At 62.4% G+C, this 112335-nt stretch carries 118 protein-coding genes and 5 pseudogenes; 50 read left to right on the forward strand and 73 right to left on the reverse strand.

Features of this window, described 5'->3' with window-relative positions:
- Window positions 1-370: 370 nt before the first annotated feature.
- The 4 genes from gor to J2R76_RS11195 form a co-directional block, all read right to left on the reverse strand.
- On the reverse strand, window positions 371-1756 hold the full coding sequence (gor, locus tag J2R76_RS11180; RefSeq protein ID WP_057017261.1) for a glutathione-disulfide reductase: 1386 nt from the start codon (window positions 1754-1756) through the stop codon (window positions 371-373).
- A 216-nt stretch (window positions 1757-1972) separates the two neighbouring features.
- Window positions 1973-2503: a DUF2059 domain-containing protein gene (locus J2R76_RS11185; protein WP_057017260.1), complete on the reverse strand. Its 531-nt coding sequence runs from the start codon at window positions 2501-2503 to the stop codon at window positions 1973-1975.
- Window positions 2504-2526: 23 nt separating this feature from the next.
- Complete coding sequence (gene rpiA, locus J2R76_RS11190; RefSeq protein ID WP_141340543.1) at window positions 2527-3225, reverse strand: ribose-5-phosphate isomerase RpiA; 699 nt, start codon at window positions 3223-3225, stop codon at window positions 2527-2529.
- A gap of 108 nt (window positions 3226-3333) precedes the next feature.
- Window positions 3334-4167, reverse strand: a complete 834-nt coding sequence (locus tag J2R76_RS11195) for an SDR family NAD(P)-dependent oxidoreductase (protein ID WP_253623952.1) — start codon at window positions 4165-4167, stop codon at window positions 3334-3336.
- Window positions 4168-4243: 76 nt separating this feature from the next.
- Here J2R76_RS11195 and J2R76_RS11200 point away from each other — a divergent pair, with 76 nt between their 5' ends.
- The 6 genes from J2R76_RS11200 to J2R76_RS11225 all read left to right on the forward strand — a co-directional run bounded on the left by J2R76_RS11200 (window position 4244) and on the right by J2R76_RS11225 (window position 10838).
- The gene (locus J2R76_RS11200) at window positions 4244-4924 is read left to right on the forward strand and encodes an HAD hydrolase-like protein (protein ID WP_092084387.1); all 681 of its coding nucleotides are present in this window, start codon (window positions 4244-4246) and stop codon (window positions 4922-4924) included.
- Window positions 4925-5085: 161 nt separating this feature from the next.
- A complete protein-coding gene (locus J2R76_RS11205) occupies window positions 5086-5571 on the forward strand; it encodes a PEGA domain-containing protein (protein ID WP_076826447.1) in 486 nt (161 codons plus the stop codon).
- Window positions 5572-5825: 254 nt separating this feature from the next.
- Window positions 5826-6860 carry a GTP 3',8-cyclase MoaA gene (gene moaA, locus J2R76_RS11210; RefSeq protein ID WP_253623953.1) on the forward strand — a complete coding sequence of 345 codons (1035 nt, stop codon included), beginning with the start codon at window positions 5826-5828 and terminating at the stop codon, window positions 6858-6860.
- A gap of 342 nt (window positions 6861-7202) precedes the next feature.
- A complete protein-coding gene (locus J2R76_RS11215) occupies window positions 7203-7742 on the forward strand; it encodes a TRAP transporter small permease subunit (RefSeq protein WP_028334243.1) in 540 nt (179 codons plus the stop codon).
- Entirely contained in the window at window positions 7739-9340 is a 1602-nt protein-coding gene (locus tag J2R76_RS11220) for a TRAP transporter large permease subunit (RefSeq protein WP_057017254.1), read from the forward strand. The genes J2R76_RS11215 and J2R76_RS11220 overlap by 4 nt, the downstream gene beginning before the upstream one ends.
- A gap of 217 nt (window positions 9341-9557) precedes the next feature.
- A complete protein-coding gene (locus J2R76_RS11225; protein WP_253623954.1) occupies window positions 9558-10838 on the forward strand; it encodes a M20/M25/M40 family metallo-hydrolase in 1281 nt (426 codons plus the stop codon).
- A gap of 33 nt (window positions 10839-10871) precedes the next feature.
- Here the strand turns inward: J2R76_RS11225 and J2R76_RS11230 are convergent, their stop codons facing one another.
- The 7 genes from J2R76_RS11230 to J2R76_RS11260 all read right to left on the reverse strand — a co-directional run bounded on the left by J2R76_RS11230 (window position 10872) and on the right by J2R76_RS11260 (window position 18060).
- Window positions 10872-12200, reverse strand: a complete 1329-nt coding sequence (locus J2R76_RS11230; protein ID WP_253623955.1) for a HAMP domain-containing sensor histidine kinase — start codon at window positions 12198-12200, stop codon at window positions 10872-10874.
- 2 nt (window positions 12201-12202) lie between these two features.
- On the reverse strand, window positions 12203-12877 hold the full coding sequence (locus J2R76_RS11235) for a response regulator transcription factor (RefSeq protein ID WP_028344544.1): 675 nt from the start codon (window positions 12875-12877) through the stop codon (window positions 12203-12205).
- Between the two features lie 389 nt (window positions 12878-13266).
- Window positions 13267-14355: a TRAP transporter substrate-binding protein gene (locus tag J2R76_RS11240; RefSeq protein ID WP_028334238.1), complete on the reverse strand. Its 1089-nt coding sequence runs from the start codon at window positions 14353-14355 to the stop codon at window positions 13267-13269.
- A 240-nt stretch (window positions 14356-14595) separates the two neighbouring features.
- Entirely contained in the window at window positions 14596-15684 is a 1089-nt protein-coding gene (locus J2R76_RS11245) for a TRAP transporter substrate-binding protein (protein WP_092084399.1), read from the reverse strand.
- Window positions 15685-15992: 308 nt separating this feature from the next.
- Window positions 15993-16229: a hypothetical protein gene (locus tag J2R76_RS11250; RefSeq protein ID WP_076826437.1), complete on the reverse strand. Its 237-nt coding sequence runs from the start codon at window positions 16227-16229 to the stop codon at window positions 15993-15995.
- A 205-nt stretch (window positions 16230-16434) separates the two neighbouring features.
- Window positions 16435-17565 carry an Mrp/NBP35 family ATP-binding protein gene (locus tag J2R76_RS11255; protein WP_057017247.1) on the reverse strand — a complete coding sequence of 377 codons (1131 nt, stop codon included), beginning with the start codon at window positions 17563-17565 and terminating at the stop codon, window positions 16435-16437.
- A 57-nt stretch (window positions 17566-17622) separates the two neighbouring features.
- Window positions 17623-18060: a VOC family protein gene (locus J2R76_RS11260; protein WP_016843272.1), complete on the reverse strand. Its 438-nt coding sequence runs from the start codon at window positions 18058-18060 to the stop codon at window positions 17623-17625.
- 203 nt (window positions 18061-18263) lie between these two features.
- Between J2R76_RS11260 and J2R76_RS11265 the strand changes: the two genes are divergently transcribed.
- From J2R76_RS11265 to J2R76_RS11280, 4 genes are all read left to right on the forward strand, one after another.
- Window positions 18264-19136, forward strand: a complete 873-nt coding sequence (locus J2R76_RS11265) for an NAD(P)-dependent oxidoreductase (RefSeq protein WP_076826435.1) — start codon at window positions 18264-18266, stop codon at window positions 19134-19136.
- Window positions 19137-19431: 295 nt separating this feature from the next.
- Window positions 19432-21039 carry a HAMP domain-containing sensor histidine kinase gene (locus tag J2R76_RS11270; RefSeq protein WP_057017245.1) on the forward strand — a complete coding sequence of 536 codons (1608 nt, stop codon included), beginning with the start codon at window positions 19432-19434 and terminating at the stop codon, window positions 21037-21039.
- 256 nt (window positions 21040-21295) lie between these two features.
- Complete coding sequence (locus J2R76_RS11275) at window positions 21296-21499, forward strand: DUF1289 domain-containing protein (RefSeq protein ID WP_028334232.1); 204 nt, start codon at window positions 21296-21298, stop codon at window positions 21497-21499.
- 25 nt (window positions 21500-21524) lie between these two features.
- The gene (locus J2R76_RS11280) at window positions 21525-22115 is read left to right on the forward strand and encodes a TIGR02281 family clan AA aspartic protease (RefSeq protein ID WP_076826434.1); all 591 of its coding nucleotides are present in this window, start codon (window positions 21525-21527) and stop codon (window positions 22113-22115) included.
- A 22-nt stretch (window positions 22116-22137) separates the two neighbouring features.
- On the opposite strand, the gene catC is transcribed toward J2R76_RS11280, so the two are convergent.
- The gene (gene catC, locus J2R76_RS11285; protein WP_026192617.1) at window positions 22138-22428 is read right to left on the reverse strand and encodes a muconolactone Delta-isomerase; all 291 of its coding nucleotides are present in this window, start codon (window positions 22426-22428) and stop codon (window positions 22138-22140) included.
- An 88-nt stretch (window positions 22429-22516) separates the two neighbouring features.
- Window positions 22517-24094 carry a 4-hydroxyphenylacetate 3-hydroxylase N-terminal domain-containing protein gene (locus tag J2R76_RS11290; RefSeq protein ID WP_076826432.1) on the reverse strand — a complete coding sequence of 526 codons (1578 nt, stop codon included), beginning with the start codon at window positions 24092-24094 and terminating at the stop codon, window positions 22517-22519.
- A gap of 252 nt (window positions 24095-24346) precedes the next feature.
- On the opposite strand from J2R76_RS11290, the gene J2R76_RS11295 reads away from it, so the two are divergent.
- The 5 genes from J2R76_RS11295 to J2R76_RS11315 all read left to right on the forward strand — a co-directional run bounded on the left by J2R76_RS11295 (window position 24347) and on the right by J2R76_RS11315 (window position 28773).
- Entirely contained in the window at window positions 24347-24964 is a 618-nt protein-coding gene (locus J2R76_RS11295) for an FAD synthetase (RefSeq protein ID WP_229191308.1), read from the forward strand.
- Window positions 24961-25485, forward strand: coding sequence for a flavin reductase family protein (locus tag J2R76_RS11300; RefSeq protein ID WP_076826430.1), 525 nt, complete (start codon window positions 24961-24963; stop codon window positions 25483-25485). Before J2R76_RS11295 ends, J2R76_RS11300 begins: the two co-directional genes overlap by 4 nt.
- 72 nt (window positions 25486-25557) lie before the next feature.
- Complete coding sequence (locus J2R76_RS11305; protein WP_076826429.1) at window positions 25558-26427, forward strand: intradiol ring-cleavage dioxygenase; 870 nt, start codon at window positions 25558-25560, stop codon at window positions 26425-26427.
- A 68-nt stretch (window positions 26428-26495) separates the two neighbouring features.
- The gene (locus tag J2R76_RS11310) at window positions 26496-27674 is read left to right on the forward strand and encodes a muconate/chloromuconate family cycloisomerase (protein ID WP_076826427.1); all 1179 of its coding nucleotides are present in this window, start codon (window positions 26496-26498) and stop codon (window positions 27672-27674) included.
- Between the two features lie 202 nt (window positions 27675-27876).
- Entirely contained in the window at window positions 27877-28773 is an 897-nt protein-coding gene (locus J2R76_RS11315; protein WP_076826426.1) for a LysR family transcriptional regulator, read from the forward strand.
- A 9-nt stretch (window positions 28774-28782) separates the two neighbouring features.
- On the opposite strand, the gene dusA is transcribed toward J2R76_RS11315, so the two are convergent.
- Window positions 28783-29778 carry a tRNA dihydrouridine(20/20a) synthase DusA gene (dusA, locus tag J2R76_RS11320; RefSeq protein WP_256520561.1) on the reverse strand — a complete coding sequence of 332 codons (996 nt, stop codon included), beginning with the start codon at window positions 29776-29778 and terminating at the stop codon, window positions 28783-28785.
- 135 nt (window positions 29779-29913) lie between these two features.
- Here dusA and J2R76_RS11325 point away from each other — a divergent pair, with 135 nt between their 5' ends.
- The gene (locus J2R76_RS11325) at window positions 29914-30174 is read left to right on the forward strand and encodes a hypothetical protein (protein WP_233475717.1); all 261 of its coding nucleotides are present in this window, start codon (window positions 29914-29916) and stop codon (window positions 30172-30174) included.
- A gap of 10 nt (window positions 30175-30184) precedes the next feature.
- On the opposite strand, the pseudogene J2R76_RS11330 reads toward J2R76_RS11325, so the two are convergent.
- A pseudogene (locus tag J2R76_RS11330) lies at window positions 30185-30436 on the reverse strand (conjugal transfer protein TraG); the annotation flags it as partial.
- A 477-nt stretch (window positions 30437-30913) separates the two neighbouring features.
- Here J2R76_RS11330 and J2R76_RS11335 point away from each other — a divergent pair.
- Both J2R76_RS11335 and J2R76_RS11340 read left to right on the forward strand, forming a co-directional pair.
- Window positions 30914-31579, forward strand: coding sequence for a hypothetical protein (locus tag J2R76_RS11335; protein ID WP_076826722.1), 666 nt, complete (start codon window positions 30914-30916; stop codon window positions 31577-31579).
- Window positions 31576-32166, forward strand: a complete 591-nt coding sequence (locus J2R76_RS11340; protein WP_253623956.1) for an RES family NAD+ phosphorylase — start codon at window positions 31576-31578, stop codon at window positions 32164-32166. The genes J2R76_RS11335 and J2R76_RS11340 overlap by 4 nt, the downstream gene beginning before the upstream one ends.
- 27 nt (window positions 32167-32193) lie before the next feature.
- Here the strand turns inward: J2R76_RS11340 and J2R76_RS11345 are convergent, their stop codons facing one another.
- Window positions 32194-32436, reverse strand: a complete 243-nt coding sequence (locus J2R76_RS11345; RefSeq protein WP_244558751.1) for a DUF3363 domain-containing protein — start codon at window positions 32434-32436, stop codon at window positions 32194-32196.
- Between J2R76_RS11345 and J2R76_RS11350 the strand changes: the two genes are divergently transcribed.
- Window positions 32429-32695, forward strand: coding sequence for a DUF2000 family protein (locus J2R76_RS11350; protein WP_244558750.1), 267 nt, complete (start codon window positions 32429-32431; stop codon window positions 32693-32695). The genes J2R76_RS11345 and J2R76_RS11350 overlap by 8 nt on opposite strands.
- Before the next feature lie 209 nt (window positions 32696-32904).
- On the opposite strand, the gene J2R76_RS11355 is transcribed toward J2R76_RS11350, so the two are convergent.
- Window positions 32905-33699 (reverse strand): enoyl-CoA hydratase/isomerase family protein, encoded by a 795-nt coding sequence (locus J2R76_RS11355; RefSeq protein ID WP_253623957.1) that lies wholly within the window; start codon window positions 33697-33699, stop codon window positions 32905-32907.
- Window positions 33700-33888: 189 nt separating this feature from the next.
- On the opposite strand from J2R76_RS11355, the gene J2R76_RS11360 reads away from it, so the two are divergent.
- Window positions 33889-34398, forward strand: coding sequence for a ParB N-terminal domain-containing protein (locus tag J2R76_RS11360; RefSeq protein WP_141342327.1), 510 nt, complete (start codon window positions 33889-33891; stop codon window positions 34396-34398).
- 219 nt (window positions 34399-34617) lie between these two features.
- On the opposite strand, the gene J2R76_RS11365 is transcribed toward J2R76_RS11360, so the two are convergent.
- From J2R76_RS11365 to J2R76_RS11395, 7 genes are all read right to left on the reverse strand, one after another.
- The gene (locus J2R76_RS11365; RefSeq protein WP_253587169.1) at window positions 34618-35019 is read right to left on the reverse strand and encodes a Zn-ribbon domain-containing OB-fold protein; all 402 of its coding nucleotides are present in this window, start codon (window positions 35017-35019) and stop codon (window positions 34618-34620) included.
- An 83-nt stretch (window positions 35020-35102) separates the two neighbouring features.
- The gene (locus J2R76_RS11370) at window positions 35103-36299 is read right to left on the reverse strand and encodes an acetyl-CoA acetyltransferase (RefSeq protein WP_253623958.1); all 1197 of its coding nucleotides are present in this window, start codon (window positions 36297-36299) and stop codon (window positions 35103-35105) included.
- Window positions 36296-37579 (reverse strand): CaiB/BaiF CoA-transferase family protein, encoded by a 1284-nt coding sequence (locus J2R76_RS11375; protein ID WP_253623959.1) that lies wholly within the window; start codon window positions 37577-37579, stop codon window positions 36296-36298. The genes J2R76_RS11370 and J2R76_RS11375 overlap by 4 nt, the downstream gene beginning before the upstream one ends.
- Before the next feature lie 53 nt (window positions 37580-37632).
- The gene (locus tag J2R76_RS11380; RefSeq protein ID WP_253623960.1) at window positions 37633-38856 is read right to left on the reverse strand and encodes an ABC transporter substrate-binding protein; all 1224 of its coding nucleotides are present in this window, start codon (window positions 38854-38856) and stop codon (window positions 37633-37635) included.
- Between the two features lie 27 nt (window positions 38857-38883).
- Window positions 38884-39849, reverse strand: coding sequence for a PDR/VanB family oxidoreductase (locus tag J2R76_RS11385; RefSeq protein ID WP_141342322.1), 966 nt, complete (start codon window positions 39847-39849; stop codon window positions 38884-38886).
- Entirely contained in the window at window positions 39846-41165 is a 1320-nt protein-coding gene (locus tag J2R76_RS11390; protein WP_141342321.1) for a Rieske 2Fe-2S domain-containing protein, read from the reverse strand. The genes J2R76_RS11385 and J2R76_RS11390 overlap by 4 nt, the downstream gene beginning before the upstream one ends.
- 13 nt (window positions 41166-41178) lie before the next feature.
- On the reverse strand, window positions 41179-41505 hold the full coding sequence (locus J2R76_RS11395; protein ID WP_141342320.1) for a hypothetical protein: 327 nt from the start codon (window positions 41503-41505) through the stop codon (window positions 41179-41181).
- Window positions 41506-41712: 207 nt separating this feature from the next.
- On the opposite strand from J2R76_RS11395, the gene J2R76_RS11400 reads away from it, so the two are divergent.
- Entirely contained in the window at window positions 41713-42207 is a 495-nt protein-coding gene (locus J2R76_RS11400) for a MarR family winged helix-turn-helix transcriptional regulator (RefSeq protein ID WP_253587174.1), read from the forward strand.
- A 21-nt stretch (window positions 42208-42228) separates the two neighbouring features.
- Here J2R76_RS11400 and J2R76_RS11405 read toward each other — a convergent pair whose 3' ends face one another.
- The 4 genes from J2R76_RS11405 to J2R76_RS11420 are packed head-to-tail and all read right to left on the reverse strand — an operon-like array spanning window position 42229 to window position 47417.
- Complete coding sequence (locus tag J2R76_RS11405; RefSeq protein WP_141342319.1) at window positions 42229-43422, reverse strand: CaiB/BaiF CoA-transferase family protein; 1194 nt, start codon at window positions 43420-43422, stop codon at window positions 42229-42231.
- A 10-nt stretch (window positions 43423-43432) separates the two neighbouring features.
- Window positions 43433-45670, reverse strand: coding sequence for an acyl-CoA dehydrogenase (locus tag J2R76_RS11410; RefSeq protein ID WP_253623961.1), 2238 nt, complete (start codon window positions 45668-45670; stop codon window positions 43433-43435).
- A gap of 13 nt (window positions 45671-45683) precedes the next feature.
- Entirely contained in the window at window positions 45684-46493 is an 810-nt protein-coding gene (locus J2R76_RS11415; protein WP_225648237.1) for an enoyl-CoA hydratase/isomerase family protein, read from the reverse strand.
- 57 nt (window positions 46494-46550) lie between these two features.
- Complete coding sequence (locus J2R76_RS11420; RefSeq protein WP_083714940.1) at window positions 46551-47417, reverse strand: FadR/GntR family transcriptional regulator; 867 nt, start codon at window positions 47415-47417, stop codon at window positions 46551-46553.
- 80 nt (window positions 47418-47497) lie between these two features.
- On the opposite strand from J2R76_RS11420, the gene J2R76_RS11425 reads away from it, so the two are divergent.
- The 4 genes from J2R76_RS11425 (at window position 47498) to J2R76_RS11440 (ending at window position 52747) form a co-directional block, all read left to right on the forward strand.
- Entirely contained in the window at window positions 47498-48637 is a 1140-nt protein-coding gene (locus J2R76_RS11425; RefSeq protein ID WP_076826407.1) for an acyl-CoA dehydrogenase family protein, read from the forward strand.
- Window positions 48638-48708: 71 nt separating this feature from the next.
- Window positions 48709-49893, forward strand: coding sequence for an ABC transporter substrate-binding protein (locus tag J2R76_RS11430; protein ID WP_244558760.1), 1185 nt, complete (start codon window positions 48709-48711; stop codon window positions 49891-49893).
- Between the two features lie 232 nt (window positions 49894-50125).
- Window positions 50126-51916 carry a thiamine pyrophosphate-requiring protein gene (locus tag J2R76_RS11435; RefSeq protein WP_253623962.1) on the forward strand — a complete coding sequence of 597 codons (1791 nt, stop codon included), beginning with the start codon at window positions 50126-50128 and terminating at the stop codon, window positions 51914-51916.
- Between the two features lie 24 nt (window positions 51917-51940).
- Window positions 51941-52747, forward strand: coding sequence for an SCO family protein (locus tag J2R76_RS11440; protein ID WP_253623963.1), 807 nt, complete (start codon window positions 51941-51943; stop codon window positions 52745-52747).
- A 168-nt stretch (window positions 52748-52915) separates the two neighbouring features.
- On the opposite strand, the gene J2R76_RS11445 is transcribed toward J2R76_RS11440, so the two are convergent.
- A complete protein-coding gene (locus J2R76_RS11445) occupies window positions 52916-53134 on the reverse strand; it encodes a DUF3606 domain-containing protein (RefSeq protein ID WP_375166489.1) in 219 nt (72 codons plus the stop codon).
- Window positions 53135-53310: 176 nt separating this feature from the next.
- Between J2R76_RS11445 and J2R76_RS11450 the strand changes: the two genes are divergently transcribed.
- Window positions 53311-53676: a PRC-barrel domain-containing protein gene (locus J2R76_RS11450; protein WP_253623964.1), complete on the forward strand. Its 366-nt coding sequence runs from the start codon at window positions 53311-53313 to the stop codon at window positions 53674-53676.
- Between the two features lie 356 nt (window positions 53677-54032).
- Here J2R76_RS11450 and J2R76_RS11455 read toward each other — a convergent pair.
- The 6 genes and pseudogenes from J2R76_RS11455 to J2R76_RS11485 all read right to left on the reverse strand — a co-directional run.
- Window positions 54033-54281, reverse strand: a pseudogene (locus tag J2R76_RS11455) (HEAT repeat domain-containing protein); the annotation flags it as partial.
- Window positions 54282-54525: 244 nt separating this feature from the next.
- Entirely contained in the window at window positions 54526-55476 is a 951-nt protein-coding gene (locus J2R76_RS11460; RefSeq protein WP_143029732.1) for a sensor histidine kinase, read from the reverse strand.
- Window positions 55477-56153: 677 nt separating this feature from the next.
- Window positions 56154-56540 (reverse strand): response regulator, encoded by a 387-nt coding sequence (locus J2R76_RS11470; RefSeq protein ID WP_076826395.1) that lies wholly within the window; start codon window positions 56538-56540, stop codon window positions 56154-56156.
- Between the two features lie 79 nt (window positions 56541-56619).
- Window positions 56620-56981: pseudogene (locus J2R76_RS11475) on the reverse strand (PRC-barrel domain-containing protein).
- Window positions 56982-57310: 329 nt separating this feature from the next.
- On the reverse strand, window positions 57311-57640 hold the full coding sequence (locus J2R76_RS11480) for a hypothetical protein (protein ID WP_375162615.1): 330 nt from the start codon (window positions 57638-57640) through the stop codon (window positions 57311-57313).
- A 36-nt stretch (window positions 57641-57676) separates the two neighbouring features.
- Window positions 57677-57877 (reverse strand): hypothetical protein, encoded by a 201-nt coding sequence (locus tag J2R76_RS11485; protein ID WP_141343189.1) that lies wholly within the window; start codon window positions 57875-57877, stop codon window positions 57677-57679.
- Window positions 57878-58409: 532 nt separating this feature from the next.
- On the opposite strand from J2R76_RS11485, the gene J2R76_RS11490 reads away from it, so the two are divergent.
- Window positions 58410-58658, forward strand: coding sequence for a hypothetical protein (locus J2R76_RS11490; RefSeq protein ID WP_253623965.1), 249 nt, complete (start codon window positions 58410-58412; stop codon window positions 58656-58658).
- Window positions 58659-58769: 111 nt separating this feature from the next.
- On the opposite strand, the gene J2R76_RS11495 is transcribed toward J2R76_RS11490, so the two are convergent.
- Window positions 58770-60197, reverse strand: coding sequence for a TAXI family TRAP transporter solute-binding subunit (locus J2R76_RS11495; RefSeq protein ID WP_141343187.1), 1428 nt, complete (start codon window positions 60195-60197; stop codon window positions 58770-58772).
- A 79-nt stretch (window positions 60198-60276) separates the two neighbouring features.
- On the opposite strand from J2R76_RS11495, the gene J2R76_RS11500 reads away from it, so the two are divergent.
- Entirely contained in the window at window positions 60277-60435 is a 159-nt protein-coding gene (locus J2R76_RS11500; RefSeq protein ID WP_159109475.1) for a hypothetical protein, read from the forward strand.
- Window positions 60436-60538: 103 nt separating this feature from the next.
- Here the strand turns inward: J2R76_RS11500 and J2R76_RS11505 are convergent, their stop codons facing one another.
- Entirely contained in the window at window positions 60539-60856 is a 318-nt protein-coding gene (locus J2R76_RS11505; RefSeq protein WP_141343186.1) for a hypothetical protein, read from the reverse strand.
- A 24-nt stretch (window positions 60857-60880) separates the two neighbouring features.
- Window positions 60881-61993, reverse strand: coding sequence for a DUF1236 domain-containing protein (locus J2R76_RS11510; RefSeq protein ID WP_253587181.1), 1113 nt, complete (start codon window positions 61991-61993; stop codon window positions 60881-60883).
- Between the two features lie 225 nt (window positions 61994-62218).
- Between J2R76_RS11510 and J2R76_RS11515 the strand changes: the two genes are divergently transcribed.
- Window positions 62219-62446, forward strand: a complete 228-nt coding sequence (locus J2R76_RS11515) for a hypothetical protein (protein ID WP_057017197.1) — start codon at window positions 62219-62221, stop codon at window positions 62444-62446.
- Window positions 62447-62700: 254 nt separating this feature from the next.
- Here J2R76_RS11515 and J2R76_RS11520 read toward each other — a convergent pair whose 3' ends face one another.
- From J2R76_RS11520 to J2R76_RS11535, 4 genes are all read right to left on the reverse strand, one after another.
- Entirely contained in the window at window positions 62701-63213 is a 513-nt protein-coding gene (locus J2R76_RS11520) for a PRC-barrel domain-containing protein (protein WP_057017196.1), read from the reverse strand.
- Window positions 63214-63360: 147 nt separating this feature from the next.
- A complete protein-coding gene (locus J2R76_RS11525) occupies window positions 63361-63567 on the reverse strand; it encodes a hypothetical protein (RefSeq protein WP_141343184.1) in 207 nt (68 codons plus the stop codon).
- Window positions 63568-63588: 21 nt separating this feature from the next.
- The gene (locus J2R76_RS11530; protein WP_253623966.1) at window positions 63589-64689 is read right to left on the reverse strand and encodes a glycosyltransferase family 4 protein; all 1101 of its coding nucleotides are present in this window, start codon (window positions 64687-64689) and stop codon (window positions 63589-63591) included.
- A 129-nt stretch (window positions 64690-64818) separates the two neighbouring features.
- Window positions 64819-65028, reverse strand: coding sequence for a hypothetical protein (locus J2R76_RS11535; protein ID WP_092088827.1), 210 nt, complete (start codon window positions 65026-65028; stop codon window positions 64819-64821).
- Between the two features lie 861 nt (window positions 65029-65889).
- Here J2R76_RS11535 and J2R76_RS11540 point away from each other — a divergent pair.
- From J2R76_RS11540 to J2R76_RS11550, 3 genes are all read left to right on the forward strand, one after another.
- Window positions 65890-66297, forward strand: coding sequence for a hypothetical protein (locus J2R76_RS11540; protein ID WP_159109474.1), 408 nt, complete (start codon window positions 65890-65892; stop codon window positions 66295-66297).
- 268 nt (window positions 66298-66565) lie between these two features.
- Window positions 66566-66820, forward strand: a complete 255-nt coding sequence (locus tag J2R76_RS11545; RefSeq protein ID WP_253623967.1) for a hypothetical protein — start codon at window positions 66566-66568, stop codon at window positions 66818-66820.
- Between the two features lie 136 nt (window positions 66821-66956).
- Window positions 66957-67397, forward strand: coding sequence for a hypothetical protein (locus J2R76_RS11550; protein ID WP_253587184.1), 441 nt, complete (start codon window positions 66957-66959; stop codon window positions 67395-67397).
- 137 nt (window positions 67398-67534) lie between these two features.
- Here J2R76_RS11550 and J2R76_RS11555 read toward each other — a convergent pair whose 3' ends face one another.
- Window positions 67535-68179, reverse strand: a complete 645-nt coding sequence (locus J2R76_RS11555) for a response regulator transcription factor (protein ID WP_253587185.1) — start codon at window positions 68177-68179, stop codon at window positions 67535-67537.
- A gap of 72 nt (window positions 68180-68251) precedes the next feature.
- Here J2R76_RS11555 and J2R76_RS11560 point away from each other — a divergent pair, with 72 nt between their 5' ends.
- Complete coding sequence (locus J2R76_RS11560; RefSeq protein WP_309143531.1) at window positions 68252-69598, forward strand: ATP-binding protein; 1347 nt, start codon at window positions 68252-68254, stop codon at window positions 69596-69598.
- A 464-nt stretch (window positions 69599-70062) separates the two neighbouring features.
- A complete protein-coding gene (locus tag J2R76_RS11565) occupies window positions 70063-70347 on the forward strand; it encodes a hypothetical protein (protein WP_253587186.1) in 285 nt (94 codons plus the stop codon).
- A 733-nt stretch (window positions 70348-71080) separates the two neighbouring features.
- Here the strand turns inward: J2R76_RS11565 and J2R76_RS11570 are convergent.
- Window positions 71081-71329, reverse strand: a complete 249-nt coding sequence (locus tag J2R76_RS11570; protein ID WP_057017190.1) for a hypothetical protein — start codon at window positions 71327-71329, stop codon at window positions 71081-71083.
- A gap of 152 nt (window positions 71330-71481) precedes the next feature.
- Between J2R76_RS11570 and J2R76_RS11575 the strand changes: the two genes are divergently transcribed.
- The 4 genes and pseudogenes from J2R76_RS11575 to J2R76_RS11590 all read left to right on the forward strand — a co-directional run bounded on the left by J2R76_RS11575 (window position 71482) and on the right by J2R76_RS11590 (window position 73447).
- Entirely contained in the window at window positions 71482-71817 is a 336-nt protein-coding gene (locus tag J2R76_RS11575; protein WP_057017189.1) for a nuclear transport factor 2 family protein, read from the forward strand.
- A gap of 386 nt (window positions 71818-72203) precedes the next feature.
- On the forward strand, window positions 72204-72365 hold the full coding sequence (locus tag J2R76_RS11580; RefSeq protein ID WP_309143532.1) for a hypothetical protein: 162 nt from the start codon (window positions 72204-72206) through the stop codon (window positions 72363-72365).
- Between the two features lie 270 nt (window positions 72366-72635).
- Window positions 72636-72785 (forward strand): annotated as a pseudogene (locus J2R76_RS11585) (DNA ligase); the annotation flags it as partial.
- 464 nt (window positions 72786-73249) lie between these two features.
- Window positions 73250-73447 (forward strand): hypothetical protein, encoded by a 198-nt coding sequence (locus J2R76_RS11590; protein WP_233475604.1) that lies wholly within the window; start codon window positions 73250-73252, stop codon window positions 73445-73447.
- Window positions 73448-74348: 901 nt separating this feature from the next.
- Here the strand turns inward: J2R76_RS11590 and J2R76_RS11595 are convergent.
- Both J2R76_RS11595 and J2R76_RS11600 read right to left on the reverse strand, forming a co-directional pair.
- Window positions 74349-74627, reverse strand: coding sequence for a PRC-barrel domain containing protein (locus tag J2R76_RS11595; protein WP_253587188.1), 279 nt, complete (start codon window positions 74625-74627; stop codon window positions 74349-74351).
- A gap of 1280 nt (window positions 74628-75907) precedes the next feature.
- Window positions 75908-76636: a Crp/Fnr family transcriptional regulator gene (locus tag J2R76_RS11600; RefSeq protein WP_253587189.1), complete on the reverse strand. Its 729-nt coding sequence runs from the start codon at window positions 76634-76636 to the stop codon at window positions 75908-75910.
- Window positions 76637-76837: 201 nt separating this feature from the next.
- Here J2R76_RS11600 and J2R76_RS11605 point away from each other — a divergent pair, with 201 nt between their 5' ends.
- Entirely contained in the window at window positions 76838-77083 is a 246-nt protein-coding gene (locus J2R76_RS11605; protein WP_253587190.1) for a hypothetical protein, read from the forward strand.
- A gap of 14 nt (window positions 77084-77097) precedes the next feature.
- Here the strand turns inward: J2R76_RS11605 and J2R76_RS11610 are convergent, their stop codons facing one another.
- From J2R76_RS11610 to J2R76_RS11635, 6 genes and pseudogenes are all read right to left on the reverse strand, one after another.
- Window positions 77098-77262, reverse strand: coding sequence for a hypothetical protein (locus J2R76_RS11610; RefSeq protein WP_246786821.1), 165 nt, complete (start codon window positions 77260-77262; stop codon window positions 77098-77100).
- Window positions 77263-77541: 279 nt separating this feature from the next.
- Window positions 77542-77691 (reverse strand): annotated as a pseudogene (locus J2R76_RS40950) (conjugal transfer protein TraG); the annotation flags it as partial.
- Window positions 77692-78282: 591 nt separating this feature from the next.
- Entirely contained in the window at window positions 78283-79425 is a 1143-nt protein-coding gene (locus tag J2R76_RS11620; protein WP_253623968.1) for a GSU2403 family nucleotidyltransferase fold protein, read from the reverse strand.
- Between the two features lie 206 nt (window positions 79426-79631).
- Window positions 79632-80321: a DUF3363 domain-containing protein gene (locus J2R76_RS11625; protein WP_253590458.1), complete on the reverse strand. Its 690-nt coding sequence runs from the start codon at window positions 80319-80321 to the stop codon at window positions 79632-79634.
- Between the two features lie 21 nt (window positions 80322-80342).
- Window positions 80343-80723 carry a hypothetical protein gene (locus J2R76_RS11630; protein WP_057017180.1) on the reverse strand — a complete coding sequence of 127 codons (381 nt, stop codon included), beginning with the start codon at window positions 80721-80723 and terminating at the stop codon, window positions 80343-80345.
- Between the two features lie 16 nt (window positions 80724-80739).
- Complete coding sequence (locus J2R76_RS11635) at window positions 80740-81498, reverse strand: 4-hydroxyphenylacetate 3-hydroxylase family protein (RefSeq protein ID WP_253587192.1); 759 nt, start codon at window positions 81496-81498, stop codon at window positions 80740-80742.
- A gap of 40 nt (window positions 81499-81538) precedes the next feature.
- On the opposite strand from J2R76_RS11635, the gene J2R76_RS11640 reads away from it, so the two are divergent.
- Together J2R76_RS11640 and J2R76_RS11645 are read left to right on the forward strand one after the other, a co-directional pair.
- Window positions 81539-81799 carry a hypothetical protein gene (locus J2R76_RS11640; protein ID WP_253623969.1) on the forward strand — a complete coding sequence of 87 codons (261 nt, stop codon included), beginning with the start codon at window positions 81539-81541 and terminating at the stop codon, window positions 81797-81799.
- A gap of 67 nt (window positions 81800-81866) precedes the next feature.
- A complete protein-coding gene (locus J2R76_RS11645) occupies window positions 81867-82145 on the forward strand; it encodes a hypothetical protein (RefSeq protein WP_253623970.1) in 279 nt (92 codons plus the stop codon).
- A 636-nt stretch (window positions 82146-82781) separates the two neighbouring features.
- On the opposite strand, the gene J2R76_RS40605 is transcribed toward J2R76_RS11645, so the two are convergent.
- Window positions 82782-83147 carry a helix-turn-helix transcriptional regulator gene (locus J2R76_RS40605; protein ID WP_082653779.1) on the reverse strand — a complete coding sequence of 122 codons (366 nt, stop codon included), beginning with the start codon at window positions 83145-83147 and terminating at the stop codon, window positions 82782-82784.
- A 473-nt stretch (window positions 83148-83620) separates the two neighbouring features.
- On the opposite strand from J2R76_RS40605, the gene J2R76_RS11655 reads away from it, so the two are divergent.
- Window positions 83621-84655, forward strand: coding sequence for a helix-turn-helix transcriptional regulator (locus J2R76_RS11655; protein WP_253623971.1), 1035 nt, complete (start codon window positions 83621-83623; stop codon window positions 84653-84655).
- 224 nt (window positions 84656-84879) lie between these two features.
- On the opposite strand, the gene J2R76_RS11660 is transcribed toward J2R76_RS11655, so the two are convergent.
- The 3 genes from J2R76_RS11660 to J2R76_RS11670 all read right to left on the reverse strand — a co-directional run bounded on the left by J2R76_RS11660 (window position 84880) and on the right by J2R76_RS11670 (window position 88048).
- The gene (locus J2R76_RS11660; RefSeq protein WP_253623972.1) at window positions 84880-85311 is read right to left on the reverse strand and encodes a hypothetical protein; all 432 of its coding nucleotides are present in this window, start codon (window positions 85309-85311) and stop codon (window positions 84880-84882) included.
- 61 nt (window positions 85312-85372) lie between these two features.
- Window positions 85373-86497 (reverse strand): HlyD family secretion protein, encoded by a 1125-nt coding sequence (locus J2R76_RS11665; protein ID WP_253623973.1) that lies wholly within the window; start codon window positions 86495-86497, stop codon window positions 85373-85375.
- Between the two features lie 111 nt (window positions 86498-86608).
- Window positions 86609-88048 (reverse strand): DUF1254 domain-containing protein, encoded by a 1440-nt coding sequence (locus J2R76_RS11670; RefSeq protein WP_253625998.1) that lies wholly within the window; start codon window positions 88046-88048, stop codon window positions 86609-86611.
- Between the two features lie 382 nt (window positions 88049-88430).
- On the opposite strand from J2R76_RS11670, the gene J2R76_RS11675 reads away from it, so the two are divergent.
- Complete coding sequence (locus tag J2R76_RS11675; RefSeq protein ID WP_253623974.1) at window positions 88431-89861, forward strand: DUF1254 domain-containing protein; 1431 nt, start codon at window positions 88431-88433, stop codon at window positions 89859-89861.
- 198 nt (window positions 89862-90059) lie between these two features.
- Window positions 90060-90497, forward strand: a complete 438-nt coding sequence (locus J2R76_RS11680) for a DUF2721 domain-containing protein (protein WP_076826362.1) — start codon at window positions 90060-90062, stop codon at window positions 90495-90497.
- 196 nt (window positions 90498-90693) lie between these two features.
- Here J2R76_RS11680 and J2R76_RS11685 read toward each other — a convergent pair whose 3' ends face one another.
- The 5 genes from J2R76_RS11685 to J2R76_RS11705 all read right to left on the reverse strand — a co-directional run bounded on the left by J2R76_RS11685 (window position 90694) and on the right by J2R76_RS11705 (window position 94664).
- Window positions 90694-91350 (reverse strand): hypothetical protein, encoded by a 657-nt coding sequence (locus J2R76_RS11685; protein WP_253623975.1) that lies wholly within the window; start codon window positions 91348-91350, stop codon window positions 90694-90696.
- 88 nt (window positions 91351-91438) lie between these two features.
- Window positions 91439-92185, reverse strand: a complete 747-nt coding sequence (locus J2R76_RS11690) for an outer membrane protein (RefSeq protein WP_076826360.1) — start codon at window positions 92183-92185, stop codon at window positions 91439-91441.
- Between the two features lie 129 nt (window positions 92186-92314).
- A complete protein-coding gene (locus J2R76_RS11695; protein ID WP_253623976.1) occupies window positions 92315-93154 on the reverse strand; it encodes a helix-turn-helix domain-containing protein in 840 nt (279 codons plus the stop codon).
- 237 nt (window positions 93155-93391) lie between these two features.
- On the reverse strand, window positions 93392-93745 hold the full coding sequence (locus J2R76_RS11700) for an HdeA/HdeB family chaperone (RefSeq protein ID WP_253623977.1): 354 nt from the start codon (window positions 93743-93745) through the stop codon (window positions 93392-93394).
- 199 nt (window positions 93746-93944) lie between these two features.
- Entirely contained in the window at window positions 93945-94664 is a 720-nt protein-coding gene (locus J2R76_RS11705; protein ID WP_057017172.1) for an outer membrane protein, read from the reverse strand.
- Window positions 94665-94712: 48 nt separating this feature from the next.
- Here J2R76_RS11705 and J2R76_RS11710 point away from each other — a divergent pair, with 48 nt between their 5' ends.
- Window positions 94713-94940, forward strand: coding sequence for a hypothetical protein (locus J2R76_RS11710; RefSeq protein WP_141340145.1), 228 nt, complete (start codon window positions 94713-94715; stop codon window positions 94938-94940).
- 10 nt (window positions 94941-94950) lie between these two features.
- Here J2R76_RS11710 and J2R76_RS11715 read toward each other — a convergent pair whose 3' ends face one another.
- The 4 genes from J2R76_RS11715 to J2R76_RS11730 form a co-directional block, all read right to left on the reverse strand.
- A complete protein-coding gene (locus tag J2R76_RS11715) occupies window positions 94951-95880 on the reverse strand; it encodes a hypothetical protein (RefSeq protein WP_253623978.1) in 930 nt (309 codons plus the stop codon).
- Window positions 95881-96108: 228 nt separating this feature from the next.
- Window positions 96109-96411, reverse strand: a complete 303-nt coding sequence (locus J2R76_RS11720; protein ID WP_194295333.1) for a hypothetical protein — start codon at window positions 96409-96411, stop codon at window positions 96109-96111.
- A gap of 59 nt (window positions 96412-96470) precedes the next feature.
- On the reverse strand, window positions 96471-96956 hold the full coding sequence (locus tag J2R76_RS40745) for a helix-turn-helix domain-containing protein (protein ID WP_305884386.1): 486 nt from the start codon (window positions 96954-96956) through the stop codon (window positions 96471-96473).
- A 402-nt stretch (window positions 96957-97358) separates the two neighbouring features.
- A complete protein-coding gene (locus J2R76_RS11730) occupies window positions 97359-97769 on the reverse strand; it encodes an AraC family transcriptional regulator (RefSeq protein WP_233475606.1) in 411 nt (136 codons plus the stop codon).
- A gap of 235 nt (window positions 97770-98004) precedes the next feature.
- Here J2R76_RS11730 and J2R76_RS11735 point away from each other — a divergent pair, with 235 nt between their 5' ends.
- Window positions 98005-98820 (forward strand): AraC family transcriptional regulator ligand-binding domain-containing protein, encoded by an 816-nt coding sequence (locus tag J2R76_RS11735; RefSeq protein ID WP_253623979.1) that lies wholly within the window; start codon window positions 98005-98007, stop codon window positions 98818-98820.
- 2 nt (window positions 98821-98822) lie between these two features.
- Entirely contained in the window at window positions 98823-98999 is a 177-nt protein-coding gene (locus tag J2R76_RS11740) for a helix-turn-helix domain-containing protein (RefSeq protein ID WP_229189074.1), read from the forward strand.
- 156 nt (window positions 99000-99155) lie between these two features.
- On the opposite strand, the gene J2R76_RS11745 is transcribed toward J2R76_RS11740, so the two are convergent.
- Entirely contained in the window at window positions 99156-99641 is a 486-nt protein-coding gene (locus J2R76_RS11745; protein ID WP_076826352.1) for a DUF992 domain-containing protein, read from the reverse strand.
- A gap of 433 nt (window positions 99642-100074) precedes the next feature.
- Between J2R76_RS11745 and J2R76_RS11750 the strand changes: the two genes are divergently transcribed.
- Window positions 100075-100350 (forward strand): hypothetical protein, encoded by a 276-nt coding sequence (locus J2R76_RS11750; RefSeq protein ID WP_199805235.1) that lies wholly within the window; start codon window positions 100075-100077, stop codon window positions 100348-100350.
- A gap of 364 nt (window positions 100351-100714) precedes the next feature.
- Here the strand turns inward: J2R76_RS11750 and J2R76_RS11755 are convergent, their stop codons facing one another.
- The 4 genes from J2R76_RS11755 to J2R76_RS11770 form a co-directional block, all read right to left on the reverse strand.
- Window positions 100715-101395, reverse strand: coding sequence for a cupin domain-containing protein (locus J2R76_RS11755; RefSeq protein ID WP_253623980.1), 681 nt, complete (start codon window positions 101393-101395; stop codon window positions 100715-100717).
- A 90-nt stretch (window positions 101396-101485) separates the two neighbouring features.
- Complete coding sequence (locus J2R76_RS11760; RefSeq protein ID WP_253623981.1) at window positions 101486-102796, reverse strand: tetratricopeptide repeat protein; 1311 nt, start codon at window positions 102794-102796, stop codon at window positions 101486-101488.
- On the reverse strand, window positions 102793-103668 hold the full coding sequence (locus J2R76_RS11765) for a glycine reductase (protein WP_253623982.1): 876 nt from the start codon (window positions 103666-103668) through the stop codon (window positions 102793-102795). Before J2R76_RS11765 ends, J2R76_RS11760 begins: the two co-directional genes overlap by 4 nt.
- A gap of 19 nt (window positions 103669-103687) precedes the next feature.
- The gene (locus J2R76_RS11770; RefSeq protein WP_253623983.1) at window positions 103688-104728 is read right to left on the reverse strand and encodes an MFS transporter; all 1041 of its coding nucleotides are present in this window, start codon (window positions 104726-104728) and stop codon (window positions 103688-103690) included.
- Between the two features lie 203 nt (window positions 104729-104931).
- On the opposite strand from J2R76_RS11770, the gene J2R76_RS11775 reads away from it, so the two are divergent.
- Window positions 104932-105807, forward strand: a complete 876-nt coding sequence (locus J2R76_RS11775) for a helix-turn-helix domain-containing protein (protein WP_253623984.1) — start codon at window positions 104932-104934, stop codon at window positions 105805-105807.
- Window positions 105808-105941: 134 nt separating this feature from the next.
- Here the strand turns inward: J2R76_RS11775 and aspT (J2R76_RS11780) are convergent, their stop codons facing one another.
- Window positions 105942-107636 carry an aspartate-alanine antiporter gene (aspT, locus tag J2R76_RS11780; protein WP_253625999.1) on the reverse strand — a complete coding sequence of 565 codons (1695 nt, stop codon included), beginning with the start codon at window positions 107634-107636 and terminating at the stop codon, window positions 105942-105944.
- A gap of 26 nt (window positions 107637-107662) precedes the next feature.
- Window positions 107663-109354 (reverse strand): aspartate-alanine antiporter, encoded by a 1692-nt coding sequence (gene aspT / locus J2R76_RS11785; protein WP_057017161.1) that lies wholly within the window; start codon window positions 109352-109354, stop codon window positions 107663-107665.
- A 363-nt stretch (window positions 109355-109717) separates the two neighbouring features.
- On the opposite strand from aspT (J2R76_RS11785), the gene aspD reads away from it, so the two are divergent.
- Window positions 109718-111343: an aspartate 4-decarboxylase gene (gene aspD / locus J2R76_RS11790; protein WP_253623985.1), complete on the forward strand. Its 1626-nt coding sequence runs from the start codon at window positions 109718-109720 to the stop codon at window positions 111341-111343.
- 105 nt (window positions 111344-111448) lie between these two features.
- On the opposite strand, the gene J2R76_RS11795 is transcribed toward aspD, so the two are convergent.
- The gene (locus tag J2R76_RS11795; RefSeq protein WP_168856809.1) at window positions 111449-112186 is read right to left on the reverse strand and encodes an outer membrane protein; all 738 of its coding nucleotides are present in this window, start codon (window positions 112184-112186) and stop codon (window positions 111449-111451) included.
- Window positions 112187-112335: the final 149 nt, after the last annotated feature.

Raw genomic sequence — 112335 nt, forward strand, 5'->3', positions numbered from 1 at the left:
CCTGTGCACAAGCGCCGTTGCGCAGACCATTCGCCGGAAACCGCGTTCGATTTGAGGGCGCGAAGCGACCCTGAGGAAAAGTCCCGGGCGGATGTGCATGTCAACAAGGGTGCCCTAATTCCCGGGCACGAAGCGCGGCCGTCGGCGTCGGTCTTGCGGAGGCGCGCTACCCCTTCCGAGGTATGAAACCTTTGCCCCGCTTCCGCAGACAAAAACTCATCAGGATTTTGCCAACCTTCCTGGGGCTAGAGACAGCGCCGTCCGCATGTATTTTAAGCGGGCGGCGTTGGGCTGTCAGGCAGGGCTCATTCCCCGTTCCCCATCGCCAGGAGAACACCAGGACGGCAGCGCCGGCCCCTGCGGGCTACCGCTATTCCGCCGCCTGGCGCACGTGGCGCGCGGTGGGCGTCCGCATCGTCACCAGCTCTTCGGAAGCGGTCGGATGCAGCGCGATGGTGGCGTCGAAATCGGCCTTGGTCGCCTTCATCTTGACGGCGATCGCGACGGCCTGGGTGATTTCGGCGGCGCCATCGCCGACGATGTGGCAGCCGAGCACGCGGTCGCTCGCGCCGTCGACCACGAGCTTCATCAGCACGCGGGTGTCGCGGCCGGACATCGTCGCCTTGATCGGGCGGAAATCGGTCTTGTAGATGTCGACGTGGCTGAACTGCGCCCGCGCCTCCTCTTCCGTCAGACCAACGGTGCCGACCTCCGGCTGCGAGAACACCGCGGTCGGGATCGTGGCGTGGTCGACCTCGACCGGGCGCTTGCCGAACACCGTGTCGGCGAAGGCATGGCCCTCGCGGATCGCAACCGGCGTCAGATTGGTGCGGTGGGTGACGTCGCCGACCGCGTAGATGTTGTCGACCGAGGTCTTCGACCAGCCGTCGACCTGGATGCCGCCATTCGCTGGATTGATGGCGACGCCGGCGGTCTCGAGCCCGAGATTGGCGACATTGGGATGCCGGCCGATCGCGAACATCACCTGGTCGGAGGCGATGCTCGAGCCGCTCGACAGGTGCGTGGTGAAGTCACGGCCGTGCTTGTCGACCTTCGCCACCGTGCAGCCGGTGATGATGGTGATGCCGCGCTTCTCCATCTCGGCGCGGACATGCTTGCGCACGTCCTCGTCGAAGCCGCGCAGGATGTTGTCGCCGCGATAGATTACCGTGACGTCGGAGCCGAAGCCGGCGAAGATGCCGGCGAATTCCAGCGCGATGTAGCCGCCGCCCTGGATCACGATCCGCTTCGGCAGCTCCTTGAGGTGAAACGCCTCGTTGGAGGAGATCACGTGCTCGATGCCGGGCACGATCGGCCCGTGATTGGGCGCGCCGCCGGTCGCGATCAGGATGTACTTCGCCGTCACCTTCTCGCCGGTGGCGAGTCTGATGGTGTGGGCATCCTCAAGCACCGCGCGGGTCTTCGCGATCCGTGCGCCCGACTTCTCGACGTTGGTGGTGTAGGCGCCCTCGAGCCGGGCGATCTCCTTGTCCTTGTTGGCGACGAGAGTGGCCCAGTCGAACGAGACCTGCCCGATGCTCCAGCCGAAGCCGGCCGCGTCCTCGATCTCGTCGTGGACGTGGCTGCCGATCACGAACAGCTTCTTCGGCACGCAGCCGCGGATCACGCAGGTGCCGCCCATCCGGTACTCTTCGGCGACCATGACCTTCGCACCGTAACCCGCGGCGATGCGGGCGGCACGAACGCCGCCCGAACCACCACCGATGACAAACAGGTCGACGTCAAACTCGGCCATGGTAAATCTCAGCTCTAATCGCCGGAATTCGGCTTGATCAACTGCTTTCCCTCAGCTTGAGGGCATCTAGTCTTTCACCGCCGTCATTGCGAGGAGCGATAGCGACGAAGCAATCCATCTCTCCGCTTGTGGGACAATGGATTGCTTCGCTTCGCTCGCAATGACGTAGATTAGTGCGGCGCACTCAACTTGACGCCCGTCATGCTGAGGCGTCGTTTAGATATCCTTGCCGCGCTTCTTCATCTCGGCCTTGAACTGGGCGTTGACGATCACGCCAAACTGCTGCGCCCACTGCTGCATATATTGCAGCGAATCGTTGATTGCCTTGGGCTCAGAGGTCAGAAGCTTCTGACCGAGCGGCGTCTTGTAGAAGATCACGAGATCCTTCAGCTCCTGCTCGGTGAACTCGGCGGCGTAGAGCTGCGCCATGCCTTCGCCGATTTCCTTCTCACTGCCACCCAGGTTCTTGGCGATGACGAGCGCGACCTCGTTGAGGTCCTTCTGGTAGTTGAGGTATTGCTGGAGCAGACCGGTCTTGGTCTTCTCGATGATTCCAGGAACGGCGCCGGCATACATCACCTGCACGTTCTTCATCTGAAGGATTTCCTTGGCGTACCCAATCGCCGCGGGGGTCGACTGCTTGACCTGGGGCATGGGAGGCAGCTGCGGCTGCTGCGCCATCGCCGGTGCGAGCGCCAGTCCAGCCGCCAGGGCCGCAGCCGACAAAAGTCCCGAAAAACGATTCATTCCAAGTCTCCTTGCTTGCGGCCTCATGGCCGTTCAACAACCCGAATTCCCTGCACGCCGGCCAGCACGGCGACGCTGCCAAGCCCGATGAACAGGCCGTGTTCGACCACGCCCGGAATCACGCTGAGCAAACCGGCAAGACGCGGCGGATCGCCGATCCGGCCGAGATGGGCATCGACGATCCAGTGGCCGCCATCGGTGACAAAAACGTGACCGTCCTTGCCCTGACGGACCAGCATTTCGCCGGATACGCCAGCCTCTGAAAACGCCCGCGCCATCGCGGCCTGGGTCGCGGCGAGCCCGAACGGGATCACCTCGACCGGCAACGGAAAGCGGCCGAGCACGTCGACCCATTTGCTGTCGTCGGCGATCACGATCATGCGATCACTGGCGGCCGCGACGATCTTCTCGCGCAGCAGCGCCCCGCCGCCGCCCTTGATCAGGTTGAGCGCCGGGTCGATCTCGTCGGCGCCGTCGATGGTGAGGTCGAGATGGTCGATCTCGTCCAGCGTAGTCAGCGGAATGCCGCAGCGGATCGCATCCGCGCGGGTCGCTTCCGAGGTCGGCACGCCGATCACCTTCATGCCCGACCGGACCTTCTCGCCGAGCAGCTCGACGAAATGCTTCGCGGTCGATCCGGTGCCGAGCCCGAGCTTCATGCCGTCGCGCACCTCTTCGAGCGCGCGCGCCGCCGCCTGGCGTTTCAGTGCGTCCATGTCCACGTGCCGATAGCCCCTCGGTTGGTCCGTTACGGGCCGCCATCGGGTGGCCCGGCGGGCGCATATCTAGCGTCGTTTTGCAGGCAGGAATAGCGGCAAGCGGACCAGTCTTTAGGCCGAAACGGCGTCCATCGCGGCCAAAATCGCCGAAAAGCGCTGTTCGACCTCGGCCCGCATCCCGGGGTGGGTGAAAATGTAGAACTGGTCGTCGCGGATCGCGGCCAGCACATGTCCTGCAACCGACGCCGGATCGAGACCGGCCTCCAGGCGTCGCGCGATCTCGGCGACGACAGCGGCCATCGGGCTTGCCGGATCGAACTGACGGGTCGGGCCGTACTGCTCCGGGCGGTTGCGCCCGCTCTCGCCGATCCGGGTCCGCACAAAGCTCGGACAGAGCACGCTGACGCCGATCCCGAGCGGCCTGAGCTGCATGGCGAGCCCTTCGGACAGGCTGACGACGGCGAACTTGGTCGCCGAATACGGGCTCAAGCCAAGCCCGGCATTCATCCCGGCCATCGAAGCCGTATTGACGATATGGCCACCCTCGCCGTGCCCGCGGATGTGCGGCAGGAAGCTCCTGATGCCGTGCACGACGCCCATCAGGTTGACGTCGATCACCCAGCGCCAGTCGTCGACCGAGATCGGGTCAATGCCGCCGCCGGCCGCGACGCCGGCATTGTTGCAGACGACATGGACCTTGCCGAAGGCGCGGAACGACGCCTCCGCCGCGCGATCGACGCTTAGGCGATCGGCAACGTCGCAGACCACGCCATGAGCATCCGCACCGCCGGCGCGCAGCGCATCGACGGCCTCGTCCAGCGGACCGGCTTCAATGTCGGCGAGCATCACCTTCATGCCCTCGCGAGCAAAGGCGGTTGCCATCGCCAGTCCGATTCCGCTGGCCGCGCCGGTGACGAAAGCGGCTTTTCCGGCAAGTTCCCGCATCTCAGCCTCCCCTATCTCATGACGTGCCCACATCTACTCTTGCATCGCAGCGCCCGGCCCGATAGCCAAAAGCATCATGTCCGCCGCCTCTCCCCCCATCGTCGTATTCGATCTCGACGGCACGCTGGTCGACACCGCGCCTGATCTGATCGGCGCGCTGAACCATGTGCTCGACCGCGAGGGCCTGCGGCCGGTGCCGCTGGCGGCCGCGCGCAACATGATCGGCGCCGGCGCGCGCAAGCTGCTCGAACGCGGGCTCGAGGTGGAAGGACGCGCGGTCAGCGTCGGTGACCTCGACCGCTTGACCGCGGATTTCGTCGACTATTATGCCGAGCATATCGCCGACGGCTCGCGACCGTTCGACGGGCTCGAGGCCGCGCTCGACCGGCTCGAAGCAAAGGGCCATCGCTTTGCGGTGTGCACCAACAAGCTGGAATGGCTGTCGAAGCTGCTGCTCGACCGGCTCGGCCTAACCAAGCGCTTCGCCGCGATCTGCGGCGCCGATACCTTCGGCATCGCAAAACCCGATCCCACGTTCCTGCGCGAGACGGTGGCCCGCGCCGGCGGCCGGCTGCCCGGCGCCATCATGGTCGGCGATGCTGGCCCCGATGTCGGGGTCGCAAGGCGCGCCCAGGTCCCGGTGATCGGCGTCGATTTTGGCTATACCGACGTTCCGATGACCGAGCTGAAGCCGGACCGGCTGATCAGCCATATGCGCGATCTGCCGGACGCCGTCGCCAGCCTGAGCGCGGCATAAACTTTCCGCAACACACTGATATCGCTTGGCAATATTTAGCCATGCGATTCCACCATTAACCATCCTTTAACGAGCAGGCCCCCCGCTGTTGCGCCTCTGTTCCGACGCACCTATGGTCCGCTCCGGGGATTGTGGCTGATTGCCGCAGTAGAGTGTGGATCATGCGTCGTATCATCGTGATTGCGGCCGCCGGGCTGAGCCTGGCCGGCTGCTCCTCCTTCTCATTGGATTCGTTCAAGTCGGCGCCGCCACCGATGCCGGTTCAGCTGGATTCAAACCCGCCGGGCGCCGACGCCGTGACCTCGCTCGGACCGGGCTGCAAGACGCCCTGCACCGTGTCGATCCCGGCGCCGGAGACCAACTTCTCCGTCACCTTCAACATGCCGAAGTTCCAGCCGGCGACCGTTCCGGTCACCGTGACCCGCGTTCCCGGCGACTTCACCACGCCGGCGACCACGACGCTGGATCCCAGTCCGGTGTTCGCCGAGCTGCAGCCGGCCGGACCGCCGCCGCGCGCGGCGAAGAAGCCGATACGGAAGAAGAAGCCGAAACCGGCTGCCGCTGCGGCGCCTGCCGCCGCTCCGGACTCCGCGTTCCCCGCCCCGAGCGCGGCTGCGCCGGCGCCGGCCGCCGCGCCGTCGCGCTAGCGCGGGCGGCCGAACCGCATTTGCACTGCACAAGAGCCCGGCCCAAAGCCGGTTTTTGTATTTGGTCGAGACACATCCGCGATTGCGATCCTACATCGCGCGATCTGCCTCGCCTATCGCTTTGCATGCTGCGGATCATCCATACGATCATCCCTTGGGACGCATTGTGACAACGCGCCAACATGCATAGATTGCGGATGCCGGAGCCGATCACGGCGCGGCAGGCAGGAAACAGATTGCAAGGCCCGAACTGAATGAACGGATCCACGCAAGCACATTCCGACACGCTGTTTCGTCCGATGACCGATCCGTTCGGCCGGACCATCCGTTATTTGCGCGTCTCCGTCACCGACCGCTGCGACCTGCGCTGCTTCTACTGCATGTCGGAGGACATGACCTTCCTGCCGAAGGCCGATCTCTTGACGCTGGAAGAGCTCGACCGGCTCTGCTCGGCGTTCGTCGCCAAGGGCGTGCGCAAGATCCGCCTCACCGGCGGCGAGCCGCTGGTCCGCCGCAACGTGATGGGCCTGGTGCGCTCGCTGTCGCGGCATCTGACCACGGGCGCACTCGACGAATTGACGCTGACCACCAACGGTTCGCAGCTGGCGCGCTTCGCCCAGGAGCTGGGCGATTGCGGTGTGCGCCGCGTCAACGTCTCGCTCGACACCCTCGACCCCGTAAAATTCCGGGCCATCACCCGCTGGGGCGACATCGACAAGGTGCTGTCGGGCATCGAGGCGGCGCGGTCGGCGGGACTCGCGGTCAAGATCAACGCGGTCGCGCTGAAGAACCTGAACGAGGACGAGATACCGGCGCTGATGGAATGGGCGCACGGCAAGGGCATGGGCCTCACCTTGATCGAGGTGATGCCGATGGGCGACATCGGCGAAGGCCGGATCGATCAGTACGTGCCGCTGTCCTTGATGCGCGCGCGGCTCGAGAAACACTACACGCTGACCGATCTGCCCGACGACACCGGCGGCCCCGCTCGCTACGTCCGGGTCGCCGAGACCGGCGGCAAGCTCGGCTTCATCACGCCGATGACCCATAATTTCTGCGAATCCTGCAACCGGGTGCGGATCACCTGCACCGGCACGCTGCACACCTGCCTCGGCCACGAGGACGCCTCCGACCTGCGCCGGCCGCTGCGTGCCTCCGCCGACAACGATTTGCTGGCGGCGGCCATCGACCGGGCCATCGGACTGAAGCCGAAGGGGCACGATTTCATCATCGACCGCCGCCACAACCGTCCGAGCGTCAGCCGCCACATGAGCGTGACCGGCGGCTAGTCTTCAAGCTCCCTCCCGACGCGCGGCCTGTCCCCCGATTACCAAGGCGGGACAACAGTTTGCCGCGGCGTCAATTTGTCCATTTTCCGATTGACGGCGTTCCATGGCGCTGATTTGGTGAATCAGCTTTCACGCTAGTCTGGCCAGCATAGGCCGCTGCCCTCCGTCGGCTCCTGTCGACGATTCCCGGCAGCCAAGAACGGCTGAAGCGGATTTCGGGGGAGGACGAACGTTTGCAACTGCTCCTGAAAGTGAGCCGTGGCTCCGTGCGCAAGCGCGCGGCGGCCAGATGATGCTTGAAGAGATATTCGGCGCGCGGATGGCGCGACCGTGGAGATCGTGATGCGCCCATTGTTGGCATTAAGTCAGGCCATCGACCAACTCAACGAGAAGATCGGCTACATCTGCAACCTGCTGGTGCTGATCTCGTGCCTGGTCAGCGCCGGCAACGCCATGATCCGCTACGCGTTCAGCTACTCGTCGAACGGCTGGCTCGAGGCGCAGTGGTACATGTTCGCGATCCTCGTGATGTTCGGCGCCTCCTACACCTTCAAGCGCAACGAGCATGTCCGCGTCGAGATCATGTATCTGATGCTGTCCGAACGCGGCCAGCTCTGGCTCGACCTGATCGGAACGCTGTTCTTCCTGATCCCGGCCTGCCTCCTGCTCGCCTATCTGTCATGGCCGTTCTTCTACCAGGCCTATGCAGTCGGCGAGATGAGCGGCAACGCCGGCGGCCTGCTGCGCTGGCCGATCAAGTTCGTTATCCCGTCCGGCTTCGTGATGCTTGCGCTGCAAGGCGTCTCAGAGGTGATCAAGCGGATCGCCGCGCTGCAGGGCTACGTGACCATCGACGCGAAGTATGAGAGGCCGACTCAATGATCACGCTGGAGATGATGCCGCCACTGATGTTCGGCGGCCTGATCGTAGCGATGCTGATCGGTTATCCGGTGGCGTTCACGCTCGCCGCGGTCGGCCTGTCGTTCGGGTTCCTCTCGATCTATCTCGGCTTCTTCGACCTCAACTTCCTGCAGGCGATCCCGGGCCGCATCTTCGGCAGCGTGCTGTCCAACGAGCTGCTGCTGGCGATCCCTTTCTTCACCTTCATGGGCGCGATATTGGAGAGATGCGGGCTCGCCGAGGACATGCTGGATTCGATGGGCCAGCTGTTCGGCCCGATCCGCGGCGGCCTCGGCTATTCCGTGATCATCGTCGGCTTCATCCTCGGCGCCATCACCGGCACGGTGGCGGCGCAGGTGATCGCGATGGCGCTGATCTCGATGCCGGTGATGATCCGCTACGGCTACAACATCCGCTACATCACGGGCGTGCTCGCCGCCTCCGGCACCATCACGCAACTTGTCCCTCCCTCTCTCGTCCTGATCGTGCTCGCCGACCAGCTCGGCAAGTCGGTCGGCGACATGTATCTCGGCGCCTGGGGCCCATCGGTGTTCCAGATCCTGCTGTTCGCCGGCTACACCTTCCTGCTCGGCATCTTCAAGCCGAGCCATGTGCCGGCGGTGCCGATCGAGGCGCGCACGCTGACCGGGTGGGCGCTGTGGAAGAAGTGCCTGCTCGGCATCATCCCCTCGGCGGTACTGATCTTCGTCGTGCTCGGCACCATGATGATGGGCCTTGCGACCCCGACGGAAGCCGGCGCCATGGGCGCGGTCGGCGCCATCGTGCTCGCCGCCATCCACCACAAGGATTTCAGCGCCACCGGCAACAAGGTGCTGATGGTCGGTGTGATCGCCGGCGGCATCGGCACCATCATCGCGATGCTCTACAGCGAGAACCTGCTCTTCAAGCTCGCCTTCGCGATCACCTACGCCGCGGTGGTCTGGATCTGCCTCGAGGCCGTCAAGATCCCGGACCTGCGCGACCTGATCAAGCAGGGCTACGAGACCACCATGCGGATCACCTGCATGGTCACCTTCATCCTGATCGGCTCGACCTGCTTCTCGGTCGTGTTCCTCGGCGTATCCGGCGGCACCTGGCTGGAGCACCATCTGACCTCGCTGCCCGGCGGCGTCTGGGGCTTCCTGATCTTCATCAACCTGTTCATCTTCTTCCTGGCGTTCTTCCTCGACTTCTTCGAGATCGCCTTCATCATCCTGCCGATGGTCGCGCCGATCGCGCAGAAGGTGCTGGCGCCGGTGGTCGGCCCCGACGCCGCGCTGATCTGGTTCGGCGTGATGCTCTGCGTCAACATGCAGACCTCGTTCCTGCATCCGCCATTCGGCTTCGCGCTGTTCTATCTGCGCGGCGTGGCGCCCAAGGAAGTGAAGAGCTCGGACATCTACTGGGGCGCAATGCCGTGGATCGGCTTGCAGGCGATCATGGTGGCGCTGGTGATCGCGTTCCCGGTCGTCGTCACCGGACTGCTCGACAAGCCGCTCGATGTCGACCTCAACAAGGTCAAGATCGAGGTGCCGCAGATCGACCTGCCGCCGCTCGACTTCGGACAGCCGAAACAGTAGCCCGGCATCAGCGCATTCGGCGTGCCCAGAGCATTTCGGTTCTGATTAAATCAGAACCGAAGCCCTGGATTCTCGTTTTGTCGCGTTTTCTTCACGCGAACCGGCGTCCACTTCGCTCGAAAACGCTCGCGGGCGCGAGGCACGCCGCTGTTGACGGCACCGGCGAGGCCTGTGAAGACGGGGATACGGATCGTCCTCCAACTCACAGATCGCCGCCATGCCCCAATTGCATCCCGCCCGCTCGCTCATTCGCCCGCTGATGCTGTCGCTTGGTCTGGCGCTTGCCGCGCCCGCAGCGCATGCAGCCGACATTCGCGCGCTGGCGCAACAGGAACAGCAGCCGCTGCTCGACACCCTGCGCGACCTCGTGCAGATCGAATCCGGCAGCAAGGACATCGAGGGCCTGAACCAGCTCGCCGAGCGCGTCGCCGGCCAGCTCAGGCAGCTCGGCGGCACGGTCGATATCCTGCAGACCACCGATATCTACCGCCTCGACGACACGCCGGAGAAGATCGGTCCCGCCGTGCAGGCCGTCTTCAAGGGCACGGGCAGCGCGAAGATCATGCTGATCGCGCACATGGATACGGTGTATCTCAAGGGCATGCTGAAGGACCAACCCTTCCGCATCGATGGCGACAAGGCCTATGGGCTCGGCATTGCCGATGACAAGCAGGGCGTCGCCACCATCCTCCACGCCGCGGCGTTGCTGCAGAAGCTGAACTTCAAAAATTACGGCACGCTCACCGTGCTGATCAATGGCGACGAGGAGATCTCTTCGCCCGGCTGGCGCAGCACCATCACCCGCCTCGCCGCGGAACAGGATGCCGTGTTCTCGTTCGAGGGCGGCGGCACCGACGGCACGCTGCGCCTCGCCACCAGCGGCATCGGCTCGGCCTACCTCACGGTGCACGGCAAGTCGTCGCATGCCGGCGCCAGGCCCGAAGGCGGCGTGAATGCGCTCTATGAGCTGTCCCACCAGGTGCTGCAGATGAAGGACCTGTCCAAGCCGGAGCAGGGCCTGAAGCTGAACTGGACGGTGTCCAAGTCCGGCACCAACCGCAACGTGATCCCCGCCGAAGCCACCGCCCAGGCCGATGCGCGCGCGCTCAAGGTGGCGGATTTCGACGAGCTCGAGAAAGCCCTGCAGGACAGGATCAAGAACCGCCTGCTGCCGGACTCCAGGGTGGACGTGAAGTTCGAGGTGCGCCGCCCGCCGCTCGAAGCCAGCGACACCTCGCACCGCGTGGCCGGCCACGGCAAGACGATTTATCAGGAACTCGGCCTGTCGCTGAACGTCGCCGAGCGGGCCACCGGCGGCGGCACCGACGCCGCATTTGCCGCCCTCAAGACCAAGGGCGCCGTGGTGGAAGGCATGGGCCTGTCGGGCTTCGGCGCGCACTCCAACGATGCGGAATACGTGCAGATCAACAGCATCGTGCCGCGCCTCTATTTGATCACGCGCATGATCATGGATCTGTCCGACGGCAAGGTGAAGTAGACCGGCAAGGCCGCGGCACGTTCGCTGGCCGGCTCAGGACGCCGCCGGCTCCGCCTTGGCGAGGCGGAAGCGCAGCGTGAACTGGGCGCCGCCGGACGGCAGGTTCTCCACCCTCACCGTCGCATCGTGATCGTCGACGACGCCGCGCACGATCGAGAGCCCGAGCCCCGCGCCGTCGGTGCGCTGGCGATCGCTGCGCCAGAAGCGCTGGAAGATCAGCCCCTGCTCGGCGGGCGCAATCCCCGGCCCGCAGTCGCGCACCTGCACCGAACCATTGTCGTGCACCTCGACATCGACCGAGGTTCTCTCGGCGGTGTACTTGATGGCGTTCTCCGCCAGATTGAAGATCGCCCGCTGCAGCATCTCCGCATTGCCCCTGACCTGCACCGGACTGTCGGTGCCGCGCAACGCGATATCTTTCCGCTGCGCCAGCGCGTAGGGCGCGATCGAGCCGACCACCTCGGCGCACACCGCGCGCAAATCCGCGGTCTCGCCGGGATCCAGCACCAGCGTGTCGAGCTCGGCGATCTCGAGCAGCTGGCTGACGATGCGGCTCATGCTCTCGATGTCGGCATGCAGCTCCCTGGTCCCCTTGGCCGCATCGAGCGTCTCGATCCGGGTCCTGAGGATCGCAAGCGGCGTGCGCAGCTGATGCGCGGCATCGGCCGTGAACTGGCGCTGCACGTGAAAGCCTTCCTCAAGGCGATCGAACGCCTGGTTGACGGCGGTCACCAGCGGCAGGATCTCGCTCGGAATCCCCTCCGTCGGGAGGCGGATATCGGTCCTTGCCGGCCCGATGCTTCTCGCCTCCTCCGAGGCCCGCAACAGCGGTGTCACCGCGCGGCGGAAGATCAGGATGTCGGTGGCAAGCAGGATCAGAAGGATCGGGATGGTGATCCAGCCGACCCGCCGAAAGAAATTGGAGACGATGTCGTCGATGATCACGTCGCGATGCGACAGGTCCTCGGCGACCAGGATGCGCAGCGTCTGGCCGCCGAGCAGCTTGGTGACGCTGGCACCGGAAATCCGGTTGGCGGACGCCGGCAGTCGCGGCGCCTCGCGATGCGACGAAAACAGCAGGTGACCGTCGGCATCGTAGATGTCGTAGCGGTAGCGGCCATAGGCGTCGGAATAGAGTCCCTTCAGGCTGTCCGGCAGGTTGAGTTGCACCTTGCCCGCGGCATCGACCGAGAGGTTCTGGCCGAGATCGGCGGCCTGGTCGCGCATCGCTTCGCGATGCAGCTGATTGATCTCCGAATTCAACAGCCACAGCAGCAGCAGCGGCAGGAAGATCGCCGCGACCGCGACCGCCACGATGTGCAGGAACGCGATCCGCGACGTCAGCGACTTGAAGCGGAACACGCCTACTTCTCCTCCGCCATCAGATAACCGACGCCCCGAATGGTATGAATGATGACCCTGGCGCGGTGCTCGGTGAGCAGCTTGCGCAGCCGCGACACGTAGACCTCGACCGCGTTCGAGGCGACCTCGCCGGACAGGCCGAAGATGTGGTCCTCGACATTCTTCTTCGGCACCACCCGCCCCTGCCGTCGCAACAGGATCTCCAGCACCGACGTCTCGCGCGCCGAGAACACGTGCGGAGCGCCGTCGACGAACACCTGCTTGCTCTCGGTGTCGTAGACCAGATTGGCGAGCTTCAGCGAGGAGCCGAGCAGCTGGCCGGGTCGGCGCAGGATGGCTTCGAGCCGCGCCACCAGCTCCTCCAGCGCGAACGGCTTCGCCAGATAGTCGTCCGCGCCGCTGCGCAGGCCGCTGACCCGATCCTGCAGGCCGCCCCGCGCGGTCAGCACCAGGACCGGCAGCGGATCGGTCTTGCGGCGAAGCTCCGACAGCACCGACAAGCCATCGCCGTCGGGCAGACCGAGATCGAGGATCATGGCGGCATAACTGACGCTGCGCAGCGCATCGCGCGCCTCGGCAACGCTGTTGACGACATCGGACTCATATCCCGCAGCCATCAGCCCGCTGGCCAGCAGCCGCGAGAGCTCGACATTGTCCTCGACGATCAGAAGGCGCATCGCAGCAATCCTGACTTCATTCAATCGATCTTCTGCTTGCTGTCGTCAAAACAAGACGCATGCGAAGGTGACGTCTCGATGGCGACACAAGCGCATGTTGCTCCAGCTCGTGTTACTGCCCTGAAAACAGATACCGCCTCCCCGCTGCAATCAAAATCTACGCCAGGCGCCTTTGATTGCGCCCGTGTAAGGCTGACGTCAGCTAGCCATGATAACATAACGGATTGCGCGTTCGCGCCCGGAGATCGAGAACTGGCAGCTGCCGCTACGGCCAGCGACCGGCGGTCATGCGTGTTCGCAAGCCGCGGCGCGCCGCGGCCGTGATCGCGGCATGGAAAAAGCCCCGGCGCTTTCGCTCCGAGGCTGATTTCCTGTCCAGCTCGCAGCAATCACGCCTGCGAGTGGCGCGCCATGAAATTGTCGTAGCCGACCTCGGCGACCTGGAACCATTGATAGCCGTTGTTGGAGAACGAGGTCAGCGAGTCATAGACCTTCTTGAAGTTGGCATTGGTCGCGGAAACCTCGGCATGCAGCTCCTTGGCGGCCTTGAAGGAAGCTTCCATCACCGCAGGCGGGAACGGACGCAGCTTGGTGCCGACCGCGAGCAGCTTCTTCAGCGCGATCGGATTGGCCTGGTCGTAGCGCGCCATCATCCAGTTGTTGGCGAGATGGCCGGCCTGCTCGAGCACGAACTGATAATGCTTCGGCAGCGCGTTCCACTTGTCGAGATTGATCATCGCCACCAGCATGGGGCCGCCTTCCCACCAGCCGGGGAAGTAGTAGTTCGGCGCGACCTTGTAGAAGCCGAGCTTCTCGTCGTCGTAGGGACCGACCCACTCGGCCGCATCGATCGTGCCCTTCTCCAGCGCCGGATAGATGTCGCCGCCGGCGAGTTGCTGCGGCACCGCGCCGAGCTTCTGCATCACCTTGCCGGCAAAGCCGCCGATGCGGAATTTGAGGCCCTTGAGATCGTCGACGCTGTTGATCTCCTTGCGGAACCAGCCACCCATCTGGCAGCCGGTGTTGCCGGCGAGCAGCGAGGTGACGTTGTAGCTCTTGTAGAACTCGTTGAGCAGGTCCTTGCCGCCGCCCAGCATGAACCAGGCCTGGTTGAGGCGCATGTTGGGCCCGAACGGCACCGCCGAGCCGAAGGTGAAGGTCGGGTCCTTGCCGAAATAATAATAGGGCGCGGTGTGCCCCATCTCGACGGTGCCGTTCTGCACGGCGTCGAGCACCTGCAGGCCCGGCACGATCTCGCCCGCGGCAAAGGTCTGGATCTGGAATTTGTTGTCGGTGGCTTCACCGACCGCCTTCGCCATCAGCTCGGCGCCGCCGTGCAGCGTGTCGAGCGACTTCGGCCAGCTCGTCGTCAAGCGCCACTTGAGCTCCGGCATCGACTGCGCGATCGCGGGAGCTGCGACCGTGGCGGCGCCGGCGACGCCCAGACCCGTGACCTTGATGAAATCTCTTCGCTTCATTTGAATCCTGCCCTGTTCGATTGTGTTGTCCGAGCGTCGACTGCTTTCGATCGTCGCGCCGCTTTTCTTTTTGCCGTCATGACCGGTGACCGATCACACGCCGCCTTCGTGCCGAGGCTTCGGATGCGAGCATGGAGCATCCCCTTCACGAATGCCAGACGCAAAAAACCCGGCCTCCTTGCGGAGGCCGGGCAATGCGTTCGCGTCGCGCGAACGCTCGTCCAAAAGGCTAGACGCCGATCAGCCGCGGGTGCGCGAGCGGATCATGAAGCTGTCGAAGGTGTATTCGGCGACCTGCCACCACAGATACTGGTCGGAGCGGTACGCCTGCATGGCCTCGATCGACTTCTTGAAGTCGGCATTCTTGGCCGAGATTTCACCCCACAGCTCGTTGGTCGCCTTGAGGCAGGCCTCGAGCACCTCGTTGGTGAACGGACGCAGCTGCGTGCCGCCGGCAACCAGCCGCTTCAGCGCGGAGGGGTTCTGCATGTCGTAGCGCGCGGCCATCCAGCTGTTGGCGTTGGCGGCGCCGTTGGCCAGGATCGCCTGGTAGTTCTTCGGCAGCGCGTTCCACTTCTCCAGGTTGACGAAGGAGTGCACGGTCGGACCGCCTTCCCAGAAGCCCGGATAGTAGTAGTACTTGGCGACCTTCTGGAAGCCGAGTTTCTCGTCGTCATAGGGACCGACCCACTCGGCCGCGTCGATGGTGCCCTTTTCGAGCGCCGGATAGATGTCGCCGCCGGCGAGCTGCTGCGGCACCACGCCGACCTTCTGCAGCACCTGGCCGGCAATGCCGCCGATGCGCATCTTCAGGCCCGACATGTCGGCGACGGTCTTGATCTCCTTGCGGAACCAGCCGCCCATCTGGGTGCCGGTGTTGCCGGTCGGGAAACCGATCACGCCGAACTTCTTGAAGAACTCGTTGCCGAGCTCCTGGCCACCGCCCTGATACCACCAGGAGTTCTGCATGCGGGCATTGAGACCGAACGGCACCGACGCGTAGATCGCGAAGGTCGGGTCCTTGCCGACATAGTAGTAGGCGACGGTGTGCGACATCTCGACAGTGCCGTTGGAGGTCGCGTCCAGCGCCTGCAGGCCGGGGACGACTTCGCCCGCCGCGAACACCTGGATCTGGAACTTGTTGTCGGTCATTTCGGCGACGTACTTCGACAGCTCGACGGCACCGCCATAGATGGTGTCCAGCGACTTCGGGAAGCTCGAGGTCAGGCGCCACTTGATTTCAGGCGAGGACTGCGCGATCGCCGGCGCGGCAACCGCCGTCGCGGCAGCACCGGCCGCAGAAACTTTCAAAAAATCACGACGCTTCATCGTAAGACTTCTCCTTCAGGGGCGTTTCCCAGTGACCGCAAGCAGTTCTCCGGCAGCCGCGTGAAAGGCTTGCCGAGGCGCTCTGGGTCGGCCCTTTAACACGGAAGGCGGCGTCACGGAAACGCGACAATGGCATGACCGCGCCAATTAAACGAAAGTCTGATGAGGCTGGAAATCAGCCGGAAAATGCGCCTTCAGGCAGCGACGATGACGCCTGGCAGGTGGCCGCGGAGCTGCCGCCGACCGCGCGGTAAATCGCCGCGTGCGGACCGTCCGGCCCGCTCTCAACCGTCGGGTTACCGGAGCTATCAGCGCCGCGTCGTCGCCCGCGCCTTCTTGGCTTGATCAGCCAAATACCGCCCGCGCCGGATCCAGCTTTGCGCGGTTGTCTTGCTGACACCATACGTCTTGGCGATCACCTCGGCGGCCTCGCCGATCGAGTCGGATTTCTTGGCCATGTTGAATGCCAGCCGGGAGGCCTCTGCGCGCTTCTCCCGCGTCAGATGTTTGCGGTGCTGTTTGTTTGCTTCGCGTGATGCTGCCATGTCGATGGTCGCCTCACGGCCCCTTCCCGCAGTTTGGTTTCACCCGTGGCCGCCTTCCGCTGATCGAAGGGTGGTACGATTCGGCCACTCCTGCATAAACATACAGGCCGGAACCGATTCAGCAATCGTCCAAACGCCACGGGCCTGTGAAGAAAGCCCGCCGGGCTCCCGACGCTTCGCGACCAATCGGCCCAGCAGCGCAGGCTCAGGCAGCCGCGATGACGCCTTGCAGCTGCTCACGGACCTTGCCGCCGATCGCGCGGTAGATCGCCGCGTGCGGGCCGTCCGGTTCGCTCTCGACCACCGGGTTGCCGGCATCGGAGGCGGTGCGGATCGCGATGTGCAGGGGAATCTCGCCGAGGAACGGCACCCCCAGCTTCTCGGCTTCGTGGCGGGCGCCGCCATGGCCGAAGATATCCGAGCGGGTGCCGCAATGCGGGCACTGGAAATAGCTCATGTTCTCGACGATGCCGAGCACCGGCACGCTGACCTTCTTGAACATCGCAAGCCCGCGCCGGGCGTCGATCAGCGAGAGGTCCTGCGGGGTCGAGACGATGACGGCGCCCTTGAGCGGAACGTTCTGCGCCAGCGTGAGCTGGGCATCGCCGGTGCCGGGCGGCATGTCGACCACGAGCACGTCGAGCGTGCCCCAGGCGACGTCGCGCAGCATCTGGGTGATCGCCGACATCACCATCGGCCCGCGCCAGATCATCGCGGTGTCCTCCTCGACCAGGAAGCCGATCGACATGATCGACAGGCCGAAGCGCTGCAGCGGGACCATCTTCTTGTCGTCATTGAGCTGCGGCTTCTCGCGGATGCCGGTCAGCCGCGGCACCGACGGGCCGTAGATGTCGGCGTCGAGCAGCCCGACGCGCAGGCCGAGGTCGCGCAGGCCGAGCGCGAGGTTGAGCGCCGTGGTCGACTTGCCGACGCCGCCCTTGCCGGAGGCGACGGCGATGACGGCGGAGATGCCGGGGATCTCGGCCTGCCGGGCCATCGGCGATTGCCCGCCGGGCGGATGCGGATGGCGATGGGCGGACGCCGGCGGGACGCCGCCGGCCGGCCGCGGCGCCGGTGCCGCAGCGCCCGCCTTGCGCTCGGCGGTCAGCGCGATCATCGCGACGCTGACGCCGGGAATGGCGCGCACGGCATTCTCGGCCTGCGCACGCACGCTCTCCCAGGCGCGGGCCTCCGCGGCGTCGACATTGATCGAGAAGAACACCTTGCCGTCGGTGACCGTGATCGCCGACAGCACATTGGCGTTGGTCAAGGCTGTGCCGCGTGGCGACATCACCTTGGCAAGGCAATCGAGGACCTGTTGCTGCGTCACGCTCACCGCGCATCTCCTGGAAAGTTCAAGAGACCGACCCATAGAGCGTTGCAGCGCAAAAGGCTACCTCGCTCCGACGTCGTCCCGCCGCTCGGCCGGCGCGGCGGAGCCGCCTTCCTTGGCGGCCTCGTAGTTCAGCTCGATCATGACCCCGTTGGGGTCGTTGACGAAGATCTGCCAGAGATCGCCGCCGGGAACCTGGCGCGAGTCGAATTCCATGCCCTTGGACTGAAGCCGCTGCCGCATCCCATCGAAGCCCTGGCTGGCAAAGGCGACGTGATGGACGACGCCCGAGTCAGGCTTTTGTGCCTCGTCGGTCGCCGAAATATCGACCAGATGCACGACCGCCTTGCCCTCGCTGTACATCCACGCACCGGGGAACGCGAAGTTCGGCCGCGCGCCCTTTTCCAGGCCCAGGATGTCCTCATAGAACCGCACCGTGGCGGAGAGATTCCGGGTCCGGATATTGAAATGATCGAGCACACCGACGCTCATGCCCATGCGATACACTCCCTTTTTTGTGAAGTTCGTTGGTGGCCCAATCCTAGCACAAAACCGCCTTCTGCCATCCCACCAAGGCCGTTGCCCTCCGCTGCACAGGGGGTATGGTGCGGCTCCTTCCATGGACGGAATGCCCTGCCCGCCGCGACGTTTTCCGGCGGTCTCAAGGGGCGATCACCACGGCAAATCACAAGGTAACAGATATGGCTAAAGTCGCTTTCCTCGGTCTCGGCGTGATGGGTTTCCCGATGGCGGGACACCTCGTGAAAAAAGGCGGCCATGAGGTCACCGTGTACAACCGGACCGCGGCGAAGGCGAAGGAATGGGCCGACAAGTTCGGCGGCAAGACGGCGCCGACCCCGAAGGCCGCCGCCGAAGGCCAGGATTTCGTGATGTGCTGCGTCGGCAACGACAACGACCTGCGCGCGGTCACGATCGGCCCCGACGGCGCCTTCGCCGGGATCAGGAAGGGCGCGACCTTCGTCGATCACACCACCGCCTCCGCCGAGGTCGCCCGCGAGCTCGATGCCGCCGCGACCAAGGCCGGCTTCAAATTCGTCGACGCGCCGGTGTCGGGCGGCCAGGCCGGCGCCGAGAACGGCGTGCTGACTGTGATGTGCGGCGGCAGCGAAGACGCCTATGCGGGCGCCGAGCCGATCATCACCGGCGCTTACGCGCGGATGTGCAAATTGCTCGGGCCGGCGGGCGCCGGCCAGCTCACCAAGATGGTCAACCAGATCTGCATCGCCGGTCTGGTTCAGGGCCTGTCGGAGGGCATCCACTTTGCCAAGAAGAGCGGCCTCGACGTCGCCGCCGTGATCGAGACCATCTCCAAGGGCGCGGCGCAGTCCTGGCAGATGGAGAACCGCTACAAGACCATGAACGAGGGCAAGTACGATTTCGGCTTCGCGGTCGAGTGGATGCGCAAGGACCTCTCGATTGCGCTGGCGGAGGCCCGCCGCAACGGCGCCACCCTGCCCGCCACCGCGCTGGTCGACCAGTTCTATGCCGAGGTCGAGAAGATGGGCGGCAAGCGTTGGGACACGTCGAGCCTGCTGGCGCGGCTGCAGCGGTAACACTTCCCACCATTTCGTCATGCCCGGGCTTGTCCCGGGCATCCACGTCTTTGGATCCACGAAAAGCAAGACGTGGATGGCCGGGACAAGCCCGGCCATGACAACATGGAATTGTCAGACCCGGCGTGCGCGTGTGCGCCCGCCATCGCACAACAGCGGGACCCCCGCGCAAAAGTTAATTTAACTCCCCGTTTACGCTTTTCCTTAGCTCTTTAAGGCAACGCTTAATGATTTAGCGTCACAGATAGACAATGCAAAAAGCCCGCGCGGTTCGTGGGCAGGATTTGTGTTGTTGATGAGTAATCCCGCAGAAAAGCCTGAAGTTGTAGCGCTTCCGGCAGGACCTCAGGTGACGGTGCCGGTGAACAGCCGGCGCGTCGCCGCGCAGCGGGTGCGCGAGGCGCGGGATCGGTTAACGTCAACCAGTGGAACCCGCCCGGCGTTCGACGCCGAACTGCTCCGTCAATACGCCCAGACCCGGATCTCGGCGTCCTACGTCGTGATGCTGCTCGTGGTGGCAACCGGCGTGCTGTTTGGCCTCTGGATGAAGCCGATCGTGGCCGGCGCCTGGACAGTCGGCATCCTCTGCGTCCATCTCGCGATCATCCGCAGTTGTTCCCGCTTCCTCGCCGAACCAACCTCGGTCGCGGTCACCCGCAAATGGCGGACCCGCTTCGTGCTGCTCGACCTGCTCTACGGCCTGTGCTGGACCGCGATCCTGATCCACCCCGCCGGGCGCGATCTCGCCTCCAACACGCTGATGATGTTTTTGATGCTGCTGGTGATCGCGGTCTCCAGCATGCTGGCCGCGAGCCTGCCGATCGCGGCCCTCGCGGCAACGGTTCCGGTGACGGTCGGGATCGCGCTCGACCTCGTGCTCAATGGCGCGTTCGACAATTACGTGCTGGCGCTGCTGGCGCTTGCGGCCGAAGGCTATTTCGCCTTGCTCGCGCACCGCCTGCATTCGACCACGCTGGCGACGCTGGAGGCCCGCGCCGAAAAGGATGCGCTGATCGGCGAGTTGGAACAGGCCAAGGCGATCTCGGACGAGGCGCGGCACCGCGCCGAGTCCGCCAACGTCGCCAAGTCGCGCTTCCTCGCCCAGATGAGCCACGAACTGCGCACGCCGCTCAATGCGATCCTCGGCTTCTCCGAGGTGATGAAGAGCGAGATTTTCGGCGCGCACACCGTGCCGGTCTACAAGGAATATTCCGCCGACATCCATAATTCCGGCGTGCATCTGCTCAATCTCATCAACGAGATCCTCGACCTGTCGCGCATCGAAGCCGGCCGCTACGAGCTGAACGAGGAGGCCGTGGCGCTGGTGCATGTCGTCGCCGATTGCCACCATCTCCTGAAGCTGCGCGCCTCCAGCCGCGGCATCACCATCCACGAGGTGTTCGAGCACGGCATGCCGAGGATCTGGGGCGACGAGCGCGCCATCCGCCAGGTCGTGCTCAACCTGCTCTCCAACTCGATCAAGTTCACCCCGCAGGGCGGCGAAATCTGGCTGAAGGTCGGCTGGACCGCGTCGGGCGGGCAATATCTGAGCGTCAAGGACACCGGAAGTGGCATCGCCGAGGACGAGATCCCGGTCGTGCTGGCCTCCTTCGGCCAGGGCTCCAACTCGATCAAGTCGGCGGAACAGGGCGCGGGCCTTGGCCTGCCGATCGCGAAAAGCCTGATCGACATGCATGGCGGCACCTTCACGCTGAAGTCGAAGCTGCGCATCGGCACCGAGGTGATCGTCACCTTGCCGCCGGAACGGGTGATGAGCGCGCTGGCGCCGATGGCGGAAGAAGCGCCGCCGATGCAGCCGCCGGAGCCCGTCGAGCCCGCGATGGGCGCCGACCGGAAGCGCGTGCGCCGCAAGTCGATCATGAGTGCCGGCACCGGATTGTAGAGCATGTCGCGGAAGATCGTGACGCAGTTATCGATAGAGCCCTTTCCGTTCCGATCGATTCGGAACGGGGCTCCAGATCTTGGTTCTGACGCGCTCTCTCTACGCGAACCGGTATCCACTTCGCTCGAAAACGCTTTGGCAACAAACCCAAGGCGTTCGCGCCAGGACCATGCTCGCGACAAAATGCCGAGGCGTGATGCAGCATCCCATGTCAACCGGCTTGCACCGGCCGCCGAAACCGTTCAACACTTGAACAATGAGCTCAGAGACGCCGTGTATCGCAGTCTGCATGATGGACCCCAGGACGAAGCTCTGCTTCGGCTGTGGCCGCACGCTTCCGGAGATCGCGCGCTGGCACAAGATGGACCGCGCGGAGCGGCTATCGGTGATGGCGACGTTGCCGGCGCGCATGGCCGAGGCTGGGCTCGAGCGCATGGAGCCGCGTCCGAAGCGCGCGTGATCGGCGTTGCGGCGGGAGTGGCGCCGTGACCCGTATCCTCCTCGTCATCGTGCTGCTGATGGCAACCGCCGGCGCCGTCGTTGCCTATGGCGACCCCGAGCAGATCGCCCGCGCCAGGGAGAATCTGACCCAGATCTTCGGCCGCAGCATCACCGCCTCAGCCTCGACCTCCAGCTCCGCCCCCGCCGTGCAGATCGCGCGCGGCCAGGGTGGCGAGTTCGCGTTCCGCGCCAAGATCAACGGCGTCAGCGCCCCGATGGTGATCGACACCGGCGCGACCTCGGTCGTGCTGACCTGGGAAACCGCGAAAGCGATCGGGCTGCCGATCGATATGCTCGAATACAATGTCGACCTCGAGACCGCCGGCGGTCACACCAAGGCGGCGCGGCTGACGCTCGACCGGCTCGCGGTCGGCAAGCTGGTCGAGAAATCGGTGCCGGCGCTGGTGGTGCAGCGCGGGCAGATGAAGACCAACCTGCTCGGCATGAGCTTCCTCGACCGGCTCGAGAGCTGGGGCGTTCGCGCCGACACGCTGAGCCTGACCGGCTACCCCGACGTCACCGGCAGTATCAACACCTCAAGCCGCCACCGGCGCGCGCGCACGGCCGTCGACTAGCGCGACGGCGCCTACTCCACCACTACCGGTCGTCGTCGTGGATCGACGACGGGTGCCGGCACAGCGGCGTGACCTGGATCTCCATGAACGGAAACAGCGGCAGGCTGGACAGGATGTCGTGCAATTCCTGCGCGCCGGACACGTCGAAGATGCTGACATTGGCGTAGCGCCCCGCCACCCGCCACAGATGGCGCCAGGCCCCGGTACGCTGCAGCTCCATGGCACGGACGCGTTCAGCCGCCTTCAGCGCGTCGACCTTCTCGACCGGGAGATCGTGCGGAATCCGCACATCCATTTCGACGTGGAACAGCATGACAAGTGAACCCCTTCTGCGACAAGATGGAACAGCGTGGAGCCGCCACGCAACTTGTGGCAGCTCCATTGATCCGTCTAACAAATCGTCAGCCCTGCACCAGACCGCGGCTGACGAGGTTGATGTCGTCGGGGTTGACGAGGTCCTTCGCCGTCCAACCGGAGACGTCGTAGTCGCTCATGCAATTGCGGACGAAATCCTGCATGGCGCCGAGGTCGCCGGTGGCGCTCGCGGCCATCAGCGTCTCGACGCGCAGGTTCTCGTAATTGCCCGCATAGTTGCGCTCGTAGAGCTCATGCCGGCCGCCGAACTCGGAGCCGACCGCGTCCCAGAGCAGCTTCAGCAGCTTGATCCGGTCGATCGCGGCATAGCCGTTGGAGCCGCGCACGAAGCGGTCGAGATAGGGCCGGATCGCCTCGCTCTCCAGATCGGCCGAGCTCGACGGCAGATAGATCAGGCCGCTCGCCACATGACGCTCGATCAATTCCTTGATCCGCGGATAGGCCATCGGTGCGAACACGCGATAGGCCAGCCCGTAGTTCAGATTCGGCAGATTGTAGCCGTCGGTCCCCTGCCAGGCGATCGGCGACTTCACCATGGCGTCCGCAATGCCGTGGAACAGATTGCGCCAGGCGATCACCTCGCCCACTGCCGTCTGCACGCCGCGAAAATCCTTCGACCCGGTCGCCTCGACAGCCATCGAGAACAGGCCGGCGATGAAGTCGAGCTTGACGGCAAGCCGCGTCACGCCGTGCAGCGTGAACCGCGGGATGAAACCCGAGGCCGGGAAGAACTGGTTGATCTTGTCGACATCGCCATAGATGAAGACGTTCTCCCAGGGCACCAGCACCTTGTCGAACACGAGGATCGAGTCGTTCTCGTCGAAGCGGCTGGACAGCGGATAGTCGAACGGCGAGCCGGTCGCCGCCGCCGTGAATTCGTAGGACGAGCGGGCAATCAGCTTGATGCCCTTGGCATCCATCGGCGCCGTGAAGATCAGCGCGAATGACTTATCCTTGATCGGAATACCGTAGTGGGCGATGAAGTTGTAGTGCGTCAGCGCCGAGCCGGTCGCGACCACCTTCGCGCCCGAAACGATCAGGCCGGCGTCTGTCTCCTTCTCGACATGCATGAAGACGTCGCGCACCTCCTCGATGGCGCGGTCGCGATCGATCGGCGGATTGACGATGGCATGATTCCAGAAGTCCAGACGCTCCTGGGTCCGGGCATACCACTTCTTCGCATTGCCGGCGTAATCGCCATAGAAGCTTGAATTCGCCCCCAGCGTGCCGAGGAACGACGCCTTGTAGTCCGGCGAGCGGCCCATCCAGCCGAACGCAACCTTCTGCAATTCGGCAATCGCATCGCGGCCCTTGACGAGGTCGTCGGCCGTCTTCGAGCCGAGGAAGAACGGATGGGTCAGCTGTCCCGAGCCGGTGTCGGTCAGGACGCCGATCTGATCCTTCTTCTCATGGAAACGGTCGTACCAGCGCGCCACCATCCGCGCCGAATTGCGGAAGGCTGGATGCTGGGTGACGTTCTTGACGCGCTCGCCGTAGATGTAGATTTCGCGGCCGTCCTGGATGCTGTCCAGGAATTCCGTGCCGGTATAAACGCTGGTGGTCGACGCAGGCACGTCGGCCCGCAGGGCTGCTGCAGTAGTCATGGGCTTCTCCTCCGCTTGTGTCGTTGGACCGGCGGCGTTGCCACACCGGCCTTAAGACCATCTCGTCACGCTCTTGGACGGCGTGACATCGGAGGAAACGCTACGCGCTCACCCGAAGCGGGCGAAAGGTATCACACCATACCGCGCTGACCGGCCCGGCTCGGGCTATGACTCGATGGCACGGACCGGATGGCAACAATCGTTCGGCCGGCGCAACGCCGCAGCTAATGCAGCACGGCAAGGGAGCGAACCATGGGCAGGGGTTTTGACAGCAGCGCTGTCGCTTTCCATCGCGATGGGGAATTGGCCCTCGACGCCTGCGTCGTGACCATCGGCGCATTTGACGGCGTCCACCGCGGCCATCAGGAACTGCTGCGGCAGACCATCGCGGCAGCGCGGCGCCGCGGCATTGCAGCCGTGGTCTACACCTTCGATCCGCCGCCAAAAGTGTATTTCGGCCAGGCCGAGCCGCTGATTTCGCTTCGCGAAAAGCTCGAGCGCATCGCAACATTCGCGCCCGACCACGTCGTCGTCGCCGATTTCAACCAGATCTACGTCCGGCGCACCGCGCTCGATTTCCTCGCCGAATTGCAGCCTCTGCGACCACGCCAAGTCATCGTCGGCGAGGATTTCCGCTTCGGGTCCTGCAAGGGCGGCAGCGCGCTGCTGCTGCGGCAGCACTTCAACACCCGCATCCTTCCGCCGGTGCGCTGCGGCAATGGCGAGATCGTCTCCAGCAGCCGGATTCGCGCCTTGCGACGATCCGGCCTTGCCGCCGCCGCAGCGACGCTGGAAAACTGGCGAGATATCGTGACCGCGCCACCGGCCAACCGATCCGGTTTGGCCCAACTCGAGGTCGCAAGCCAATGACCGCCATCGATCCGCGAGAGTTGCGCAACGCCTGTGGCCAGTTCGGCACCGGCGTCACCATCATCACCACGCATTGCCAGGGCCGCGATCACGGCATGACGGCCAACGCCTTCATGTCGGTCTCGCTCGATCCGCCGCTGGTCGCGATCTCGATCGCGAAGAGCGCGAAGATGCTGTGCAACATTCAGAACACCGGCCGCTTTGCGGTCAGCATCCTCGCCGAGGGCATGGAGGATTTCGCCTGGCATTTCGCCGGCAAGCCAAGGCTCGACCTCTGCAACGTCTTCGAACGCCGCAACGACCTGCCTGTGATCGCCAACGCGGCGGCATACTTCGTGACCGATCTCGCCGATGAGATCGTCGCTGGAGACCACACGATCTTCCTCGGCCACGTCCGCGAGATGTCGCTGGAGCCCAGCAAGAAGCCGCTGCTGTTCTTCCGCGGCCGCTTCGGCGGCCTTGCCGATCCGCACCCCGCGCCCGCGACGCTGGAGAATGCCGCTTACGAATTTGTCTGGTGAGACCAGCAACCGATATTCCCGAAAAAACGGGGATGCAAGTTTGAGCAAACTGCAAGAAAAGGAGGAACGACCATGCTGAACGTCAACAAGGACACCATCACCGACCACGTGATCGCCGCGCTCTCCAAGGACATTCCGGATCGCAACCGGCAGATCATGACGAGCCTGATCCGCCACATGCACGACTTCTGCAAGGAGGTGGACCTGACCTTCGCCGAGTGGTTCGCCGCATGCGAATTCCTGCGCCGTGCCGGCGACATCTCGGACGAGAAGCGCAACGAGTTCATCCTGATCGCCGACATCCTCGGCGTCGAGGTGCTGGTCGACATGCTCGACCACCGGGTCACCGACGGCGAGAGCGAGTCGACCGTGCTCGGACCGTTCTACCGGGAAAACCCGCCGGTGCTGCCCAAGGGCGCCTCCATCATCAAGAAGACGTTCGACAACGCGCAGACCGTCAAGGTCTCAGGGCGCATCAGCGACACCGCGGGGCGGCCGATCGAGGGCGTCACGATCGACGTCTGGGAAGACGCGCCGAACGGCCTCTACGACCTGCAGGATCCGGAACAGCCGGCCTACAATCTGCGCGGACGCTTCACGACCGACGCCAACGGCGAGTATGCCCTCGTGGCGCTCCGCCCCGAGCCCTATCCGATCCCCTATGACGGCGCCGGCGGCGAGCTGCTGAAATATATGGGCCACCATCCCTGGCGTCCGGGCCACATCCACTTCATGCTTTCGAAGGACGGCTATCAATCGCTGATCTCGCAGATCTACGATTCCGAGACCAAGTATCTCGACAACGACTCGGTGTTCGCCGTGAAGCAGAGCCTGATCGGCAGGTTTGCCAAGGCCCCCGCCGGCGCCGACACCGATCTGGTTCTCAACTTCGACTTCAAGCTCAAGAAAGCCGCCGCCGAACGGCTCGTCGCGGCCGAGTAAGACCCCGTTACGTCCTGCCAGGCCCATCAGCCTGGCAGGGCTCACTCTGAACTGACCTGCGAGGACATATGAGTCGTGCCGTGATCGAAATCGCCGAGCCCGTGGAGCGCGTGCAGGCTCACGCAAAGGACACTGCGATCCGCAGCATCCGCGCGACCATCGTGGAGGCACCGACCCGCCGCCGGCACAAGCTCTCGAACACGGAAGTCACCCATCAGGGCTACGTGCTGGTGCGCGTCCTGCTCGATAACGGCGTGACGGGCATCGGCGAAGCCTCGACGCTCGGCGGGCCGCGCTGGGCCGAGGAGAGCGTGGAGTCGATCAAGGCCGCGGTCACGAATTATCTGGCGCCGGCGCTGCTTGGACAGCCTGCCCTCGCCTTCGAAGCCAATGCCTTGCGCATGAGCAAGGCCGCCACCCGCAATTTCGCCGCCAAGGGCGCCATCGAGTCCGCTCTGCTTGACGCCGCCGGCAAGACGCTGGGCCTGCCCGCCAGCGCGCTGCTCGGCGGCGCGGTGCGCGAACGCATGGAGGTGATCTGGGCGCTGGCGTCGGGCGACAGCGGCCAGGAGGTGGAAGAAGCGAAAGAGAAGCTGCGACGCCGCGAACACCGCCAGTTCAAGATCAAGTTCGGCTTCAACCGGCCGCAGGTCGATCTGAAGCGGCTGCAAGCGCTGCGCGCCGGCCTCGGCGACGAGGTGCGCCTGATCGTCGATGTCAACCAGGGCTGGACCGAGGCGGAATGCATCCGTTTCATGCCCGCGCTGGAGGAGCTGGATGTTGCCCTGATCGAACAACCGGTGTCGGCGCTGCAACTGGAAGCGATGGCGCGTGTCGCGGCCCGCACCTCGATTCCGCTGCTGGTGGACGAAGCGGCTTTCACCAAGGAGGAAATCGCGCGCGCGGGCGCGATGGGCTGCGGCAGCGTCTACTCGCTGAAGCTCGTCAAGAGCGGCGGCCTGTTCGAGATGAAGCGCGCCGCGGCGGTCGCCAGCGCGCACGGCCTCGAGCTCTATGGCGGCTGCCTGCTGGAGAGCAGCATCGGCGCGGCGGCTCATCTCGCCGCCTTCGCCACCCTGCCCAGGCTCGAATGGGGCACCGAACATTTCGGTCCGCGAATCCTGGTGGAGGATCTGGTCGTCAACCCGATCAGATTCGACGAGTTCGAGATCTGCGTCCCTGATGGCCCCGGTCTCGGCGTAGAGGTCGACGAGGACAAGATCCGCGCCTTCGCCCGGAAGGACTAGCCGGATGGCGTCGTTCCCGCGGACAATCGTTCCCGCGGACAATTGACAATCCACGGGCCCACGCCCAGTCTTCGCGTCGGAACCGTCGTCTCGATCGTGAGCACATGACCACGCGATATCGAACCCGGCAGGATTTTTCCGCCGCTTCCGCGGAAGCGCGCGAGCAAGCGTTCGGCTAGCCGTGCCCGATCGCGACGATGTCATGGATCTCAGGCGGCTGGTCTATTTCGTCGCCGTCGCCGAAGAACTGCATTTCGGCCGTGCCGCATCGCGGCTCGCGATCGCGCAGCCGCCGCTCAGCCGGCAGATTGCGCAACTCGAGAGCGATCTCGGCGTCATGCTGATCGACCGGAGCCGCAGCCAGATCCGGCTGACCCAGGCCGGCAGCGTTCTTCTGGAACGTGCGCGCGACGTGCTGGAGCGGCTCGACCGCACGCACCGCGAGATCAAGCGGATCGGCGAAGGCTTTTCCGGGCACCTGCGCGTCGCCTTCGTCGGATCGGCGACCTATGGCGTGCTGCCAAGCGTGATCCAGGCGTTTCGTTCGGCCTATCCTGACGTCGAGCTCGCGCTTTCGGCGATGAACAACGCCGAGCAGAAGCGCGCGGTGATCCAGCGCGAGATCGATATCGCCATCGCCCGCCCCTCGCTCGACGACGAGGAGCTGAAGTCCGAGCCGCTGCTGCAGGAGCCGCTGATCCTCGCGCTCTCTGACACTTCGCCCCTGCTCGAGCAAAAGGTCCCGCGGCTGGCGGCGCTGAAGGCCGAGACGTTCGTCCTCTACCCGCGCAAGCCGCGCCCGAGCTTCGCCGACCACATCCTCAATATCTGCCTCGAAGAAGGCTTCATTCCAAAATCGCAGGTGCTGGCCCAGGACTATCAGACCGCGATCAGCCTGGTGTCGGTCGGCGTCGGCATCGCGCTGGTGCCGAAATCGGTCTCGGAGGCAGAGCGACCCGGCGTCGCCTACCGCGCCTATGAGGGACACAATCCGGGCACTGCGCTGTCGCTGAACTACCGGCGCGACAACCGGATGCCGCATCTGTTCAATTTCCTGAAGGTCGCACAAGACGTCACGCGGCGTCAGCGCAAGCCATAACGATCGCCCTCAGGCCGCGACCGCCGCCGGCGTGCGATCGTCGACGCATGCGATCGCCTCGCGCAGCACATCGATGTCAGCCCCCGGCCGAACGCCGTTCTCCGCGAGGTGCCTGCGGAACGCACGCGCGCCCGGGACGCCATGGAAGGCGCCGACGAAATGCCGCGTGATCGAATGCAGTCGCGTGCCTTCGGCAAGCCGCCGCTCGATATAGGGCAGCATCGCCGCGAACACGTCCTTCATCGTCACGTGCGGCGCAGTCTCGCCGAACAGCTCGGAATCGACGGTGAGCAGCCGCCACGGCTCCTGATAGGCCGCCCGCCCCAGCATCACGCCATCGACATGCGCCAGATGCTGCTTCGCTTCGGCGAGGCTCGTGATGCCGCCGTTGATGATGATTGGCACATCCGGCAACGCCGCCTTGAGGCGATAGACCCGATCGTAGTCGAGCGGCGGGATGTCGCGGTTCTCCTTCGGCGACAATCCGTTGAGCCAGGCCTTGCGCGCGTGCACGACGAGCGCGGCCGCGCCCGCGGCAATCACGGCGCGCGCCAGCGTATCGAGCGCGACTTCCGGATCCTGGTCGTCGATGCCGATCCGGCATTTCACTGTGACTGGAATCCGCACCGCGCGCTTCATCGCCGCAACGCCTTCGGCGACCAGCGCGGGCTCGGCCATCAGGCAGGCGCCGAAGCGGCCATCCTTCACCCGATCGGAGGGACAGCCGACATTGAGATTGATCTCGTCGTAACCGAACTGCTCGCCGATCCCTGCGGCGGTCGCCAGATCGCGCGGGTCGGAACCGCCGAGCTGCAACGCCACCGGATGCTCGCTGGCATCGAAGCCGAGCAGCCGTGCCCGGTCGCCGTGGATAATGGCGCCGGTCGTCAGCATCTCCGTATAGAGCCGCGCCCGCCGCGACATCAGCCGATGGAAGACCCGGCAATGCCGGTCGGTCCAGTCCATCATGGGTGCCACAGAAAAGAGATAGTCTTGCGATTCCAATGATTTACCTTAAGCTCTCAATGGGATGTAACAAGAACGAGTACCCGCCAAATTTGCTGAATTTGCACACGTTTGTACCCGTTTTGACCTCTCGACGCACACGTATCGCACACCGTTTGGGAAAAGCACACGACCATGGCCACCTTCACTCAGTTGCCGTCAGGGAACTGGCGGGTCCAAGTTCGCCGCAAGAACCGTTATGTGGCAGAGACCTTTCGCCGCCGCAAGGACGGCGAGGAATGGGCGCTCGACGTGGAGCGCAATATTGATCGTAGCGGGTCACCCAAACCGCGCGCTGCCGTAAAAGCGAAGACCTTCGGCGACATCATTGATCTGCACATTCAAGACATGCGCGAGTCGGCCGCCCCCCTCGCCGATCCAAAGCGGCCGTACTGAAGGCGCTCAAGATTGCAAACAGCGCGCCCGCAATGCCGCCAGCCGCGGCGATAGCCCCGCCCTCCTCAAATATCTCGGGCTCATAATTCGAACAATCGCCAGGGCAGGTAGACCGGATAGCCGCTAATGGCGAACACGGCGCGCCAAGCCGCGCCTGAAATCCGAGCGCCGCCGCCGTCCATTGCGTCGCTCCCCATGTCGACGCGATGACGATGCCGAAGACAACGGTGATCTGACCGACGTAGATTTTTGCCGGAAACATTGTCCGCCCCACTCGACGCTCGCAACGAGCGCGGCTGAAAAGCGGGATGACGGCTCGCATTCAACCTGAATAAAAATCGCCGTCGGCAACGAGATCCGGCTCGATCAAACCCATCGAAGCAAGATCATTGTCGCGGCAGTCTCGGCGTGGGTGAGGAAGCTCCTCAATTGAAGGTGAATGGCATGATCAAACTGGATCACTGGTTCGGCCTTGCCCAGGATTGGTGATCGCGCATGCGCACACCGGCGAATGAACGAATCGAACGAGGGCCGCTTGTGCCTTCAACGTCGATGGTCGCATCGACCGTCAGCCTGAAAAAGGGCGCACGGTGACGAAAGCACTATCGCCGCGCGACGGGCTGCGCGATGGCAGCGATCTCGTACACGGATCAATTATACTACTATAATACCTCTGTTGTGGTTTGTCAAAGTTGACAAAGTTGCATTCGATACCGATATTGAAGGCGGAGTTCAGCTCATGTCCAAGGCACAGTCAAAGCCCTCCGGTACCGAGGATCTGTCCGTCCACGAGGACGGTGTGATGATGGTACTTAAGCAGAAACCCGCGGCCCTGAAGAGCCTCGCGCTTCCTGCCGACGCGCAGGTCGCCATCGTTTCCAAAAGCGTGACCGCACTGCAGAAGGTGCGTGAGCAGAACAAGCAACTAACGGGGCAAGCATTCCGGTTCTTCTCCGAGGCGGCGAAGAAAACCGCTGTCGTCAACAAGGACGCATTCGCGCCCAATGCCCGCGCGCTCGCCGTTCTCGAGGGCGTCCGCATTGCGCAGGAGGATCTTCGGCGATCCGGCGGTGCGTATGATCTGGACCAGGTCAGAACGCTCCTGCGGGGCATCTCCCGGCAGGCCGTCGACAAGCGCGTGCAGGAAGGCAGCCTCCTTGCGGTACCGGGTCCCAGCAACCACCGAAGCTTTCCGACGCTTCAGTTCAACGTCGACGGCACCGTCGTCGAAGGTCTCAAGTCCGTCCAGGAGGCGCTGCCGACCAACAACCCCTGGACGGTTCTGAACTTCCTCGCCCAGCCTGACGACCGGTTGGGTGGCCGCAAGCCGATCGACCTCCTGAGGGAAGGCAAGGTTGAACTTGTGGTCGAGGCCGCCCGGCGCATGGCTCAGCAAGGCGCGTGAGCGCTCCGCTGCCGCCGCACGATCTCGATCGTCGCCGTCCCCGCCAGGTCCGGCTGCGGGCGGGTACGGTCGTTCACCGGTTCTACACCGCCGGGTACGATCCAATCTTCTTCGATACATCGCGTCTCGGCCGGCTGAATGCGCCCGACGGGAGCTATGGCGTTCTCTATGCCGCCCGAGAGCCTTTTGGCGCCTTCGCGGAGACGTTCCTCCGCGTGCCGGGACGGACGCTGCTCGACCCCAGCCTGCTCCGTCGCAAGGCCTATGCTCGCCTCAAGATCACGGCAGATCTTTCGCTGGTCAGACTGGCCGGCCCCTCCCTCGCCATTCTCGGCGCGACCGCCGAACTGGTGCATGGCGGACTGCCTTACGACGTGCCGCAGGCCTGGTCGAAGGCGCTTTTCAGCCATCCGCTCAATCCCGATGGCATCGCCTATTACGCCCGCCACGACGACGAAGGTCTCTGCTATGCGCTGTTCGATCGCGCACTCAGCTCAGTCAGAGAAATCGATCGACAGACCAACCTCGATCAGGACTGGTTCTGGCGCCTTGCGCAGCGATACAGGGTCGGACTTGCACCCGGCTAGCCGCGTCGAAGTCGGAGAGGCTCTGGACTAGCGTCCGATGCCGCGCTTCATTCCGATCGACCAGGAAATGCCCTCTCCGCCGACGCTGCCGCTGACGAGTTGGCCACGCGCGCGCTCCAGAACCGGCCGCCAGGGCACCAGGACGAATTCGCGCGACTGCTCGATCAGCGCGTACCGTCCGCTACTGAGCGTGAGCATTCGCTTGTAGACGCCGCTGAGGCTGTCGCCGGCCCTGACGTTGCGATATTCGCGCCCCGTAAGCTTGCCCACACATGCAAACCGTCCGGTACCAATTCTGCAAGCCACGCCCGAAGCGCTGTCCGTACTGCTGACGCGCGCGCAGCCATTGGCGAGCGGCGCCGTTTTGGTCCCCTTTCCTCAATTCGCCAGGGGACTCCACCGCTTTGAGGACTATCTCGCCGAATTTCCGCTGCGCGCGCTCTCGAACGAGACGATTGACGGCTTGGGCTTCTACGGGCCCGAGAAATGGGTTCGGTCGCTGACCGGCAATTTGAAGCTCTTGCGCTGAAGATAACGCCCCGTCGTGAACCTGAGGACTGACCTCATCATGAGCATGGTCGTGTACCCTTACGCCATGGCGCCATCCCCGCTCAAGCATAGCTGCGAGGTGCTCTCGTTGGGATATTAAGACTTCCAGCCCTCGTGAGCCACGTTTCAAGCTCACCGGGAAGCCCTCGCGTGCGAGCGTCCGGCTACCTCAAGGGGAGCCGTGTGACATTAGAGCTTCTGGATTTCGGCTGGTGGTCGGCCGGCCCGCAGGCCTTCCCGAGCCGAAGCTGTCCTCATCACGGTGGAAAAGCTTTTGCGCTCGTCAGCCAGGCCTTCGGCCAACGGACGGTCGAGAGCTGACCGGGTAAGGCGCTTGGCAAAGGCCAGGCCTTCGGCACTTCGGCCCGATAGCTCAGCGCCGATCTCAAGGGAACGCGCGAGCGGATCGGCGACGACCTCATGCACAATTCCGATTTCGTGCGCGCGCTGTCCCGTCACTGTCAGGCCACGAAGGATCATCTCGAGCGCCCTGGCCTCTCCAACGATCCTGGGCAAACGCTGTGTACCGCCACCACCCGGAAAGATGCCGATGCGCGTTTCCGGAAGCCCAATCGCCGTAACACTGCTCCCGGCGATGCGCAGGTCGCAGGCCAGCGAAAGCTCGAAGCCTCCTCCCATGCACAGGCCATTGATAGCCGCAATGACCGGCTTGTCGACCGCTGCAATCGCATCCGTCAGCGCGTGGAAACCGGGTGGTCGAGGACCAGGCGACGGCGGGGCGCGAGGCGCTCCGCGCTCAATCGCGTCTGCGGCCTCAGAGAGTTCCCCAACGTCGTAGTGACGGATGAAGATGCCAGGTAGGCCCCCTGTAATGACAATGACCCGGATCGATAGGGCCATCCCTGCAGCGGCTACCGCATCGAACATCTCAGCCACCCCGACGGCCGTCATGGTGCCGAATGGGGCGTTAGCATAGGTGATGACACGGATCGCGTCGTGATCCTGGATGGAAACAAGGCGCATAGCCTACTCTCACTGCAACCGCTCGCCGGACAATCACGCGTTGGCGCTGCACCGCTCAGAATGCGCCCGGCTCCCGCACCGATCAAGCCTCGGCGCGCTAAGATTGCCATTGCAGCCGCGCGGTTCATTCTTAAAATCCTGCCTCTCCGGCATACGTTTCGGACGGGCCTGTACAGCGGAGTAGACGTTATGCCCAAACCGGAAAGCTTCCCAATCGAGAAGATCTACGTTCCCGTGAAAAGAAGGAAGGCAATCAAGCCTCAAGTCGTCGAGGAGATCGCTGGAAGCATTCTGGAAATCGGACAACAAACCCCCATTCTCGTCAGGCCCGACGAAGACCGCTTCGTTCTGGTCGAGGGACTACAGCGGCTCGAAGCTTGCAAGGCGCTTGGAGAGACGACGATTGTGGGAATCGTGGTCTCGGCGGAGGATGCTCAGCAAAGGACGCTCTTGTCCGAGGGACCCGAAGCAGATGCAGAACGCGACAAGATGGCGCGATTGAAAAAGCTGCGTCTTGAGAAGGAAGCTGCAGAAAGTTCGAGTGCTGCCTTGAACCGGACGGATAAGCAGCGAGCCCGCTCGGCAAGGGGCGCGGGCGAGAACCCGAGAACAACGCCAAGCCGGACCTCAGCGCCGACGCCGAAAAAGACGTTGTCAGATTGGATCGCCCAGCAGAAGCGCGACGGTGGCCGTTATTGATTGCCCGCCTTCGGTCCTGCATCCAACGTCATCTAGCTGGCGATGGATTTTTCTTGATCTCTCGCTGCTCAAGCGATCTTCTAAGTCACAGCAATACTTGAACTTTCGCCCCATCCATCCTGCGCTCGTTTGAGCCAGCTTAAGCCAAGAGAAATAACGTCGACACACCGGGTCCGGCTCGTCTGCGTCTGGATTATTCTTGCCAATCCACAAAACTTGTTAGCCGGTCGAGTGACCATCCACCCGGTCAGCGCCTTGCTTCAGCCGCCATTGCAGCAACGAAAAGGATGGATCGGACTCCGGGTGATGTTCGAAGACTCCTCCAACCTCAGTTCCGATGACCACGGTCTGGCGCGGATCGCCCAGCAGATTACCCACCATGCGCACGCCACCGGCGCGTGGTAGCTCGACGAGCAGCGCGAGATACGGGCCGTGCTGCTTTAGCGCCGGGTATGACGGATGCCACACGCGTTCCCAACTGTAGATGCGGCCGGTCGGCTCGACGTCCGTCCACCTAAGGTCAAAGGAATGACAATTGTGGCAAATCCATTCAGGCCCGAACTGCCAGGAACGGCAGCGGACGCAGCGTTGCACCAGCAGGCGGTTTTCCCGCAGGCCCATCCAATACGGCGCCGAAAGCCCATCTGGGTCACTGACCGGAATGGGCAACCCGGCAGGGAGATAGTGCGCACGTGAAGACCCACTCATAGCGTCGCCTCTGAACCCAGAATGAGGTTGCTGGCCGGCGTCACCATCGGGCCGCCGATCACCAGCGCCACATCATTTCGTCGAGCCTGGCTCGCCGACGCGCCACGCACCTGACGAACCGCTTCCAACACCAGCTCAAAGCCGTGCATGTAGCATTCGGCAAGGTTGCCGCCACTGGTGTTGAGCGGGAGCCTCCCGGATGGAGCGATCAAATTGTCGAAGGTCAGGAAGTCGTTGGCCTTCTCGGGCCTGAAGAAGCCGTGCTCCGCCAGCGCCATCACGACACCGCCGGTGAAGTTCTCGTACGCCTGGACCACACCGACATCTGACGGCCCTACCCCGGCCATGCGGTACAGATCGGATGCAACGGTGCCGAAGTTCGCGGTGGCGTAGAGCGGCGCATTGTGCGCCGTTGCCGCCGCACGATGTCCGGATCCGAAGGCCGCACCGAGCAGATAGGCCGGCTTGTGCCGGAAGTCGCTGGCGCGCTCTGCCGATACCAGCACCAATGCCGCTGCGCCGTCATTTTCCATGCAGCAATCGTAAAGATGGAAGGGCTCCACGATCCAGCGCGAGGCATCGTACTTCTCGATATCCAGCGGCTTGCCTCGCATCACCGCGCGCGGGTTGGCCTGGGCATGATGATAGGAGGCGAGCGCAATCGCGCGCAAAGCCTCCTGTCGCACGCCATGCTCGTGCATGTAGCGTTGCACCCGCATGGCAAAGCGCTGCGGGGGAGCCAGCACCCCATAGGGCATCAGATAGGACCGTTCGCCCGAAACGGTGTGAATCCCGGCTGCCTGTCCGAAACGGCCATATTGGCCCTGCGCCAATGAGCGGAACACCACGACACAATCGGCAAGGCCCGCGACGATCGAGGCGGCCGCATTGGCAACCGCCGCACTGCAACCGCCGCCGCCTCCGCCCCATTGCATGGTCGCGGAGCGCAGTCGATGCGTACCCAGCGCCGCAGCCAGCCGTGACGCCTCGCTGCGATCGTCGCTGTAGGACGAGAAGCCATCGATCTCGCGGGGATCGAGCCCGGCATCCTCGCAAGCCGCCAGGATCGCCTTCAACGCGAGCTTGAATTCCGGATCGGGAGAAGCGCCATGACGATAATATTCGGTTTCACCGATCCCGATCACGGCCACATGGCCCCGCAGCGTCCGCTCGTCCCGCGCGCGCCCGGTCACGGTTTGGCATCCTGTCGCGAAGCCTCGCTGCCGAAGGCTCCGCCTCCGGCAAGGCGCGCGATCTCCGTCTTGTCGTAGCCGAGCAACTCAAGCAGCACATTCTCGGTGTGCTGCCCAACTGCCGGTGCCGCAACGGGATCCACGATCGGTGTCCGCGAATACCGGATCGGCAGGTTCACGTTCGGCACCCACCCCACCGTCTCATGCGGGATCCGGGTGACGATCCCGCGCTCCCTCGCCTCGGGCGAACGGATCGCCTCGCCGACGGTGCGCAGCTGGCCGCAGGGCACGCCGGCCGCCCGCATCCGCGACTGCCAGTGCGACCAGGGCTGCCGGGCAAAGGCATCGCCGAGGATCGCGAACAACTCCTCGCGCCGGCGGATTCGATCGGGGCCGGTTGCATAGATTTCGGCCCCCGCGAGATCCTCGCGCTCGAGAACCTTCGCCGTCAGGCGCTGGAAGATCTTGTCGTTGCCGCAGTTGATATAGAAGGAGCAATCGCTGGCCTGGAACACACCCGACGGACACGTGTCCGGGCTGGTGTTGCCGCTTCGCCTCGGATCGGCACCGCTAAAGAGCGACTGCGTGGTCGCGTAGCCGGTCATCAGGACGGCGTTCTCGAACAATGACACCTCGACGGCCTGGCCGTGCCCGCTGCGCTCGCGCGCCAACAGGGCGCCAAGGATCGCATTGCTGGCCATCATCGCAGTGCTGATGTCCATCACCGGCGACAAAGCCCGCACGCCTTCGCGGTCGGCATAGCCGTTCATCGACACGAAGCCGCTCTCGACCTGCGCGATCGGATCAAAGCCAAGCCGGTCCGAAAATGCCCCGTCGCGGCCATAGGCCGACACCGAGCAGTAGATGATCTCGGGTTTGATCTTGCGGCAGCTCTCGTAGTCGAGCCCCAGCCGTGCCATCACGCTCGCGGAAAAATTCTCGACAAGGACGTCCGCCGTCGCGATCAGCTCGCGCGCGATCTTCAGGCCCTCGAGCGATTTGAGATCGAGGGCGACGCTGCGCTTGTTCCGGTTGGTCCACAGGAACGGCGCACCGTGCCTGAGATCGGGATGCACCGGGGGATAACGGCGCAGATCGTCGCCGCGGCCCGGCGCTTCGATCTTGATCACCTCGGCCCCCATGTCGGCGAGGATCATGGTGGCAAACGGCCCCGCGATGAAATGCGAGAAATCGATCACCCGGATCCCCTCAAGCGCTCTTGGCGCGCCGGCGGGACGAGGCGTGTGCTCGGGGAAGTCGGCTTCAAGCTGATCCAGCATCGGGATATCCGTCAATTTGAGCAGTGTTGATCCAAGGATCGCGGCCGTCGTCGTCAATTGCTCTTCGGCGGGTCGACGAGCGAGCAACCGCCCTGGTCGAGCGGCCGGAAGGCTTCCGGCCCGGACAGCGCGCCGACCTGCTCCAGCAGGTCCCACTTGCTCTTCGAGGCACTCGGGCTCTTCACCTTGAAGATGTACATGTTGTGGATGGCGCGGCCGTCGGCGCGCACCACGACTGGCCCGAACAAGGCGTCATCGATCGGCTTCTCCTTCAGCTTCTGGATCACGGCCGGCGCGTCATTGGTTCCCGCCGCCAGCGCCGCGTTCAGATAGGCCAGCACGGAGGAATAGACGCCGGCGTGGAAGGCGGTCGGCGACTGCCCATGCTGCCGCTCGCCGAATTTGGTCGACCAGGCGCGGCTGGCATCGTCGAGGTCCCAGTAGAACGGCTGCGTGATGATCAGCCCCTCCCCGACCGCAAGCCCGCTAGACTCGACATCGTTGGTGGTGGTCAATAGCGCGGCGAAGGTGCGCCCGCTCTGCTTCAGCCCGAACTCGGCGGATTGCTTGATCAGGCTGACGGTGTCGCCACCGGCGGTCGCGAACGCGATCACGTCGGCGCCCGAGCCTTCGGCCTGCAGGATGAACGAGGCATAGTCCGCATTGTTGATCGGTACATTGACCGATCCGAGAACGGTCCCGCCGCCGGCACCGATCACCGCCGTTCCGTCGCGCACCATCGATTTGCCGAGCGCATTGTCGGTGGCGATGAAGTACCATTTCTTGCCGCCGTGATGCACGAGATAGGCGCCGATGGTGTGAGAGGCCGCCCAGGTATCGAAGGTCCACTGAATCGTATTGGGTGAGCAGTATTTCCCGGTCAGGTCGGACGACGCCGCGCTCGATGCGATCAGCGCCGCTTTGGTGCCGCGCATGACCTCGTTGACCGCCAGCCCAACGGCCGAGTTCGGCACGTCGGCGACCGCATCGACCTTCTCCTGATCGATCCAGCGGCGCGCGATGGCGGCGCCGACATCAGCCTTGTTCTGGTGATCCGCCGAGACGATCTCGACCTTGAAATCCGGATGAAGCCGCATGAAGTCCTCGGCCGCCATTTTGGCCGCTGTCACAGAACCTTCGCCGGCATTGTCCGAGTAAGGGCCGGACGCGTCGTTGAGCACGCCGATCTTCAGAGACCGCGCGGCGACCGCCGTCGCCGGCGAACCGGCACAAAAGGCCAGGAGAGCTATTCCGGCTATCTGCGAAAGATACTTCATTGTTTCCACCCGTCGTATGTTGTTGTGTTAGAGATCGAGCACAAGCGTCCGGGACTTGGCGCCCGAGCAGCAGATCATGACGCTCTTGTTCGCCGCCTGCTCTTCGTTGCTCAGGAACTGGTCGCGATGGTCGGGTATGCCCTCGAGCACGCGCGTCTCGCAGGTGCCGCAGACACCTTCGGTACAGGCATAGTTCGCGGCGATCCCGGCCTCCAGCAGCGCATCGAGGATCGTCTTGCCGGGCTCGACTGCAATCGTGCGGTTGCTTCGCGCCAGCTTGACGTCGAAGCCACCTTCGGTGGCTGGAGCTTCCCGGGCCTTGAAATATTCGACATGTACGTGATCGGCCGGGCGATCGGCCGTCGTCGCCTCGAGCGCCTCGAGCATGGGCACCGGACCGCAACAGTAGAGATGCGCGCGAGGCGGAGCGTTCCTGACGAGCGCCGGGAGATCGAACACCCGTCCCGATCGCTCGTCGTCGAAATCGAGATGTACCCTCGATCGATACGTGCCGAGTTCGTCGAGGAATGCGGCAGCGGCGCGCGTCCTCGCGGCATAGAACAGCTCCCAGTGACGTCCAAGCGCCTCAAGCCGTCGGATCATCGACAGCAGCGGCGTGATGCCGATGCCCCCGGCGATCAGGACAGAATGGTCGGCCTCCTCGCGGAGCGCGAAGTTATTCCGCGGCTCGGAGATCCTTATGATGTTCCCGACCCTGACGGTGTCGTGGACAAAGCTGGACCCGCCCCGGCTCTCGCCATCCCTGTTCACCGCGATGACATACCGGTGCCGCTCGCATTGGTCGTTTACCAGCGAATAACTGCGGATCATGCCGTTCGGCAGATGCAGGTCGATGTGGCTCCCGGCCGTGAACGGCGTCAGTTCGCCGCCCGTCGGGGCAATCAGCTCATACGAATTGATCCGCTCGGCCTCATATCCGATACGCTTGACCAGCACCTCCAGCGTACCAGCCGTGTGTTCGAATGCGCTCACAGCTCGTACCCGAAATCGGCGCCAAGCTTCGCACGCATGAACGGCGCGCCGACGTCAACCCACAAATCCTCCGGCGGCAACCGCAGCGAGACCGCTCGCACCATGAACACGTCCGGGTCCAAGACTCCTTTGGGCTTGATCGCGTGATCGCGATAGGCGCCAAGCGCTTCAAGAATGAAACGTCGCGTCATCGCGATGCCGGTATCACTTGAGCAGAGCGTCTCCTTGGTGCGATCAAAGATCGGCGAGACGCCGCTTTGGCAGGCGCCGTCCTGCACCCAGAGCCCCGGCAGGCCCGAGAACCAGGTGGTCCGCTGCGCCTCGTAGTCGAACTGAAAGCCGTTCTGCGGATTGTATTTCGTCCAGTAGCCTGCGTATGGGACCGTCACCGGGTGCTGGACGAGCGCGTGGCGGCTGGCATGACCACTCTCGCGGCCCTTGTGTCCTTCGGCGAAGACCTGCCGGGTTTTCTCCAGCAGCGGCTCCGATGGATGATAGGAGAACATGATGCAGAGCGTGTTCTCGTCATCGATCGGGACCCAGGCGTGCCCGCTCAAATCCGGGAACGGAGACAGCGGAGGCACCAGCGTATAGAACGGCAGCAGGAACTGGTTGACCCGCCAGTACAGCGTGTTGGCATCGTAATTGCGCCGCGCGGCGATGCTCATGCCGAAATCCTGCTTAATGCATTCGAAGGTCGGGCGCAGGTCGCGCTTCTGGATCCAAGCGCTCGTCGTGCCCTGCGCATCCAGTCGTCCATGAAGCAGCGGCGCGTGCGCTGAATCGATCTCACCCTCGACCGCCTGCAGCCAATTGCACTCCTGGACGCGAACCGAGATGTGCACTTGCTCGGCAGGCACCAGATTCCATTCGAGATTCGGCAGCGGCGGAAGCTCAGCCTGGTCGGGACCCATATAGGTCCAGATCATCCCGTTGCGCTCCTTGCAGGGATAGGCCTTGATCCGCACCCGCTCCTTGAGGCGACTGCGCACTGGCTCTGCCGGCATGTCAGTCACGGCGCCGGTGACGTCGAATTTCCAGCCGTGATAGACGCAGCGCAGCCCGCAATCCTCATTTCGTGCAAAGACCAGCGGCGCTCCGCGATGCGGGCAGGCCTGGTCGACCAGCCCGATGCGCCCCTCGGAATCGCGAAAGGCGACGAGATCCTCGCCCAGCAGCCGGATGCGCTTCGGCTGCCCGTCCGCGGCGAGATCAGCCGACGGCAGGAAAGGAATCCAGTACAGGCGGAAAAGTTCGCCGAGTGGCGTTCCCTTGCCGACCCTCACCAGCCGTTCATTGTCTTCGCGCGAGAGCATGGGGTCGCCTCCTTCAATTGCGTGTGGCCGGGCCTGCCGCGCCGCCGAGAAGCGCGGCGACACGGTCAGACAGTCCGAGATCCTGGGCGGTCCAGAGCGGATCGGATGCGGTGAGCGGCTGGCGTGGAATGGGAGGTTGCTTGCCCTGCTCCACCAGGCCGACAATCAATTCGATGCGGCGCCGCTCGAGCTCGCGCAGAGCGTCCTCGACGACGGCGGCTTCAGCCGTGCACCCCGGCAGCTCCGGATAGGCAAGGCGAACCCGCCACTTCCCCGGCTCGGTTTCGACTGCCTCCGCCTCAAGCAAATAGGGAATCGACAGCAGCTCACGCAGGTCCAAGTTTCAACCTCCCTGAACGACGTCTTCGCATCGCATTTGATACGTATACGTACTACATTATCGGAAGGCTGGCAAGAGCCGAGGCCGACCCTGTCTCCCTCAGAAAGAGGCTGGTGACGTGGTTCGCCACAGGGTTGAGGACGATCAGCCAAGCTGCTAACGGCTAGGACGCAATTCGCAGAACGCAGCTGGGATCCAGACAACGGCATGGCAGCCGATAAAGGCAAGCAGACAACCTCGGCGGCAGACGTTGCACGCGACTGGCAGCTCGAGGGTGGTGTCGGATTCCTGTTGCGTCTGCTGGAGGCCCGCTACGATGGGCTTTATCAAAGCATGACGCGCCAGAGCGATATCACGCCGCGGCAGTTCGGTGTGCTGATGGCGCTGTATCAGTTAGGTCCTCTAACCCCCTCCGTGTTGGCCGAACGGATCAGCTGCGACCGCAACACGCTCAGCGAAATGCTGAAGCGCATGGTCGCGCGCAGACTGGTCTCGAAGAAAGACAATCCGGACGACCGCCGCTCGCTCCAGGTGCAGATCACGGCTAAAGGCGAGGAAGCGCTTCTCGCCGTCATTCCGGCCGCCACCGAGCTGCAAAACATCATGCTGGCCCCCCTTCGCAAGGAGGACCGCGCGCATTTCCTGAAATGCCTGTTGGCGATCGCGAAGGCTCCGCCGCCGGACAGTCCGGCCGATACGTGAAATCGCCGGCGTCCAGCGGCCCTACGCCTGCACCTTCCCGAACGTGCCCGCAGCGGCGAGCGTCGCGATTGCGTCCGGCGACAGGCCCAGGATCCGCGACAGCACATCGTCCCGCTGCGCGCCGATCCCGGGAACTCGACGTCCCATCGGCGTATCGGCCCCGGACATCTGCCATGGCGCATTGACGCCGATGAAGTCACCTGCCCCGTCCGAGACGGTCCCAAACACCCCACGTTGGCGCAAATGGGCATCGGTCAGCGCCGCGCCCGGCGTCCGGTACTCGGCGCAGGGAACACCGGCGCGATCCAGCGCCGCGATGCATTCAGCAACGGTGTGGCGTTCGGTCCATTTCTCGATCACCTGCATCATGGCGGTCCAATTGGCGCCGCGCGCTGGAATGGTCGAAAAGCGCGGATCGTTCACCAACTCTTCCTGCCCGGTCACCTCGCACAGCGCCGCGAAATTACGCGGCGTGACCGGGGCGATCAGAATATCGCCATCGCGCGCGCGGACCGGCCCATAGGTCGGGCGCGGCGAACGGATCGGGAATTGCGCCTCCTGAAGCTCATAGACCAGCAGATTCATCATGCAGTCCATCAAGGCTACATCGACGCGCTGTCCTTTCCCGGTGCGCGTTCGCTGGACCATCGCGGTCTGGATCGCGGAATAGCCGAAGATGCCGCCGAGGATATCGGCGACAAAGATCGCGCCCGGCGCGGGACGCTCCCGGTCACCGGCATAACGCATCAAGGAGTGATCGAATCCGCTCTCGGCATGGACGATCATCGCATAAGCCGCGCGCTCGGCTGCTGGGCCTGACTGGCCATAACCCGAGATCGAGCAATAGATGAGGCGCGGGTTGATCTCGCAGAGCGTCTCGTAGCCAAGACCAAGGCGGTCCATCACGCCAGGGCGGAAATTCTCGACGAGAATGTCCGCCTCCGCGACCATGCGATGTACGAGCCTGATGGCGTCGGCATTCTTCAGGTCCAGCGCCAGGCTACGCTTGCCGGCATTGAGCTGGCCGAAATAGGTGCTGTGGCCTTCGCGCAGCGGCGTTCGCAACCGCATGTCATCGCCTTCCGGAGGCTCGATCTTGATGACCTCGGCGCCGACGTCGGCGAGCAGCCGCGCGCAATACGGCCCTGCCACCATGATCGAGAAATCGAGCACGCGCACGCCGGTGAGCGGCGCCCTGTCGCCATCCTTCTGCATCCGATCTCTCCTATCTCGGCAGCCCGAGCGCGCGTTGCGCGATCAGACTGCGCTGAATCTCGTTGGTCCCGATGCTGATGACCCACATCAGCGAATGCCGCAGGCTTTGCTCGAAGCGACCGTTGTCGATCGCGGCCGGCATCTGCTCGGACAGCGCGGCACGCATGCCAAGGATGTCGAGCGCAGCCTCGCCGAATCGCTCCATCAGCTCACCGGAGAACACCTTGCTGATCGCGCCATATTCCGGCGGCGTCACGCCGTCGGCGGCAAGTTCGGCGCAACGCATCATCAAGAGACGGCCGATCTCGATCTCTGACGCCAAGGTCACCATCCTGTCGCGGATGATTGGATCATCGGCGAGAGACCGATCACCTTGCTTCGCCATCACTTGCGAACGCAGTTGCTCGAAGGCGTGCGCGACCTTCAGGACGATCCCGCCACCAACCAGCCCGCGCTCGAAGGCCAGCGCGCCGGTCAACACTTTCCAACCGCCATTGACCTCGCCGACCAGGTTCTCGGCGGGGATGCGGACGTTGTCGTAAAAGATGTTGGCAAACGTGCCATCATACATGGTTGCTGATGGACTGATCGTGATGCCCGGCGCATCCATCGGCACGATGAACATGCTGATGCCCGCGTGTGGCGGCTTCGCGTCCTTGTCGGTCCGCGCGGCGAGGAACATGTATTTGCCCCACCAGGTGGTGGTCCAGATCTTCTGGCCGTTGATCACCCAGTGATCGCCGTCCCTGGCCGCACTGGTGCGCAGCGCGGCAAGGTCCGACCCTGCCTGCGGCTCGCTGTAGCCCATGCCATGCATCGCTTCGCCACGCAGGATTTCCGGAAGGTATTTCTGCTGCTGCGCTGCCGTGCCGAACATCATCAGCGCATTGGCCTGGATCGCCGCGCCGATCCGCGGCGCCTCGCCCCGCTCCATGGTCTCCATGAAGGCGATCTGCTCCAGGGGCGAGCGCGCCTGGCCGCCGAATTGCTCTGGCCATCCGAGCCCGATCCATCCGGTCTCACCGATGTCGCGGGCGAAGCCGGCATCGAACTCACGCTTGGCGAAGGGCCTTCCGTCGAATGCTTGCTTCGTATCTCCAGTCCAGTGTTGCTCGAGCCAGAGCCGGATCTGCTCGCGAAACGCATTTCCAGCGGCCCCGAGGTCATATTGCGGCAGCCCGACGCCGCCCGCATCCAACAGCCGCGCTGCCAGCCTGCTCTTGGCATCCGAGACGCCGCCAAGCGCGATCGTATCGAGATGCACGCGCTTGAAGTGGATTGGCGCCTCGTGCTCTTCGGCATAACCGATCGCACCGAACGTATGCTGGACCTCCAGCGACACCTGCCGTAGCGCATGACCGGAGAACGCCGATGCGCAATCGGCGAAGTAGCGCCAGCCGCCCTCGCCGCCGTCATGCAGTCTGGCGGCATGGTCGAGGATCAACCTGACGCCTTCGAGCGCAATCAGGCAGTCGGCCAGCTTGTGCTGGATGGCCTGGAACCTGCCGATCGGCTGCCCGAACTGGTGCCGTTCCTTGGCATAGTCCACGGCGAGCTCAAAGGCACGCCGCGCCGCGCCATAGGCACGCGCGGTCAACATCGCTCTGCCCTTGATGCGGAGATGGTCGAGATCGACTGTATCTATGGGAATGCGCGTGAGCGGCGCTTCGTTCAGCCGGACCTCGTAGAGCCCCCACGCTCCCATCGCGCGGGTTGCGACGCACTCGACACCGGGACCGTCAAGATTGATCAGCCCAAGCTGGGCCTGGTCAAGAACGACCAGAAGGTGCGTCGCGCCTCCGGCAGCCTCGACAAAACGAAGCACGCCCTTTGCCTTGAGGTCCGTGACCTCAACCGCTCCTGTGCCGGCGTCCGGATCCAGCGCACCAAATGAGAAGGCGACGGTCGCCTCCCCGGACTGCAGCCGCTCCAGCAGATCCACCGCGACGTCGACCTGCGATCCGGAGATCGCAAGATTGGCGAGCGCCGCAGACCACATCGGCGCCGTGCAGCCGGCCCGGCCGAGTTCCGCCATGACGACGAGGATTTCGGCGAGCCCGCCTTCGCTGCTCTCCGCACCAAGCGCGGCGACGCCCTGCCCAACGAGCTTGCGCCAGATCGCCGACACCTCGTCCGGCGAGGACGATGCGGCTAAACCGAGTGGAAGCCAATGCTCGTCCAGGAAACCGCGCAAGGAATCGCGCAGCATTCCTGCGACATCGTCATTCGAGGCTTCGATCGCCGCCATGGTGAGGCCCGCGCTATGCCTGGCCGAATCTGGGCTTCCGCTTCTCCTTGAACGACATAGTCGCTTCCTTGTGGTCGGCAGTCTCGAACGTCACCTGCTCCAGCGCCATCGACGCCTCCAGCAGCATGTTGACGCGCTCCTTGACGATCTGGTTGATCGACAGCTTGGTCCAGCGAATGGCCCAGGTCGGACCGTTGGCGAGCTCGACCGCGATCGCGCGGGCCTTGGCCAACACCTCCGCGCGCGGCGCGACATGATTGACCAGCCCGATCCGCTCCGCCTCATTTCCCTTCAGGAGCGTGCCGCGGATCAGGAATTCCTTGGCCTTGTTGATGCCGACCAGCAGCGGCCAGATCACTGTGCCGCCGTCGCCGGCGACGAGGCCGACACGCGAGACGTGGGTGTCGCCGATCCGCGCGTCTTCCGCCATCACCGTGATGTCGCAAAGCAGCGCATGGGTCGCCGCAAGGCCGATGGCATCGCCATTGATCGCCGCGATGATGGGCTTGTCGAGCTCGAGCTGGCGGGTGACTCCGCGGCGGCTTATCATGGGATCGTGCACCTCGCCCTCTTCGAGCACGTCGCCGCCGGGCCGCTCGGACATCGCCTTGACGTCGCCACCGACGCTGAAGAAGTCGCCCGCCCCGGTCAGCACCACGGCATTAACGGCGTGATCGTCGGCGAGGTCGTCCCAGATCGTGCGCAACTCGCGGATCAGCTTCTGATTGATGGCATTGCGCGCCTGCGGACGGTTCAAGGTCACGGTCGCGACCTTGTCCGCGACCTCGACCGTCAGGCATTCATATTTGGCGTAATTGGACACGTTTGCCTCCATTGTTTCGCTGTTTGAGTTGTTGATTATTGGCAACGCGGGCGCGTGCTAGCGGCGCATCCCGGGCTGCACATCCGCCAATGCGACGTGAAGCGACATGGCGCCCGGATCCTGCTCGAGCATGCGCTGCACGGATTCCAGATGCGATCGCAGCAATCGGCTTGCCAGATCGACGTTCCGTTCGCTGAGGGCCGCCAGGAACTGCCGCCGCTTCTCGGCCAGCCGCGCCATCGCGACCCCGCTGGAAGCGACCTTGGCATAGACGAAGCGCATGTGGATCTCGGTGACCGAGTCCACGATCATCGCAATCACCTTGTTGCCGGTCGAGGCCGCCAGCAGCTTGTAGAACTCGCGCGAACATTCGACCCGGTCGAGCAGCCGCCCCTCCTTGGTCGCAAGCTCCGTCCGCTCGATATTGGCTTCCAATGCATCGAGATCGGCCCGGCGGGCATTGGCACAAGCCAACTGCACCACGAGGTCGAGGACGTGGACCCGCGCCTCCGACAATTCCCGTACCGAAATCGTCCCGAGGCTCAGCATGTCGCGCATGACCTCGTTCATGCGGCGGGTGTCGCCCTGCTGGATGAAGGCGCCGCCCTTGACGCCCTTCTGCAGCCGGAGCACGCCGGCCATTTCGAGGCTGCGCAATGCTTCCCGCAGCACATTCCGACTGACGCCGAGCTGCTGAGCCAGTTCGCGCTCGGCCGGCAGCTTGTCGCCGGGCTTCAGCACGCCGAGCGCGAGTTGCTCGCGAATGCGCTCGCAGATCTCCTCGAACGTCCGCCTGGTGTGAATCGGCTTGAATGTCGGCGCGGCCGGCGAGCCGGCCGCACGATGATCGGTGGCCCGCTCCCGGCGGCTCGGCGAGGCGGCACGGGAGCGCCGCGGCGCGCGAGGGCTTGACTTGGTGCTCATGCGGTGAACTATTAAATGGATCACCCATTCAATGGAAGCCCTTTTTTGCTTCCGGCAAAGAAAACGAAACGGGAGTTCGCATGAGTTTTTCCGAGGAGCAGGTCGCGTTCCGTGACAACGTGCGCAGAATGGTCGCCAGGCACGTGGCGCCGATCGCCGCCGAGATCGACGAAACCGACCGCTTCCCGCTCGAACTGGTCAAGCTGTTCGGCGAGATGGGACTGATGCAGCTCTGGGTGCCGGAGCGCTATGGCGGCCCGAATGGCAACCTGACCATGGCCTGCATCGCGCGCGAGGAGATCTCCAAGGTCTCCCCTGCCTGTGCGTCGATCGCCGCGCTCAACACCATGTTCATCATGCCGCTGCTGCATTTCGGCTCTGAGGAGCAGCGCAAGAAGTATCTGCCGATCATCGCCGAGGGTGGCGTGGTCACGGCAATCGCGATCTCGGAGCCGCAGGCCGGCTCCGACGTCGCCGCACTCAACACCCGCGCCCGCAAGGACGGCGATAGTTATGTCCTGAACGGCCGCAAGCAGTGGTGCAGCTATGGTGTCGCGGCCGACTACATCGTGGTCATGGCGCGAACCAGTGACGGCGCCGGTGCAGACGGCATCAGCGCCTTCATCGTCGAGCCGAAGAGAATGCCGGGCATCACGTTCGGCCGCCACGAGCGCAAGATGGGCTTTCGCGGCGCGCCCAACACGCCGATCTTCTTCGACAATGTCCGCGTTCCCGCGGAAAATCTCGTCGGTGAGGAAGGCAAGGGCTTTCGCGCGTCGATGCGCGCGCTCGACCTCAACCGGCCGACCATCGGCGCGCAATCCGTCGGCCTCGCACAAGGCGCACTGGATGCCTGCGTCGCCTACGCCAAGGAGCGCAAGCAATTCAAGAAACCGATCGCCGAGTTCCAGGGCGTGCAGTTCATGCTCGCCGACATGGCCATGCAGATCGAGGCGGCCCGCGCGCTGGTCTACGAATGTGCCCACGCCGGCGATGCCGGCGACTGGAAGCGGCTCAACGTGCTTGCCAGCATGGCCAAATGCGTCGGCAGCGACATGGCGATGAAGGTGACGACCGACGCGGTCCAGATCTTCGGCGGCTACGGCTACACGATGGACTATCCGGTCGAACGCATGATGCGCGATGCCAAGCTGACCCAGATTTTTGAGGGCACCAACCAGATCCAGCGCGTGGTGATCGCCCGCGAGCTGCTGCGCTAGCGCGGATCGATTTCAAGAAGAAGCAATTGCAGGGAGGAACGAACTTGAACCACATCATCAACCGGGCGCTGATGGCCGGCGCGGTGTCAGTACTGCTGGCGGTACCTGCCTATGCTCAGAAAGCCTACGGTCCCGGTGCCAGCGATACCGAGATCAAGCTCGGCCAATCGACGCCGCTGAGTGGTCCCGCATCCGCGTTCGGCGCGGGCGCCGGGCGGGCGGTGGTCGGCTACTTCGAGATGCTGAATGCCAAAGGCGGCATCAACGGCCGCAAGATCAACTTCACGCAGCTCGACAATGCCTACAGCGCGCCGAAGGCGGTCGAACAATCGCGCAAGCTGATCGAGGACGTCGGCATATTGGCCGAGGTCGGCACGATCGGCACCGCGCCCAACGTCGCGATCCAGAAATACCTGAACGCCAAGCAGGTGCCGCAGCTGTTCATCACCGCCGGCGGACGCCGCTTCAACGATCCCAAGGCCTTTCCCTGGACGATCCCGCTCTATCCCGACTTCGAAACCGAAGGCCGCGTCGTCGCCAAATACATCCTCACCGTAAAGCCGGACGCCAGAATCGGCGTGCTTTATCAGAATGACGACTATGGCAAGGACTACCTGAAGGGCCTCCGCGCCGGCCTCGGTCCGAAGGCCGAGCTGATCGTCGCCCAGGCCTCCTACGAGCTCGCCGATCCGACGATCGACTCGCAGATCGTGCAGCTGAAGGCCGCCGGCGTCGACACCCTGATCGAGCAGTCGTCGTCGAAGGCCGCCGCGCAATCGATCCGCAAGGTTTACGAGCTCGGCTGGAAACCCCTGCACGTGATCGGGGGCTCGACCGCATCGGTCGAAACTATCCTGAAGCCCGCGGGCCTCGAAGCATCGAAAGGGCTGGTTACAACGCAATTCCTCAAGCAACCGGGCGACCCGGCGTGGGCCAACGATGAGGAGGTCAAGGCCTACAAGCAGTTCTTGAAGGCATACGCACCTTCAGCCAACCCGGACGACTATTCTGTGCTCGTGGCCTATATGAACGTGCACGCCGTGGAGTTAGCGTTGCGCAAATGCGGCGACGACCTGACCCGCGAGAACCTCATGAAGCAGGCTACCTCGCTGAATGGCGAACGATTGCCGATGATGCTCCCAGGCGTCGCGATCGGCACCCGGCCCGGAGACTACACACCCTTCAGAGCTCTGCGGATTGCGACATTTGATGGAGAAAGCTGGTCCTTGACCGGCGCTCCTCTATCGGCCGACTAGACCAGACTAGACTGCGGGCGGAGAGCCACCAAGGCTCTCGCTAAGCTCGGGTAGGTCTGCTCGAACAAGCAGCTGCGTCCCATCATGTCGCGGCGAATCCTCACACGTTCGGTGACCATTGCGCCTGCCTATCTCTTCTCCGATGCCACCTCCTACTTGAGGGACGGTCGCTTTGGAACGGCTGCCAATCCCCGCCGTTCACCGCTCACATTCAACTTTCGGGATATGCACGATGTCCAAGACCGTTGGCGATTTCGTAGTGCAGCGCCTCCAGGATTGGGACGTGCGGCATCTCTTCGGTTATCCCGGCGATGGCATCAATGGCGTGTTCGGTGCGCTCAATCGCGCCGAAGGCAAGATCGATTTCATCCAGGCGCGCCACGAGGAGATGGCGGCGTTCATGGCGTGTGCCTATGCCAAATTTTCCGGCCGCCTCGGCGTCTGCATCGCGACGTCGGGCCCCGGTGCCTCACACCTGATCACCGGTCTGTATGATGCCCTCCTCGACCATCAGCCGGTGCTCGCCATCGTGGGCCAGCAGGCGCGGAACGCGCTGGGCGGGCAGTATCAGCAGGAGCTCGACCTGGTCTCGATATTCAAGGACGTCGCCAGCGCGTATGTCGCGCAGGCTTCCTCGCCCGCTCAGGTCCGTCATCTGATCGACCGCGCCGCGCGCATTGCGCTCGCCCGGCGCACCGTGACCGCGCTGATCCTGCCGAATGATCTGCAGGAAGAGGATTACGAGGATCCGCCGCGCGCACACGGCACGCTGCGGTCCGGCGTCGGATACACTCCGCCGAGGATCGTTCCGGCAGAGGCCGACCTCGATCGCGCCGCCGACATTCTCAACGCCGGCAAGAAGGTCGCCATGCTCGTCGGCGCCGGCGCGCTTGGCGCGACCAACGAGGTCACCTCTGTCGCCGACCGGCTGTCGGCCGGATGCGCCAAGGCGTTGCTCGGCAAGGCCGTGGTGCCCGACGACCTGCCATGGGTGACGGGCTCGATCGGCTTGCTCGGCACCGAGCCGAGCTACGACCTGATGATGGAGTGCGACACGCTCTTGATGATCGGCTCGGCGTTTCCCTATTCCGAGTTCCTGCCCAAGGAGGGCCAGGCCCGCGGCGTCCAGGTCGACATCGACGCCGGCATGCTATCGATCCGCTTTCCGATGGAGATGGGCCTCGTGGGCGACGCCGGGGAGACACTGCGCGCGCTGCTTCCGCGCCTGAAGCAGAAGAGCGACGGCAGCTGGCGAAAGACGATCGAGCACAACGTCCGGACCTGGTGGAAGACATTGCAGGATCGCGCGCACCAGCCGGCCAAGCCGGTCAATCCTCAGCGCGTGACATGGGAGCTGTCGCCGCGTATTCCCGATCGCGCGATCATCACCAGCGATTCCGGCTCCTGCGCCAACTGGTTTGCCCGTGATCTGAAGATGCGTCCCGGCCTTATCGCCTCGCTGTCAGGCGGCCTGGCATCGATGGGCGCGGCAGTTCCCTACGCAATCGCCGCCAAATATGCAGCGCCCGATCGTCCCGTCATTGCGCTGGTTGGCGACGGCGCCATGCAGATGAACAACATGGCCGAGCTTATCACGGTCGCCAAATACTGGCGCGACTGGAGCGATCACCGCTGGATCGTCTGCGTATTCAACAATGAAGACCTCAACCAGGTGACATGGGAACAGCGCATCATCAATGCCGATCCCAAGTTCGAGGCATCGCAACGCATCCCCAACGTTTCCTATTCGCGTTTCGCCGACCTGATCGGACTGCGGGGGATTTATGTCGACGACCCCGCACAGCTCGGCTCGGCCTGGGATCAGGCGCTCGCGAGCGACATCCCCGTGGTGCTGGAAGTCAAGACCGATCCGGAAGTGCCCCCGCTACCGCCGCATATTACGCTCGAGCAAGCCAAGAACTTCTCGATCGCGCTCGCCAAGGGCGACCCGAACGAAGTCGGCGTCATCCGCGGCGCAGCGCGCCAGCTGCTCGAGACCGTGTTGCCCGGCAGGGAGAAGTGAAGGCCAGAAGCGATGCATCGCCAGATGATGCTTGCCGTCTATTTGGTCTGCGCAGCGCTGGCGCCGGCGCGCGCCGAGTTGACCGGGTCCGATCTCGCCGGAGTCGACGCATCGCCCCGGCTCGGCGCCGTGCTACCGCTGAGCGTCCGCCTGCGCGACGAAAACGGCGTCGCACGGCCGATCCGGGAATGGCTCACCGGCGGACCCAGCGTGTGGGTCCTCGCAGATTTTACCTGCGATACGTTGTGCGGCCCGGTAGTCAGCACCGTCTCCGATGCGCTCCGGCAGTCCGGCCTGCGTCCCGGTCAGGACTTCGATCTGCACGTCGTGAGCTTCGACCCGCAGGATACCCCGGAGAACGCGAAGGATATGAAGCAGGCGCAAGTCGGCCTCGAAGCGCTGGGCGACGCCGCCCACGTCTCGCGCGGCGATGCCGGCGATATCGCGGCACTGACACGAGCATTCGGATTTGAAGCGGTCTACGACCGCGACCACGGCCGCTACGCGCATCCCGCGGCCGCGTTTGTCGTGACGGCAGACGGTCGCATTGCGCGCGTCCTGCCCGGTCTCGGGCTCCATCCCGCCAGTCTGCGCCTCGCGTTGGTCGAAGCCGGTCAAGGCCGCAAGCACGGGGGTCCGCACGACCGCCACACTCGGAGATCCGGCACCTTTGAAGAAGCAAAGGCCCAGCGCCCCGGGGAGAGCACTGAGGCCGATCATTGTCTCACTCGCCACGATCGCCGACGTCAGATAGGCGACAGACTGCGACCAGCCCGCGGCGATTCCGCTTCCGAACGAGCGCGCTTTCGGGATCGAATTAGCACCAGTTGATTGCTGCCGACCAGGCCCTAACTCCGACCGGCACCGCAACTCGGCCGACGATCGACGCGCTTGCGGCCGGGGCCGCTCCAAACTGATCGATGTGCCCCGGGTCTTCGGGGGCAAGAGCCGGGGCACCTTCATTCGTCCAATGCCGCTCTGCCGAGGAGCGACGCATTGCTAACGACGCTTCGAAGGTGCCGTTCCTAACGACTTTTTCACCGCCGACCCGAGCCGGCGCTCAACTCTCTTGCGGCTATTGCCCACCTTCTTGACGGACTTCTTCACCGACGCTGCCGAAGTCCGGGTTTTCTTCGCCTCATAGCTCACCTTTGATCCTACCCGCGCGGCGACGCGCGCACCTTCGCCTCCAGTGTACAGTTTTGTACATACTTCCAAATCAAACCGCCGGCGCTCAGGTGAATAGGATGAGGTACCTTTCCGCCACTAGATGTTTTGAGACGGCCGCTGACCGGTGCGCCTAGCTCAAATTTGGTGAAAGCATTGGCGAGCCAAAGGTCTCTTAGGAACGACCACAACTGCCCAGGGTTGGGCTCCATCATGAGGAGGATCGCATGGCTTACGAAGAACGGGAGACTGGAAATCTGATCGGCAGCGATAAGGTCGAAGGGACCGCCGTTTATGGTGCCGACAATGAACGCATTGGTTCGATCGAACGGGTGATGATCGACAAGATTGGTGGCAAGGTCTCCTACGCAGTGCTGGGATTCGGCCGCTTCCTCGGCATCGGAGACGATCATTATCCCCTTCCGTGGCAGTCGCTCAAATACGACACCAACCTCGGCGGCTACATTACGGGACTTAACGACAGCCAGTTGCGCGGAGCGCCAAGGTACAGCAACGAGAGCAGTTGGAACTGGTCAGACCCCTCGGTCGCCCGATCGGTCGACGACTACTACGGCCGCATTCCAGCTCCGTGAGCCCGACAACCAACGATCGCCCGACGTGTCCGGTGTGCAAGCACCAAATGGCTCTAGCGCGCGTCTCGGCCGGCAAGCGTGGATTCGAGGAGCGCATGTTCGAGTGCGCTACCTGTGGGCGGACCGTAAAGGTCTCAGTTGCCGTTGATCCCACGGAGACGGATCGGGTTGGTTGGCTCGCCCGTTCGCTGGAGCCCCCGAGTTGAGGAGCTGGCCGCGCAGCTTCTCTTCAAGGCCGCGACCCACGGCACGCAAGCAAATACTCTGGCCCCTAGCCGACGTACGAACGCTGTTCCACCCACTGCCTCAACCCGATTGAGCGCAGTTGCTCTCATTCGCAGAATTCGGGTACAAACCTACGAATTCGCCTTTGCCTTCTTCGCCACGATCTGTTGCAGGGCCCAGCGCGCGTTCTTTCTGACATCTGGATCCGGGTCATCGGCAATGACCGCCAGGAACACTTCGCCATCCGGATGAGCGATCTCGCCCAACGCGGCGGCGGCGGCGACCAACCCACCATTGACATTGAGCCCCAGCGTCTCGGCCGCCATCTCGCGCACCATCCAGTCGTCGTCCTTGAGCGCACGCATGATCGTTTCCGCCGCCGAGAAGCGTTAGTACTGTCTCGATCTGGGCGATCAGCGCCTCGATTTCCTCCCGCTCGTTCGGTCCGGGATCACGCTGTAGTCGCTGCAGGAGCGCCTGCTTCCGTGCAAGAAGCTTTGCGACGGTCGACATTGGGCCCTCCTCCGTTGCCAGGCAAGCAGGTGCAAGAAGGACTTGGTGCACCGGCTCCTGACGCAATGCCAATTCCCCTTCAGATGGACCTGTCCCTAGCGATAAGGAATGCTAACGCGGATGCGCCCGCACCTGGACGCGCAGACCCGGGTCCAGCCGTTCGTATGTGATTTCGCCCTCGAGCTGCTGAGTGAGCAGGTGCACGATGCGGGAGCCCAGTCCGCCCGGCTCTGCTCCCTCCCGCAGGCCAATGCCATTATCGGACGCCGACAGCTCGATGCCGTCTCCTTTCGACAAAGAAACAACGACGTTTCCTGGCCTGTCGCCAGGAAAAGCATACTTCAGCGAGTTCGTGACCAATTCGTTCGTGATCATGCCGATCGCAAGCGCGTGGTTGTTCGGCAGGAGAATGTCCTCGCAGACCACCTGGAAGGCAACCGGCCCAGATGGAGCCAAGGACTGGAAGACCTTCTCAACCACGTCATTTAGGAAGTAGCGCATGTTGACCGAGCGCGAGTCCTCCTTGAGCGCAAGATGGTCGTAGACCTCCGCCATCACCTGCACCCTGCGGGCGGTGGCTTCCAGCGCAGCCGCGACCTCCGGCCCGCCGTGCCTTGCCTCCAGCCGGATCATGCCGCCAAGGATTGCGAGATTGTTTTTCGTCCGGTGCGCCATCTCCTGCAGCAGCAAGGTCTTGGTCTTGTCCGCCTGCATGACGCGTCGGAGTTCCGCGCGCTGAAATTCGGCGACGATGGCTGTCCCGGCGGCGGTGATCGCGAACAGTGCATTCGTCGCGAGGAAATCGATGCCGAAGCCACCTGCGTAGCTGAGGTAGGCGCCCACGCCGATAGCGATGAAGGCCGCGAATATTCCAGAGCCGCGATCGAAGATCAGGCCCGAGAGAAAAACGCCGGGCAAAAGCAGGAAATATCCAGGCGCCCCGGTCTGAGTCTGCAGCGCCGTCTGCAGCACGGCGCACACCACCATGATGCAGGCGGAGATGCCGTACCGGACCGGGCTTGGAAGCCGGTGCTCCAGAACCAGGGGGTAAAGCCTGTTCATTGGATCCCAACCGCGGGCTTGCCGTTCAGTTGCTCATGCACAGTGTTCCCACCGTCGCTGCATCATCGCAAGCCGAATCGGACCTTGCGGATCTTCAGATTTTCTGGCTGTTCAGGCCTTAGATGTCTCGCTGCCGCCTCGCGGGCCAATCGTTCCGCCTTCAGGCACTCCCGGTTCGCATGGAACGCCTGCTGGGCGCGTTCATACTCGACACCGCCACTTTGGCATCCGCGTCACTAAAGACCTTTCGAGCTTCTCCTTCGGTCGGGGTCGGCATTCTCCGCTCCGATATGCGATTGCTCATTGCTCATTGCCCCTCCTCCGAGGGTCCTCGCCCAATAATGTGCATCAGGACCGCCAACCCTGATGGGCAGGCTTTCTCCCGGCGAAGCCTTAGGGGGAGTGCGCCGGGTGGGAAGTGATTCGACGCGCGGTAAGCCCGTTCGTTCCATGGGGCCCGTGACACAGGCAGACTTCCCCTGCGGCCTGGCCGTCGGCTTTTCACTGGGGCCTCATTCGCGGCCTTCTTGCCTTGATCGGCATCAGCATTTCCTTCTGCCCGCTTGATGCCTTGCGCGGCTTCTTGGCGAGGTTGGGCCCCGATCGCCAGTGCCCTCACGGCATAGCCACCATCTGCGGGCTCGACCGAAGGATCGGAAGCTCACAATGATCCCGGTTCAACCCGGCGAGAGGCCGGTATCGAGTAGCTGCGAGACGGCCGCAGCCAATTGCGCGGGCGTAAAGGGCTTCTCGATTAGGACGCTGCCATCGACACTCTGCGATTTCCAGTCTGGCGCGCTGGCGCTCGTCATGTAGATGACAGGAAAGCCAGGCGTGATTTCCCTGATCTGCCGCGCCAGCTCCCATCCGCTGATGCCGCTACCCAGGTTGACGTCCGTCAGCAACGCCCGACACCCCTCTCGCCCATCGCGAAAGGTGGATAGGGCCACCTCCCCCGAATGGACCGAGCAAGCCTCGAAACCGCCGTCGCACAAGGCGTCCTCGATGAAGCTGCAGATCAGAGCTTCATCGTCCACGACCAGAACGCGAATTGCAGCACTCACTTTTAAGTCTCCATCGGGACCAAGGCGGAAAGGCGGGTGGGTCTCGCGTAACGGCAGGGTCGTGGCCCCGAGTGCCGCCTCAAGCCACCGGCACACCGCAATAGGCATTCACCGCCCGCGTGGTCGCGGGGTCACTCCAGTTCCAACTGCTCTCATCGGCATATTTGGGAGCGCCGCGGAGCTGTCGTGGGTGATGCCGGTGACGTAGCCGCCAAGGTTGGTGTCGTATTTCAGTGCCTGCCACGGCAGCGGATAGTGATCATCACCGATGCCGAGCAGACCGCCGAAGCTCAGCACCGCGTAGGATACCTTGCCGCTGATCTTGTCGATCATGACGCGTTCGATGTAGCCGGCCTTTTCGCCGTCGGCCCCGTACACGTTGGTGCCCTCGACCTTGTCACTTCCGATCAAGCTGAACGTCTCGCGATCTTCCATGGCCATGTTGACCTCCTGAAGTTTGTCTTCAGAAGTCAACCGGACGACCATGGCTCCGTTCCTTGGCTGAAGCCTCGGTGCCGTCGTTCTCGCCCTCCGGCAGCATTCGGCCGGGACGCGACCGCAACGCCTACCCCTGGGTCTAGGATTCCTGCCGCAGCGGAACGACGCACGGCGCGCCGCTCCCACCTTGCGATTGTGGGCCGGTGCGCAGCACGGTGATGAAAGTCTTCGAATTCCCCGAAGCGCCGCCAGTACGGCGGCCCGTGGCGGAGTCAGAAAGCCTTCGCCCGCGCCCGCTCCCGGACGGGTCGACGCCGCTGACGCCGTTGGGTCTAGCCCTCGCGGGTTGAGCCAGGAAGCGGAGATCTGGGCGCTGCAGGCGAAGACTCGGCCCGGGGTCCCTCGCTTCGCAGCTCTACGTCGGAAGGCCGGGCGGCTTCCATGAGCTCCAGCCCCGCGCGGCCCTTCTCTGTGATGCGCCAACCGCCGTTCAGGCGCTCCACCAGTCCTTGCGAGAAGATGTCGAGATCCGGCATGCGTGCGGCCGAGCGCTTGGTCCGCTCGCCCCAGTCCCGTCCGCTCGTCGCAAGGATCGCCAGGTCGCGCTTGAGGTCCGGCATGACGGCGAATCCGTCGGGATAGCTCACCAGGATCTTCAGCACCGTGACCTGGAAGTTCAGGCCACCCGCTCCCGCCCGCTATCGCCACATCGTCGGCGCGCCGTGAAGAGCCTCGCGGCCGACCTGCCTCAGCCGCTCGGGCGAGGTGTCGCCATTCGTCGCGGCTTCCAAAATACTTAAAGCTACGTGGGTGCGTGCGCCGGTCTCATAGCGCGACACGTCTTCGCAGACCTCGTCGAGGACGATACACAGAAGCGCGGTCATTGCCGGATCGAACATGAGGCCCCCAAAGGAAAAAGATTGTAACGCAATCACAATCACATGGGCGCCAAATTCAAAAGTGTTTAGCGCCCCAATATCCAGCCAAGTCTACACTCGAGATCCGGCTCGGCCAGCTCAGAAAGTGGCCGCACCGCAGTGCGGATTGAACCTGCCTTCGGTCAAGCTGTTGCGCGGGCCCCGGCGCCGAGGCATTGCGGACAACCAGCAACCAATGCCTGGTTTTCCCGTTGTCGAGCCGGGAAAGAAACGAGAAAGGAATGATCCGATGAGGAAGTTTGCAATGGTGGGGCGACCGGAGGCGTGATCGCCGGCGCGGTCATCGGAGGGCTTGCCTCCTCGGCGTATGCCTGGGGACCGGGTCCGGGCTACTATGACTACGGTCCAAGGTACAATGGCGCCGGGTACTAAGGCGGGCCATACGCCTACGACGACGCATACGATGCTCCGTAATCACGTGCCGAGATCTTTGGTTTCGGCGATGACCCACACACCGCCCTCGGGCCCATTCGCACTTTTGACGATACGGCCAATGTCGTTCGCGCCGATCTCGAGCTGCGCCGTGGCGCGTGCCCTATCCGATGGGTTCTTTGACAAGCAGATCGATGGGCGGATCGATGATCCCGCAGCGGGCTGGAAGGCTGTTCGGGTGGCTTCCGGCAACCGCACACCGTTTCATATCGAGGCTATCGACGCGCCACATCCGGGAGCGACGGACGCCACACTATCGAGCCCCCTGGTGGTCCAGTTCCAGCTTCGTCCGGACGCGCTGGCCAACTAATCCGCTGGTGACGGGCACACGCCCGAGTTCGCGTACTGTCACTTTTCAAGGTATCGAATGAAGGCAGCCGCAGAATCATTTTCCCAAGGTGCAGTTTTCTCATACGAGACCTTATCCCCGAGGCGGAAGGCTGTGACCCACTGCCGCGCCTCGAACCGGTTCAAGGGGACCTCGTTGCAACGCAGCTCGCCTTTCGACGATGGCATGGTTCAACAGTTCAAGCACCAGGCCAAAGGCTGCCAGCTCTTCTTCTTCGATGGCGGCATCATCGTAACTTTCGAGCGTTTCCGCGATGATTGCGTCAGCCTCGCGTTGCAGGGCCAGCAGTTCCTGGTTGGTTTCCGCGGTCCGCGCGCTGGAAACCATGGCCAGGAGCCTGTTGCGATGGCTGGTGTTTTCCTCCCTTTCGTCCCGATTCAAATAGCGACGCAACCAGGCGCCGGCCGAACCGATCGCGGAGAGGAGCAGGAGAGCGAACCAGAAGTAGTCGCCGTATCTGTCAAGAAAGCTGCGTTCGTTACCTTCGATGACGGCCGCCGCTCCCCGGTGCACGGGCAGCTCGGCATCTTTCTCGGTGTCAGGCTTGGTAATGTGTGCAGCCCCCGGCACTTGTCTGGCAATCGCCTGACGGACAGCGAATAATTGCCGGAAAAAGGCCGCCACCGTCGCTTCAGACAATGTCTTTCGCGCCACGATCAGATGGCTGACGCTGACCGTCTCAACCTTGTCATCAGGCCAAGCCGGATCGGCATTGAAGACGCCGGGCGGAATTTCCTCGGATTCATACCGCGGGTGCTTCAGGGCGATGGCTTCCGATGTCTCGATCGCGAGAAACTTCGGCGCGCCTCGCACGCGGGTCGTTGCAGCGATGGCGTCGGAGGTGATTTTGCTATCGAGCGGACCGACCGCCATGAATGCATCGAGGGTCGGGTCGCGTGCCAGCTCCTCGATGTGGTCCGTTCCAAAGTGCATAATCGCGACCTTGTCCGCCTGCACGCCGGAGGCGCTAAGGATAACCCGCAGGAAAGCAGCATTCGCCGGGGTCCGCCCGATTACGCCGACACGATGCCCTGCGAGATCGGCGATCTCCTTGATTTTCGGCGCGTGCTTTCTTTTGGAGGCCTTGCCCGCAAGTCCGGAAGGCGCCCACAGCACAACGAAGTTCTTACGCAGCGTGGCGACGGTCTGCGCGTCGGCGGGCATATCCAGGTCGCCGCGACCGACCGCAAGGTCGGCCTTCCCAGCACGAAGCAACGCGAGGGATTCGACCGCCCCGTCGGCTTTGATCGGGGACAGCCTGACAGTTCTGCTTTCGCTGGCGAAGGCATCGGCCATCGCCTCAACTACTTTGTGATCATCGCTTCCGGGAGGTCCAACTGCGATCCGGAGAACTTCCGGCCGCAGCGCATAATACAGTGCGCCCGCTGCGGCGCCAAAGACTAGAAATCCAACGGCCAGGACAAGCAGCAATGAATTGCTCCTTCTTCGCCGTCGGCGGGCAGCGTCATTGGTTTTATCTGTATCGCTTGGCGAGGACATGTGCCGCTGCCAGCCAGAGATCAAAGCGCGTCCTGCTTCCTAGGATATCTGCCGCGAGCGCTTGGTGGAAGAGCGAGTGATGAACAACAACCACGACACGCGCCGTCTTTCTTCGCCTGCAGCGGCGGACTCCTGGGTGCCGAGCAACTTCAGCGCAGTCTCGATCTTGGCGAGGAGCGAGCGCCTGGATTTCGGCTCGCTCGTTCGGGCCGAGACCGGCTTCGAGCCGCGCCGGTAATTGCTCTTTCTGTCCCAGGAGCTTCGCAATAGCAGACATCTCATCACCGCGAAAACGTAATCGACGGCGAAAGGGCCGCTCAGAGAGCGGCCCCATTTCTAGTTCACCAGCTCCGGGTGCCGAAGCTGAAACCGATGCTTGGGCCACCGCCGTAGTAGCCGTAGCCGCGATCGTAGTAGCCTGGACCATTGTAATAGCCGTAGCTGCGGCGAACCACGTAGCCGTCGTCTCCGCCGTAGTAGCGTTGGACATAGCGGGGACCGCGGGTCCGGTAGCAGCGGCCATACTCGTTACAGACAAGACGGACTTGCTCGATGCCCGCAGCCTCAGTCGACGCGATGGCTGCAGGTGCAAGAGGTGCCGCACTCGCAGACGACGCCATCAAGGTCGCGGTGAGAGCTCCAAGCGCGATGTTCTTCATGGATATTCTCCTTCCTTGGCGAGATCAGTCGATCTCTTCGATGATGCGACGTTCATGGGGTTCGACGATGTAGGTCCGGCTGTCCCGGTTGATGTACCGGTACTCGCGAAGGCTCGGAGCATCCCGATAGACCTCTTCGGGAAACGCTTCGATCTCCACGCCTTCCGGCACGCGCTCTCCGGTGCGGATCTCGGTACGAACCGAGCTGCCGGTGGTGGTGCGACGCTCGCGCTCGACCGGCCGCGCTTTGGCGTGCTTGCGGATGACCTCGCGGTCCTTGTCGCTGAAGGTCGTCTTGCGCTGTTCGGTGCGCGCCGGCGCGGCCGCCGTGGAGCGGCCCGAGTACGGCAGGACCGCGACGATCTTGTAGCTGGAGGGCTCCACGATCACGATCTCGTCCCTCACCAGCACGAAGTTGTAGCCCCGGTACTGGGGTACGATCTCGACGACCTCCGCAGGTAGCGGCTGCAGATGTACATCGCGCGGCACGGCCGTGCCGATCGACAACGAGAAATTCACGTTGTTGAGCGGTTGCACATCCAGGTGTGAAATCGACGTGCTGATCCGGGTCTGCTGCTGATCGTTGATGTTCACGGACGCGTTCACGTTCGTGCTCGACGAGCGATTGGCCGTGTTCTGCTGGCTGCTCGGCTGCCGGGCCGTGGTGGTCGGATTGCTACCCGTCGGAGACTGAGCCTGATTGGTGCCCGAAGCCGGTGGGTTCGCGCTCTGTGTCTGATTGTTCGCAGGCGGATTGGTCTGCGCCTGGTTCGAAGGCGGATTAGTCTGGTTGGAGGGCTGGCTCGTCTGCGCCTGGTTGGTAGAGTTGTTCGACGTGGGCGCCTGCGTGGTGTTGGTGCCCGTACCGGAGTTGGACGTTTGGCCTGCAGCGCTCTGGCCGGTCGCTGGCGGAGGCTGCGTCTGGGCCGCATTCGTCGAAGGGTTGGTCTGCGCGGATCCCGGAGCGGAGTTGGACGACGGTGTCGACGTCGAAGAGGACGGCGGCGTCGACGTGGAATCCTGTTGACGCTGCGTAGCCGACGGATTGGAGCTCGACGTGCTCGGAGAAGATTGTGCGAGAGCCGAAGTCGCGAGCGCAACTGCGGCGGTCGTAGCCAACAATAAACGCTTGTTCATCTGAAATCCTCCTAATTGGTCGCCGAACAACACCGGACGAAGGGCCAGGTTCCAGAACGGGAAGTTTCGGCAAATCGGCTGAGACGGCGCCGGTGGAAATTCTTGTCGCCGCGAGAAATCAGTCTCGCGACATGAGCGGTGTGCCTTCCGACTGCCGGGAAGAAACGGAACTTCGCGCCCGCCTGCCCGTTGGCAGTGACTACTTAGAAGCCATTGGAGGAGTCAATGAAGAAGCTGATCGTGTGCGGCGGCCTCGCCGCCTTCGCCCTCGGCACCCAGGCCGCCAGCGCCGCCGAGTTCTACATCGTTCGTGATGCAACGACCAAAAAGTGCACCGTTGTCGACACCAAGCCGACGACGACCACGACGACGGTCGTGGGCGACGGCGTCTACAAGACCAAGACGGAAGCCGAGTCCGCCGTGAAGACCACCAAGGTCTGCACCGAACAGTAAACGGCCATCGCAGGGCCGAGCCGGCCTCGCGAAAACGTTCTGAAGGCCATTGGAGGAGAAAATGCTTGTACTGACTTTATGGGCCGTTCCCCCGTGCTCGTTGTTGACGGCGTCGGCTATTGGATAGTTCACATGCACTGAGCGAACAGTCCGCATGAAAGGCTCGCCCGCAAACCGGGCGATTTTTTTGGACCATTGGGCCCGGCAGAAAAAAGGGCCCAGCGGGGGCCCTTTTTCCGTGAGTTCTCGCCGCACTAATTGTAGTCCGAGTATTTGAACTGCGGGAGCGCCTTCAATTGCTCCTTGTTGCCGCTCATGACCGCGTGGTCCGGGACCCAATCGTTCGCGTTGCGGTTCGTCGTATTCGTCGAAGCCGCGCCGGTGGTGGTGTCGCGCGAGTTGGTCGACGTGCTGCTCGAGCTGGTCCGGACCGGCTCTTCGACGAACTTCAGCTTGTCCATCGAGACGGCGATGTCGTGCTCGCCCATGCCCAGAAAGCCGCCGATACCGATCACCACCGCGTTGATCTTGCCGCTCTTGTCGACGAGCAGCTCGTTGATGTCTCCGAGCTTCTCGTTGGCCTCGTTGTAGACGTTCAGGCCTATCAGCTTCGAAGCGCGCCAATTTCCCTTGAGCGCCATCTTCGCATCGGCCGGCTGGGCCGTGACCGCCGGCGCGGCGCGATCGGCGGGCTGGGTGGATTGCGCGAACGCGCCGCCGCCGATCACGGCAGTGCCAAGCAGAGCGACGGCAAGAAAGCTTTTCATCGATTATCTCCTCCAACGTGAGCCGCACCCGTTCAAGATGCCGGGCCCCAACGCCCGCGATTGCCACTTGTTCCTGATCGCTCCTTTCAGTCGAAACGGGGCGCAAAGGATTCTACCCATGCTTGATGGGGGTCAGGATCCGGTCCACTAACGATGTTCGGTGCTCACGAGCCGGACGACAATTCCTTTGCCTTGGGAGTGAAGGCAAAGCTGCCAAACCTCATTCGAACAGTCTTCCGCTTGCCTTGCGGAGTCGCCGGCCTGCTGGACCTCCGGCTGTGGAGGAGGCACTTCGTCCGCAAGGGCGGCCGTCGCGAGAAGAACAAAAGCCGCCGTGGAAAGAATGGTTTTCATGCGAGCCTCCTGATCGGCGACTCAACGAAGAGACTCTGAAGCCGTGCCGACTTCCGGGCGCGATATGGTTGACCCCGTCTCGAATCCTTCGCGTCCTCCGCGGCCGAGCAGCTCGCGATATCGGCGTTCGTACTCCTTCACCATCCGACTTGCGGCGAAGCGCTCCTCGAACCGGGCGCGGACCACTCTTCTGTCCAGCCGGCCCAGTTCGTTCACTGCCCTGATCGCCTGCTCCTCGTTATCCACGATAAAGCCGGTGACGCCGTCTTCCACCACTTCGGGCACCGAGCCGGCTCGGTAGGCAATCACAGGTGTCCCGCACGCCATCGCTTCGATCATGACGAGCCCGAACGGCTCCGGCCACGCGATCGGAAACAGCAACGCGGCGGCCCCGGCGAGGAACGGCTGCTTCCCGATTTCGTCCACTTCGCCGACAAGTTGGATCTCCCCGCCATCGATGTTCGGCTCGAGCTTCTTCTTGAAGTAGGCCGTCTCCGAGCGCGGTATCTTGGCCGCTATCCGCAGCGGCGTCCGCGCGGCGCGTGCGATGCGTATGGCGGCCTCCGGTCCCTTGTCCGCCGTCAGCCGCCCGAGGAAGGCCAGGTACGAACCACGTTCGCAGGACGGCCTAAACAGATCATTGGGCAGCCCATGCTGGATCGTCGCGATCCAGTTCGCATCCGGAAGTGGTCGACGCTGGTCGTCGGAAATCGCGACGAAGGCCGCGTTTGGGAAAGCCCCGATCACATCGGACAGCCCGGGAAGGTCGAGCCGGCCGTGCATTGTCGTCAGGAACGGCACGCCGGTCCGGCTTAGCACCGGAAGAGGCAACCAGTCGACGTGGGAGTGGATCACGTCGAAATCGCCCGCGCGATCGGCGATGGCTTCGATCAGCAGCGCGCATGCGGCGTTCGGATCCGTTCCCCTTCGCCCCAGGCGCAGCGCACGCGGCCAGACAGGATGGAGCTTTCCCTTTGTCTTCGAATCCCCGCTCGCGAACAGGGTGACGTCGTGTCCGAGCTCGACCAGTTCGTCGACAAGCCAGGCGATCACGCGCTCCGTGCCGCCATAGAGCTTCGGCGGAACGCTCTCGGCCAATGGAGCAAGCTGGGCGATCCGCATGCTAGGCCCCGACCACGGACTGCATGGCAATCACAACGACCGCGGAACTGAGGTATGAAATCGCTAGCAGCGTCCAACTGGGCTTTGTGCTTTCGCAGACCATCCGCGCGACGAACATCTTCACGCCCGTCAACCTTCGTCTTCGGGAGGCTGGTGCAAGTAGGCTATCCCGAAGCTGGCGAGATCTTCGGCATCGCTCTCTCGCTCTTCCCGTCTCCTGTGCAAATAGCGCTCGAGCAGGCAGCGGCGGCTGTCGTGAACGTCAACGTCAGGGTGCGCCGCCCGGTACACGATCCAGGCCGTCTCTGCCGCCCTTCTCACCGTGACTTCGTCGACCATCCTCACGCTCCAAGCGACCGCATCCAGTCGCTGCCAACTCAGCGCGATGGCAAAAGTTTCCAATTTTCTCCGAATCTTCGACCTTTGGTGGAGAAGCGCTCGAAAGGCCGATCAGAAAGCTTTCGCCCGCGCGTGATCGCGGATCCGATTCAGCGCAATGATCTGGCCATCACTGCCCCTAAGGACGGCTCCGCAAAAGCCGGTCGACGGCGCGAACAGTGTCATAGACGGTGGATTTCTTGTGACGAAGGCACGCAGCTAGCGCGTCGATTCTCCGCCGCAGGTGATCAACCAGCCGCTTCGCACCGACAGTCATGCAGCCCCCAAGGCACTTGGACACTTTCGAGTTGAGAATAGAGGCGCCGTCAATTGCGTCCCTCGTGTTCGGCGGAGTAAAACGCCGCGGAGACCTCGAGCGGTGCCAGAAGATATGGCGCCGTCAAAACTCCTGCGTAAAAAGTAGCGCGAGACGATCGGCTTAATCAGCTTGACGGTCGCTCGGGTCGCCGGACGGCATTGACCGTCGGCGGGTTGATCATCGCGACCATACGAACATTGTTTCCGGTGGCCATCCGTCAGCGAGCGGCTTCGAACGCCACCATGGCGCCCTTGCATTTGCCGCCCAAAAGGAAAGGACCGCTGGCTTGCCGCTCCAGGATAAGCGGAAGGCGAACCAAGGAGCTGGCGCGCGCCCGGGCGGTGACCACGATCCATGCCACCCGAGCGGCCGAGAAGCGCGCCGCAGGCGAGGCGCTAAGCTGACGTTGAAGCCGACGTGCCGACCAGCACCAGGCAGGCCGGCGCCACTGGCATGGTCCTGACTCGACGAAAACCAAAAGCATCGCATACCAGGCGAGGGTCGTGCCGATCAGGAGCCGCGCCGAGGCGGACGCTGTCGATTCGCGGCTGCCGCATGCGACTTATGGCGGGTTTCATCAGCCGGCCGGCAGCCGCGCCGGCGGCGGCGCCCGCATGTTGCCGGTTTTTCCCGCCTCCAGGAACGAACCGGTTTCTGCAACGTTCACCGTCCGAGGCAAACACGGAGTGGCTGAGATGGGCGCTGGCGACCAGGTCGCATCCATGTCGGTGGTGGCATTTTTCTCGCTTGCACTGATCGTGATATCGAACCAGTTCGTCCAATCGAGGGCGACAAAGAATCTGGCGATGCCTGCCGCGGCAACAGTTGCCGCTCCGTCTAGCGCAGGCAATAGCCCTCATCCCGTTTCAGAGCCGGCAGCCATCGTGTGGTTTGAGAAAGCAGCCGGTTGACTTGTTTGATCAACATTCCCTACCGCGCCAAACGCACGGTCGGCGCACTTTCCCGTTCGCCGCGACCCGGCACAATGATTGGCTCCGGCGCAGCGGGGAACCGCGCCGGAGCCTTTGGGGAAGTTGATTGCGTACGTTTAAGCAGGTTATCAACCGCCACCGAGGCAAATCGTTCCCAGCCATTTGCATATTTTTCCCGACATAAGGGACGGCAGCAAAACCGGGATGTTGGCGCAGCGGCAAAGGTTCCGACCTGAGGAGGTATGAGATGAGACCGCTAGGCGAGACGGCCGCGGGCGCCATCCTTGGCGCTGGCTTCCTGACCGCGTCCGCGATCAGCGCATCGGCGGCGATCGCGTGCGCTGGGCGGATGTGCTGGCACACCCATGAGACCTATGCTTATCCGCGTGAATCCCGCGTCGTGGTTCCGAGGACAATTGGCGCTGGGGGCCGCGAGGGATTCACCTTCCGCGAGCACGAAGGGCGCGGCTATTGGCGCGGCCGCAACTGGGTGACCTGGTGAGCGTACCGACGACGTGATGAGGCCGCCCGCGGGCGGCTGTTTCAGCGCATGCGATCGGCGAGGAACGTTTGCCATTTTCTCCCGTTGATCGGCGCCGGTGCCGATATGCGGTCCGGGATTGCGGTGAAGGTTGTTGATGCCTCTGGTCCGGTACTTTCTGTTCACAGGCGCGACGCTGCTCGGCCTGCTGCTTCTCACCGACTGGTATTTTTCAGCCCCGGCGCCAGTCACCGTCGCTCGCAACGACATCGATCGCACGATCATCCGCATTCGCTCGCAGCACAAATGGCCGGAGGCGATACGCATGGACACCAGCACCCCGCTCCCTGCCGCCGCGCCTGCCCCCACAGCTTCGGCGGCTGTCGCGGCGCCGGTCCCCGCTGCGCCGCCCGCGACGGTTGCGCAGGTTGATGCGTCGCGGGCAGCTCCGCCGGCGCGCCCCGAGCGCAGCGCGCGACACGCAAAGCCCACCCGGCAGGCGCAGCGCGAGAGACGCCAGCGACTTGCACAGCGCGGTCAGCGCTTCGCGAGCTATCGCGAGCCGGAATGGCAGGGCTGGTCGTTCCCGAACTGGTGAGCCGTGAAGCTCTTGCTTGAAGATTGCCGCTACCGGTGCGTTCGTCGCTTCGATTTGGCCTGATGAATGCCGCCTGGTGTACGGCAATGAAGAATTGTCCGCGTCACTGCACGCGACCAGTTCAATTTATGCAAGGATCAGCCAAGTTCCATTTCGACGGCGATCCGTACCAGGTCTGAGTGGTTCTTCGCGCCGAGCTTCTGCTTGAGCAGCGACGTGGCATTGGCGACAGTCTTGTAGGAGATGCCTAGCGCTGATGCGACTTCGACGATCTTGTCGCCGCGGCCGAGCAACCGCAAGATCTCCAGCTCCCGCGCCGACATCTGCGAGGCGGGGCTGGCCTTGATCGCGGCGCCGGCGAACGCGATCGCCTCCGCGAGATGCGGCGAAATGAACCGCTCGCCTGCCGCGACCTTGCGCACCGCCTTGACGAACAGGCGCGGATCGTCGCTCTTGGAGACATAGCCTTGCGCCCCCATCTCCACCGCTCGCACCACGAAAGCGGGATCGTCGTTCATGCTGAACATGATGATCCGGGCGACCGGGTCGTCTTTCCGGATCCTGCGCAGCAGCTCGAATCCGGAGACATCGGGAAGCTTGATGTCGATCACGGTCACGTCCGGCCGCTTCTGGGTAAAGGCGCGCAAGCCGGCCTTGGCATCGGCGGCCTCCTCGATTTTCACCGCCTTGTCGGAAGCAAACAGGGACCGGCAGCCCGACACCACCACCGGGTGGTCGTCGACGATCAATACTCTCATGGACGATTTGGAGGTATCGTGCATCATTCTCTCCCCTGCCTTTGATAGAACTTCGCGCGGAAATTGAAAGAGAAGAATCGCTGAACGGAGCCCGACGTGACAAGACTCTGGAACAGATTCTGGAACCACCTCTCACTTCGTGCCCGGCTGTTGCTGCCGATGGCCGCGATGGTGGTCGGCGCCTTGCTGCTCGGCGGCCTCGCCCTGCAGATCGTCTCCCCCGAGCAGTTCGAGAATGAGAACGCCCAGGCCGCGCGCTCCGCCGAGCTGGTGGCCAATGCGCTGAATGCCGCGCTCGCAGTCGCCGGCAATCCTCCGCAAACCCTCGACGCATTCGCGGACAAGCTCGGGAGGTCCGAGACTATCGCATTCGTGCCGCCTGGAACGCGGCCGCAGCGCAGCGCGGCGGACCGCCACCGCGGCAACATTCCCGCGTGGTTCACTGCCCTGCTCGAGGTTCCGGAGCTCGGCTCCACGCATCCGATCAGGATCGGAGCGTCGCATGTCGGGGACATCGTCTTCAGTCCCGATCTGTCGCCGGACATCGAGGAGAAATGGGCGGGCTTCGTTGCGATCGTCTCGTCGAGCTCGGCGCTGATGCTGCTCGCCGCGCTGAGCGCCTATTTCACGACCGGCGCGGCGCTTCGGCCGCTGGCTCAACTCGGCGCCGGATTGACCCGGATGCGAAACGGCGATTACGTCGCCGCCATTCCGCTGGCCGGCCCTCCGGAGATCCGCGAGAGCTGTGCGGAAGCCAATCAGCTTGCAGTGACGCTGAGGCGGCTTAGCCAAGACAATCGGAACCTGCTGCGCAAGATCGTCGCCGTGCAGGACGAGGAGCGCCGCGAGCTCGCCCGGGAGCTACATGACGAGATGGGCCCGCTTCTGTTCGCGATCCGCGCCAACGCTACCGCGCTGTCGGATCCCGAGACGGAGGGCCCGCCCGAGCCGGGTTCGCCGGCGCATGGCATCCTCAGCGCAGCCGAAGCCTTGCAACAGGCGAATAGGCGCGTCCTCGAGGGACTGAGCCCGCTTTATGTTGCGGATCTTGGATTAGCCGCAAGCGTACAGACGTTGCTGCGAAACGCCCGATCCCAGGCGCCCGGCCTCCGCGTGACATCCCGGCTCGACGATCGTCTGGATGAGCTCGATGCCCTGCTCTCGCAAACCGCGTACCGCGTTATCCAGGAGGGAGTGACCAATGCGCTCCGGCACGCTCACGCGACCACGATGGGCGTCGCCGCGATCGTCGACGGCGATCAAATTCAGCTCGAGATTTCGGACGACGGCATTGGCCTGCCGCCGGACCTGACCTTTGGGAGAGGCCTGACCGGCATGCACGAACGGGTGCGCGCCCTCGACGGAACGCTGCAGCTGGTGCGCGAGCAAGGCCAGACCATCGTGCGTTGCCGGATTCCACTCCAGAACCATGTTGCGCGATGAGGACGCGTCATCACCGCGAGGACCGGGCGCACCGCATATGCGAAATCTTGCCAAGGGCATCGAATACAAACACAATCCGAACCCGTTTGCCTTCATAGCTTAGATAATCCACCAGCCCGTCGCCTTGCGGCGTGATCTCCTCAGCCCGAAGGCGCCGCCGAGGCCACCGGGACGATAAGCAAACCAAACGAACACGGCGACAAATTGAGGCCGGCTTCAGTTGGCGACCTCTTCGCAAAAACGGCCCCAGCGCAGTCCGAGCGCGTCGAGGCCGAGTTAGACCTTCGCATCCAGCGCGGCGCTAGCTGATCAGCAAGTTGGCGACCAATCCGACAAGGAAAGACCTGTTTGCCAAGCTGGCGGCACACCACCGGAGCTAGCTGATGAGGTCGAGCGGACCATGAAGGCCTCGGCCTAGGAAGTCCGCTAACCAGCGACGCGGGAGATTAAGGCCACCTCCGCAAGTGGCCTTGCATGGCTCCATTCCTACACCGGGACAATTTCCCGTAGCATTCCGGTACAAGGACCGCACATCGATTTGCTATCCTCTGCATATGCCAAGCACCTTCACCCACAGGGGCGTCACCTTCGACGTAAAACGCCTATATGATGATCAGTTCGAGATCATCATTGAGATCGGCGGAGAAACCACCCGCCATACCGTGCGCACACGATTGGCAGAACTGGCAAAGCGCCGGGCCGAGATGCTGATCGATCGTAAGCTGAAAACAAAAATTAGGCCTATGTAGGCCGCCCCAGTTGGCGGCCTCTAACAGAAAACGGCCCCAGCACCTTTGGGGGCCTAGAGACTGGTGCCGGGGCCAGTCGTCCTTTGATGAATCGGGACGTGACCCGAGGCTTTAAAACTAACACTGGTGTCAGAAATTGCTACTCCTTCCCGATGCGATTGGGTGTCTTAGTTTGTCGTTTGTCGCGGCAGTGCCCTATCTAGACGGCGTGATAAGAAAGGGCCCCAGCAGTGAAGCTGGGGCCAGTGTGCAGCTGGGCGTCTCAGTGCCTGTAGCGGTGCGGCACCGAACAGGGCGACAAATGCCAATGCTTGCGCTTCGTTCCTACTCATAAAAGAAACCCCAGCATCCGGATCATGCTGGGGCCAAGCTGGGTCGCCGAGCCGCTGTCCGCCAGGAAGCAACGGTCGTCGTTCTAGGGCTGAAAAAATACGAAATAAAAATTACCTGCCCTGTTGGTCGGATCATCCCAACGACGCTCCGGTCCGGAAATAAACCATGTGAATCCTGGCGAGACAATTTCCGCTTTTTCCCGAGACTTGACGCCACCTTCGATGGGGGTTTGAATTCACTTCTCGGCTCTCTCCAAGCCGAGAACCCTACCGCACAAGGCGAGGCCCCGGACGCGCCACGCCGGGGCCTCTGCTGCGGATTGGCAACAAGGGGCGAGCCCGCTCCCTTGTTGCGTGGAGTTGCGTCATGCGTCGGTCCCAGCTAGGCACCCTCGATCGTTTCATCGACGGATCAGACCATCTACCTGGTCGCCGACGATTTCGGGGCGATCGGCCGCGCGCGGCGCGAGGCCGACATCGTGGCGACCGACCTCGATTCGGCTGATCGGCTTCAACACCGCCGAGCGCTGGTCGGAAGACGTATCCGAAGACGTCGCCCGCGAAATCCAGCGCCGTTGCGATCTGCACAGACCAACGTGCCGACGGCCCTGCGGGGCTTTGTCGTTCGACATCTCGACGATCGGCTGCAACTGCCCCTGCGGCTTGTTTGACGCCTCAGAAATCGCGCAGAGCTGGCTGTTAGAGAACCGAAATAAAAAGTCAGGCTAAGCAGACATCTATTCGTAGGCGGCGCCTCTAGAAACGCTCTAATCTCACCTCTTTAGGCATGTAGGTGAGGAATATGTCCTTTGACCCGATGGCCGCGGCGGTTGATTGGCTTGATGCTTACCGCGCTGGCGACATTGAAGATATCGTTGGCATGTTTGCCGATGATGCGGTGATCCATTGCGATTGTGGAGGCCAGAAGACGCTGACTGGCCGGGAAGCGCTCCGGGCTTATTGGGTCGACAGGCTCAAGCGTTATCCCGCCTTCGGGTTGAACGACATGCAGCCAAACCGCGATTACGTCGCGGTCTCTTACATCACGACCAGTGGCTTAGTTAGCGCGCTTCTGATCTTCAATGCAGCTGGACAGATCAAATCGGTTAGCTGTGGTCCCGGCGCCGCCCGAGATTAGGCTCGAGCATCACAACGGCTTTCCGCTCACTTTTTGCGTGGCCTTAAGATCGCTTTTGATCTCGGCACCGAGGCCATTTGTCAGCGCGGATCGAATCTGTCGGGCGTGCGTGATGGCGCCTCAGCGGCAACCACGCGTTTGGACTGCAGTGCATGGCACTATAGTTGTCGTGACAACTCCGTTCCCGCGCCTGGGCCTATGCCCTTATTCCTGTCGTGCGTTCCGCGGCCGAGCAGGCTTGTCAGAGTTTCAGACAGTTAACGGGTGTTATGGAAACCCAGCTTCCGCGGGGTCATTGTCAGTTCATCACCGCACGGCCCTCGGTAACTATCGGTGACGAGAACGCCGCCACCGCGCTCCCGCCCCACACAAACAGGAGCAGCTTTATGACTAGCAAGCGGCGTCGTTTCAAACAAACCCGATCACTGGGAGAACGTCTGACTGACGAGGCCATGCGCCTGCGCTCGAAGGCCAAGGCGGTGCCTCCATTAGCCAAGAAAGAGGCCCTGCTGAGGGGGGCCGGCAAGACGAAGCGGTGGCTCATCTGACCGAGTGGCTGATGTCCCCAAACTCTGCAGGCGCCAATATAGGCCGCCCATGATCAACCAGCCTCACTTCGACCCCTATTCGAAGGCAGCGCGCATCTGTCTTGGCGTTGCGATATTTAGCGCGACAATGCTTGCTGCGCTGCTGACGAGCATTTTCGCCTAATCAGGCCGCCTCAGTTGGCCGGATAACGGCCCCAGCGCTTCCTGGGCCCGGAGGCTAGTGCCGAGGCAGTTGCCGCTCAACCGTTCCCGCCCCGCGCTGATTCGTAGATCCGCAAGAAGCAGCCCTATACCAAGCGCATTGCACACAAGGCGATCTGGGTTGAACCGAAAGTACTGGCCGAGATCGAGTACCGCTCCAAATCCGCCGAGGGCAAGGTACGGCATCCGTTCTTTCGCGGCGTGCGGGAGGACCTATGACCCTACCTACCGCGCTGCAACTGCTGCGATGACACGCGCTGGGATCATTTTGAACGAGCGCAGGCATATTCGAAAGCGAGCGCTGCCCTTGGATCAGCGAAATCCGAACTGAGCCTTGTCGAACAACGGAAGCGGCCTGTCGCCGAGCCACCCTTGTCGACAATTAAGCGAGGCCTCTGTCTCCGGAATTGCCATCTGTTCCAAAAAAATGGCTTCAGCCGAAGGCGCTGAAGCCAAGTCTCCGCTTTTTTGGTCGTCGCCGGCGACCGTAGCGTTCGACGCCGGCAGAGTAAAACCGCCGTTTCATCCTGCCGTTCCTATTGCAACTTATTCCCACCATGGCCTGCCGAAAAATCCTGCAGCGCAAGGTCGAATTCAAGGAACGGCTAGCTCTTGGAAATGGTTAAGCTCACACGGCTGTAACTGCACGGGTGCGATGGACTAAGATGCACAAAGACTCGATCATGGACGAGTTGCGGCAGATTGAACTTGATGTTGTGGAGGGAGAAAAACGACTCGCGGAGCAGGAGGCGTTGCTGATCGAGTTAAAGAGGTCAAACGAAAGCACCATCAAGGCTCAAGCTCAGTTCGAGATGATGCGAAAAGATCAACTTGACCGCGAGCAACGTCGACAACGTCTGCTTTCTGTTTTGCATCCGTGATCTAGGCAATTTGCTGCATCTCGCGGAACGGCTACAACCTAAAGGAAATCAGCAGCTCCGCCAACGATCCAGAGCGGCGAAAATCCGAGTAACATGAAAATCCGAGTAACATTGACGTCCAGAACCGCAGTTCGCGTTTGAGCCGGCCGCGAAGGACGACACAGGCATTTCGGAGCCGTTCAACCTGGGTTCGGCTAATCAAGCATGGCGCTGAGCCGCAATACTGAGAAATCCGACGATCAGTGTTCAGTCTCGGCGCTCTTCTGTCATAGCTTGCCTTCACGAAAGCGAACTGCCCAATGCCCCGGGAGAGCACTGAGACCGATGCCCCCCCGTCCCACCTCCCGAGAGCAACCTCCCTTGCAACTCCACAAATTGCCACTTGTTCCTGAAAGTAAAACGGTCTCAGCGCGGTAGGAATCGCTGAGGCCGGGCTTTGCTTACATACTGCGGCGTCAGACGTTGTGGGGCGGGATCAGCGCCTGGCTTCAGAGTAACCCAACTTCGTCAGGCCCGCTCCTATGAAAAGGACGGCCAGAAGGCTTTGGGCGCAATCGGCCTGTGCTGGGAGCGCGTCCTGTTAGGCAGCACAAAAAAGATGGCCCCAGCATCCGGATCATGCTGGGGCCAGGCCAGATCGAGGACCGCTGTCCGCCGAGAAGCAGCGAGCCTGTTTCCAAGGCTGAAACAATACGAAATGAAAGTTATCTACCCTATTGTTCGGATGCCGCTACTTTTCTGGCTCCACTAGCTAAACGCATATGCGGTCAGGCTAGCGACGAGAACCAAGACACTCAGCGCAGTAACAGACGCAAATGTCCGCTCCACTCCATTCATGCGTTCCATGGTTTTAAGCTCGCTCGTAGGAAGCCTATCGTCGCAGTGTGCAGCAGCGGAGTCATTAACCTTCGTGAATCGCACGCCGTAATTTGGCTTTGGCGATTGGCTTTCTTGAGAGATGATCCCCTTCCAATTGCTTGACCATCGCTATTGGCCATCGACCTTCATGTCCCGCAATTGCAATGCGGAGCCCATGGACGTCGTCTACAAATACGTGCTCAATTGTGCCGGCTTTCCCATCGGACAAGACGACCCCCTTGCCCACCAACTCTTTTTCGGAAGCATGAAGTTCGGAGAGGATGTTTAAAGCGCGTTTGCTGCAGTCAAAAAACTCGTTCATGGGTACGCAACTATCCTAAATGTAATCTGAAGCTGCGATCGATTTACGCTGGGGTCGAGCGGTAGCCCACGCCATATGAGCGCCACGCTCGAAGACGAGTTTTCTATCATGCGGGCACCGCGTCATTAGCACATGTGAAACGCGCTTATGGGGCCTGCTGCTTTCTGGCGGGGCGTCTTCGTTCCCCAATTTTCATCACGAATGGAATGAGGAACCTAGAACGCCCATCGCCGATGCATTGATCTTGCAAAGTGGCGGGTACGCCTGGCGCCTATAGGGAATAGCTCGCGCTCGAAGACCAATTGATGGGGGCGATGCAAGGACATCGCCATGAGCACCGATCATCTCGCAGCAATTGCGATTGTACCGCTGGTGCGGATTGGCCGCCACCATTCCGTCAGCTACGACCGCCACCGGCGGCGCGAATAGCGGCATACGTGAATGCTTTCGTGCCTCAGTCCGGCGGCTAAACACCCTCCGAGGTACCCACCGCCCTGCCGCGCCGCAGCATATCCGCAGCGTTCATCGAGCTCGTATCACTTTCGCCCGGCCGTCCTAGTTGACGGCCGGGCTTTTGCGTTAAACCGAGCTGCTAGGTCGCGGGTTCCGATTTCCAGATAAATTGCGACAAAGGCTCAGGCTCGCCGCCGCGACCTGCCTGTTAATTTTGCATTCGGTGCAAAAGAGAACCGCCAATCCGGGTACGGTCGGGCTTGGCGGCTCCGTCCTCTTAGTGGACCGCGAGATCACACCGCGAGGCCGAGCTGGCTTAGATCGGTGGCGACGATAGTCGAGACCGGACGGCTACGGGTTTCCGCGACAATTGCTCAGCGCTGGGGCATGACAGGGCGCGCCTTGTCGTAGTAGTAGACACTAGCGGAGCGCATTTGGCTCCCCGGATCAGGTAACCCAATCGTTCTATCGGTTGCTATTTTCCCCGGTACTATGCGGCGGCTGCGGCCCGCTCGGACCAGCCGTGTGGCTTGCACAAAACCTAGAGCACACTCGGCTAAATAAGAAAGTGAGATAGACGCCTCTAGTTCGACGACGAGTTGCCGGCTACGCTCCTCATTTCGAATGACCGTCCGTTTGACGATCCCGATGGCGAGGAACTGCTGAACGACGAGATGGCCTGGCAGAAGGCCGTGACGACGGTTCGCGATATCGGGTCCAATCTGGACCTCGACAAATCCAATCGTTGGTCGATCGCGGTCAAGGGAGGAACAAAACGCAATCTTTCAGATCGACGTCACCGCCAAGCGCATCGTCTCCCCTTCGAGCTAGCCAGTCGGCTGCAAGTGAAGATAGGCCGGATCGAATCCGGCCAATTCCTCCAATTTGTCGTGGTCCAGAATGCGGTAGTGTGGCCGCTCGACTTGCATGATACCTTCTTGCCGCAGTTCCTGCAGCGTGCGGTTGACGTGGACCGTCGAAAGTCCGAGACAATCTCCAAGATCGGATTGCGTAATAGGGAAGTCGAAATCACCGTCGCTCGTTCGACCGACAGCCCTCAATCGACGATGAATTTCGGCGAAAAGGTGGGCCATACGCTCGTCCGCGGACCTGCGGCCGACATTGACGATCCATTCCCTAAAAATCGCCGCGTCAATGAGCGTTTCGCGCCAAAGCGCACCTGTCACATTCGGGCGCTGCTTACACAAGGCCTTGATCGCTTCATGAGGGATGAAGCCAAGCGTGCAGGATGTCAGCGTCGTGAAATCGTGGTCCATGACGTTGAGGTAGAGGCTCTGCAGATCCGGTATTTCGCCGGGAATGTGCAACGAGAGGACTTGCCGCTTGCCGTCCTGCGTGATTTTTGCACGGTACGCAAATCCTTCGGCGAGAAGGCAACATTCCTTTGGCCGGCTGCCATCGGCGACAATAATGTGCTGGGCCGGGACTTGGCGTTCCTGGATCGGCAGCTGCTCAAGTGCCTGAATGTCATCGCTGTCGAGCCGGTTGGAGGCAGTTAACTTTGTGATCAGGCTAGTCGCGGTGCTTGAATCCATCGGCGTTCTCCCCGCATTGGAGGAAATGAGCGTAGCGCCGGCGGTGAAATGCCTGCTTCGCCAGCGAATGATCGGGAGCACGACACTCTCAGCCACCGGCGCCCAATTGATAGTTGCCGATGATGCTTAGATAACAATTGGGGGGACCGCGATGTTCCTCGATAACCTGGCTGAAGCCCGGCAGTCTCAAGGTACGGCCCGATGGAGAAGCCATACTCCAGATTGATCGACCAGCGGCTCGAGCAACTCCAAGCGCACCGCACCAACATCCGCCATTATCGGTGGCTTCTGAAAACGCAGCTTTCCGACTTGGAGCGTCAGTTCATCGAAAGGCGCATCGGCGAGGAACTGGAGGCCACGCAAGGCGTGGCCTCTGACGCTCCGCCTCTGGGCATATGCCGGCTGTGTCATCCAGCCGCCGGGAGATCGGGAGAAAAACATCCATGATCGAACTTTAAAAGCTACTCATTCGCGTTAGCGAGAAGATCGTCGGTGACTACCAGTATCTCATCGATACCGCGACCTCGGAACGGGAGCGCGAGCGCTTTCGCCAGCGCATCGATGAAGAGCAGCAGCTGCTGGATACCCTTCGGCAGCCAGCGCAGATCTCTCGTGCGACGTGACATGGGGATGCACTACCGTAGGATCAAACCAGCTGATGAGTGAGTTGGAGAGCTTGCCCTTGGGCGAGGCTATCCGACTTCGCTGGGTCTTGCGGGACATCAGAGCTAGGCGCTTCATCGTCAGTCCGCTGGATCGGCTGACGTTCAGAATCTCACCAGATGGGCTACGTCGAAACCATGACATGCTTCCCGTTCTGACGGCGGCGGGCATGGGTGAGATTTGAAATCCGAAAGATGACCTCAGCGATCAGGGCACCGCCGCGATAAAAAGCTAAACAGGCGAGGATAGCCGGCGATCGCGAACCAGGGTTCACCCAGCCGTTGCTGAAAGCCGAGGGCTGCCGCGGTCCATTGCGTCGCTCCTCAGGTCGACGCGACGACGATGCCGAACACGATCGTGATCTGACCGATGTAGATCTTTGCTGGAAACATTCGCCGCCCCATCCGCCCACGCGACGTGAGCGGCACGATGAGAACGGCGAAATTCGGCGAGCCTTCAATCGAAATAAAAAGTCGCGCCATCAGCGAGCGCGATTTCGATCAAGCCCGATCAAGTGCCGAAGTTGCGGATCAAGATCAGCACAGCATCATCGAATGCTTCAACAGCGCGTGAACACCTGGCGCAGATTGCATCTCGTTGCCATGTCACGCTCAGCCACCGGGCGATCGGTTACTCAACAGCGAAGAGATATTGCCTCTGTCGGCAGGCGGTGCGTGGTCGCGCCTCGATTCTGCATGACCAAGCTGCTTCTCATTGTGCGCGGGCTTCGGAGTGCCGGATGGATCAGCGATGAGCATGTCGTTCGAGAAATGCCCCGCAAGGCGTGCACATGCCGACCAGGCTCAGGCTTGTTGGTTCCGGCGCGCAGGGAGCAGCTTGTTTGATGACGTCGACATGATCGGCATGTCGATCTTCGTCGGCAGAGCATGCCTGGCCGAGCTTCTTGCGCCCGGCTTGTGTGCCGCTGCTGCTGGTCGAGGCTGCGTTGCGGCCGCGTCGGTGTTGAGCCTGCGGTCCGCGGATCACTGTGGACGAGAGGTTGGCGTGTCGGTTGACTTGTCTGCGAGATCGTAGGGGGCGCGATCGGAGCCGAGCTCGGACACACCCTTCCCTAGTTCGGTCCGGAGCAACGTCTGGAAGCTGTCATCATAGGTCGCGATGCCGGTGCGGATCGCCGCTCTCCACTGATCGCCGCGATCCCATGCCTCCGTATAGGCGGCCGCCAGGTCCGCCTGCTGCCTGTTGGCGATCATCGCTTCGATGATCGATCGGGCCTGCAGCCGATCCTTTGCGCTTTTTGCGGTCGCATCGCGGTCCTCCTTGCGGCGGGAGCCGACGATCAGCTTGTGGATGGCGTAGCGTTCGGGCGATGGAATGAGGACCGGCACGCCCGGACCGTGCAACAGCACCGCGCGGATCGGCTGGAAGATCAGGTAGTCGAGGAAACGGAGCGGCAGTGCCGCTGCCCCGCCGAGGGCCGGCATCGGGACCGGCCTGCCTGCCTGGTCGTCCGACCACTGGTTCGGCGTCAGGAATTCAACCTTGAAGTTGCCCCTCGACGTGAATTGGGTGGAGACCCTGCCGTCGGCCTGGCTCGGGACCTCGCGGAAGGTCGGATCGACTTGGCGCAGCACCTCCAGGATGGGAGGCATGGAATCCTTGACCGCCACCGAGATTTCGTGGAATTGCGCAAAGTCGGCGTCGCCGGTCTGCATGGCGGCCGCATCAAGGCGTCGACCGAGCACGGCGGCGTAGCACTGATAGGCGACAGTGCCGACGAGCACGCCCCTCATGCGGAAGAAGCCGGCCTTCGCCAATTCTTCCACCACCTGGCCAGCCATCGGCAGAGGACGCGGCAGATAGGCCTCGCGCGTCAATGTGGAAACGAGACGGCGACGTCCCTTGAGATCGGCCTTCAGATCCTTGAATGCTTCGACCCGCTTGGTGATCTCTGGATCGTCGACGGGACCGACATAGCGGCGGTGTTGGCCGGCGCCTTCGGGCTTCGGCGTGTCGAAGTACCAGTATTTTTTGCCCTTCACCTCGACCGCTACGAAGCGGCCGCTCATGGAAAATTCGGAGGTGAAGCTCTCGTCCAGGCTTCGCTGGACAAGCTCCGAATAGAGCGTCTGGTAGCTGATATCGAGGGCTTGGTTCGACGGCATCTCGGAACCTCGCTATACTATTTTCGCGAGAATAGTATAACCACCGGTATTCTGGAACATTTCAGCTATACTATTCTCGCAAAAATAGTATAATACTCATTAATTTCAATTCCTTGGACACACAAAAGATGAATTCCACGAACGCTCCTGGATGGAACACGAACGCTCCTGGACGGAAACTGACTGACTTTCCGAGCATCCGGCCACTAGCGTCCAATTCCGCGCTTGATGCCGATCGACCAGGAAATGCCCTCCCCGCCGACCTGACCGGTGACCAATTGCCCGCGCGCCCGCTCCAGCACCGGCCGCCAGGGCACCAGCGCGAACTCATGGGATCGCTCGATCAAGGCGAACCGCCCACTGTGCAGCGTGAGCACGCGCCGGTAGACGCCCTCAACCTTGTCGCCGGCCTTGACGTCGACATGCTCAAGCCCGGTGCGCGCGGATATGTCGGCCGCAGTCCTTGCCAGCTCACGGGCCTCGAGCGTCTCGAGCATGTTCAGCGCGTACCGCGCTTGCCCCCCTTGCTCTCGCGCCAGCCCCTGCTCGATCAGCCATTGCCGCCTGGTTCGCAATGCGGTCTCGACTTCCGCCCCGAAGCCAGCCGACACGAACCCATCGGGCTCCTTGCCAATCAGCTTGCGATCAAGCCACGTTGCTCCCAGCGCCTGCGGCAGATCTTCGAGTCTCTGCCATGACAACACCGCGACGCGTACCGGATTGCGCGAGCGCTGCAGCTTCTCGTATCGGAGCGCCCGGTCGAGATAGTCGTCGCCGACATTCCAGCTCCCGTCGGCAAGACGGCTTACCATTGCCTCACGCCGCATCGCCTCCAGACGCCGTACGTGCGATCCGACATATTCGCTCGATGCCTGCGGGTCGAACTCCCGGTGCAGGCGGTCGCTAGCGAACCGGAATCAAACCGGATCGAAGTAGTGCATCTCCAGGAGCAGACAGCCGCCGACGGATTTGAACGGACCGTGCGGCGCGTGCGGAGGCCGGCAGGCGTAAGTGTTCGGCGGGAAGCTCACGCCGCCCTCGCCCTTGTCATCGTTGCCGACGATCAGGTCGCCCGAGACGAGATAGACCTCTTCCCAATACTCGTGCGAGAACGGCGCCGTCGTATAGACGTCGGGCGCAAAACGGAGCAGCCGGGTTCTCGTACCGTGCCGATTCTCCTCATCTCGGCCGCCGGCGATGATCTTCTGCTGGATGCCGGCCGGATAGCCCGCGGGCGTTTCCCACCCGGTGGTCTTAACGAGCGTGTAGAATTCGTCGTGCTTCTTGTTGACGGGCATGTGTTTGCTCCCTGATTCAGGCGGCTTTGCTGGAGGTCGAGACGCCGTTGAGGTCGTAGGAATCGAGCATCGTCTGCACCAACCGATCGGCGCCGGTCCAGTCGTAGGTGCGATAGGAATGGCCCTTGGTAACGAAAGTCGCGCCGGCGTAGAACATCTCGTATTGCTGATGGTGCGACCCGAACTCGGAGCCGACGGCGTCCCAAGCGAGCTTGTAGAATTTCACGCGGTCGTGCGAATTGGCCTTCGGCGACTGCTGCGTCTGGTCGATCAGGGCAGCAATCTCCGGGTTGCCGAAGTCCGCCACCGACGAAGGCAGCATGATCATGCCGCCGCCGGCGAGCTCGCGCAGCGTATTGATGATGTGGGCGTAGAGCTGCTGCGTCAGGACCTGTGCGGAATAGAGCGTGTGCCGATCCGGGATGAAGTAGGGACCGACCTGCGTGCCCTTTGCCTCCATCGCAGCCACCAGCGCATCGACCATGCCGGTCTCGGCTGCGAGCTGACCGAGCATTTCGCGAACCTGCGGGAATTGCGTGACGCCGTTCATTTCGGCGATCCGATGCGCAAGGCCAGTCAGGAACGTGAGCTTCACGCTGAGAGGGACCATCGCCTGGTAGTTTTGGTAGACGTGACAAGGCATGGCGTGGAACTGCTTCTGGCACATCTCGACGTTGCCCTCGATGAAGACGCGATCCCAAGGCACCTTCACGTCGTCGAAGCAGAGAACTGAGTCATCCTCGTCGAAGCGGCTCGACAGGGGATTGTCGAACACCGCGCTCGCAATGCCATGATTTGGCGAGGAGATTGACCGCGTGAACGATGCACTCCTGACGGCGTCGAAACCCGAACTGCTCGACAAGGAAGGAGACCGCACGCTTCGCGGCCTGCTCTACGATTATTTCGCGTTCGGACGCAGTCTTGAGGCCTGCCGCGAAATATTCGCGGGCTTCGTCGACCTGTCGCCCACCCAATATCTGATATTGATTGCGATCAAGAATTCGACTGCGGAAGAACCGATGGGCGTGAAATCAGGTCGCCGAGCGGCTATATCTGAGCGGCGCCTTCGTCACTAACGAGATCAACAAGCTGGTTTCCGACGGCCTGCTCGAGAAAAGCCCCCACCCCGAAGACGGACGACGGGTGCAACTTGCGCTCACCCAACGCGGAATGAGCCTACTAATCCGCCCTGCCGCTTTGCAGCGCCCGGTCAACGACGCCTTGTTTAGCATGCTGACGCGTGAGGAGTTCAAAGTGCTGTCCCAGTTGCTGTCACGGCTCGCTTCGAACGCCGACAACGCGTTGAAACTCGCCGAACACGCCAGAGCGACGCTCAAACTTCAGGAGGATCAGAACGCCTCCCGAGCCAAGGCACCTAAGCTTCGTCAGAAGCGGCCAGCAGCACGTCATGGCCCGCTGTAATTCCCGTTCTGCGCCGTGACGGAGCAAATCGTGGCCAATGGTAGCGGGAGTCCGCTACATGAGCAGGCTAGCTGACCTAGTCAGGTCAAGGCCAATTCTTAGGTCCGACCAGATCGCGCCAGACCTCTCGCTGTCGCGACGATACCATATTCAGAAGGTCGGGGTCGATGACGCCTGGACGATCAACCTATCCCATGCGCCAGGCACACCACCGCGATCGCATCGACAATGCGCTGGTCGAGACTGGCGTAAGCGCCCAGATCGGTCTGTGCAGGCACCGACCGGACGATCTCAGGGCTCGCCGACGCCGCGACGAAGGTCGTCTGGCGGATAGCCCTAGCGCCTTCTGTTTGTCGCGAACGGATAGAGCTGATTCGGCGGCTGGCCGCTCGTGCTCGGCGACGTGATTGCATGACGCGATGCCTACCGTGCTCGCCAGCCTGCGTCGCTCTGCTTTTGCTTCGGCCGGGCCATATAGCTTCCCGTAGCGTCCCTGCGCCTCTTGAACGTCAAAAAAAGCAAAATGGCTCCTCGCGGAGCCCCGAAATCTCGCCGAACGTTTCGCTCCAATTCAAATCGTGCGTCTTGCCATTTCACGCCAATCTTGTGGAATAATTCAGCTATCGATCGCGCAAGTCATATGCGATGGGACGCGTGCCGACGTTTACCAGCAAGTTGCTGCCGCCTGTAGACAACGGGCTGGACTTTCATCAAACGCGCGAAAGTGCGGCTGAAACTACTTGCACTGGAATAGCCGAGGAATTTTGCGACGTCGGACAGGGGCTTACTCGAGTCTACGAGCAGCCGGCAAGCCAAATTCAAGCGAACCTCCGCAAGCATTGCGCGGTAGCTTGTGCCCATACGGCCGAGATGACGCTGCAACGTCCGCGAGCTGATCTTGCATGCGCGAGCTGTGCCATTTATGGTTGCGTCACCATGTCGCAGCGACGCGACAATGGCCGCGCGGATCGCTTCGGACGAAGGCAAACGGACGGCTCTCATCTGTTGGTGTGAGGCACGAAGTCTATGCTCCGTCTAGAGAATACCAGATGCTTCGACGCCATGGGCATTCCGGGCCTCCTTCCGGCCGACTGTCCGGAAAAACTGGGGCGCCTTTCGATCACCCAGTGGCTCTCGTTCAACCATTGTCGAGCGCACGTAATGCTGCGAGGGTACGGAGAGAGAATTCATCGAAACGCAGCACGAAGGGCTTAGCTTTCCTCCATTCCGGTCGTAGTTTTGATCTCAAGTAAGCCTATGCAGCGAATTGTTGGCCGTCTGGCCATAAGCCGCCAAAAAAGCCGGCAAGACCCGCATCGAAGGAGTGGCTCGCAGCCGATCGCTGGGGTGCAGAGAAAGGTGCATGCCGGGAGGGGGCAGCGAACTCTTCCATTTTTGCCGGCCGCGCCAACGCCCGGTCCCAGCGAAACTCCCGCCGACAGGCAGCATCCATTTTACAATCGAGGGGCGGCCCGGTGGCAAATATTCATTTGACGCGCTGCCAGTTCCTCATTCCTTTCGCTGATATCCTTAGCGAAATCGGCGCGTCGACGGGTTCGTTTCTGGCAAAATTTCATCTTCCGACATCATTGGAAGAAAAGGCCAATCACTACGTTCCGATTCTGCGAGCAATCGACTTCGCGGAAATCGCCCGGAGATCACAAGGTATTCCGGATTTTGGATTCCTCGCCTCCCAACGTCTGCACTATTGTCACCTGAGCGAGAAAACCCGGACTCTGATCGGCCATGCCCCAACGCTGTTGGTCGCGCTGCAACAGGCTTGCAAATGGGCATCGATCGAGGACTCGAACTTGAAGAATTGGATCGAGCGCCACGACGGTCACGTGAAGTTTTGCAGCAGTCTCACTGGAACAAAAGGACTCCTGCATCTCGAGCATTCACAATGGCTTCAGAATATTTTCCCCATATACATTGTCCGGCAATTCGCCGGACCGGATTGGGCTCCTGCTACAATCGCGTTTGAAGCCCGGTATACGCCGAGCCCCGCGTGTCAATCATTCTGGCCAAACACGCGTTTCCTGTCGGGACAAGACGCATCGTGGATCGACGTGCCGATCTCGCTCCTCAGCCTTCCCAATCGCGCAAAGGAGCAAGTGCCCTCCTTGCAAGACGATCAGGCTGGCCCGTCAGGTCATGACATCATCGCAACGCTCAAGTTGATGTTGCCGTCCTACCTCGACCAGGGACTTCCGGCTCTCGCTCAGGTTGCGGAGATGGCTGGCGCGAGCGCGAGGAGCTTGCAACGTAAGCTGGCGTACGCCGGCATGACATACTCGGATCTGCTCGACACCATCCGGTTCGAGAATGCCAGCAAGCTCTTGCGCGACACGGATTCCAAGATCATCGAAATCGCATTCTCCTCCGGCTATACGGATCCAGCGCACTTTACGCGCGCCTTCCGCCGCATTACCGGCGTTACGCCGCGGCAGTTTCGTGCGCAATCGCGGCCGGGACAAGCGCCTGCCTTGGGCGCCATGCTGCCCGAATGATTGAAGGTATCCCTTGATTCGACACGACATCAACGTCGATCGATCGGACCCGGCTTCGCTGGATGGGAGCGCCACGACTTCGGGTGGGATAGATCCCTCCTCCTTTGCGCCGAGGAGCTGAAGCGCCGGTCTCCATCAACAGAACGCTGCCGACGGTCAGGTCGGTGCGGTGCGTGTGCCGCGAACGCGCGGGGCCCTCATGCTCGAACGCACATCAGGCAAACCTAAAAGTCCGGACCAAATACGTCATCGTTGAACTGGGCCGAAGCGTCATCGTTTTCCATGCTGTTGATCAGGTTCTCTTCGGGATTCGTAAAGCCGCCTGCCGAGAGCGTAGTTGCCGGCAATGCACCATAACTGGCGCGATATTTGTCCATAGCGGCCACGCTGCCGACATACGCACAGGTACATCCGGAGGGATCCGCGTAAACGTAGTAGGGACGTCCGCTCCTCTGCCGCAGCTGAAATTGATTGGACGGGAACAACATCAGCCGATTCAACAGCTCCGGCGTGGTCGCAGCGACAGGGCTGAATCCCGATGAGATCAACAATTGACCAGTTGATTGCTGGGCGTAACCGCGAGCACCCGAGCACAACTGGACAAGAAGAGTGACCGAAACGAGGGCTGCAATACTGCCTGCAGATCGAAGACCCATTTTTTCTCCGGAGATATCTGGATGAGCTACCAATTGGAGCCGAGAGTGAAATGGAAGGCGGCTATAAATATGCCGTATACGAACCGATCCAGACCAGGATCGACATCAACAGGCCGATGACGCCGGCGTTGTCCGCGAACACGGTGGCGGTGCCCGGCATTCCGAGCCGGAGTTGGCTACGGTCGATGGTCTTCGGGATCGAAATAGCAGCCGGATAAGCCTTCGCGCCTCCGATCGAGCCGACCCGCGCCAGCGTACCTGAGACCGCGATCTGGCCCTGCCCCACGCCTTGGGGGATAGCCATGACCGTCGCTTCGTGGATGCGGCCAGGGTCGTCGTCGAAGACGAGCTTGACCCACGCGCCGGGCTTGATGGTCCGGAATCCGTTCGGCGGGAACATGCCGGTGATGACGATATCGTTTGCGACGATGAACGACATCACCGAGCGCGCCGGCATGGCGCGGTCGCCGACCGACAGCGCCATGATCGTAACGACACCGTCGCCGATAGCGCGGATCGTCGTCTGCTCGAGCTCCCACTTCGCATGGTCGAGCTGGGCCTGGATCTGTGCGACGGTTGTGTTGACGCCGCCGATTTCCGACTCCATCGCCAATTGTGCGCTCAGCTGTGCGGCCTTGGCCGCCTGAAGCTGAAACTCGACCGTGTCGTATTGCACCTGGACGTCCTGCAGACGAAACGCGGTCTGCGCCTCCTCGCTGACGAGCTTGCGGTAATCGGAAAGCCGCTGGGTGTGAAAGGCGAGCTGCTTGGTCAGTCCATCGACATTCGCCGTCGCCTGCTCGTAACTGGCCTTCAGTTGCTTGACCTGCTGGCGTGCCTGGGCGAGCGATGCCTCGAGCTGGTTGACCTTGTACTGGAACGGTGCCGGATCAATGCGAAACAGCACCGCGCCGGCCTTCACCGGTTCGTTTGGCTTGACCGGGATTTCGATCACCTCGCCGGAGACATTGGGCGCGACCTCCATGACGCGGGAAATCACGACTAAGCTTCCCGACGGGGTCAGGTAGTTGAACATCGCGAGGAATACCGCGAGGATGAACGCGCCAAGCAGCACGGTGACGGTGCCGGACGCCCAGCCCCATCGGACCAGCTTGAGCCTCGAGAAAACGAGCCAGACCAGGACCAAATAGAGCGTCAGGATGATGAGCACGATGATCTCCTGCATCTGTCGTGCACCGGGATTGAACACTCACAAGGGCGGTGCCATGCCCGTGCCGGCCGGATGCGTGCAATTGCGACTCTGTCGCCGCGCATCCGGCCGATAAAAATTCGATCTCTAGGACGCGCGCTTGAAGCCGGGAGGCTTCCACGTCCCTTCACCAGCTGGCAGAATCGATGGCGGCGTGGTTTTCGGCCAGTACAGTCGCATCACCACATAGATCGGGCCATCCGGCGCCGGCAGCCAGTTTGCCTCCTTGTCGGCTCCCGGAGACTTGTTCTGGACGTAGATCGTCAGCGAGCCGTCGGAACCGCACTTCATGTGCGGCAGCATCGGCGAGTTGATCAGGTAGCGGTTGATCGGGTTCTTCACCAAAAGCTGCGTCTTGCCGTCATACATCGTCACCGACCAGAAGGCGTTGACCGGCGGCAGCTGCTCCGCCGGGAAGGTAAGCGTGTAGCTCGACTTCGAGCAGTCGAGTTCTTTGCCATCGACATCCACCTTGCCCAAAGGATACATGGCCTCCACCGCGTCGTTGCCATAGATGCCGGCCTTCGCGGCTGCCGCGCGCATAAGCCAGTCGCCATGGAAGAATGCGGCATCGCCGAACGGCGCGCCGACGCGCCAGCCGTTGATGTCCTTGCCGAGGGTCGCAACGGCCTCGCTGACCTTGCGCTCGCCCTCCTTCATGCCAAGCAGGATCTCCGCCTTGTCTTCCAGCGACAGGCTGCGGAAATCGAAGCTCTTCCCTGGCCCCACGCCGATCCGCGCCAGCTGCTCGCGGATCCAGCGATCTTCCGGCAGCGCCGGCGCGAATTGAAGCGCGAAATCAAGGTATTCGAAGAACTCGGTGCGGACGAGGTCCTTCTCGAATTTGGGGAAAGAAGGCGCCGGCGCCGGCGAAGGCGCCGGCTGATTCAGGAAGCTGGAAAGCGGCTGCGCCTTGTAGCCGGCCTGAATCTTCTTGACGGCCTCGATATCGGCCGGGTCGAACAGCTGCGTGCGTAAGAGCCCCAGGCAAAAATCGGTGGTCGACCGGAATACCTTCTTGATGCCGGCCGGTGTCACGCCGGTCCATCGCGGGCCGACGATCATATAGCTTCCGGCATCGCTGCCGGTGGCGCGCGTCCCGACATAGCCGAAATTATACGTGTTGAGGTCGTTCAACTGCAGCGAATAGTAGCGCTTGGGGTCGATCGCCGGCACCGAAAAGACAAGCGGTTCGGCCCGCAGGTCCAGCCAAGCGAACGAATACGGCGTGTCGCTGTTGGGGGTGATCACGGCGGTATCTTCGTATGTGAAGACGCGCGCCTCGTTGAACAGTGTATTGAACGGCGCCTTGTACTGGCCCGACGACTTGTCGACAGCGTACTCGTTCATGACGCCGTAGGCCATCACCATCGGCAGGCCATAGATGAAGCCGGCCTCTGCGATGTCCTTGGCCTTGAAGAATCCCGGACGTTCCGACCACTGGGCCCAAGCCTGGCTTGATTGGGCGCCAGCAGCGGCGACGCCTGCCAGCGCGGCAGATCTCAGCAAATCGCGCTTCGTCAGCATGTTCGGGCTCGATCGCTTTTGCATCAACCTACTCCGTTTCCGTGGTGGACGGGCCTGACACGCCAAGCGTCTTTTCGTCCGCTCGCCAACCTAACGAAAAAGCGGCCACCCACTATGCAAATTCGGCAATCTCCAGCCCCGCGCGAAGCAATGGTCTGAAATCGCGCTCAGTTATTGCCAGCGCGGGGTCTTCGACTTCGGCATGCGCCCGCTCGGATCCCCGGCTCGCCAAGCGATTGGTCGGATGGGCCTCCGACCAAGGTCAGAAACTGCATAGCCGATGCTGGGAAGTACGGGCTAGCCTGCCTTGCGCGGCACGAGATGGAGCGCCGCAACGCTGCCAAAAAGCCGCCTTGAACGAAACCAATCCCAGGAAACAACGATGGACATCACCCGCCGTTTTGCGCTGAAGACCGGACTTGCCGCCGCTTCCACCGCACTGACCCCGTCGATCCTCCGAGCGCACGAAGGCCCAGTATTTGATATCGTTGAAGGGGCGGAAGATTTTTGGCTCGCCACCGACGCCTATGTGTTCGGTTATCCACTTGTCACAATCGAGATGACCCGCCGGGTCTTCACCAACGTCGTCAAAGCGGAGGGCACGCGCGCTCCAATGGGGCAAATCATCAAGCTGCGTCAGTATCCGGATGCCTCGTTTCGCGATGTGACAGCACCGAACGCCGATACGCTCTACACCACTGCATTTTTCGACGTCGGCAAGGAGCCATGGGTGTTGAGCATTCCCGACATGAAGGACCGGTATTTCCTGCTGCCGATGCTCGACGGCTGGACCAATGTGTTCGCCGTGCCCGGAAAACGCACAACCGGCACCGGGGCGCAGACCTATGCAATCACGGGTCCCGGCTGGAGCGGCACGCTTCCGTCCGGCGTCAAGGAATTGAAGGCCCCAACCAACATCGTCTGGTTGCTCGGCCGGATCTACTGCACGGGCACTCCGGAAGACTACGCAGCCGTCCACGCCTTGCAGGACCAGTTCAAGCTGGTGCCGCTGAGTTCCTACGGAAAGGACTACACGCCGCCCTCGGGCAAGGTCGATCCGTCCATCGACATGAAGACGGCCGTGCGCGAACAGGTCAACCGCATGGATGCGGCCGAATACTTCGCCCTGCTCGCCCAGCTGATGAAAGTGAACCCTCCCTTTGCTGCTGACGCGCCCGAACTCGCGCGGTTCGCCAAGATCGGTCTTGTCCCGGGCCAAGACTTCGATGCCAGCAAGCTGGACGCGGATTTCGTCAAGCGCATTCCCCGCGCCGCTTTCGATCGCATCATGCTCCAGCTCAAGGTCAACGACGCCATCAAGAAGGTCAACGGATGGATCTACGACACCAAGACCGGCGTCTACGGGACCGACTATCTCAACCGTGCGCTGGTCACCGCGATCGGGCTCGGCGCGAACCGCAACAGAGACGCGGTTTATCCGCTTTCGCTAAAGGATGCAGACGGTAGCGACTATCACGGCTCGAACAAATACGTCATGCGTTTTCCAAAGGGCCAATTGCCGCCGGTGAGCGGCTTCTGGTCCGTTACCATGTACGATGCCAACTACTTCTTCGTCTCCAACCCGATCAATCGGTACTCGATCAGTCCGCGACAGAACCTCAAGGTCAATCCGGACGGCTCAACGGACCTGTACATCCAGAATCAATCCCCGGGGGCCGACAAGGAGTCGAACTGGTTGCCTGCACCGACCGGCAAGTTCATCCTGATGCTGCGCATGTATTGGCCGAACGAGGACGACCCGTCGATCCTCGACGGCACTTGGTCGATCCCGGCGGCCAAAAAAGCGACGTAAATTTAAGCGACGGGCAAGGGGACGCTTCGCGGCGTCCCCTTGCCCGTCACGCTGCGCAGCGATTATCTTGAGCAAACGATCTCACATCGTTGTAAAAAGCTCCCCGTGACCAACGATGCGCTAAGCTTTCGTTGCGAGCGCTCGCCCTGACTCCAATGTAGGCGGCGGCGCAGGTACCGGTCGCGGAGAAAAGTAGCCATGCTGATCGACACACCGACCGCCGCGCACCTGTCGCAGGTCATTTCGCAAGTAGCGGCGCCCGCATTTCTCCTTGGCGCAGTTGCGGCCTTCGTGTCGCTTTTGATAGGGCGCATGAATCGCGTCGTCGACAGGCTACAGGCATTGCACGCTACGGCCGACGATGACCGTTCCGGAACGCACCCTGATATCCCACACCTCAGGCGTCGCGCTGTGCTTCTGAACAAGGCAATCGTTCTCGCGACGGTCAGCGCAATCGTCACCTCGCTGCTGGTGATCCTGGCGTTCGTGTGTACCTTCTTTCGATTCCAGCATGAGTACGGCGTTGCACTGCTCTTTGTTGTCGCTCTCAGCTTCTTCACGCTCTCGCTTGTAGATCTGGTGCGCGAGGCCCGCCTTTCACTGCATGACCTCAGTCATCACAAGCCCAATCCGTAGCAAGCGGCCGGCTCAGCCGGGCTCTTTCGCGTTGTAGCGCCAAGACCCGAAATCGCCTCGTTTCTGGACGGGCCGGCACTTCCTCGAGTCGAGAGAATCATCGTCCAGTGCCGGCTGGACGCAAATGGTACACAAGGCGCATCAGCCAGAGGCTGGCCCGGCGCAAGGACGCCAGGCCACACTCCGCGCGGTCCCGCTAGTAGCACGGGGGATAGGGATAGTACCCGCAAACCGGCGGCCGATAGTAATACGGGTGGTAAGCGTAGGCGGCCGCAGCGCCAGCCGCCGCGGCGGCTCCGGCATAATACGCACCTCGATAGGCCGTGCGTCGCGCAACGCCAGCGAATGAAAGCGGCGTAAACGGAAGGCCGATGATGTCGATGAAGACAGAGGCAGGACCGTCGGCGCCCTTGACGTCACCTTCGAGAATATCGACATCGAAGGCAAGGTTATCACCTTCGAGCTTGGGATTCTTCAGTGTGACAACGACATCGCGCACGGTGCTGCCGTCCTTCTGGAATACGGACACCGTGGCGTTGGGCGGATTCTTTGCAAAATTGTCGCTGCCGGTTCCCCAGTCTTCGACGATATGGCTGGTCAGATCGTGACCGGCCGAGCGAACCGGCCGATCCGCAAATATGATCGCATTTGGCGCGACGCCAGTGAGGACCAGCTTGCCGGGCTGCACGTTCGCGCCCCTGGAGTTGAAGACGATCAGTGATGGAACGACCTGGGGTTTGTTGGCCCCGATCGTCTTCAGCGGCGCATGGGACGCCGTGTCTTGCGCCAAGACCATGTTTGTGGCCGCCAAAGCACCGAGAAAAGCAATCGCACGCATCGTATTCGACAGCATGATCAACTCCGGAATAGTGGATTACCTGGACCCAGGCATGATGAAACAAGAATGGAGGCCGGCCGAATTGGACGACCTCCTTTCTTCACTAGTAACCGAACTTATAGTTGAGGCGGAGCGCCAGCAGACTCGCGTCCGTCTTGGTGTTGGCGGTGATCGACGTGATGCGCCCGAGTGACGGCGTCAGGAACGTGTTGCTCTCGTTTACCCGCCACAGATAGTCGTACTCGATGCCGGCCGTCCAATTCGGAGAGAAGCCGTACTCGAAGCCGACACCCACGACGCCACCCCAGCGGGTCCGGTTCGCGAAGGCGAGGCCCGTGCCGCTCACATTGTCGATGATGGCAAAGTCCTGGCTGCCAACCGCGCCGCCGCCCTTGACGTAGAACAAGGCCTCGTTGGCCGCGTAGCCCAGTTGAGCCGTGAAGAGGCCCAGGCCGGCGAGGGTGGACTTGTAAGTACGTGTCGGGTCCTGCGCACTGATGCGCGTGTTTCGGATGTTGGCCCAGTCGCCCTGCGCTTCCAGACCGTACACCAATTGTCCGGCCTGCCAACGATAGCCAAGCTGGCCACCGATGATGCCGCCGCCCTTGCTATTGCAGCCTTCCGCGAAGACGCCGCCAATTCCATTGATTGCGGTGATATCGATGCACTGGTTGCTCCAGCCATATCCGCCGTTGATACCGAGATAGAAGCCGGACCAGTTGTACATCATGGGCGCTGCGATCGGCGCCGCCTTGTACGCCGGCCGCTGCGGAAGATCGGCGGCCTTTGCAATACCCGTGAACGCAACGGACATCACCGCCGCTGCGGTAAGTAAACTGATTTTCTTCATCGCCTGCAAGCCTCATTGAACGTGGAAAACACATGAGCCACTTGCCATCGACCTTGTCTCAGTCGGTATGCAGAAACTGTCACCGCCGACCAATTCTTAGCGGTGTTGCACCAAAACCCCACTTCGAGGTCACGGCACGTTGCCAGACCTCAATGCGCGAGACCGGCGATATGTCTCGGATGGCAACTCGCCGAACAGCGACCGGTAGTGGCCGGCAAATCTGCCGAACTCGGTGACGCCGTGTGCCGACAGGATATCGACGACTCTGACCGATGCACCGTTGTCGCGACTGATCTCGTGATAAACCAGGTTTAGCTGCCGAAGCCTCAGATAGAGCTTTGGCGAGAAGCCGAGATAGCGCTCGAAAGCACGCAGCAAGGTGCGGTATTCCACCTTGGTCGCTTTCACGATGTCCTTGATATGGACGATGCTTTCCGACCTGGTCCCAACGAACTCAAGCGCCTCCAGAACGATTCGCTCGTACGAGAGGGTGTACTTGTTGGGCAGGAAGCTTTGGCTCAGGCGATTATCCCGGATGCAAGCCAGCTGATCCATCAGGGCGTCCTCTGCCTCCCGCGCCATCATAGGCCGGTCAGCGAAGGCAGAATCGGAGAAGGAACGCAGAGCCTGCCTCGACACCTCGATCAGTTTCGATTTGATCGGCTCCGGCAACCGGACGAGATGCTTGGCGGTCTTCGGCGAAGCCTGAGTTGTGGCCGCAGGGAGCATGTTCCTCGCGATGCTCTCCTCATTGGGCAGCGACCACGCCACCCATTCGACATGACCGGAGCGGACAAAGGTGAAGTGACAGTTCGGCGGGAAAATGACCAGGTCAGCCGCCTGGCATGGCGTACCATCGAGCACGACGCGATCGTCGAAGTTCGACGACTGGATGATCAACGTTGTAAAATTCGGGTCGGTCACGCCACGCGCAATCCCGGGGCCGCCGTCGGTGCCAAACTGAAGCATCGTCCGATTCAATGCGAGAGACTTCACGCCCCAATCGTGAGAGGACGGAGCGGATTTCAGAAATGTCACCCTCGCGCCTCTAATGGCGTCGGTGTATTGCCCGAAATCATTCAATTCAAGATATCCCGCCCGTCTGAGCGGCAATTCAAGAGAAAAATAGAACCGGCTATGCCGCTCTTAGTAACAGTGCGCACAGCGGATCGGTCGGCAACGTGCGACCGATCCGCCCTCAGACATCTACTTCATCTGGATGCCCATCATTTCCCGCTCCGCCTTGAACACGACGGCAATAGCGTCGATGATGAGCTTTTCGGGATGTGCCTTGCAGTAGACGATGACTTCGTGCTCCACGAGCTTGCCCTTGCGCAGGTCGAGGAAATGCTTCTTGGCAAGGCCGTTGTACCAGCCGCTGTACCAGGCCGTCAGCGCATCGGCGTCCTCCTGGTAGGTCCCGGCGAGTTGCGCGCAGGTCAGCTTCTGAACATCGATGAATCCATTCGCGTCGACATAGGCCGACAGCGGGGTCTGGGCCCTGGCAGACACCATTGTGGCAATCAGCAGAGCTACGGAAAGCAGCAGTCTCGAACGCATTGGGGATCCCATTGTGATGAATCGGATGTAGAAAGATCTCAGACGACTTTCAGAGGCCGGGCGCCTTCGCGCGCGACTGGCATCCGAGCTGAAAAGCATCGGCTCGGATGCACGATCAGGATCAAGACAGTCCTATCGGACGTTCGAGGCGGCGCATCGTCCGTCGAACGGGACCGAATATGTGATCGATGTCCCTTGTTCAGAACCGGTAGTTGATGCCGCCACGCACGACATTCAATTCATCCGTGCTGACTCCGGTGCCGACGACTTTCGTGTAGAGATACTCGGCCTTCACGGACCAGTTCGGTGTAAAGCCGTATTCCACGCCGAAACCCGCGGAGATGCCCGGACGCCAGGACGAGGCTGAGCAATCCGGCAAGACGCCAACCGTGCCGCAGGGCACGCCGGCGATGGTTGATGCGCTGGCGGTCGACTTGACGAAGGCTCCGCCGCCGGTGGCGTAGATCAGGACGTTGTTCATGGCGATACCGACCCGGGCCCTCACCGTCGCCAGCGCGCTGATGTTTGACGAGGTGTTCAGCGTGACGCCCTGTCCGATGCCGAGAATGCTCGGCGTTACGACGGAGGACCCGCTGATGTTGGCCCAGTCGATGTCACCTTCCAGGCCGAGCACGACGTATCCCTGCTGAATCTGCCCACCAAACGTGCCGCCGATCATGCCGCCACTGATGTCAAAACCGGCTCGATCGAACCTGTTAGCGAACAGCACCATCGGGTCCTGGTTGCCCCAGCCGTACCCGGCGTTGCCGCCGACATAGAATCCCGTCCAGTTGTAGACGGCGGCAACCGGAGCCTGCGCCTTGTAGGCGGGCGCCGCCGGCAAATCCGCCGCGGCCGCATAACCACCCATCATCAGCGAGGCCGCGATCGCAACCCCAAACTTTCCAATCTTATTCATTGCCGCACCTGATTGATTGAAGAAATCGTGTAGCGGTGATCGCATCGAATGCGCGCAACCCACTATGCAGAATCTGACGCGCGCGTTCTGTTTTCCCGACTGTGGCCAAGTTGCCGCAGCGAAAGCATCGGCGCGCAGTCGGTGTTGAGCGCCAATGGTCTCTCGGTGTCAGGCGAGCAGGCTGACGAATATGCAAATTCTGACAATCCGGTGGTGTCGAGCGATGACCGGGCGCTCCTGGCCTGGTTCAACCTTGCCGAAACTCCGTCATGCTGACCCGGAAGCCCTAGTTGCGTGCGAAATAGAGCGGCGTCCTGAGCGTGATCTGGTAAGCAGGCTTTGGTACCCACATGATCTGCGCGGTCACGCCAAACAGGCGGTTGTCGTTGTCGTCCATCCGGTCAAGGTCCAGTCGCACGATCGGCTGGGTAAAGGAGGAGACCGACGCGCGGCCCAAGAGCTCGGCGCCGCCGAAAACCTGCACGCCCGCGCGGCCCGTAAACTTCCAATTGTTCGGCCATTGGTAGTAACCGCCGACATAGCCCATGATGTCGGGATGGATGGTCGCGAGCGGACTGCCGATGACAACCCGTGTGTCCTGCACGCCCGCCAGCAACCCACGGGTCTCGTCCTGGTTGAACGCATAGTCGAACTCGAAAATGTTTGTAAAACTCGTGGTAGCAAACGGTCCATTCGGAATCGTCTGGGTAATGGTTGATTGCCAACTCAAGGTCGGAATCGAGCCGCCGTTCTGATTGTAGAGATCGGCCTGAAATCCAAGATTCCAGCTCGTAATCGCCACGGACGACCAGCCGGTCATCGGAGTGCTGGTCGAGCTGGCTGATACGCCGGCGTAGAGCGAGACGTTATCGTTCACGTCGATCGTCATGGGAAGATCGACCACGACGCTCTGGGCGCCCGGCAGCGTCGCGCCAGCCAGGCTGCCAGCGTTCGAGATGGCAGCGGATTGCAACGCCGCGAGCAAGGACGAATTGCCGAAGCCGACCGCCAGCGTACCGGCGGGCACCCGCGCGTAGATGGTTCTCATGTCGAGATAGACGTTCGGCGCGCTCGACGCCCCGTTCGAGGAATCATCGTCTTCATCTTCAGCACGGGCAATTCCGCTCGAGAGGCAAATCAAGACGGCCAGCACCAATCCCGGGAAACCAACGCAATTGCGCGCGTTCAGCGCTCCAACCTTCCCCGTAACCTGCAAGACACTCTCCTCGAACGGCGTCCTTATCGGCGATGTCTGACAGTAGTGATGCGGCCAAGCTGATCGATCGAGGGAGCGACAGGCACTATCTCGGTCATTGCCCACTATGCGCCATCCGGTGAACCCGGCACATTCCGGGAAAAGATCGTTGAAACGATATCGGCAATTCGTCGGAACGGTCTATGCAAATTCTGCCAATGCACAGGCGCACCGTATCGCGGCAGGCTCCTACGGCAGATCCGGCTCCTTGGTGTCCTCGAAGAAGGCCGGCTCGACCAACGGCGGCGCGGACGTTTCCGCAAGCCAATGGTGAATGACCGCCGAGGATATCGCCCGCCGCGGCGTGCAGGGATTGATGGTGCCCGCGGTCACGATGTATCCTTGCTCGAACTTCTGGCGAGCAAACCTCTGGGCCTCGAGCTCGGTCGGAAAGCTCTCACTCTGTCTCGGCTGTCGTTGCGCGGATGCCTTGCGCACCCGTTTCGGCACCTCGAACGAGACATACCAGGCTTTCGTCAGGTCAATCGACACGGCGCCCGTCCGATTGGTTTTCCCTGTGGGTTCGACTCATCGCAGTCCGCCCGCTCCCGCTATGCGCTTTCGACGTCACGACCTTGAACCGCGCCCATCACGCTCGCGCCGAAAGCTCTCGACAATGGATTCTGGTAGTCGATCCTGGCGTTGCGCAGTCCAGCCCTGCCATCGTGCGACATCTCGCTGTCCCGGCATGCCGCTCGAAGCGTCTGCGAAGGGCTCTCGCCGAACAGCTTGCGATATTCAACCGAAAACCGTCCAAGCTCGAAAAAGCCGAAGCAGATCGCAATTTCCGTCACCTTTGCTGTCTCGCCGTCCACCGCGAGAAGTGCCTGCCTCGCCTGATTCAGTCGGAGCACACGAATTCGACGGCACGGCGACTGGCCGTAAACGCTCCTGAACGCTTTTCGTAGAGTACGCTGGCTCACTGAGAGCCGGTGGCATATCGCGGGGATGCGAGGCATTTCTTCAACGTTCCCCGCAGCGATGGCCTCGGCCCGCGCGACAAGAACGCGATATCGATCGCTGGCACCGCCAATCATTGGTCGGTGCCTTTCGATTGCATCCAAAAAGCCGATGAAGTGAGGAAGCTACCCCGAATATGGGCACGCAACCCGTTTGCATGGCCCCCTGACTGACCGCTTCGCGCGGATGTGCAGATCAGATCGGCAATGGCAATAGGAGCGGCGCAGTACATAATAATTGACCTCAACGTCTGGCTTTACATCTGCATCTCGCGTCTTTCAGCGCGAAGCGTCTTGCCATTTCGCGCCAATCATTGATGCATGGTCTTCCGGGCCGCCTTGCCGCCGAAAAAACACAGCTCGAATACTGGTAATATGCTAGCGCGACGCTCGTTCGCGGGGCGATGCGGGGCCGCTACCTGCGTCGCGGCCTTGCGTTTTCGCGCCTTCCGCGTCCACTCAGTGCAAGCCGCCCATGCGCTAACTTTTGCTGGCGCGGGCCTTGCCATTCCCTTTGGCGGCCTGCTGCTGCCGATATGCAATCGGCGGCATTTTCATCAAACGCGCAAAGCTTCGGCTGAAACTGCTCGCTCCGGTGTAGCCAAGACGTAAGGCGATGTCCGAAATGCGCTCGTTGGACTCCGCAAGGAGGCGGCAGGCCGTATCGAGGCGGACTTCGGTGACCAATTCGCTGTAACTTGTCCCCATACCAGCGAGGTGTCGCTGCAATGAGCGCACGCTCACGCCCAGTTGGCGCGCAGTGCACTGCACAGATGCGTCATCCTGACGCAGCAGCACCGAAATCGCCGCGCGGACAGAGTGTCGGGATGGCGAAGAGACGGGTTTCATGTGCACGTCATGAAAGATTGCAAGCGTGATCTCCTTACTCAAACCGCTGCTTACGATCTTCTTATAATGTGATCGAATTGGTAGGCCCGTCTGGCCATGAGCCGCCTAAATTGCAATTCTGGAATTAAGATCAATTGCACACGTCCCAGCCTCGCATGCACCGCTGCGACGCGACACCCAATGCACCCGGCGAGCAAATTTCGAGATCGCTCCTCATAGTGCCGCGACGACAAAGTACGACCGTTAAAATGAACGCCGCAGGCAGGAGACGAGCAACATGAGCGGAATTCCCCTAACCCGCTGCCAATTCGTGATTCCGTTTGCAGACATTCATAACGAGCTGGGAGCTCCCACTGCGACGCTCCTGTCGAAATTTAGTCTCCCGACAGCGCTGCAAGAAAAAGCCGATCATTATGTTCCGATATTGCCTGCCATATTGTTTGCACAAGCCGCGCAGAGATCGCAGGGCATCACGGATATTGGCTTTCCCGCTTCGCGGCGGCTGCAGTTCTGCCACTGGAGCGATAAGCTGCGAACCATCATCAGCTACTCTCCGACGCTGTACGTCGCCCTGCAGCAAGTGTGCAAATCGGCACCGCTCGAAGACACGAACCTGTACATGTGGCTGGAGCGCCGCGATGATCGTGTAAGAATTTTCAGCAAGCTGGGCGGGACTGCCGGCATGCTTCATCTTGAACACTCACAATGGCTGCAGAACGTCTTTGTCGTCCACATCGTTCGACAGTTAGCCGGATCGGAGTGGACTCCCTCAACGATGGCCTTCGAGGCAAATTATGCGCCAGGCTCGGAGGCTCAGGCATTCTGGCCGAATACGCGCTTTCTGCCGCGCCAGGAAGCCTCCTGGATTGATGTGCCCGTGGCGCATCTCGACCTACCCAGCCTGACACGCGATACGGCGCTGAATTTCTCCGAGGACGAGCCTCAGCCGTTCGGCGACGAGCTTGTCCGTGCACTGATGTTGCCTTCTTACCTGGATGAGGGAATCCCGGCGGTCGCGAAAATCGCCGAGATGGCCGGCGCAAGCGTCAGGAGTTTTCAACGCAAATTCTCAAACGCTGGCCTGACATATTGAGCTTGCTCGAATTGATCCGTTTTGAGAATGCCGCCAAGCTTCTGCGTGAGACGGACGCCAAGATCATCGAAATCGCGTTCTCTTCTGGCTATGCCGATCCGGCGCATTTTTCGCGTGCGTTTCGCCGTATGACCGGCGCCACGCCATGCGAATTTCGCGAGAAATGGAGACCGCGGTAGGCGCGGCCGCCCTCGGACAATCGCTTCCGTTTCGACAGCAGCCCCCTCCGATTGGCACGGAGGCAATTTCCCCCGGCGCAAGCCCGCTATGGAAAGCGCGCCACGCATTCGTCGAGCAATTCGGGACTGCACAAACGGCGGTCGGACGGCGGCGCGTCAATAGATCGGACGCAGTTGGAGCCCGGAGAGGCCGAGGGTCACATTGACGGCTACCGAGCCCTCCACCGAGACGGGCTGCAACGCAAATGACCGCCCCGAGCCACCGACAAGAACATTGACGCCGGCGCCTAAGCCGAGGCCGATGTCGCCTGACGCCCCGACATATTCGCCGGCGAGAGCTCCGGGCGGAGGGCCTGCCGTCGGGGCAAACACCGCCCAGGCGAGTGCGCCTCCGGCCGAAACGCCGATATCGATTCCGATGGTGTTGAGGGCACCTTCATAGAGTTGTGTCGGCAATGGCGGGTTTTGTGTAAAGCGACATGACATCGATTGATGGCCGAATATGACAAACCCGACGCTAGGGTCGAGCTTGCAAGCCAGCATGCCGATCTGGGTCCACGATGCCTGTTGGGCGCCTGCGGAGGACACAGAGCCGGACCATGCGCAGACGATGCAGAGAACAACCAGAATTCGTGCACGCATTTCGCTTCCCTATCATCTCGCAAAGACTCGTTGAACGCGGTCGGCGCTTGGTTCCGACCGCGTTCTGTTTTCGTAGATGAGCATGTGCAGAGCCGACGAGGCTATGCAAAATCGGCAATCCGAACCCGCCGTCAGGCCTTTTTGTCGCGTTAATCGGAAGCGGTTTGCGATGTTGGACGCTAGCCCTCCGTTACTTTTTGAAGACGGCGTTACTTGCGAAACCGCGCGAACGTTATTTGCAATCCCGACACCTGCCGCATGTCGGGCCATCAGCTCAATGCGCGCCGGGCCATGCTGAAAACGAGACCGCTGCCGATTTTGCATAGGCGACGGGTTTTGCGCTGTCTAGGGTCCGCACCGACCAACCTGCCGGAAGCTTCCGGCCGATCGCAAGGAGAACGAGATCCGCAACAGGAGGGGCGTGCAGATTTGCTTGGCATTGCTGGCGACGGCGTTACTGCTCGACATCGGGACCGCGCTGGCACAGAGTGCTACGCACGGAAACCTGAAGACGATCGGCACGCCTTTTGCCGCACAAGCTCAAATTGTGCCGTCGCTCATCGTTCTCAATTCGCGGGGCGCAATGTTGCAGGGCGACAGCCTTGTCCTCACAGGGATTACGCCGAACTCGATCATATTCGCCGACCGACCCCTGCGCGCTGCGGGCCATCAGCTCACGGCTGATATCCATTCCGCGTCGAACAGCTGAGACCGCACTTAAGCACTCGCCTCGCCCTGCCCTCGGAAGTTCAGATCCAGGCACATGCGCCACAGGCCTGCGCACGTTGGCTGTGTTGAGATTTTTCTCGATCTCCCGGTGCACACGTCGTGCACACGCCATCATCTAAGCGGTTGAAAAGCTTAAACTCTCGCTCCAATCCATCATCGGGGCGACGGAAAATTTCCATGTCATCTCAATTGCCTAGCCGCAACATCGGTTCAATGCAACATGATGTTTCGGAGCGCTGCCCGGCCGAAACAGGCCCGGCCCAACCAAAATATCGAAAACAACCCCATGCAAAGTAGCTTCGCCATTGCAGGGAGCTCAACGGAGGCGGTCAGAACTGTACCGGCTACCCGGGAAGTCGACAGACATCCGGATGCAGCAGCGGCGCCTCCTTGATCCAGATTTTCGCGCCCTGCGGGCCCACCGTCGCCTTCAGGTCGACGCCGGCGGGTAGCCGACCCCAGCCCGGCGGCTGCAGCGTCTCGTCCCCGATCGTTAGTCCCCCCGATAGAACAAAGAACTCGAGCCCGCGCGCGTTCGCAAGGCTGACGATTTCACCCGGCCGCCAGTCTTCAAGGCGGACCTCTTCGTGGCCGTCGTCAAATAGCACGCTGACGTTGCTTGCACCGGGGCGCGGCGCAACCTGTTGGCCCTCACCTGGCTGACGCACGACCTGGGTCCGGTCCTCGTCCCGGAACTGCCAGAGCCGCACGAAGATTGTGCAGCCGTCCTTCGAGGCGGGAACATGTGACGTCCCCGGAGGGTTGCGGAAGTAGCTGCCCGCGGGATAGTCGCCATGCTCATCCTGAAAGGTACCTTCAAGGACGACAATCTCTTCTCCACCGCCATGCGTATGACGCGGGAAGGCGCTACCGGGAGCATAGCGCACGATCGAGGTGGCGCGCGCGACCTCGGCGCCAATGCGGAACAGCATGCGCCGATCCACGCCGGCCGACGGACTGGCCACCCAGTCCAGCTTCGAGGCGTGAACGATAACAGGCTTCGACAGATCATCGTTGATGCGCATCGTTACTCTCCCTCAGGCTGCGCTATCCGAGACCCACCGCTTCTCCATTTCGGATCTCTTGACCAGCGCAGGTCCTAAACCAGGACACGTTCAGAACCCCGCGAGCGGAACGCCGCTCGCCGCATTCTGCGGTCGTCGTGACGCGATCAGCCGCCGCGCCTCGTCGGCGCGACCACTGCGCAGCAAGGCGCAAGTCACGGAATATTCCAGCAGGTCGCGCTGCGCGCGGCTGCCTCCAACCCTTTCATGGGTTGCCAGGACCGGCGTTAGCTCATCGACGACCCGTGTCCAGTCGCCCTTGGCCAAACCATCGAAGCCGCGCGCGATGGGCACCACCATGTCCGCGGCGGGTCCCTTCGGGTTCTCGATGATCCTCGCCAAGGCCTCCGCATCGCCGGCCATTGCAAAGGCGAGCGCGCTGTGCATGTCGGCAAAGATGATCCCCGAGTTGGGAAACCACTTCGCCGCATACTGGCTGATCTCGCTCCACAGTTCCGGATACCGCGGCTCGCCCGCCATCTCGGCGCGTGCAAGGAACGAGGCGCAATCGGTGAGGACATTGATTTGCGGCCCCCACGAGCCGCCCGGATGCAGCGCCTCACGATAGATCTTCCAGGCTTGATCCCGCCTGCCGGTCTCCAGCGACCACAGGGCAAGATGCCAACTGATATGGCAATGCAGTTGCGCCTCGCGTGGGTAAGCGGCGTTCCATTGCTCGAGATAAGCCAGCCCCTCCTCGCGCTGTCCCTTCTCATAGAACAGATGGGCCTTGATATGCGCAGCGTGAGCGTTGCGGGGACAACCACGAAGTGCGGTCTCGATATTCCTGAAACCACTGTCGAGCCTGTGCAGCTCGATTTCGGCAAACGCGAGCACGGTTCGAAACCACCAATCATCGCCGTAATGGGTTGCAAGCGGCTCCAGCATCGCCAGTTGCTCAACCTCGCGGCCGGACTTGCCCGAGAAGCCGATCAAGCCGAAGACACCGGTGGCCGGTGCCAGCACCATGGCATCGCGCGGCCAGTGCTTGATATGTTCGGCGATCGCCGAAACCGCCGCAGCGCCTTGACCACTCAGGATCTTGGCAAAGATCGCAATATGACCTTGCTCGCGCGAAGTCGTAGCAGGCGCTAGCGCGATCGCGCGTTCGAGCGGCGCTTTGACTTCGTTGCCGCGACCGAGCAGTTGCAGGGTTCGCGCAAGCGCAATGTGCGCCAGAGCAAAACCTTCGTCGGCGGCGATCGCGTCGCGGAATGCCTGGTCAATCCCCGACCCAGCCGAGAGCAGCTTGTCGACGCCGGCGACATATGCGTCGCGGGCGGCGGCAGAGCTTGTGCTCAAGGGGTTGCCGTACCGGTCTTCAAGAACGCCCACCCGATTTCCCATCGAACTCTCGGTCATTTTGATGACACTCCCTCCATGGAAACCTGCTTGGCCTTGGCTTGCCGCCGGCGGCGCTCGTCACCCAGCTTGAGCAGCCGCTCGCGATCCTCTGGATTTACTCTTCCATACCGGGGCCGCCAAAGGGAACCCTCCTCCTTCCACGCAAATGGCGCTTTCACAGTCGTTCGCGGCGCCGTCGCCGTGTCAAAAAGGGCGAGCGCCTGGCGCATGATTTCGCGCTGCATGTCCGGTCGCCAAGGATGCCCGCAAGGATTGCCCAGCGGGAAATCCCTGAAATAGAACCGTGGCACGCCGCAGTGCTCCACGACATCCTGCGCCGAGCCGACAATGACCGTCGGAATGCCGTTCGCTTCCAGATGCCGGGCCACCAAGCTTACGGTCTGATGACACACGGGGCAAAGGGGGCAAAGGATCGCAGCATCAGCCCCGTCTTTTCGAACCCGTGCCAGGATTTCAGGTGCATCCTCCGCGTTCGTTTTCCGTTGGCTGTATTCTGTCGGCACGCCGTGAAAGTGCCGGGTCAGTCCGACAAGGGCGCCCTCGCCGACCAATCCAAAAGCGGCTTCTACCGGCAGGAAGCTGCCCGGATCATTGGTGTGGGTCGACTCCTTGTCCCACGCAACGTTGTCGGTAAACAGCTTCCCGGGCGGCGGCGAAACCTCACCCGACCACACCCGTTTGACGCCGTCAAAATCCGGCGGACTGGCCGTGGTAATCAGTGCGATACGCAGATCCGATGACAGTTTGGCAGGTTTGATGAAAGGGACATCATCAAACCTCGCCCAGACATAGTCGTTGTCGTAACCAAGGGCACGGTAATATTGGCGCGTTCGCTCCATATATTGAACCGGGGTTTCCGCTACGCTCATGTGGATTCTCCTCGAGACGCTAGCTTGGTCGTGCGGTGGGCCGGTATGAAAAGCCGATGAGTGCCAGCAATGCGGCGACGAGTGGTGCGAACGACAGCATCAGGACGGTCGACCAGCTGAAGGACGACAGCAGCCCGCCCGACAGGAAGGAGCCGACGGTCATCGTGCCGAAGACCACGAAGTCATTGAGCGACTGAACGCGCGCCTTTTCCTCGGGACGATGGCACTCCAGAACCATCGCGGAGGCGCCGATGAAGCCGAAGTTCCAGCCGATCCCGAGCAGGCTCAGCGTCGCCCAGAAATGCACGACATCGATCCCGAGCAGGCCCACCGACGAAGAGGCCGCAATCAATACCAGCCCGACCGCGACGATCGCGGATGCGCCGAAGCGCGTGATCAAGCGGCCGGTCCTGAAACTCGGGGCGTACATCGCAATGACGTGCCACTGCAGACCGAGATTGGCCGATTCCTGAGGCAGCCCGCAGAGCTTCATCGCCAGCGGGGCTGCGGTCATGAGGAAATTCATGAGCAGGTAGGAGACGACCCCGCAGATCACGGCCAGGATAAAGCGCGGCTGCCGGGCAATGACAGCGAGCGGCCTTCCGGCGTTGAGATGCGTTGCAGTCAGCGGAGGAAGCTCAACGCCCGCCAGAATAACGGCGGAGAGCGCCGCAACCACCGCCTGGCCGACAAACGTCGCGGCAAAGAGGTACGGCGCCCACAGATTCATGGTGTGCGTCACAAGCTGTGGACCGATTACACCGGCGAACACACCGCCAGCCATCACGGCCGAGAGCGCGCGCGGACGCCGTTCAGGTGCTGCGCAATCGGCCGCCGCAAAGCGGAAAGAGAGCACCACGGCCGCATAGACGCCGCCAAAGAAGGTCCCGGCGCAGAATAGCGGAAACGACGCGTTGAGTACCGCCAGGAGCGCAATCAAGCCAGCGAGGACGCCGCTGCCTGCACCGAACAGAAATGTCGTGCGCCGGCCATAGCGCTGCGCGACAACGCCCGCCGTTGGCGCCTGCGAAAGCCTGGGCGACAGCCAGCCTTGCGACATTGTTGCGCTCGCGGCGAATGGCGGTCGGCGCCTCATGGGTGGGAACGGAAAAATTGAAGTTCACGCTGCGGCTTGCTCCGCCGTTAGATGTCCGTCGACGGGACGTGGCCGATAGGACCAGTGGCTGATCCACCGGGCCGTGGATCACCGCGTCGGAGTTAAGGAGAAATCGCTGGACTTTTCCTTCTACAGATTGCCAATTTATGTCGATGAAACGTCACATTTCGCCAGGGAATGCCGGCTGGAAGACGGTCGATGCCCCGCAGGGCCTCGGATCACCGAAGCCTTTGATCGTTCGGGTGCGGTCTCTTCCCGCGAGGAGCTACTTCGCCGAACACAGTCACAGCTGGAATCAGCTGGTCTACGCGATCTCAGGCGCGCTCACCGTGAAGGCGGATGGACGGCGCGTCGTCATTTCTCCGGAACAGGCCGTCTGGCTGCCGGCCGGTACGAAGCATTCGGTCGGCTCGCTGATGGGAGCGGAATTCCGGAGCCTCTGGGTCGCCGATGCTGCCAGCCAAGGCATGACTTCGCGCACGACCGTCATCCATGTGTCCCCGCTCCTGCGGACGCTCATCGTGGAAGCCGCGTCGCTGAAAAGCGAGGATCGTCGCTACGCCGACCGCGTTATCGCGCTCATCCTCGATCAGTTGCGGCGGGCGACGCCGATCTCGGCAGCGTTACCTTGGCCCACCCACCCGGGCTTGCTGGCCCTTTGTGAAACCCTCTACGCCGATCCTGCGAATCCGCGCCACGCCGAGAGATGGGGGCGTGAGATTGGCATGTCGCCGCGAACCTTGACGCGACACTTCGAGCGCGAAGTCGGCATGAGCTTGCGTGCATGGCGTCAGCGTCTCCGCCTGCTCAAGGCTATCGAATTGTTGGGCAGCGACCTGCCGATCACAGAGATCGCGTTGCGGCTGGGTTACTCATCGGCCTCCGCATTCATATTCATGTTTCGCTCTGAAATGCGCGTTAGTCCCCTGCAACATCGGCGCAGTCTGGGCCACGCGGCCAGCAGAGGGACTTCATCAAGGCATCGATCCGGATCTCGAGATTCGCCCGGCCGGGCGCGCTGACCCTTCAGCCGCAGGGACTCGTTGGAAACCGCGGTTCAGTTCGGAACAGGCGGAATACGGTCGTCCGGACCAGGGGGACGCTCGCTTGTGCGCCGCTCTCAATGGCGAGGTAGGCGCGAGCCGTCCCTGCCCCGTCATCCAGCGAAAACAACGACCATGATCGATCCCCAGGTCGTCAGCAGAATATTGGAGATCGGATAGGCGGGCGTGTAGCCAAGCACCACCACGGAGCTGCCCGAGCGCTCCTGAATGGCCGCCATCGCGGCCGTGACCGTCTGTGCTCCAGTCAGCGCACCGAGCAGGAGGATCGGGTTCATGCGCAACACGAAATGGCCGAAGCAGAAGCCGACGATCTGCGGCAACAGGGTGACGATCATGCCGCCCAGCAGCAGCCCGATGCCCGACTCGCGTATCGCGGAAAGGAAGATCGGCCCGGCATGAATCCCGGTCAGGCCGACGAACGCAGCCAGTCCGAGCGATGTCATCAGGCTGATGGCGCCGTCGGGGATCCGGCCGAAATACGGCAGACGCGTACGGAGGTAGCCGACCAGAAGTCCGGCGAGCAGCGTGCCGACGCTGGTGCTCAGCGAGATCGTGATGCCGCCAACCGAAAAGCTTATGAGAACGCCAAGGAGGCCGCCGAGGAAAATCGCGAGCCCCAGCACCACGAAATCGATCGTGGTGCTGGGCGCGACGATGACGCCGATGCTCTTGGCCGCGTTCTGCACCACGGTTTCAGGACCCACGATGCTCAGCAGATCGCCGCGCTCCAGAACCGTGCCCGCAGCGATCGGAAGCGCTTCACCGCCCCGGCTCACGGAGCGCAGATAAAGGCCGCGCGTCCAGTCTTGTTCAGACGCCTGCTGGAGGCTGCTGCCCGCGAGCTTCGCGTTGATCAGGAACACGTCCGCCGCGACCACGGGGATATCGAGGAGCTCCCGGTCCTCGACCTCCTCCCCGCGCGGTCCGATCAGTTCGACGATGATCTGGCGCGGCGCCGACAGCGCGACGACATCGCCGGCCGCCAGCACCGTTGCAGGCTCCGCCTCGAGGACGCGCTCGCCGCGACGGATGCGGTGGATGAATACACGCTGCCCGGGCACGCGCGTTTCGGCGGCCGCAACTGTCAGTCCGACGATCGCAGCGTGAGCATCCAGCCGGTAGGCGCGCAGTTCGAACTTGCGCCAGGCCGACGCGAGGCCGGGCTTGGCGCGCGTGATGCCCAGGGTCTGCTCTAGCTTGAGCGCCTCCGCCTTCAGATCGATTTTGAGCAGCGCCGGAACGACAATGGTGCAAAACGTGATCACGCCGGCATAGCCGAAGATGTAGCAGACCGCATCCGCGACCGCGATATGCGAGACAAACAACGCGCGCTGTGCCTCGGACACAGGCAGGGAATTGACCGCGTCGGTCGCCGTACCCATTGCAGCGCTCTGGCTGAGCGCGCCCGACAGGAGCCCGGCGGCAAAGCCGGGGTCGAGCCGCAGCACGCGTGCCACGACGATCGCCGCCGCAAGACCGGTGAGGCTCACGACAACGGCCATCAGCATGGGCTTCAGCCCGTCGCGCTTCATCGCCAGCACGAATTGCGGACCGACCGAATAGCCGACCCCGAACAGGAACAGCAGGAACAGGAACGATTTGGTCATGCTCGAGACGGGCACATGCGCGAAATCGCCGACCGCGAGTCCTGCGAACAGCGCGCCCGTCACCGGGCCAAGGCTGAAAGCGCCGATCTTGAAGCTCCCGATCCAGTAGCCCGCCGCGATCACCAGGAACAGCGCGAGCTCCGGATAACGAACGAGAAATTGCGCCAGCCAGCTCAACATCGTCTCAACACGGTCCCGGGCCGCGACTATGTCATCATCATCACCAGCACCATGCCCCAGATCGTCAGCAGCGTGTTTCCGACCGCGTAGGTGACGGTGTAGCCAAGACCGGGAATCTGGCTCTTCGCTCGGTCGTTGATCATGCCCAGCGAAGCGGTCGTGGTGCGCGCGCCGGAGCAGCATCCGAGCAGGATCGCGTCGTGGAAGCGGAACACGTATTTGCCGACAAACATCGCCAGGATCAGCGGCACGGTGGTCACGACGACGCCCCAAAGGAACAGGCTGAAGCCGAGCTTTTGCAGGCCGGCGACAAATCCCGGGCCCGAGGAGATTCCGACCACGGCAATGAAGACGTTCAGGCCGACCGAGTTCATAAACCACACGGTGGGTGACGGGATGCGGCCGAAGGTCGGGTGCACGGACCGGAGCCAGCCGAAGAACAGACCTGAGATCAATGCGCCGCCGGAGGTGGACAACGTCAGCGGCACGCTTCCGATCTTGTAGACGAAGGCGCCGACCAGGGCGCCGATCGCGATCGCAGCCCCGATGAAGGCGACGTCGGCAACATCGGTTGCACGGTCCGGCCGGCCCAGCATCTTTGTGGTGGCAGCGACATCGGACGTGCGGCCGACCAGGGTGAGGATGTCGCCCCGATTGATCTTGGTGTTCGGCAGGATCGGAATCTCGGTCGCGATCGCCCCCCGGGCGATCTTGCGCAGGAATACGCCGCGAGCGCCCGGTTCCTTGGCCAGTTGCTCCAGCGTCTTGCCGTCGACGTCCTTGCTGGTCACGTAGACATCGACACCTTCGATCGGCACCGCCAGCAGCTCGCGATCGTCAACTTCCTCGGCCTGCTCGCCGATCAGCTGCACCAGCACATCGCGGCGCCCGGCGACGGCGACGACATCGCCGGCATGTATCACGGTGTCGGAGGTTGCCTCCACGATCTTGCCGGCTTGCCGGAGCCGGAGGACGAAGATGCGATGATCGGGAAGCAGCGCCTCGGCCTGCCCGACGGTCTTGCCGGCGACGGGTCCGCGCTCATGAACGCGATAGGCGCGCACATCGAACTGGTGCCAGGCCGTCCCTGGGCCGCCCAGCTCCTTCTTGCCGCCATGCTCCTCCTCGTATTTCTTGCACGCGGCTTCGAGATCGATCCCGAGCAGCGCCGGTCCGAGCAGCGCCAGCACGATCGCCGACCCAACCGTGCCGAAGATATAGGTCACGGCATAGGCGACCGGCATGGCATCGAGCAGCTTCTTGGCTTCGTCCGCGGGCAGACCAAGGCGATTGATGGCGTCGGTCGCGAGTCCCATCGACGCGGAGATCGTCTGCGAGCCGGCATAGAGCCCGATCGCCGATCCGACGTCGTAACCGGCGACCTTGGCGCCGAGATAGGCGGACAGCAGACAGAAGACGCAGACCACGGCCGCGAAAATCGCCTGCGGGACGCCGTCCTGCGCGATACCGCGCACGAATTGCGGTCCGACACCGTAACCGATTGCAAACAGGAACATCAGAAAGAAGAACGGCTTCAGCGGCCCTGATATAGTGATCCCGATCTGGCCGATGATGACAGCGGCGACCAGTGTCGCGGTGACCGCGCCCAGTCCAAGCCCCTTATAGGTGAAGGAACCGAAATAGTAGCCCAGGGCCAGCGAGAGGAAGATCGCAATTTCGGGATAGGTGCGGAGCGTCTGGAAGAGCCAATCGATCATGATGTCACCCGTTCATGCTGTCCCGGGGCTTCGGCGTGCGACCGCTTCGATCTCGTGCGGGGGGTGCCGAAAAGGGCGAGCAACCGTATCGGTCGACATCAGACGGCGGTTGGCGAGCAGAATGTTGATCTATGTCAACCGCAACTGCGAGAGCCTCGCGATTTCATGATCTTGCCGACACTACGCACGTGCCGCGCACTTGCATCGTGAGCGACTATCCGTCGCAGCATCGCATCGCCTGCGCGTGACCGTTGACATAGATCAAGGCTCGTAGCCCGTCGCCGATCATGCTGCGCGCGATTGCGCAGGCAACAGAGCCTGTCGCCTCCATTCCAACAGCATGCATCGCCCCGGGAGTGTCAAATGGCCGATCTTCTGACCCTGAAGAAATTCGAGGCGTTGAGCCCCTTCGAGATCAAGGACGAGCTGATCAACCTCGCCAAGAGCAATTCGAAGCGGAGCCAGATGCCCTTCCTGAACGCCGGGCGGGGCAATCCGAACTGGGTGGCCACGACGCCGCGCGAAGGCTTCTTCCTGCTGGGGCAATTCGCCATCACCGAGAGCAAGCGGGTGATGGAGCATCCGGCGGGCATCGGCGGCATGCCTCGGGCAAACGGCATCGCCGGCCGGTTCGAGGCCTGGCTCAAACAGCACAAGGACATGCCGGGCGCGAGCTTCCTGACCGAGATGCTGCCCTTTGCGGTCAAGAAGTTCGGCTTCGACCCGGACGCCTTCGTCCACGAGCTGGTGGATTCGATCATCGGCGACAATTACCCGGTGCCGGACCGCATGCTGGTGCACAACGAAAAGATCGTGCACGAATACCTGATGTGGGCGGTTTGCGGCGAGCCCCGGCCGGCCGGAAAATTCGACATCTATGCGGTCGAGGGCGGCACGGCGGCGATGTGCTACCTCTTCAAGTCGCTGAAGGCCAACCGGCTGCTGGTGCCCGGCGATACGATCGCGTTGGCGACGCCGATTTTCACGCCCTACATCGAGATGACGCACCTGGAAGACTACGACCTGAAGGTGGTTCAGATCAGGGCTCCGCAGGAGAACAAGTTCCAGTTCACCGACGAGGAGATCAAGAAGCTGGAGGATCCGAAGATCAAGGCCTTCTTCGTGGTCAATCCGTCCAACCCTCCGGGGATGGCGTTAAGCAAGGAGACGGTTGCCAAGCTGGCCAATCTGGTCAGGACCAAGCGCCCCGACCTGATGATCCTCACCGACGACGTCTACGGCACCTTCGTGCACGGGTTCCGTTCGCTGCTGGGCGAGCTGCCGCACAACACCATCGGCGTCTACTCCTATTCGAAGTATTTCGGCTGCACGGGATGGCGGCTCGGCGCGATCGCCATCCACGAGGACAACATCTTCGACAAGATGATCGCCAAGCTCCCGGACGAGGCCGTCAAGGCGCTCGACAAGCGCTACGGGCCGCTCACGCTCGAACCGCGCAAGCTCAAGCTGATCGACCGCATCGTCGCCGACAGCCGCGACGTGGCGCTCAATCACACTGCGGGCCTGTCGTTGCCGCAGCAGGTGATGATGAGCCTGTTCTCGCTCGCCGAGATGATGGACGAAAAGAAGGCCTATCAGGCCGCCTGCATGGAGATCGTCAACAAGCGCCTGTGGTCGCTGCTCGACGGCCTCGGGCTTGCCGACAAGCTGACCCCGAATCCGAGCTATGATGCCTACTACGCCCTGATCGATTTCGAGTTCTGGGCCCGAAAGAACATCGGCGACGAGGCGGTTGAATACCTGAAGAAGAACGTCCATCCGCTGGACCTCGCGTTCAGGCTGGCTGAAGCCCACGGGATCGTGCTGTTGAACGGCGGCGGATTCGATGCGCCCGAATGGTCGCTTCGCGTCTCGCTCGCGAACCTGCCCGACGATGTCTATGACGATATCGGGCGAGGCGTTCGGACCATCGCCAGAGGCTATCGCGACGCCTACGAAGCAGCGAAGGGCGCAGCCGCAAAGCGCTGACAGCGGCGCTTGCCGCACTTCGGACATTTGGTCCGGTAGCCGCCAAAACTAAAAGAAAGGCCCCGGCAAGAATGCCGGGGCCTAAATTACATCCATCCAGGACGATCAGTATCTGGCGACGACCGGCCCGCCGAACCGATAGTTCAGGCGGATCGTCAGCAGATCCACATCCTGTCCGATCCGGTTGGCGGCGCCGGCCACGATAGGATTGACCACCGAGAACGTGTTGTTGGCATCGCCCATGAACAGACGGTCATATTCGAGCCCGACGGACCAGTTCGGGGTGAACCCGTACTCGAAGCCCACGCCGACGGTACCGCCCCAACGGGTCGATGTCGCCGACGCGACCCCGATTCCGCCGACCGTGGTAAAGATGTCATAGCGATTGCTGGTGACCGCTGCACCACCCTTCACGTAGAACAGCGCGGCATCCCAGGCCCAGCCGAGCTGGCCGGTGAAAAGGCCCAGTCCGTCGGTCTTCGTTGTCGTCGAGAACCTCGGATCGATCAGGCTGAGGCGCGAGCTCTTCAGGTCCGCCCAGTCACCCTGCCCTTCCAGGCCGAACACGAACTGGCCTGCCTGCCAGCGATAGCCGAGTTGTCCGCCGAAAACGCCACCGGAGCGCGAGCTGCACCCGTCGGCCACGACACCTCCCAGGGCGGGGAGGAAATCCCAGCAGGTGCGGCTCTCACCCCAACCGCCATTCGCACCGATATAGAAGCCGGTCCAGTTGTAGACCGGCGGAGGGACCGGCACAGGCGCCGCCTTGACGGCCATGTCAGCCGACAACGCCGGCGTGACCATGCCGATAATCGCGGCGACAGAAAGCAAAACTCTCTTCATGGAATGATCTCCGGGTCTCTTCGCGTTAATCGAGAAAAGCAGTCCTTGCGCTCGCCCGATCGGGGCAGTGATCGAAGCCTAGATGTGAGTCACGAAAAGGCGCGTGCCAAAATGGCAACACTCAAGGGCAAACCAACACCGTGCTTGGG

The sequence above is a fragment of the Bradyrhizobium sp. USDA 4532 genome, assembly GCF_024171315.1.
GTDB classification, from domain to species: domain Bacteria; phylum Pseudomonadota; class Alphaproteobacteria; order Rhizobiales; family Xanthobacteraceae; genus Bradyrhizobium; species Bradyrhizobium australafricanum.

Bases quoted from the DNA above. Each gene is read 5' to 3' on its own strand.
- gor (WP_057017261.1), bottom strand. From the start codon at position 1,756: ATGGCCGAGTTTGACGTCGACCTGTTTGTCATCGGTGGTGGTTCGGGC.
- J2R76_RS11185 (WP_057017260.1), bottom strand. From the start codon at position 2,503: ATGAATCGTTTTTCGGGACTTTTGTCGGCTGCGGCCCTGGCGGCTGGA.
- J2R76_RS11195 (WP_253623952.1), bottom strand. From the start codon at position 4,167: ATGCGGGAACTTGCCGGAAAAGCCGCTTTCGTCACCGGCGCGGCCAGC.
- J2R76_RS11200 (WP_092084387.1), top strand. From the start codon at position 4,244: ATGTCCGCCGCCTCTCCCCCCATCGTCGTATTCGATCTCGACGGCACG.
- J2R76_RS11205 (WP_076826447.1), top strand. From the start codon at position 5,086: ATGCGTCGTATCATCGTGATTGCGGCCGCCGGGCTGAGCCTGGCCGGC.
- moaA (WP_253623953.1), top strand. From the start codon at position 5,826: ATGAACGGATCCACGCAAGCACATTCCGACACGCTGTTTCGTCCGATG.
- J2R76_RS11215 (WP_028334243.1), top strand. From the start codon at position 7,203: ATGCGCCCATTGTTGGCATTAAGTCAGGCCATCGACCAACTCAACGAG.
- J2R76_RS11220 (WP_057017254.1), top strand. From the start codon at position 7,739: ATGATCACGCTGGAGATGATGCCGCCACTGATGTTCGGCGGCCTGATC.
- J2R76_RS11225 (WP_253623954.1), top strand. From the start codon at position 9,558: ATGCCCCAATTGCATCCCGCCCGCTCGCTCATTCGCCCGCTGATGCTG.
- J2R76_RS11235 (WP_028344544.1), bottom strand. From the start codon at position 12,877: ATGCGCCTTCTGATCGTCGAGGACAATGTCGAGCTCTCGCGGCTGCTG.
- J2R76_RS11240 (WP_028334238.1), bottom strand. From the start codon at position 14,355: ATGAAGCGAAGAGATTTCATCAAGGTCACGGGTCTGGGCGTCGCCGGC.
- J2R76_RS11245 (WP_092084399.1), bottom strand. From the start codon at position 15,684: ATGAAGCGTCGTGATTTTTTGAAAGTTTCTGCGGCCGGTGCTGCCGCG.
- J2R76_RS11250 (WP_076826437.1), bottom strand. From the start codon at position 16,229: ATGGCAGCATCACGCGAAGCAAACAAACAGCACCGCAAACATCTGACG.
- J2R76_RS11260 (WP_016843272.1), bottom strand. From the start codon at position 18,060: ATGGGCATGAGCGTCGGTGTGCTCGATCATTTCAATATCCGGACCCGG.
- J2R76_RS11265 (WP_076826435.1), top strand. From the start codon at position 18,264: ATGGCTAAAGTCGCTTTCCTCGGTCTCGGCGTGATGGGTTTCCCGATG.
- J2R76_RS11270 (WP_057017245.1), top strand. From the start codon at position 19,432: ATGAGTAATCCCGCAGAAAAGCCTGAAGTTGTAGCGCTTCCGGCAGGA.
- J2R76_RS11275 (WP_028334232.1), top strand. From the start codon at position 21,296: ATGAGCTCAGAGACGCCGTGTATCGCAGTCTGCATGATGGACCCCAGG.
- catC (WP_026192617.1), bottom strand. From the start codon at position 22,428: ATGCTGTTCCACGTCGAAATGGATGTGCGGATTCCGCACGATCTCCCG.
- J2R76_RS11290 (WP_076826432.1), bottom strand. From the start codon at position 24,094: ATGACTACTGCAGCAGCCCTGCGGGCCGACGTGCCTGCGTCGACCACC.
- J2R76_RS11295 (WP_229191308.1), top strand. From the start codon at position 24,347: ATGGGCAGGGGTTTTGACAGCAGCGCTGTCGCTTTCCATCGCGATGGG.
- J2R76_RS11300 (WP_076826430.1), top strand. From the start codon at position 24,961: ATGACCGCCATCGATCCGCGAGAGTTGCGCAACGCCTGTGGCCAGTTC.
- J2R76_RS11305 (WP_076826429.1), top strand. From the start codon at position 25,558: ATGCTGAACGTCAACAAGGACACCATCACCGACCACGTGATCGCCGCG.
- J2R76_RS11310 (WP_076826427.1), top strand. From the start codon at position 26,496: ATGAGTCGTGCCGTGATCGAAATCGCCGAGCCCGTGGAGCGCGTGCAG.
- J2R76_RS11315 (WP_076826426.1), top strand. From the start codon at position 27,877: ATGGATCTCAGGCGGCTGGTCTATTTCGTCGCCGTCGCCGAAGAACTG.
- J2R76_RS11325 (WP_233475717.1), top strand. From the start codon at position 29,914: ATGGCCACCTTCACTCAGTTGCCGTCAGGGAACTGGCGGGTCCAAGTT.
- J2R76_RS11335 (WP_076826722.1), top strand. From the start codon at position 30,914: ATGTCCAAGGCACAGTCAAAGCCCTCCGGTACCGAGGATCTGTCCGTC.
- J2R76_RS11355 (WP_253623957.1), bottom strand. From the start codon at position 33,699: ATGCGCCTTGTTTCCATCCAGGATCACGACGCGATCCGTGTCATCACC.
- J2R76_RS11360 (WP_141342327.1), top strand. From the start codon at position 33,889: ATGCCCAAACCGGAAAGCTTCCCAATCGAGAAGATCTACGTTCCCGTG.
- J2R76_RS11365 (WP_253587169.1), bottom strand. From the start codon at position 35,019: ATGGGCCTGCGGGAAAACCGCCTGCTGGTGCAACGCTGCGTCCGCTGC.
- J2R76_RS11375 (WP_253623959.1), bottom strand. From the start codon at position 37,579: ATGCTGGATCAGCTTGAAGCCGACTTCCCCGAGCACACGCCTCGTCCC.
- J2R76_RS11380 (WP_253623960.1), bottom strand. From the start codon at position 38,856: ATGAAGTATCTTTCGCAGATAGCCGGAATAGCTCTCCTGGCCTTTTGT.
- J2R76_RS11390 (WP_141342321.1), bottom strand. From the start codon at position 41,165: ATGCTCTCGCGCGAAGACAATGAACGGCTGGTGAGGGTCGGCAAGGGA.
- J2R76_RS11400 (WP_253587174.1), top strand. From the start codon at position 41,713: ATGGCAGCCGATAAAGGCAAGCAGACAACCTCGGCGGCAGACGTTGCA.
- J2R76_RS11405 (WP_141342319.1), bottom strand. From the start codon at position 43,422: ATGCAGAAGGATGGCGACAGGGCGCCGCTCACCGGCGTGCGCGTGCTC.
- J2R76_RS11410 (WP_253623961.1), bottom strand. From the start codon at position 45,670: ATGGCGGCGATCGAAGCCTCGAATGACGATGTCGCAGGAATGCTGCGC.
- J2R76_RS11420 (WP_083714940.1), bottom strand. From the start codon at position 47,417: ATGAGCACCAAGTCAAGCCCTCGCGCGCCGCGGCGCTCCCGTGCCGCC.
- J2R76_RS11425 (WP_076826407.1), top strand. From the start codon at position 47,498: ATGAGTTTTTCCGAGGAGCAGGTCGCGTTCCGTGACAACGTGCGCAGA.
- J2R76_RS11430 (WP_244558760.1), top strand. From the start codon at position 48,709: ATGGCCGGCGCGGTGTCAGTACTGCTGGCGGTACCTGCCTATGCTCAG.
- J2R76_RS11435 (WP_253623962.1), top strand. From the start codon at position 50,126: ATGTCCAAGACCGTTGGCGATTTCGTAGTGCAGCGCCTCCAGGATTGG.
- J2R76_RS11440 (WP_253623963.1), top strand. From the start codon at position 51,941: ATGATGCTTGCCGTCTATTTGGTCTGCGCAGCGCTGGCGCCGGCGCGC.
- J2R76_RS11450 (WP_253623964.1), top strand. From the start codon at position 53,311: ATGGCTTACGAAGAACGGGAGACTGGAAATCTGATCGGCAGCGATAAG.
- J2R76_RS11460 (WP_143029732.1), bottom strand. From the start codon at position 55,476: ATGAACAGGCTTTACCCCCTGGTTCTGGAGCACCGGCTTCCAAGCCCG.
- J2R76_RS11485 (WP_141343189.1), bottom strand. From the start codon at position 57,877: ATGTTCGATCCGGCAATGACCGCGCTTCTGTGTATCGTCCTCGACGAG.
- J2R76_RS11490 (WP_253623965.1), top strand. From the start codon at position 58,410: ATGTCGTTCGCGCCGATCTCGAGCTGCGCCGTGGCGCGTGCCCTATCC.
- J2R76_RS11495 (WP_141343187.1), bottom strand. From the start codon at position 60,197: ATGTCCTCGCCAAGCGATACAGATAAAACCAATGACGCTGCCCGCCGA.
- J2R76_RS11500 (WP_159109475.1), top strand. From the start codon at position 60,277: ATGAACAACAACCACGACACGCGCCGTCTTTCTTCGCCTGCAGCGGCG.
- J2R76_RS11505 (WP_141343186.1), bottom strand. From the start codon at position 60,856: ATGAAGAACATCGCGCTTGGAGCTCTCACCGCGACCTTGATGGCGTCG.
- J2R76_RS11510 (WP_253587181.1), bottom strand. From the start codon at position 61,993: ATGAACAAGCGTTTATTGTTGGCTACGACCGCCGCAGTTGCGCTCGCG.
- J2R76_RS11515 (WP_057017197.1), top strand. From the start codon at position 62,219: ATGAAGAAGCTGATCGTGTGCGGCGGCCTCGCCGCCTTCGCCCTCGGC.
- J2R76_RS11520 (WP_057017196.1), bottom strand. From the start codon at position 63,213: ATGAAAAGCTTTCTTGCCGTCGCTCTGCTTGGCACTGCCGTGATCGGC.
- J2R76_RS11525 (WP_141343184.1), bottom strand. From the start codon at position 63,567: ATGAAAACCATTCTTTCCACGGCGGCTTTTGTTCTTCTCGCGACGGCC.
- J2R76_RS11530 (WP_253623966.1), bottom strand. From the start codon at position 64,689: ATGCGGATCGCCCAGCTTGCTCCATTGGCCGAGAGCGTTCCGCCGAAG.
- J2R76_RS11535 (WP_092088827.1), bottom strand. From the start codon at position 65,028: ATGGTCGACGAAGTCACGGTGAGAAGGGCGGCAGAGACGGCCTGGATC.
- J2R76_RS11545 (WP_253623967.1), top strand. From the start codon at position 66,566: ATGAGACCGCTAGGCGAGACGGCCGCGGGCGCCATCCTTGGCGCTGGC.
- J2R76_RS11550 (WP_253587184.1), top strand. From the start codon at position 66,957: ATGCCTCTGGTCCGGTACTTTCTGTTCACAGGCGCGACGCTGCTCGGC.
- J2R76_RS11555 (WP_253587185.1), bottom strand. From the start codon at position 68,179: ATGCACGATACCTCCAAATCGTCCATGAGAGTATTGATCGTCGACGAC.
- J2R76_RS11575 (WP_057017189.1), top strand. From the start codon at position 71,482: ATGTCCTTTGACCCGATGGCCGCGGCGGTTGATTGGCTTGATGCTTAC.
- J2R76_RS11580 (WP_309143532.1), top strand. From the start codon at position 72,204: ATGACTAGCAAGCGGCGTCGTTTCAAACAAACCCGATCACTGGGAGAA.
- J2R76_RS11590 (WP_233475604.1), top strand. From the start codon at position 73,250: ATGGACGAGTTGCGGCAGATTGAACTTGATGTTGTGGAGGGAGAAAAA.
- J2R76_RS11595 (WP_253587188.1), bottom strand. From the start codon at position 74,627: ATGAACGAGTTTTTTGACTGCAGCAAACGCGCTTTAAACATCCTCTCC.
- J2R76_RS11600 (WP_253587189.1), bottom strand. From the start codon at position 76,636: ATGGATTCAAGCACCGCGACTAGCCTGATCACAAAGTTAACTGCCTCC.
- J2R76_RS11605 (WP_253587190.1), top strand. From the start codon at position 76,838: ATGGAGAAGCCATACTCCAGATTGATCGACCAGCGGCTCGAGCAACTC.
- J2R76_RS11610 (WP_246786821.1), bottom strand. From the start codon at position 77,262: ATGTCACGTCGCACGAGAGATCTGCGCTGGCTGCCGAAGGGTATCCAG.
- J2R76_RS11620 (WP_253623968.1), bottom strand. From the start codon at position 79,425: ATGCCGTCGAACCAAGCCCTCGATATCAGCTACCAGACGCTCTATTCG.
- J2R76_RS11630 (WP_057017180.1), bottom strand. From the start codon at position 80,723: ATGCCCGTCAACAAGAAGCACGACGAATTCTACACGCTCGTTAAGACC.
- J2R76_RS40605 (WP_082653779.1), bottom strand. From the start codon at position 83,147: ATGAGAGCCGTCCGTTTGCCTTCGTCCGAAGCGATCCGCGCGGCCATT.
- J2R76_RS11660 (WP_253623972.1), bottom strand. From the start codon at position 85,311: ATGGGTCTTCGATCTGCAGGCAGTATTGCAGCCCTCGTTTCGGTCACT.
- J2R76_RS11665 (WP_253623973.1), bottom strand. From the start codon at position 86,497: ATGCAGGAGATCATCGTGCTCATCATCCTGACGCTCTATTTGGTCCTG.
- J2R76_RS11670 (WP_253625998.1), bottom strand. From the start codon at position 88,048: ATGCTGACGAAGCGCGATTTGCTGAGATCTGCCGCGCTGGCAGGCGTC.
- J2R76_RS11675 (WP_253623974.1), top strand. From the start codon at position 88,431: ATGGACATCACCCGCCGTTTTGCGCTGAAGACCGGACTTGCCGCCGCT.
- J2R76_RS11680 (WP_076826362.1), top strand. From the start codon at position 90,060: ATGCTGATCGACACACCGACCGCCGCGCACCTGTCGCAGGTCATTTCG.
- J2R76_RS11685 (WP_253623975.1), bottom strand. From the start codon at position 91,350: ATGCTGTCGAATACGATGCGTGCGATTGCTTTTCTCGGTGCTTTGGCG.
- J2R76_RS11690 (WP_076826360.1), bottom strand. From the start codon at position 92,185: ATGAAGAAAATCAGTTTACTTACCGCAGCGGCGGTGATGTCCGTTGCG.
- J2R76_RS11695 (WP_253623976.1), bottom strand. From the start codon at position 93,154: ATGCTTCAGTTTGGCACCGACGGCGGCCCCGGGATTGCGCGTGGCGTG.
- J2R76_RS11700 (WP_253623977.1), bottom strand. From the start codon at position 93,745: ATGCGTTCGAGACTGCTGCTTTCCGTAGCTCTGCTGATTGCCACAATG.
- J2R76_RS11705 (WP_057017172.1), bottom strand. From the start codon at position 94,664: ATGAATAAGATTGGAAAGTTTGGGGTTGCGATCGCGGCCTCGCTGATG.
- J2R76_RS11710 (WP_141340145.1), top strand. From the start codon at position 94,713: ATGCGCGCAACCCACTATGCAGAATCTGACGCGCGCGTTCTGTTTTCC.
- J2R76_RS40745 (WP_305884386.1), bottom strand. From the start codon at position 96,956: ATGATTGGCGGTGCCAGCGATCGATATCGCGTTCTTGTCGCGCGGGCC.
- J2R76_RS11735 (WP_253623979.1), top strand. From the start codon at position 98,005: ATGAGCGGAATTCCCCTAACCCGCTGCCAATTCGTGATTCCGTTTGCA.
- J2R76_RS11745 (WP_076826352.1), bottom strand. From the start codon at position 99,641: ATGCGTGCACGAATTCTGGTTGTTCTCTGCATCGTCTGCGCATGGTCC.
- J2R76_RS11755 (WP_253623980.1), bottom strand. From the start codon at position 101,395: ATGCGCATCAACGATGATCTGTCGAAGCCTGTTATCGTTCACGCCTCG.
- J2R76_RS11760 (WP_253623981.1), bottom strand. From the start codon at position 102,796: ATGACCGAGAGTTCGATGGGAAATCGGGTGGGCGTTCTTGAAGACCGG.
- J2R76_RS11765 (WP_253623982.1), bottom strand. From the start codon at position 103,668: ATGAGCGTAGCGGAAACCCCGGTTCAATATATGGAGCGAACGCGCCAA.
- J2R76_RS11770 (WP_253623983.1), bottom strand. From the start codon at position 104,728: ATGTCGCAAGGCTGGCTGTCGCCCAGGCTTTCGCAGGCGCCAACGGCG.
- J2R76_RS11775 (WP_253623984.1), top strand. From the start codon at position 104,932: ATGTCGATGAAACGTCACATTTCGCCAGGGAATGCCGGCTGGAAGACG.
- aspT (WP_253625999.1), bottom strand. From the start codon at position 107,636: ATGTTGAGCTGGCTGGCGCAATTTCTCGTTCGTTATCCGGAGCTCGCG.
- aspT (WP_057017161.1), bottom strand. From the start codon at position 109,354: ATGATCGATTGGCTCTTCCAGACGCTCCGCACCTATCCCGAAATTGCG.
- aspD (WP_253623985.1), top strand. From the start codon at position 109,718: ATGGCCGATCTTCTGACCCTGAAGAAATTCGAGGCGTTGAGCCCCTTC.
- J2R76_RS11795 (WP_168856809.1), bottom strand. From the start codon at position 112,186: ATGAAGAGAGTTTTGCTTTCTGTCGCCGCGATTATCGGCATGGTCACG.